104 protein-coding genes, 1 tRNA gene, 1 other RNA gene and 1 pseudogene (1 of these 107 running past the window's edge) are annotated in these 113,156 nt (G+C 63.8%); 52 read left to right on the top strand and 55 right to left on the bottom strand.

What is annotated here, in order from left to right:
* Positions 1-220: the 5' end (the start) of an N-formylglutamate amidohydrolase gene (locus tag DFK10_RS09980; RefSeq protein WP_109388884.1), read on the bottom strand. 539 nt of this gene lie to the left of the window's left edge; only the first 220 of its 759 coding nucleotides appear in the window; it begins with the start codon at positions 218-220; its stop codon lies off the left edge, out of view.
* A 139-nt stretch (positions 221-359) separates the two neighbouring features.
* Here DFK10_RS09980 and pyk point away from each other — a divergent pair, with 139 nt between their 5' ends.
* The 7 genes from pyk to pheT all read left to right on the top strand — a co-directional run bounded on the left by pyk (position 360) and on the right by pheT (position 7,469).
* Positions 360-1,811 carry a pyruvate kinase gene (gene pyk, locus DFK10_RS09975; RefSeq protein ID WP_109388883.1) on the top strand — a complete coding sequence of 484 codons (1,452 nt, stop codon included), beginning with the start codon at positions 360-362 and terminating at the stop codon, positions 1,809-1,811.
* A 34-nt stretch (positions 1,812-1,845) separates the two neighbouring features.
* Complete coding sequence (locus DFK10_RS09970) at positions 1,846-2,070, top strand: hypothetical protein (RefSeq protein ID WP_109388882.1); 225 nt, start codon at positions 1,846-1,848, stop codon at positions 2,068-2,070.
* Between the two features lie 108 nt (positions 2,071-2,178).
* A complete protein-coding gene (rpmI, locus tag DFK10_RS09965; protein ID WP_109388881.1) occupies positions 2,179-2,379 on the top strand; it encodes a 50S ribosomal protein L35 in 201 nt (66 codons plus the stop codon).
* Positions 2,380-2,391: 12 nt separating this feature from the next.
* Positions 2,392-2,748 carry a 50S ribosomal protein L20 gene (gene rplT, locus DFK10_RS09960; protein ID WP_109388880.1) on the top strand — a complete coding sequence of 119 codons (357 nt, stop codon included), beginning with the start codon at positions 2,392-2,394 and terminating at the stop codon, positions 2,746-2,748.
* A 232-nt stretch (positions 2,749-2,980) separates the two neighbouring features.
* A complete protein-coding gene (gene pheS, locus DFK10_RS09955) occupies positions 2,981-4,042 on the top strand; it encodes a phenylalanine--tRNA ligase subunit alpha (RefSeq protein WP_109388879.1) in 1,062 nt (353 codons plus the stop codon).
* 112 nt (positions 4,043-4,154) lie between these two features.
* Positions 4,155-4,979, top strand: a complete 825-nt coding sequence (locus DFK10_RS09950) for a type 1 glutamine amidotransferase (protein WP_217810121.1) — start codon at positions 4,155-4,157, stop codon at positions 4,977-4,979.
* 90 nt (positions 4,980-5,069) lie between these two features.
* Entirely contained in the window at positions 5,070-7,469 is a 2,400-nt protein-coding gene (pheT, locus tag DFK10_RS09945) for a phenylalanine--tRNA ligase subunit beta (protein WP_109388877.1), read from the top strand.
* On the opposite strand, the gene DFK10_RS09940 is transcribed toward pheT, so the two are convergent.
* Positions 7,466-8,362: a LysR family transcriptional regulator gene (locus DFK10_RS09940; RefSeq protein ID WP_109388876.1), complete on the bottom strand. Its 897-nt coding sequence runs from the start codon at positions 8,360-8,362 to the stop codon at positions 7,466-7,468. The genes pheT and DFK10_RS09940 overlap by 4 nt on opposite strands.
* A gap of 85 nt (positions 8,363-8,447) precedes the next feature.
* Between DFK10_RS09940 and DFK10_RS09935 the strand changes: the two genes are divergently transcribed.
* Positions 8,448-9,080, top strand: a complete 633-nt coding sequence (locus DFK10_RS09935; RefSeq protein WP_109388875.1) for a class I SAM-dependent methyltransferase — start codon at positions 8,448-8,450, stop codon at positions 9,078-9,080.
* A gap of 40 nt (positions 9,081-9,120) precedes the next feature.
* Positions 9,121-9,567, top strand: coding sequence for a YtoQ family protein (locus tag DFK10_RS09930; RefSeq protein WP_109388874.1), 447 nt, complete (start codon positions 9,121-9,123; stop codon positions 9,565-9,567).
* Positions 9,568-9,604: 37 nt separating this feature from the next.
* Here the strand turns inward: DFK10_RS09930 and yghU are convergent, their stop codons facing one another.
* Together yghU and ald are read right to left on the bottom strand one after the other, a co-directional pair.
* Positions 9,605-10,468 carry a glutathione-dependent disulfide-bond oxidoreductase gene (yghU, locus tag DFK10_RS09925; RefSeq protein WP_109388873.1) on the bottom strand — a complete coding sequence of 288 codons (864 nt, stop codon included), beginning with the start codon at positions 10,466-10,468 and terminating at the stop codon, positions 9,605-9,607.
* 62 nt (positions 10,469-10,530) lie between these two features.
* Positions 10,531-11,649: an alanine dehydrogenase gene (ald, locus tag DFK10_RS09920; RefSeq protein ID WP_109388872.1), complete on the bottom strand. Its 1,119-nt coding sequence runs from the start codon at positions 11,647-11,649 to the stop codon at positions 10,531-10,533.
* Positions 11,650-11,781: 132 nt separating this feature from the next.
* Here ald and DFK10_RS09915 point away from each other — a divergent pair, with 132 nt between their 5' ends.
* Both DFK10_RS09915 and DFK10_RS09910 read left to right on the top strand, forming a co-directional pair.
* Positions 11,782-12,240, top strand: coding sequence for an Lrp/AsnC family transcriptional regulator (locus DFK10_RS09915; RefSeq protein WP_109388871.1), 459 nt, complete (start codon positions 11,782-11,784; stop codon positions 12,238-12,240).
* Between the two features lies 1 nt (position 12,241).
* A complete protein-coding gene (locus DFK10_RS09910; RefSeq protein WP_109388870.1) occupies positions 12,242-12,841 on the top strand; it encodes an exopolysaccharide biosynthesis protein in 600 nt (199 codons plus the stop codon).
* A gap of 75 nt (positions 12,842-12,916) precedes the next feature.
* Here the strand turns inward: DFK10_RS09910 and rpsU are convergent, their stop codons facing one another.
* A complete protein-coding gene (gene rpsU / locus DFK10_RS09905) occupies positions 12,917-13,123 on the bottom strand; it encodes a 30S ribosomal protein S21 (RefSeq protein ID WP_018302784.1) in 207 nt (68 codons plus the stop codon).
* 111 nt (positions 13,124-13,234) lie between these two features.
* Between rpsU and DFK10_RS09900 the strand changes: the two genes are divergently transcribed.
* The 3 genes from DFK10_RS09900 to DFK10_RS09890 all read left to right on the top strand — a co-directional run bounded on the left by DFK10_RS09900 (position 13,235) and on the right by DFK10_RS09890 (position 15,468).
* Positions 13,235-13,930 (top strand): COQ9 family protein, encoded by a 696-nt coding sequence (locus tag DFK10_RS09900; protein WP_109388869.1) that lies wholly within the window; start codon positions 13,235-13,237, stop codon positions 13,928-13,930.
* Between the two features lie 54 nt (positions 13,931-13,984).
* A complete protein-coding gene (locus DFK10_RS09895; RefSeq protein ID WP_109388868.1) occupies positions 13,985-14,953 on the top strand; it encodes an NAD(P)H-quinone oxidoreductase in 969 nt (322 codons plus the stop codon).
* An 80-nt stretch (positions 14,954-15,033) separates the two neighbouring features.
* Positions 15,034-15,468 (top strand): SpoIIAA family protein, encoded by a 435-nt coding sequence (locus DFK10_RS09890; RefSeq protein WP_109388867.1) that lies wholly within the window; start codon positions 15,034-15,036, stop codon positions 15,466-15,468.
* Between the two features lie 10 nt (positions 15,469-15,478).
* Here the strand turns inward: DFK10_RS09890 and DFK10_RS09885 are convergent, their stop codons facing one another.
* Positions 15,479-16,108 (bottom strand): ribonuclease T2 family protein, encoded by a 630-nt coding sequence (locus DFK10_RS09885; protein WP_109388866.1) that lies wholly within the window; start codon positions 16,106-16,108, stop codon positions 15,479-15,481.
* A 130-nt stretch (positions 16,109-16,238) separates the two neighbouring features.
* Between DFK10_RS09885 and DFK10_RS09880 the strand changes: the two genes are divergently transcribed.
* The 6 genes from DFK10_RS09880 (at position 16,239) to DFK10_RS09855 (ending at position 22,592) form a co-directional block, all read left to right on the top strand.
* Positions 16,239-16,988, top strand: coding sequence for a DUF1013 domain-containing protein (locus DFK10_RS09880; protein WP_109388865.1), 750 nt, complete (start codon positions 16,239-16,241; stop codon positions 16,986-16,988).
* Positions 16,989-17,401: 413 nt separating this feature from the next.
* Complete coding sequence (locus tag DFK10_RS09875) at positions 17,402-18,703, top strand: extracellular solute-binding protein (RefSeq protein ID WP_109388864.1); 1,302 nt, start codon at positions 17,402-17,404, stop codon at positions 18,701-18,703.
* 70 nt (positions 18,704-18,773) lie between these two features.
* On the top strand, positions 18,774-19,655 hold the full coding sequence (locus tag DFK10_RS09870) for an ABC transporter permease subunit (protein ID WP_109388863.1): 882 nt from the start codon (positions 18,774-18,776) through the stop codon (positions 19,653-19,655).
* Positions 19,656-19,666: 11 nt separating this feature from the next.
* Positions 19,667-20,518, top strand: coding sequence for an ABC transporter permease subunit (locus tag DFK10_RS09865; RefSeq protein ID WP_109388862.1), 852 nt, complete (start codon positions 19,667-19,669; stop codon positions 20,516-20,518).
* Between the two features lie 44 nt (positions 20,519-20,562).
* Positions 20,563-21,600: an ABC transporter ATP-binding protein gene (locus tag DFK10_RS09860; RefSeq protein WP_109388861.1), complete on the top strand. Its 1,038-nt coding sequence runs from the start codon at positions 20,563-20,565 to the stop codon at positions 21,598-21,600.
* A 110-nt stretch (positions 21,601-21,710) separates the two neighbouring features.
* Positions 21,711-22,592, top strand: coding sequence for an endonuclease/exonuclease/phosphatase family protein (locus DFK10_RS09855; RefSeq protein WP_328589366.1), 882 nt, complete (start codon positions 21,711-21,713; stop codon positions 22,590-22,592).
* 388 nt (positions 22,593-22,980) lie between these two features.
* On the opposite strand, the gene recR is transcribed toward DFK10_RS09855, so the two are convergent.
* From recR to DFK10_RS09840, 3 genes are all read right to left on the bottom strand, one after another.
* Complete coding sequence (gene recR, locus DFK10_RS09850) at positions 22,981-23,574, bottom strand: recombination mediator RecR (protein ID WP_109388859.1); 594 nt, start codon at positions 23,572-23,574, stop codon at positions 22,981-22,983.
* A gap of 84 nt (positions 23,575-23,658) precedes the next feature.
* The gene (locus DFK10_RS09845) at positions 23,659-24,003 is read right to left on the bottom strand and encodes a YbaB/EbfC family nucleoid-associated protein (RefSeq protein WP_109388858.1); all 345 of its coding nucleotides are present in this window, start codon (positions 24,001-24,003) and stop codon (positions 23,659-23,661) included.
* Between the two features lie 72 nt (positions 24,004-24,075).
* The gene (locus DFK10_RS09840; RefSeq protein WP_235866814.1) at positions 24,076-25,836 is read right to left on the bottom strand and encodes a DNA polymerase III subunit gamma/tau; all 1,761 of its coding nucleotides are present in this window, start codon (positions 25,834-25,836) and stop codon (positions 24,076-24,078) included.
* Between the two features lie 124 nt (positions 25,837-25,960).
* On the opposite strand from DFK10_RS09840, the gene DFK10_RS09835 reads away from it, so the two are divergent.
* Positions 25,961-26,449: a phosphatase domain-containing protein gene (locus tag DFK10_RS09835; RefSeq protein WP_109388856.1), complete on the top strand. Its 489-nt coding sequence runs from the start codon at positions 25,961-25,963 to the stop codon at positions 26,447-26,449.
* Here the strand turns inward: DFK10_RS09835 and rsgA are convergent.
* The 4 genes from rsgA to DFK10_RS09815 form a co-directional block, all read right to left on the bottom strand.
* Positions 26,430-27,464 carry a ribosome small subunit-dependent GTPase A gene (gene rsgA / locus DFK10_RS09830; protein ID WP_235866813.1) on the bottom strand — a complete coding sequence of 345 codons (1,035 nt, stop codon included), beginning with the start codon at positions 27,462-27,464 and terminating at the stop codon, positions 26,430-26,432. The two genes, DFK10_RS09835 and rsgA, sit on opposite strands and share 20 nt — an antisense overlap.
* Positions 27,465-27,673: 209 nt before the next feature.
* An RNA gene (gene ffs, locus DFK10_RS09825) (signal recognition particle sRNA small type) lies at positions 27,674-27,770 on the bottom strand.
* Between the two features lie 43 nt (positions 27,771-27,813).
* Positions 27,814-28,152: a hypothetical protein gene (locus DFK10_RS09820; protein ID WP_109388854.1), complete on the bottom strand. Its 339-nt coding sequence runs from the start codon at positions 28,150-28,152 to the stop codon at positions 27,814-27,816.
* 33 nt (positions 28,153-28,185) lie between these two features.
* Positions 28,186-30,111 (bottom strand): bifunctional 2',3'-cyclic-nucleotide 2'-phosphodiesterase/3'-nucleotidase, encoded by a 1,926-nt coding sequence (locus tag DFK10_RS09815; protein ID WP_268952224.1) that lies wholly within the window; start codon positions 30,109-30,111, stop codon positions 28,186-28,188.
* A gap of 78 nt (positions 30,112-30,189) precedes the next feature.
* Here DFK10_RS09815 and nudC point away from each other — a divergent pair, with 78 nt between their 5' ends.
* Positions 30,190-31,152, top strand: a complete 963-nt coding sequence (gene nudC, locus DFK10_RS09810; RefSeq protein WP_109388852.1) for an NAD(+) diphosphatase — start codon at positions 30,190-30,192, stop codon at positions 31,150-31,152.
* Positions 31,153-31,216: 64 nt separating this feature from the next.
* Positions 31,217-31,684: an SRPBCC family protein gene (locus DFK10_RS09805; protein WP_109388851.1), complete on the top strand. Its 468-nt coding sequence runs from the start codon at positions 31,217-31,219 to the stop codon at positions 31,682-31,684.
* A 9-nt stretch (positions 31,685-31,693) separates the two neighbouring features.
* On the opposite strand, the gene DFK10_RS09800 is transcribed toward DFK10_RS09805, so the two are convergent.
* Positions 31,694-32,536: a prephenate dehydratase gene (locus DFK10_RS09800; protein WP_109388850.1), complete on the bottom strand. Its 843-nt coding sequence runs from the start codon at positions 32,534-32,536 to the stop codon at positions 31,694-31,696.
* A 119-nt stretch (positions 32,537-32,655) separates the two neighbouring features.
* On the opposite strand from DFK10_RS09800, the gene DFK10_RS09795 reads away from it, so the two are divergent.
* From DFK10_RS09795 to DFK10_RS09775, 5 genes are all read left to right on the top strand, one after another.
* The gene (locus tag DFK10_RS09795) at positions 32,656-33,189 is read left to right on the top strand and encodes a c-type cytochrome (protein WP_109388901.1); all 534 of its coding nucleotides are present in this window, start codon (positions 32,656-32,658) and stop codon (positions 33,187-33,189) included.
* A 153-nt stretch (positions 33,190-33,342) separates the two neighbouring features.
* A complete protein-coding gene (locus tag DFK10_RS09790; protein ID WP_109388849.1) occupies positions 33,343-35,259 on the top strand; it encodes an extracellular solute-binding protein in 1,917 nt (638 codons plus the stop codon).
* Between the two features lie 26 nt (positions 35,260-35,285).
* Positions 35,286-36,506: a microcin C ABC transporter permease YejB gene (locus DFK10_RS09785; RefSeq protein WP_109388848.1), complete on the top strand. Its 1,221-nt coding sequence runs from the start codon at positions 35,286-35,288 to the stop codon at positions 36,504-36,506.
* A complete protein-coding gene (locus DFK10_RS09780) occupies positions 36,507-37,673 on the top strand; it encodes an ABC transporter permease (protein WP_109388847.1) in 1,167 nt (388 codons plus the stop codon).
* A complete protein-coding gene (locus DFK10_RS09775; RefSeq protein ID WP_109388846.1) occupies positions 37,670-39,253 on the top strand; it encodes an ABC transporter ATP-binding protein in 1,584 nt (527 codons plus the stop codon). Before DFK10_RS09780 ends, DFK10_RS09775 begins: the two co-directional genes overlap by 4 nt.
* Before the next feature lie 29 nt (positions 39,254-39,282).
* Here the strand turns inward: DFK10_RS09775 and DFK10_RS09770 are convergent, their stop codons facing one another.
* Genes DFK10_RS09770 through DFK10_RS09765 form a run of 3 tightly spaced genes read right to left on the bottom strand, consistent with a single transcriptional unit; the run spans position 39,283 to position 41,369 of the window.
* Positions 39,283-39,786 (bottom strand): fumarylacetoacetate hydrolase family protein, encoded by a 504-nt coding sequence (locus DFK10_RS09770; RefSeq protein WP_408005587.1) that lies wholly within the window; start codon positions 39,784-39,786, stop codon positions 39,283-39,285.
* Between the two features lie 12 nt (positions 39,787-39,798).
* Positions 39,799-39,966: a hypothetical protein gene (locus DFK10_RS16755; protein ID WP_408005586.1), complete on the bottom strand. Its 168-nt coding sequence runs from the start codon at positions 39,964-39,966 to the stop codon at positions 39,799-39,801.
* Between the two features lie 8 nt (positions 39,967-39,974).
* Positions 39,975-41,369 carry a D-alanyl-D-alanine carboxypeptidase family protein gene (locus DFK10_RS09765; protein WP_408005585.1) on the bottom strand — a complete coding sequence of 465 codons (1,395 nt, stop codon included), beginning with the start codon at positions 41,367-41,369 and terminating at the stop codon, positions 39,975-39,977.
* Positions 41,370-41,672: 303 nt separating this feature from the next.
* Between DFK10_RS09765 and clpS the strand changes: the two genes are divergently transcribed.
* Genes clpS through DFK10_RS09750 form a run of 3 tightly spaced genes read left to right on the top strand, consistent with a single transcriptional unit; the run spans position 41,673 to position 43,854 of the window.
* The gene (clpS, locus tag DFK10_RS09760) at positions 41,673-42,014 is read left to right on the top strand and encodes an ATP-dependent Clp protease adapter ClpS (protein WP_408005584.1); all 342 of its coding nucleotides are present in this window, start codon (positions 41,673-41,675) and stop codon (positions 42,012-42,014) included.
* 25 nt (positions 42,015-42,039) lie between these two features.
* Positions 42,040-42,999, top strand: coding sequence for a class I SAM-dependent methyltransferase (locus tag DFK10_RS09755; RefSeq protein ID WP_109388844.1), 960 nt, complete (start codon positions 42,040-42,042; stop codon positions 42,997-42,999).
* A gap of 51 nt (positions 43,000-43,050) precedes the next feature.
* The gene (locus tag DFK10_RS09750; RefSeq protein WP_109388843.1) at positions 43,051-43,854 is read left to right on the top strand and encodes an SDR family NAD(P)-dependent oxidoreductase; all 804 of its coding nucleotides are present in this window, start codon (positions 43,051-43,053) and stop codon (positions 43,852-43,854) included.
* 8 nt (positions 43,855-43,862) lie between these two features.
* Here the strand turns inward: DFK10_RS09750 and DFK10_RS09745 are convergent, their stop codons facing one another.
* Positions 43,863-44,249: a hypothetical protein gene (locus DFK10_RS09745; protein ID WP_109388842.1), complete on the bottom strand. Its 387-nt coding sequence runs from the start codon at positions 44,247-44,249 to the stop codon at positions 43,863-43,865.
* Between the two features lie 111 nt (positions 44,250-44,360).
* Between DFK10_RS09745 and hemF the strand changes: the two genes are divergently transcribed.
* Entirely contained in the window at positions 44,361-45,257 is an 897-nt protein-coding gene (hemF, locus tag DFK10_RS09740; RefSeq protein ID WP_109388841.1) for an oxygen-dependent coproporphyrinogen oxidase, read from the top strand.
* 99 nt (positions 45,258-45,356) lie between these two features.
* Here the strand turns inward: hemF and hemE are convergent, their stop codons facing one another.
* Entirely contained in the window at positions 45,357-46,388 is a 1,032-nt protein-coding gene (gene hemE, locus DFK10_RS09735; protein ID WP_109388840.1) for a uroporphyrinogen decarboxylase, read from the bottom strand.
* 90 nt (positions 46,389-46,478) lie between these two features.
* Here hemE and hemC point away from each other — a divergent pair, with 90 nt between their 5' ends.
* A complete protein-coding gene (gene hemC / locus DFK10_RS09730; protein ID WP_109388839.1) occupies positions 46,479-47,444 on the top strand; it encodes a hydroxymethylbilane synthase in 966 nt (321 codons plus the stop codon).
* Between the two features lie 27 nt (positions 47,445-47,471).
* Here the strand turns inward: hemC and DFK10_RS09725 are convergent, their stop codons facing one another.
* A complete protein-coding gene (locus tag DFK10_RS09725; RefSeq protein WP_109388838.1) occupies positions 47,472-48,881 on the bottom strand; it encodes an FAD-binding oxidoreductase in 1,410 nt (469 codons plus the stop codon).
* A 63-nt stretch (positions 48,882-48,944) separates the two neighbouring features.
* Positions 48,945-49,021 (bottom strand) — tRNA-Met (locus DFK10_RS09720).
* Between the two features lie 157 nt (positions 49,022-49,178).
* On the opposite strand from DFK10_RS09720, the gene DFK10_RS09715 reads away from it, so the two are divergent.
* A complete protein-coding gene (locus DFK10_RS09715; RefSeq protein WP_109388837.1) occupies positions 49,179-52,763 on the top strand; it encodes a hydantoinase B/oxoprolinase family protein in 3,585 nt (1,194 codons plus the stop codon).
* On the opposite strand, the gene DFK10_RS09710 is transcribed toward DFK10_RS09715, so the two are convergent.
* From DFK10_RS09710 to pdxR, 9 genes are all read right to left on the bottom strand, one after another.
* Positions 52,756-53,706 carry an aldose epimerase family protein gene (locus tag DFK10_RS09710; protein ID WP_109388836.1) on the bottom strand — a complete coding sequence of 317 codons (951 nt, stop codon included), beginning with the start codon at positions 53,704-53,706 and terminating at the stop codon, positions 52,756-52,758. The two genes, DFK10_RS09715 and DFK10_RS09710, sit on opposite strands and share 8 nt — an antisense overlap.
* A gap of 9 nt (positions 53,707-53,715) precedes the next feature.
* On the bottom strand, positions 53,716-54,546 hold the full coding sequence (locus tag DFK10_RS09705; protein WP_109388835.1) for an SMP-30/gluconolactonase/LRE family protein: 831 nt from the start codon (positions 54,544-54,546) through the stop codon (positions 53,716-53,718).
* A 33-nt stretch (positions 54,547-54,579) separates the two neighbouring features.
* The gene (locus DFK10_RS09700; protein ID WP_109388834.1) at positions 54,580-55,452 is read right to left on the bottom strand and encodes a dimethyl sulfoxide reductase anchor subunit family protein; all 873 of its coding nucleotides are present in this window, start codon (positions 55,450-55,452) and stop codon (positions 54,580-54,582) included.
* The gene (locus DFK10_RS09695; protein WP_109388833.1) at positions 55,452-56,195 is read right to left on the bottom strand and encodes a 4Fe-4S dicluster domain-containing protein; all 744 of its coding nucleotides are present in this window, start codon (positions 56,193-56,195) and stop codon (positions 55,452-55,454) included. The genes DFK10_RS09700 and DFK10_RS09695 overlap by 1 nt, the downstream gene beginning before the upstream one ends.
* On the bottom strand, positions 56,192-59,014 hold the full coding sequence (locus DFK10_RS09690) for a molybdopterin oxidoreductase family protein (protein WP_109388832.1): 2,823 nt from the start codon (positions 59,012-59,014) through the stop codon (positions 56,192-56,194). Before DFK10_RS09690 ends, DFK10_RS09695 begins: the two co-directional genes overlap by 4 nt.
* A 103-nt stretch (positions 59,015-59,117) precedes the next feature.
* Positions 59,118-60,182: an acetate/propionate family kinase gene (locus DFK10_RS09685; RefSeq protein ID WP_109388831.1), complete on the bottom strand. Its 1,065-nt coding sequence runs from the start codon at positions 60,180-60,182 to the stop codon at positions 59,118-59,120.
* Entirely contained in the window at positions 60,182-61,117 is a 936-nt protein-coding gene (locus DFK10_RS09680) for a phosphate acyltransferase (RefSeq protein WP_109388830.1), read from the bottom strand. Before DFK10_RS09680 ends, DFK10_RS09685 begins: the two co-directional genes overlap by 1 nt.
* Before the next feature lie 129 nt (positions 61,118-61,246).
* Positions 61,247-63,025, bottom strand: a complete 1,779-nt coding sequence (xsc, locus tag DFK10_RS09675) for a sulfoacetaldehyde acetyltransferase (protein ID WP_109388829.1) — start codon at positions 63,023-63,025, stop codon at positions 61,247-61,249.
* Between the two features lie 104 nt (positions 63,026-63,129).
* A complete protein-coding gene (pdxR, locus tag DFK10_RS09670) occupies positions 63,130-64,599 on the bottom strand; it encodes a MocR-like pyridoxine biosynthesis transcription factor PdxR (RefSeq protein ID WP_109388828.1) in 1,470 nt (489 codons plus the stop codon).
* A 106-nt stretch (positions 64,600-64,705) separates the two neighbouring features.
* On the opposite strand from pdxR, the gene DFK10_RS09665 reads away from it, so the two are divergent.
* Positions 64,706-66,016, top strand: coding sequence for a hypothetical protein (locus tag DFK10_RS09665; RefSeq protein WP_109388827.1), 1,311 nt, complete (start codon positions 64,706-64,708; stop codon positions 66,014-66,016).
* On the opposite strand, the gene DFK10_RS09660 is transcribed toward DFK10_RS09665, so the two are convergent.
* Together DFK10_RS09660 and DFK10_RS09655 are read right to left on the bottom strand one after the other, a co-directional pair.
* Positions 66,013-66,714 (bottom strand): GNAT family N-acetyltransferase, encoded by a 702-nt coding sequence (locus tag DFK10_RS09660; RefSeq protein ID WP_235866812.1) that lies wholly within the window; start codon positions 66,712-66,714, stop codon positions 66,013-66,015. The genes DFK10_RS09665 and DFK10_RS09660 overlap by 4 nt on opposite strands.
* Positions 66,711-68,102, bottom strand: a complete 1,392-nt coding sequence (locus DFK10_RS09655; RefSeq protein ID WP_109388898.1) for an aminotransferase family protein — start codon at positions 68,100-68,102, stop codon at positions 66,711-66,713. The genes DFK10_RS09660 and DFK10_RS09655 overlap by 4 nt, the downstream gene beginning before the upstream one ends.
* A gap of 266 nt (positions 68,103-68,368) precedes the next feature.
* On the opposite strand from DFK10_RS09655, the gene hisD reads away from it, so the two are divergent.
* From hisD to cueR, 3 genes are all read left to right on the top strand, one after another.
* Positions 68,369-69,658 carry a histidinol dehydrogenase gene (gene hisD, locus DFK10_RS09650; RefSeq protein ID WP_109388826.1) on the top strand — a complete coding sequence of 430 codons (1,290 nt, stop codon included), beginning with the start codon at positions 68,369-68,371 and terminating at the stop codon, positions 69,656-69,658.
* A gap of 86 nt (positions 69,659-69,744) precedes the next feature.
* A complete protein-coding gene (locus tag DFK10_RS09645) occupies positions 69,745-72,192 on the top strand; it encodes a heavy metal translocating P-type ATPase (protein WP_109388825.1) in 2,448 nt (815 codons plus the stop codon).
* Positions 72,189-72,575, top strand: coding sequence for a Cu(I)-responsive transcriptional regulator (gene cueR / locus DFK10_RS09640; protein WP_109388824.1), 387 nt, complete (start codon positions 72,189-72,191; stop codon positions 72,573-72,575). Before DFK10_RS09645 ends, cueR begins: the two co-directional genes overlap by 4 nt.
* A 103-nt stretch (positions 72,576-72,678) precedes the next feature.
* On the opposite strand, the gene argE is transcribed toward cueR, so the two are convergent.
* Positions 72,679-73,833, bottom strand: coding sequence for an acetylornithine deacetylase (argE, locus tag DFK10_RS09635; protein ID WP_109388897.1), 1,155 nt, complete (start codon positions 73,831-73,833; stop codon positions 72,679-72,681).
* Positions 73,834-74,171: 338 nt separating this feature from the next.
* Between argE and DFK10_RS09630 the strand changes: the two genes are divergently transcribed.
* The 7 genes from DFK10_RS09630 (at position 74,172) to DFK10_RS09600 (ending at position 80,600) form a co-directional block, all read left to right on the top strand.
* The gene (locus DFK10_RS09630; RefSeq protein ID WP_109388823.1) at positions 74,172-75,200 is read left to right on the top strand and encodes a substrate-binding domain-containing protein; all 1,029 of its coding nucleotides are present in this window, start codon (positions 74,172-74,174) and stop codon (positions 75,198-75,200) included.
* A 93-nt stretch (positions 75,201-75,293) separates the two neighbouring features.
* Positions 75,294-76,766 carry a phosphate ABC transporter permease subunit PstC gene (gene pstC / locus DFK10_RS09625; RefSeq protein ID WP_109388822.1) on the top strand — a complete coding sequence of 491 codons (1,473 nt, stop codon included), beginning with the start codon at positions 75,294-75,296 and terminating at the stop codon, positions 76,764-76,766.
* Positions 76,763-78,097 carry a phosphate ABC transporter permease PstA gene (gene pstA, locus DFK10_RS09620; protein ID WP_109388821.1) on the top strand — a complete coding sequence of 445 codons (1,335 nt, stop codon included), beginning with the start codon at positions 76,763-76,765 and terminating at the stop codon, positions 78,095-78,097. The genes pstC and pstA overlap by 4 nt, the downstream gene beginning before the upstream one ends.
* Positions 78,098-78,111: 14 nt before the next feature.
* The gene (pstB, locus tag DFK10_RS09615; RefSeq protein WP_109388820.1) at positions 78,112-78,909 is read left to right on the top strand and encodes a phosphate ABC transporter ATP-binding protein PstB; all 798 of its coding nucleotides are present in this window, start codon (positions 78,112-78,114) and stop codon (positions 78,907-78,909) included.
* Positions 78,910-78,914: 5 nt separating this feature from the next.
* The gene (gene phoU / locus DFK10_RS09610; RefSeq protein WP_109388819.1) at positions 78,915-79,625 is read left to right on the top strand and encodes a phosphate signaling complex protein PhoU; all 711 of its coding nucleotides are present in this window, start codon (positions 78,915-78,917) and stop codon (positions 79,623-79,625) included.
* A gap of 5 nt (positions 79,626-79,630) precedes the next feature.
* Positions 79,631-80,323 (top strand): phosphate regulon transcriptional regulator PhoB, encoded by a 693-nt coding sequence (gene phoB, locus DFK10_RS09605; RefSeq protein ID WP_109388818.1) that lies wholly within the window; start codon positions 79,631-79,633, stop codon positions 80,321-80,323.
* Between the two features lie 79 nt (positions 80,324-80,402).
* The gene (locus DFK10_RS09600; protein ID WP_109388817.1) at positions 80,403-80,600 is read left to right on the top strand and encodes a hypothetical protein; all 198 of its coding nucleotides are present in this window, start codon (positions 80,403-80,405) and stop codon (positions 80,598-80,600) included.
* Here DFK10_RS09600 and DFK10_RS09595 read toward each other — a convergent pair.
* The 3 genes from DFK10_RS09595 to DFK10_RS09585 form a co-directional block, all read right to left on the bottom strand.
* The gene (locus DFK10_RS09595; RefSeq protein ID WP_109388816.1) at positions 80,597-81,613 is read right to left on the bottom strand and encodes a GlxA family transcriptional regulator; all 1,017 of its coding nucleotides are present in this window, start codon (positions 81,611-81,613) and stop codon (positions 80,597-80,599) included. The genes DFK10_RS09600 and DFK10_RS09595 overlap by 4 nt on opposite strands.
* A 3-nt stretch (positions 81,614-81,616) precedes the next feature.
* A complete protein-coding gene (locus DFK10_RS09590; protein ID WP_109388815.1) occupies positions 81,617-82,417 on the bottom strand; it encodes a phytanoyl-CoA dioxygenase family protein in 801 nt (266 codons plus the stop codon).
* 67 nt (positions 82,418-82,484) lie between these two features.
* Positions 82,485-83,720 (bottom strand): urate hydroxylase PuuD, encoded by a 1,236-nt coding sequence (locus DFK10_RS09585; RefSeq protein WP_109388814.1) that lies wholly within the window; start codon positions 83,718-83,720, stop codon positions 82,485-82,487.
* 102 nt (positions 83,721-83,822) lie between these two features.
* On the opposite strand from DFK10_RS09585, the gene DFK10_RS09580 reads away from it, so the two are divergent.
* Entirely contained in the window at positions 83,823-84,731 is a 909-nt protein-coding gene (locus DFK10_RS09580) for a LysR family transcriptional regulator (protein ID WP_109388813.1), read from the top strand.
* Between the two features lie 27 nt (positions 84,732-84,758).
* On the opposite strand, the gene uraH is transcribed toward DFK10_RS09580, so the two are convergent.
* The gene (gene uraH / locus DFK10_RS09575) at positions 84,759-85,109 is read right to left on the bottom strand and encodes a hydroxyisourate hydrolase (RefSeq protein ID WP_109388812.1); all 351 of its coding nucleotides are present in this window, start codon (positions 85,107-85,109) and stop codon (positions 84,759-84,761) included.
* Positions 85,110-85,254: 145 nt separating this feature from the next.
* Here uraH and puuE point away from each other — a divergent pair, with 145 nt between their 5' ends.
* Genes puuE through DFK10_RS09560 form a run of 3 tightly spaced genes read left to right on the top strand, consistent with a single transcriptional unit; the run spans position 85,255 to position 88,632 of the window.
* Complete coding sequence (puuE, locus tag DFK10_RS09570; RefSeq protein WP_235866811.1) at positions 85,255-86,667, top strand: allantoinase PuuE; 1,413 nt, start codon at positions 85,255-85,257, stop codon at positions 86,665-86,667.
* A complete protein-coding gene (locus tag DFK10_RS09565) occupies positions 86,664-87,149 on the top strand; it encodes an ureidoglycolate lyase (RefSeq protein WP_109388810.1) in 486 nt (161 codons plus the stop codon). The genes puuE and DFK10_RS09565 overlap by 4 nt, the downstream gene beginning before the upstream one ends.
* Positions 87,150-87,207: 58 nt before the next feature.
* Positions 87,208-88,632 carry a uracil-xanthine permease family protein gene (locus tag DFK10_RS09560; protein ID WP_109388809.1) on the top strand — a complete coding sequence of 475 codons (1,425 nt, stop codon included), beginning with the start codon at positions 87,208-87,210 and terminating at the stop codon, positions 88,630-88,632.
* A gap of 55 nt (positions 88,633-88,687) precedes the next feature.
* On the opposite strand, the gene DFK10_RS09555 is transcribed toward DFK10_RS09560, so the two are convergent.
* The 5 genes from DFK10_RS09555 to bhcA all read right to left on the bottom strand — a co-directional run bounded on the left by DFK10_RS09555 (position 88,688) and on the right by bhcA (position 94,110).
* The gene (locus DFK10_RS09555; RefSeq protein WP_109388808.1) at positions 88,688-89,689 is read right to left on the bottom strand and encodes a type I glyceraldehyde-3-phosphate dehydrogenase; all 1,002 of its coding nucleotides are present in this window, start codon (positions 89,687-89,689) and stop codon (positions 88,688-88,690) included.
* Between the two features lie 95 nt (positions 89,690-89,784).
* A complete protein-coding gene (bhcD, locus tag DFK10_RS09550) occupies positions 89,785-90,750 on the bottom strand; it encodes an iminosuccinate reductase BhcD (RefSeq protein ID WP_109388807.1) in 966 nt (321 codons plus the stop codon).
* Between the two features lie 23 nt (positions 90,751-90,773).
* Positions 90,774-91,937 (bottom strand): 3-hydroxy-D-aspartate aldolase BhcC, encoded by a 1,164-nt coding sequence (gene bhcC, locus DFK10_RS09545; RefSeq protein ID WP_109388806.1) that lies wholly within the window; start codon positions 91,935-91,937, stop codon positions 90,774-90,776.
* A 14-nt stretch (positions 91,938-91,951) separates the two neighbouring features.
* Positions 91,952-92,920: a beta-hydroxyaspartate dehydratase BhcB gene (gene bhcB / locus DFK10_RS09540; RefSeq protein ID WP_408005583.1), complete on the bottom strand. Its 969-nt coding sequence runs from the start codon at positions 92,918-92,920 to the stop codon at positions 91,952-91,954.
* Positions 92,920-94,110 carry an L-aspartate--glyoxylate aminotransferase BhcA gene (gene bhcA, locus DFK10_RS09535; protein ID WP_109388805.1) on the bottom strand — a complete coding sequence of 397 codons (1,191 nt, stop codon included), beginning with the start codon at positions 94,108-94,110 and terminating at the stop codon, positions 92,920-92,922. The genes bhcB and bhcA overlap by 1 nt, the downstream gene beginning before the upstream one ends.
* A gap of 164 nt (positions 94,111-94,274) precedes the next feature.
* Here bhcA and bhcR point away from each other — a divergent pair, with 164 nt between their 5' ends.
* A complete protein-coding gene (gene bhcR / locus DFK10_RS09530) occupies positions 94,275-95,105 on the top strand; it encodes an HTH-type transcriptional regulator BhcR (RefSeq protein ID WP_109388804.1) in 831 nt (276 codons plus the stop codon).
* Here bhcR and DFK10_RS09525 read toward each other — a convergent pair.
* The 13 genes from DFK10_RS09525 to DFK10_RS09465 all read right to left on the bottom strand — a co-directional run bounded on the left by DFK10_RS09525 (position 95,102) and on the right by DFK10_RS09465 (position 108,897).
* Positions 95,102-95,920, bottom strand: a complete 819-nt coding sequence (locus DFK10_RS09525) for a bifunctional allantoicase/(S)-ureidoglycine aminohydrolase (RefSeq protein ID WP_109388803.1) — start codon at positions 95,918-95,920, stop codon at positions 95,102-95,104. The genes bhcR and DFK10_RS09525 overlap by 4 nt on opposite strands.
* Before the next feature lie 161 nt (positions 95,921-96,081).
* Positions 96,082-98,220, bottom strand: coding sequence for a malate synthase G (locus DFK10_RS09520; protein WP_217810123.1), 2,139 nt, complete (start codon positions 98,218-98,220; stop codon positions 96,082-96,084).
* 201 nt (positions 98,221-98,421) lie between these two features.
* Complete coding sequence (locus DFK10_RS09515; protein WP_217810120.1) at positions 98,422-99,537, bottom strand: alanine racemase; 1,116 nt, start codon at positions 99,535-99,537, stop codon at positions 98,422-98,424.
* Positions 99,537-100,697: an amidohydrolase gene (locus DFK10_RS09510; protein ID WP_109388800.1), complete on the bottom strand. Its 1,161-nt coding sequence runs from the start codon at positions 100,695-100,697 to the stop codon at positions 99,537-99,539. Before DFK10_RS09510 ends, DFK10_RS09515 begins: the two co-directional genes overlap by 1 nt.
* Positions 100,698-100,707: 10 nt before the next feature.
* The gene (locus DFK10_RS09505; protein WP_109388799.1) at positions 100,708-101,883 is read right to left on the bottom strand and encodes a thiolase family protein; all 1,176 of its coding nucleotides are present in this window, start codon (positions 101,881-101,883) and stop codon (positions 100,708-100,710) included.
* A gap of 3 nt (positions 101,884-101,886) precedes the next feature.
* A complete protein-coding gene (locus DFK10_RS09500) occupies positions 101,887-103,179 on the bottom strand; it encodes an ArgE/DapE family deacylase (protein WP_109388798.1) in 1,293 nt (430 codons plus the stop codon).
* A gap of 7 nt (positions 103,180-103,186) precedes the next feature.
* A complete protein-coding gene (locus DFK10_RS09495) occupies positions 103,187-103,840 on the bottom strand; it encodes a 3-oxoacid CoA-transferase subunit B (protein WP_235866810.1) in 654 nt (217 codons plus the stop codon).
* The gene (locus DFK10_RS09490) at positions 103,827-104,519 is read right to left on the bottom strand and encodes a CoA transferase subunit A (protein WP_109388796.1); all 693 of its coding nucleotides are present in this window, start codon (positions 104,517-104,519) and stop codon (positions 103,827-103,829) included. Before DFK10_RS09490 ends, DFK10_RS09495 begins: the two co-directional genes overlap by 14 nt.
* Positions 104,516-105,868 (bottom strand): aminotransferase family protein, encoded by a 1,353-nt coding sequence (locus DFK10_RS09485; protein WP_109388795.1) that lies wholly within the window; start codon positions 105,866-105,868, stop codon positions 104,516-104,518. The genes DFK10_RS09490 and DFK10_RS09485 overlap by 4 nt, the downstream gene beginning before the upstream one ends.
* Entirely contained in the window at positions 105,865-106,635 is a 771-nt protein-coding gene (locus tag DFK10_RS09480) for an amino acid ABC transporter ATP-binding protein (RefSeq protein WP_109388794.1), read from the bottom strand. Before DFK10_RS09480 ends, DFK10_RS09485 begins: the two co-directional genes overlap by 4 nt.
* A gap of 15 nt (positions 106,636-106,650) precedes the next feature.
* Complete coding sequence (locus DFK10_RS09475; protein WP_109388793.1) at positions 106,651-107,307, bottom strand: amino acid ABC transporter permease; 657 nt, start codon at positions 107,305-107,307, stop codon at positions 106,651-106,653.
* 16 nt (positions 107,308-107,323) lie between these two features.
* Positions 107,324-107,971: an amino acid ABC transporter permease gene (locus DFK10_RS09470; protein WP_109388792.1), complete on the bottom strand. Its 648-nt coding sequence runs from the start codon at positions 107,969-107,971 to the stop codon at positions 107,324-107,326.
* Between the two features lie 149 nt (positions 107,972-108,120).
* Positions 108,121-108,897 (bottom strand): transporter substrate-binding domain-containing protein, encoded by a 777-nt coding sequence (locus DFK10_RS09465; protein ID WP_109388791.1) that lies wholly within the window; start codon positions 108,895-108,897, stop codon positions 108,121-108,123.
* A 143-nt stretch (positions 108,898-109,040) separates the two neighbouring features.
* On the opposite strand from DFK10_RS09465, the gene DFK10_RS09460 reads away from it, so the two are divergent.
* Together DFK10_RS09460 and DFK10_RS16605 are read left to right on the top strand one after the other, a co-directional pair.
* On the top strand, positions 109,041-109,997 hold the full coding sequence (locus DFK10_RS09460; RefSeq protein ID WP_109388790.1) for a LysR family transcriptional regulator: 957 nt from the start codon (positions 109,041-109,043) through the stop codon (positions 109,995-109,997).
* 490 nt (positions 109,998-110,487) lie between these two features.
* Positions 110,488-112,884, top strand: a pseudogene (locus tag DFK10_RS16605) (sulfatase-like hydrolase/transferase).
* The last annotated feature ends 272 nt before the right edge of the window (positions 112,885-113,156 follow it).

Raw genomic sequence — 113,156 nt, 5'->3', positions numbered from 1 at the left:
AATTGGACAGGACCGCCGGGGCATCCAGAAGATCGGCCAGTGCCCGCGTCACCCCCGCGGCGCCGACGTCATAGGCGATATGGCGTTCCATGTCGGGCGGGTTCAGACCCAGGTCGCCGCCGCCCACGCTGGGGGGCACGGTATTGGTGGCGTGGTCACATGAGATCACCCAGCGCGAGCGGCGATCCGCACCGTGCAGGTGATAGGGTTGATAGGTCATCGGGCGGACACACAGGCTGTCATCTTCATGACACCTGACTTAGGACAGTTGAGGCCGGAAGTGAAATGCGCAATAAGGGCGGCGAGCCGTTAGCGATAACAAGGGGCCGAGCGCCCCGCAGCCGACGAAAGATTCGATTATGAGACGCCACCGCAACGTCAAGATCGTCGCCACCCTCGGGCCGGCGTCGAGCGACTACAAGATGATCCGTGCCCTTCACGAGGCCGGGGCCGACGTGTTTCGCCTGAACATGAGCCACGGCAGCCATGACGAGATTCGCGAGCGACACGCGATCATTCGCAAGGTCGAAGAGGACGTGGGCAACCCCATCGCCATCCTGGCCGACCTGCAGGGTCCGAAGCTGCGGGTTGGCACCTTCGCCAATGACGAGGGCGAAGAACTGGAGGAAGGCCAGGCCTTCCGGCTGGACCTGGATGAGACGCCGGGCGACGCCACCCGTGTGCAACTGCCGCACAAGGAAATCTTCGACGCGCTGGAACCGGGCGCGCACCTGCTGATCAATGACGGCAAGATCAAGCTGCGGGTCAAGGACTGTGGCCGCGACTTCGCCGATTGCGAAGTCGTCGTCGGCGGCACCATCTCGAACCGCAAGGGCGTGAACGTACCCGACGTGGTGCTGCCTCTGGCGGCGCTGTCGGACAAGGACCGCAAGGACCTCGAATTCGTCTGTGACCTGGGCGTGGACTGGTTGGCGTTGTCTTTCGTGCAGCGCCCATCGGACGTGGAAGAGGCGCGGGCAATGTCCAAAGGGCGTGCTGCGATCCTGTCGAAGATCGAGAAACCCGCCGCGGTGAAGAATTTCGATGACATCATCGAGGCGTCTGACGGGATCATGGTGGCGCGCGGCGATCTCGGGGTGGAACTGCCCGTCCAGAACGTGCCGCCGATCCAGAAACGCCTGGTCCGCAAATGCCGCACCGCCGCCAAGCCGGTGATCGTCGCCACCCAGATGCTGGAAAGCATGATCGAAAGCCCCATGCCCACCCGCGCCGAGGTCTCGGACGTGGCAACGGCCATCTACGAGGGCGCCGATGCGATCATGCTGAGCGCGGAATCCGCGGCAGGCGACTACCCGGTCGAGGCGGTCACGACCATGGACAACGTGGCCTTCGAAGTCGAAAGCGACGAAAACTATACGGCCATCATCGAATCCAGCCGCACCGCCGATCGCACAAGCGTCGCCGACGGGATCGTCGCGGCGGCGCGCGAGATCGCCGAAACCACGGATATCAAGGCGATCTGCTGCTATTCCGAAAGCGGCACGACAGGCCTTCTGACCGCGCGGGAACGGCCCCGCGTGCCGATCATCGTGCTGTCCACCCGGATCGAGACCGCCCGGCGGCTCTGCCTGTCCTGGGGCACCAATTGCGTGCGCACCACGACCGAGGTGAACCGCTTCAAGATCGCCGTGGTCGAAGCGGTGCGCGCCGCGCTCAAGACCGGTATCGCCAGCAAGGAGGACATGGTGGTGGTCACGGCCGGGGTTCCATTCAACACGCCGGGCTCCACCAACATCCTTCGGGTCGCGCCCTGCGAGGAACGTTTGATTTACGCTGCGGAAACGGAGTAGCCTCTCGCAACAGCCCCAGTTGCGAGATTGGCCCATGGATCCTGACCTGATGCTCGTCGTCGGCCTCGTGGTGGCGGGATTCTCGATCCCGTCGATCATGGGGGCGCTGGCAGATGGGCGCGTGCCGCGAGCGGCGTCGATCGCGGTGCTGGTCGGGGGCGGGCTGATCGCCTTGGCCGTCAATCAGAACCCCATCGGCTACAAGATCGAGGATATCCCCTCGGTCTTTGTCGAGGTGGTGGGCCGCTATATCAACTGAGACCCTTGCCAAAGGGGCGAACGGGGCCTATACGGCCCGCTCTACCGCGCGTCCGGCCCGAAGTGGCATGCCGAGTCGCGTGTCACCGTTACGTTCAAGGAGACGGAAATGCCCAAGATGAAGACCAAGTCGAGCTGCAAGAAGCGGTTCAAGGTGACGGCCAAGGGCCGCATCAAGGCGGGTCAGGCCGGCAAGCGCCATGGCATGATCAAGCGCACCAACAAATTCATCCGTGATGCTCGTGGCACCACGACCCTCAGCAAGGCTGATGAGCAGATCATCAAGCCCATGATGCCCTACGCGCGCTAAGGAGGATCGGATATGCGAGTCAAAGGCGGAACCGTCACCCATCGTCGTCACAAGAAGATCACCGACAAGGCCAAAGGTTACTATGGCCGTCGCAAGAGCACCTTCAAGGTCGCAACCCAGGCCGTCGACAAGGCCAACCAGTATGCGACCCGTGACCGTCACAACCGCAAGCGCAACTTCCGCGCCCTGTGGATCCAGCGTATCAACGCCGCCGTCCGCGCCGCGGATGAGAACCTGACCTATTCGCGCTTCATCAACGGCCTGACGAAGGCCGGGATCGAAGTGGACCGCAAGGTTCTGGCCGACCTGGCCGTGCACGAGCCCGACGCGTTCGGCGCGATCGTGGAAAAGGCAAAGGCCGCGCTGTAAAGCCACGCTGCATTGCAAATCGAATTGGGCCGTCCTTTCTGGGCGGCCTTTTTCGTTGTGGAGCCGTTGCCAGATAGTGTGCTGCGCACGCAGGTCTGTTTGGTGGGGGCTCTGCCCCCCGGCGCGCGGGGCGCGCCGTCCCCCGCGGTATTTGGAACCCAAAGAAGCGGGGGTCGCTTGAAACCGGGGCGGGGCCGGGGTAACGAGCCGTGACCAATTCAAGGGGCCCGTCATGGATGAGCTGAAGTCCAAATATCTTGACCTGATTGCAAAGGCCGCCGACGAGGCGACGCTGGAGGAGATCCGCGTTTCGGCCGTCGGCAAGAAGGGCGAAGTGAGCCTGAAGATGCGCGAGCTGGGCAAGATGACCCCGGAAGAGCGGCAGGTGATGGGCCCGGCGCTGAATGCGCTCAAGGACGAGATCAACGCCGCGCTGGCGGCCAAGAAGGTGGCGCTGGAAGATGCGGCGCTGGACGAGCGGCTGAAGGCCGAGTGGCTGGACGTGACCCTGCCCGCGCGCGACCGCCGGGTGGGCAGCATTCACCCCGTGTCCCAGGTCTGGGAAGAGGTGACGGCGATCTTCGCCGATATGGGTTTCGCCGTGGCCGAGGGACCGCAGATCGAAAGCGACTGGTACAATTTCGACGCGCTGAACATTCCCGGCCACCATCCGGCCCGGGCCGAGATGGACACGTTCTACACGCACCGGGCCGAGGGCGACAATCGCCCGCCCCATGTGCTGCGCACCCATACCAGCCCGGTTCAGATCCGGTCGATGGAGGCGCAGGGTGCGCCCATTCGCATCATCTGCCCCGGCCGTGTCTATCGGGCCGATTACGACCAGACCCATACGCCGATGTTCCACCAGGTCGAGGGGCTGGCCATCGACAAGGACATTTCCATGGCGAACCTGAAATGGGTGCTGGAGGAATTCTTCAGCGCCTTTTTCGGCACCCACGTGGAAACCCGCTTCCGCGCCTCGCATTTCCCGTTCACGGAACCTTCGGCCGAGGTGGATATCCAGTGTTCCTTTGAAGGGGGCACGGTGAAGGTCGGCGAAGGCGACGACTGGCTGGAAGTGCTGGGGTCGGGCATGGTCCACCCCAAGGTGCTGCAGGCGGGCGGGATCGACCCGGACGAATGGCAGGGCTTTGCTTTCGGCATCGGGATCGACCGTCTGGCCATGCTGAAATACGGGATTCCGGATTTGCGGGCGTTCTTCGAAAGCGACCTGCGCTGGCTGCGGCATTACGGGTTCAGCGCGTTGCAGGTGCCGACCGTGCATGGGGGGTGACGCCAGCCCTGATGTCCCGCGTGCCGCTTTCCACCCGCCGATGTCGCCCATGACGCCGCGAATCTTCTGAACCGGGCGCAGTCTTTCTCCATCCCCAGCGATGGAGTGCGCCATGCCCCATATCCTTATCGTCGAAGGCAATACGCCTGAAACCGTCGCCCGCGGCCTGTCGGGGGCGCAGGCCTTTGTTGAGACCTTCGCGTCCCTTGCGCCCCATGTGACGACGACAATTGCCAACCCCTATGCCGCGCCTTTGACGGCCGAGGATCTGGCCGCGGACGGGATTGTCTTTACCGGCTCGGGCGAGGCATGGGCGGTGTCCGACCCGGAGGCGACGCCGCTTTGGGCGGCGATGGAGGGGGCGATGGCCAGTGGCAAGCCGATCTGGGGCAGTTGCAACGGCATGCACCTGGCGGCGCTGGCGCTGGGCGGCACGGTGCGCGAAAACCCCAACGGGCTGGAAGTGGGCATCGCCCGCGACATGGCATTGACGGTCGAGGGGCGGGCGCATCCGATGATGGCGCAGCGCCCGGCGCTGTTCGGTGCGCCCTGCGTGCACCGGGATGAGGTGGCGGAGCTGCCCCCCGGCGCGATCCTGATGGCGGGCAACGCGCATACGCCGATCCAGGCCTTTGCCTTCGAGGGGGACGGCACCTGCATCTGGGCCACGCAATATCACCCGGAATTGTCGCTGGCTGGACTGGCCGACTACCTGACCGCGAGCGGGTCGATCTTTGCCGATCATGCGGGTCTGGTTGCGGACCTGACCTGTGCGGCCGGTGACTGCCTCGCGGCGGCGCGGTTGGGCACCACGCCCGAGGCGATGCAGCCCCAGGCGCGGGCGGCGGAATTGCTGGCCTGGCTGCAGCTTGTGACCGAGCGGGCCGCGGTCGGTCTGCATCTGGCCGCCCCGGTGCGCAGCCGCCTCACTCACTAGGGCGGCGCTTTGGGCCATAGGGCGCTTTTCCCCGGCGGGGGGATGCGCTAAACCGCGCGGGACAAATTGCAAATGCCCCCGGGGAACCCCATGAAATTCACGCTGTCCTGGCTGAAAGAGCATCTCGAAACCACCGCCTCCGTCAACGAGATCTGCGAGGCGCTGACCGATCTCGGGCTGGAGGTCGAGGGGGTCGAGAACCCCGCTGAAAAGCTGGAACGTTTCACGCTTGCCAAGGTTAAGTCGGCCGAGCAGCATCCCGATGCCGACCGGCTGCGGGTCTGCATGGTCGAAACGGATGAGGGCGAAAAGCAGATCGTCTGTGGCGCCCCCAATGCGCGCGAAGGCATCACCGTGGTTCTGGCCAAGCCGGGGGATTATGTGCCCGGGATCGACGTGACCCTGTCGGTGGGCAAGATCCGGGGCGTCGAAAGCCACGGCATGATGGCCTCGGAGCGCGAATTGGAGCTGTCCGAGGAACATGACGGGATCATCGAGTTGCCCTCCGGCGAGGTGGGTCAGAAATTCACCGATTGGCTGGCCGAGAACGCGCCGGAAAAGGTCGACCCGGTGATCGAGATCGCGATCACCCCGAACCGCCCCGATGCGCTGGGCGTGCATGGCATCGCCCGTGACCTCGCCGCGCGCGGGCTTGGCACGTTGAAGCCGCTTTCGGTCGATCCGGTTCCGGCGTCCTTCCCGTGCCCGGTCTCCGTGACCATCGACAGGGACACGCTGGAACAGGCCCCGGTCTTCTACGGGCGCCTGATCAAGGGCGTGAAGAACGGCCCAAGCCCCGCCTGGCTGCAACAACGGCTCAAGGCCATCGGGCTGCGGCCGATTTCCTTCCTCGTCGATGTGACCAACTGGTTCACCTACGACCTGAACCGCCCGCTACACGTGTTCGATGCCGACAAGATCACCGGGAACGCCCTGCGCCTTTACCGGGCCAAGGGCGACGAAACCCTGACCGGGCTGGACGAGAAGGACTACACCTTCCCCGAGGGCGCGACCGTGATCGCCGATGCCGAAGGCCCCGAAAGCATTGCCGGTGTCATGGGCGGGCTGCGCACCGGGTGCAGCGACGAGACCGTGAATGTTTTCGTCGAGGCCGCCTATTTCGACCCGATCCGCACCGCCTATACGGGCCGCGCGATGAAGATCAATTCCGACGCCCGCTACCGGTTCGAGCGCGGCATCGACCCGGCCTTCACCGCCGATGGCATGGAACACGCGGTGCGGATGATCGTGGATCATGCCGGGGGCGAGGCGTCCGAGGTGGTTCAGGCCGGCGCGGTGCCGGATGTGTCGCGGGCCTACAAGCTGGATACCGACCGGTGTTCGTCGCTTGTTGGCATGGACATCCCGGCAGAAACCCAACGCGCCACGCTTGAGGCGCTGGGCTTCGTCATGGAGGGCGACATGGCACATGTGCCGAGCTGGCGCCCCGACGTGCAGGGCGAGGCCGACTTGGTCGAAGAGGTGGCACGTATCGCCTCGCTGACGAAGTTGCAGGGTACGCCCATGCCGCGCCCCCGTCCCGGTGTGCCCGCGCCGGTGCTGACGCCGATGCAGAAGCGTGTTCAGATGGCGCGGCGGACCACGGCGGCGCTGGGGTATAACGAGTGCGTGACCTACAGCTTCATCGACAAGAAGGCAGCGACACTTTTTGGCGGTGGTGATGATGCGACCATGCTGGAAAATCCCATTTCCAGCGAGATGTCCCATATGCGTCCGGCGCTTCTGCCGGGCCTGTTGCAGGCCGCCGCCCGCAACCAGGCGCGGGGCATGCCCGACATGGCTCTTTTCGAAGTGGGAGATGCCTTTTTCGGGGGTGAGCCGGGGGAACAGAAGACGGTCGTGACCGGTTTGCTGGTGGGGCGCACGACGCCGAAGGACGTGCATGGCGCCTCGCGCCCGGTGGATATTTACGACGCCAAGGCCGATGCCGAGGCGGTGCTGGCCGCCATGGGCGCGCCTGCCAAGGTGCAGATCCTGCGCGGTGCCGAGGAATGGTGGCATCCGGGCCGTCACGGCAAGATCTGCCTTGGCCCGAAAAAGGTGCTGGGCGTTTTCGGCGAGATTCACCCCAAGGTCTTGCGCGCATTGGATGTGAAAGGCCCCGCTGTGGGCTTCACCCTCTGGCCCGAGGAAATTCCCCTGCCGCGCAAGGCGGACCCGAACCGGGGCGCCCTTCATGTGCCGGACCTTCAGGCGGTCGAACGGGACTTTGCCTTCGTGGTGGATGCCGATGTCGAGGCTTTGACACTGGTGAACGCCGCCGCGGGGGCCGACAAGGCCCTGATCGAAAGCGTGCGGGTCTTCGACGAATTCATTGGCGGATCGCTCGGCGAGGGCAAGAAATCCCTGGCCATTACCGTGCGGATGCAGCCCAGCGAAAAGACTTTGACCGAGAAGGATATCGAGGCTGTCGGTGGGCGGATCGTCGAGAAGGTCGAAAAGGCCACGGGCGGCCAGCTGCGCGGCTAAACCGCGACGGGGGCCGACAGCACCTTGGCCAGGTGGTCGAAGACGAGCCGGATACGCGGGCTGTTGTGAATTTCCCGGTGGGTGACCAGCCAGACCGGGAAATCGACTTCCAATTGATCGGCGAGCACCGGCTCGACCCGGGGATCACGCGCGGCGATCATATGGTCCATGGGACAGACACCCATGCCCCGACAGGCCATTTCCCAGGCGACGATACCGTTCTCCGATTGGACGACGAAGCTGTCCGGCGTAACCGGCACACCCATGGCTCGGATGTGGCCGCACATCATTTCGGGGTCGCCGAAGGCCACCCAGTCCAGCGCCGCCATGGCCTCGGGCGTGGTCGGACGCCCGCGGCGGTCGAGGTAATCGGTTGCGGCATAGAACAGGCCGTGCCCCTCTCTGACCCGTCGCGCCACCAGGTTGGATTGCTCTGGGCGGACGTGACGGATGGCGATGTCGGCCTCGCGCCGCAGAAGGTCGGATAGCTGGTTGGTTGCCACCACCTCGATGGCCAGTTGCGGCGCGAGGCGGCGCAGGTCCGCAACGACGTCCGGCAGGATGTTGTGGGACAGGATATCGCTCGCCGAGATACTGACGCGGCCTGAGATTTCGGATTGCTGCCCGATCGCGCTGAAGGTCAGCCGCTCTGCCGCCGCGCCCATCGCCCGTGCATGGGTCAGCAGATCATGCCCGGCACTGGTCAGCGAAAGGCCGCGCCCGACACGTTCGAACAACAAGAGCGATAGCTCGTCTTCCAGTGCCGACACCTGGCGCGACAATGTCGGCTGGGTCAGGCCAAGGTGCTTGGCTGCGGCGGAAAGCGATCCTTGCTCGGCCGTTGCAAGAAATGCGCGCAGGTGGTTCCAGTCGAGGCGTTGCAGTCTATCCATGCATTCTTGTATAGAAACCCTTTGGATTTCGTCAATTTCCCGATGACCTATTCGTCTGTATTGTGCTCCTCAAAGGAGAACAGACATGACAAACCCGACCCGTTTCTGGGACCGCGCCGCCGAGAAATACGCGGCTTCGCCGATCAAGGACATGCCGGCCTATGAATACACGCTGGACCGCACGCGGTCCTATCTGAAATCGACCGACCGCGTCCTGGAACTGGGTTGCGGCACCGGCTCCACCGGGCTGCTCCTGGCCGGGGCCGTCGCGCATTACCACGGCACCGACATTTCGCCGGAGATGATCCGCATCGCCCGGGACAAGGCAGCGAGTGACAACGTGGATAACATCACGTTTTCCGCAGCAACTGCCGAAGATGGCATCGCCGAGGCGGGACCGGTCGATGTGGTTCTGGCATTGAACCTCTTGCATCTTTTGCGCGATGTGGAAGATGTCTTCGACGCCATCCACGGTGCCTTGCCGCAAGGTGGCTATTTCATCTCGAAGACCGTGTGTCTTGCCGAGCCCTCGATCGGTCTGCGGCGCTTCGCGTTTCGCGCCATGATCCCGCTGATGCGGTTGGTTAGGCTGGCGCCCTTCGTGCGATCCTTTCGGTTCGACGGGCTGGAAAAATCCATCGAGGCGGCGGGCTTCGAGGTGATCGAGACGAGCACCGGCCCCGTGATGAGCCGCTATATCGTGGCACGCAAGGTCTGAGGCTGGTAACACTCCCGGCAAATCACGAAGGGAGAACGATATGCTGAAAGTCTACCTATCCGGCGAAATCCATACCGACTGGCGCGAGCAGATCATCGACGGGGCCAAGGGGCTGGAAATCGTCTTTGACAGCCCGGTCACGGATCACGGCGCATCGGATGATTGCGGCGTTGCGATCCTGGGTGCCGAGGACAGCAAGTATTGGCACGATCACAAGGGGGCCATGGTCAACGCGATCCGCACCCGCAAGGGAATTGCCGATGCCGATGTGGTGGTCGTGCGGTTCGGCGAGAAATACAAGCAATGGAACGCGGCCTTCGATGCGGGCTATGCCGCAGCCCTGGGCAAGTCGCTGATCATCCTGCAACAGGCCGAACACGACCACGCCCTCAAAGAGGTGGACGCCGCCGCCCTTGCCGTTGCGCGCGAGCCCTCCCAGGTGGTGCAGATCCTGCGCTATGTCCTGACCGGGCAATTGCCCGGATGATGCGTGCAGCGGGCGCGGTTGTCCGCGCCCGCACGCATCAGCCGCCGATCTTGTCCTGCGTTTTCGTCTCGAAATCGCTGGCGTCGTGCCGTTCATGCAGCTGTGTTTCGGGCTCTCCGAAGGCGCGGTTGACCATTCGGCCGCGCTGCACCGCCGGGCGGGCGTCGATCGCCTTGGCCCAGCGCATGACGTTTTCGTAGCTGGTCACGTCAAGGAATTCGGCCGCATCGTAGAGCCGCCCAAGGGCCAACTGGCCATACCAGGGCCAGATGGCGATGTCCGCGATGGAGTAGTCGTCCCCCGCGATATAAGGTTTCGTGGCCAGTTCCCTGTCCAGAACGTCCAACTGGCGCTTCGCCTCCATGGCGAAACGGTCGATCGGGTATTCCCATTTTTCCGGCGCATAGGCGTAGAAATGCCCAAAGCCGCCGCCGAGATAGGGCGCGCTGCCCATCTGCCACATCAGCCAGTTCAGCACCTCGGTCCGCGCCGATCCGCTGGCGGGCAGGAAGGCGCCGAACTTTTCGGCCAGGTGGATGAGGATCGAGCCGCTTTCGAAGACGCGCAATGGGTCCGCGCCAGTTCGATCCTCAAGCGCCGGGATCTTGGAATTCGGATTGATGTCGACAAAGCCCGATCCGAACTGGTCGCCCTCGCCGATATTGATCAGCCAGGCATCGTATTCTGCCTCCGTATGCCCTGCGGCCAGAAGCTCTTCGAACATGACTGTGACCTTGACGCCGTTTGGCGTGGCCAGGGAATAGAGCTGGAAAGGATGCTCGCCGACTGGCAGCTCCTTGTCGTGGGTCGGACCGGCAATCGGGCGGTTGGTCTTGGAAAACTGTCCGCCATTCTCTCGGTCCCATTTCCAGACCTTGGGCGGTGTATAGACGTCGGACATCTGAAGCTCCTGTCATTCGGGGTCGTGGGCGACCCTAATCGCCCACGACCCCGATGCAAGCCTCACCCGCGCACAACCTTCTGTGGGGAAATGACGTCGATGCCCAAGGCCTTGCCCACAGCATAATAGGTCAGTTGCCCCGCATGGACGTTCAGCCCGTTCAGAAGGTGTTCATCGTCTGCGCAGGCTTGCCGCCAGCCCTTGTCGGCCAGTGCCAGCATGAACGGCATGGTCGCATTGCCCAAAGCGATGGTCGAAGTGCGCGCCACGGCGCCGGGCATGTTGGCCACGCAATAATGCATGATCCCGTCGACCTCGTAGATCGGGTCGGCATGGGTGGTCGCCTTGGACGTTTCGAAACAGCCGCCCTGGTCGATGGCGACGTCAACCAGCACCGCGCCGGGCTTCATGGTCGACAGTTGCTCGCGGCTGATCAGCTTGGGCGCCGCGGCGCCGGGGATCAGAACGGCGCCGATCACCATGTCGGCCTCGGCCACCAGATCGGCGGTGTTGCCCTTGGAGGCATAAGCGGTCTTGAATTCACCACGCAACGTATCGTCGAGATAGCGCAGGCGGGGCAGGGACATATCCAGGACCGTTACATCCGCCCCCATGCCTGCCGCGACGCGGGCGGCCTGGGTGCCAACGACGCCACCACCGATAACCACGACTTTCGCTGGCCCGACGCCGGGCACACCGCCCATCAGCACCCCGCGCCCGCCATTGGCCTTTTGCAGGGTCCAGCTGCCGACCTGCGGCGCCAGCTTGCCGGCCACCTCGGACATCGGTGCCAGAAGGGGCAGGCCGCCATTGCGGTCGGTCACCGTTTCATAGGCGATGGCGGTGCAGCCGCTTTCCAGCAGGTCATGGGTCTGGTCCGGGTCCGGGGCAAGATGCAGGTAGGTGAACAGCAGCTGGCCTTCGCGCAGCATCTTGCGTTCGCCCGCCTGGGGTTCCTTGACCTTCACGATCATGTCGGCGCTGGCGAAAATCTCTTCGGCCGTGTCGACGGTGCGGGCCCCGGCCGCGTGGTAGTCCTCGTCGGTGAAGCCTGCGCCAAGGCCGGCACCGGCCTGCACGGTCACTTCATGGCCATGTGAAACAGCCTCACGCGCCGCGTTGGGGGTGAGCCCGACGCGAAACTCCTGTGGTTTGATCTCGGTTGGGCATCCGATGAGCATGTTGCTTCCTCCTGTTCTGTCATCGCAGGATCGCGCTCTTTTTGTGCAATTGCTTGGAATATTCTCTGATCTTTGGCAAAAAGGTATCGAGAATTTTGCGCAATTTATGGAATCGACGGGAAAACATACCTCATGCAATTGGATGATACTGATCGACGCCTGCTCAACGCGCTACAACGGCGCGGGAGGTTGTCCAATGCTGAATTGTCCGAGGCGGTCAATCTGTCGCCTTCGGCCTGTCACCGCCGCGTTCAGCGCCTGGAAAAGGATGGCTATATTAGCGGATATGTGGCGCTTGTAGACCCGCGCAAGGTCAATCGCCGTACAATCGTCTACGTGGAAATCACCCTATCGGCACAGGCTGATGAGGTTCTCGATGCCTTCGAAAAGGCGGTGGCCCGGGTGCCCGAGGTTCTGGAGTGCCACCTCATGGCGGGGGCGGCGGATTACCTTCTCAAGGTCGTGGCAGAGGATGCCGAGGATTTCGCCCGCCTGCATCGCCGGGCCTTGGCCAGCCTGCCCGGGGTCCAGGGCATGCAATCCTCGTTTGCTCTGCGCACGGTTCGCCAGACCACTGCCCTGCCGATCTGAGATGTCGGAGGCGGACCATATCCATCCGGTGCGCGACACGATCGAGCGCCTGGAAAACCTTGGCAACGAGGACACGATTACGCTCGGCATGATGATCGAAGCGTTCGGTCCGACGTCTTTCGTTCCGGCGCTCATGGTGCCTGCGATCCTTGTTGTGTCGCCCCTGTCGGGCATTCCATTGTTTTCGACGATCTGCGGCCTCTCGATTGCACTGATCGCGTTGCAGATGGTCTTTGCCCGTCGCTTCGTCTGGCTGCCGCGGGTGCTGCTCAAGCGCCGGGTGCACCGGGCGCGGCTGCAATCGGCGCTGCGCCGCATGCACGGGCTGGCCGACCGGCTTGATCGGATAGCACGGGATCGTTTCCGGGTGCTGGTCTATCCGCCGGGCAACCGCCTGCCACAGGCCATGTGCGTGGTCTCGGGCGGGTCCATGCCGCTGCTGGAGCTGGTGCCGTTCTCGTCGTCGATCCTCGGCATGGCGGTGCTGAGTTGTTCGGTCGCCTTTATCGCGCGAGACGGCCTTTTCGTATTCCTCGGGGCGGGCTTCATGGCGTTGGGTGCCCTGATCCCGGCTTATGTGCTGACGACGATCGGAAGCTGAGGCCCAGAAACGACAAACCCCCGGGGCCGGGCCACGGGGGTCGTCAATTCTTCTCGTCGTAAGGCCGGCGGCTGCTTAAAGCAGACCTTCGCGCTGGGCCTTCTTGCGAGCGAGCTTGCGCTGACGGCGAATCGCCTCGGCCTTCTCGCGTGCTTTCTTCTCGGACGGCTTCTCGAAGTGCTGACGCAGCTTCATTTCACGGAAGACGCCTTCGCGCTGAAGCTTTTTCTTCAGGGCACGGAGAGCCTGATCGACGTTGTTATCGCGTACGCTTACCTGCATGTGGTTGTCACCACCTTTCTAGAGTTCGTGTTGCAAGGATTTGCAGGAGGTGGCCGTATAGCAAAGGCCCCCTATCTTGTCTAGGGTGGACGAAACCAACAGGAGGTCCCAATGCACCATCCCGCGCCGGACGCCACTCAACGGAAACTGCTGGACGCGATCGGGCCCCATGTGGCCTTCGACGGCTGGTCGGAGGAGGCCTTTCGCGCCGCCTGCGAAGAGTCGGGGATCGCGCCCGATGAGGCCCGCCTGCATTGTCCTCGTGGTGCCATCGACCTGGCCATCCTGTTCCACCGCGAAGGCGATCAGCGCATGATCGAGATGCTGGACACGGCAGACCTGTCCGACATGCGATTTCGGGACAAGGTGGGCCATGCGATCCGCCTGCGCCTGCAAGCGTCCGGGGACAAGGAAGCGGTCCGTCGCGGGACCACCCTGTTCGCGCTGCCGCATATGGCGCCCGAGGGATCAGCCCTGATCTGGGGCACGGCGGATGCGATTTGGACCGCGCTGGGCGATACGTCGGACGATGCCAACTGGTACACGAAACGAGCGACCCTGTCGGCGGTCTACGGGGCGGTCGTGCTCTATTGGCTGGGCGATACAACGCCGGATCACTCCGCGACCGACGCCTTCATCGACCGCCGGATCGAAGACGTGATGCGCTTTGAAAAGTTCAAGTCGGCGGTCAATGACAACCCGCTGCTGAAGCCGTTCACCGTGCCCCTGGGCAAGCTCGCCGGTCAGATCAAGGCGCCCGGCCGGTCCCGCCCGGAGGATGTGCCGGGTCGCTGGACCCGGCCCTGACCTTGCACACCGCCGAGGCTGCGGTAAGTCTGGGGCCAACCGACAGGAGGCCCCATGCGCGTTATAGAAATCCATGAACCCGGCGGACCCGAGGTTCTGACCCCCGCCACCCGTGACCTGCCCCGACCCGGCCCGGGCGAGGTGCGGATCAAGGTTGCCTATGCCGGGGTGAACCGGCCCGACGCGCTGCAACGCGCAGGCCTCTACAACCCGCCGCCCGGCGCCTCCGACCTGCCGGGTCTGGAGGCCGCGGGCGAGGTCAGCGCTCTGGGCGAGGGGGTCGCGGAATGGCAGGTCGGTGACAAGGTCTGCGGCCTTCTGCCCGGTGGCGGCTATGCCGAAGAGGTGGTGACGCCCGCCGCACACTGCCTGCCCGTGCCGGCTGGGATGACCTTGAAGCAGGCGGCCTGCCTGCCCGAAACCTTCTTCACCGTCTGGTCCAACGTCTTTCAGCGCGGCGGACTTCAGGCAGGTGAGCGGTTTCTGGTTCATGGCGGGTCCTCGGGCATCGGCACCACGGCAATTCAGTTGGCGCATGTGATGGGCGCGCGTGTCTTTGCCACGGCCGGAACGGACGAAAAATGCGCGGCCTGTGTCGATCTGGGCGCGGAACGAGCCATCAACTACCGCAGCGAGGATTTCGTGGAGGTCCTGAAGGCCGAGGGCGGCGCGAACCTGATCCTTGACATGGTCGGCGGCGATTACCTGCCGCGCAACGTCAAGGCCTTGGCCGACGACGGGCGGCTGGTTCAGATCGCCTTTCTGCAGGGGCCAAAGGTCGAATTGAACTTTGCCCAGCTCATGATGCGGCGCCTGACCATCACCGGCAGCACGTTGCGCCCGCAATCCGACCATGCCAAGGCCGAGATCGCCCGTGCCCTGCGTGAGAAGGTCTGGCCCCTGCTGGAGGCCGGCCGTATCGCGCCGGTCATGGACCAGGAATTCCCGCTGGACCAGGCCGCCGCCGCCCATGCCCGCATGGAAAGCAGCGCCCATATTGGCAAGATCGTTCTCAGGATCTGATCCGGCTTGGGCCTTGCGACAGATCAAGGCGCCCCCCACGTGATCCCTTAGGCTTGAACAATGCAGCGAAGGAGGATCACATGTCCGGATCATTCGAAATTCTGTCCGGTTACCCGGACGACGTGCTGGCCGTTGCCGCCCACGGGCGGATCGACGGTGACAGCTACGACAAGACGCTTGAGCCCGCGCTGGAGGCGATGGTCGCGAAAGAAGGCAAGGCCAAGCTGTTCTATCTGCTGGGCGACGACTTCGAGGGCTTCACCGCCGGCGCTGCTTGGGACGACGCGCGTCTGGGCCTGCAACACCTGCATGATTTCGCCCGGATCGCCGTGGTCACGGATGTCGGCTGGATTCGCGGTGCGGTCAGCCTCTTCGGTCCGCTGGTCAAGGCGCCGGTCAAGGCCTTCCCGCTGGCCGAGAAGGACGCCGCCGCGGCTTGGATTGCCAGCAACGAACCGCCCGAGACGGGCTATAACGTGGATGCCAGCGGAAAGCTTTCGACGCCGCGTTCGTGACCCTTGGGGTCTAGCGGATCGGGTCGAACAACGCGTCCTCCAGCGTGCAATCGCGCACCACGTCCGCGCCGCAATCGCGGAATTCCAGGTCGCGCGTCAGGCAGATGCGAGCCTCTTGGATGCGACCCGACCGGCAGGTTATCGTGATCTGATCGGCGGACAGCGCCGGGTTGTCCCGCAGGAACGCCTCTTCGACCACGGCAGCGGGCAGCCGCACCGGGTTGTCCAGCTTGCGAAACACCTCGGGGCGGGTGATGCGGCCATAGGCCTCGGCCGACAGGTCGTAATAGGCGTCGGCAGGCAACCCCGAACAACGGCCATGCTTGTTCCATTGATGCCAGGCCGACCCGGCGGACCCGAACAGTCCGGCCTGCGCCGCCGTGTCGGACCGGGTCGGGTTGCGGTGGTCGGTGCGGCAATAATCCGGCCAGCCCCGGTCGTATTGCGGCCAGAGCCCATGCAGCACCCAGCCGAACCCAGCCGATGGATCGCATTGCGGCGACTCGCGCGCATCGCCCTCTATTGCACACCAGTTGGGCGACCAGCTGAGCGCCAGGAGGAAATAGTCGAAATCGCCGGCCACGTTCTCGGCGCGCAGAGGGGTGGCAAGAAGCAGCAAAACAGTGAACAGGCGTCGCATTTCGGGCTTTCCATGTAGCGTCGGCGCGACTATATAGCCCGAGAGTTCCCCGACAACGAGAACCTGATCCGCAACCCGGGTCGCCCCATCCAGGGCAGGGGAAAGATGTATTCGCTAAGGAGCCGAGAACATGGGTGACAAACCGATCATGGCCAAGGCCACCGCCGTCTGGCTGGTGGACAACACGACGATCAGCTTCAAGCAGATCGCGGATTTCGTCGGCTTGCACGAGCTGGAAGTGCAGGGCATCGCCGATGGCGACGTGGCTGCGGGCGTCAAGGGCTTCGATCCGATCGCCAACAACCAGCTGACCCAGGACGAGATCGACGCGGCCGAGAAGAACCCGCTGCACAAGCTCAAGCTCAAGTACAACGCCGCCGCCGTGGGCGAGGAAAAGCGCCGCGGCCCGCGCTACACGCCGCTGTCCAAGCGGCAGGACCGCCCGAATTCGATCCTCTGGTTGGTCAAGTTCCACCCCGAGCTGAGCGATGGCCAGATCTCCAAGCTGGTGGGCACCACCAAGCCGACGATCCAGTCGATCCGCGAGCGCACACACTGGAACATCTCGAACATGGAGCCGATCGACCCGGTCGCGCTGGGCCTGTGCAAGCAGACCGAGCTGGATGCCGCCGTTCAGAAGGCCAACGCCAAGCGCGCCAAGGACGGCGAGGTCATGTCGGACGACGAGCGTCGCAAGCTGGTCTCGACCGAACAGAGCCTGTCATCCGACCCCGAGCCTCGGATGCCCACGGCCATCGAGGGACTGGAGACATTCACGCTGTCCGAGGATGACAGCGCGGACGACAAGGGCGACGACGTGCCCGACGCGGACAGCTTCTTCAACCTGCCCGAAGACAACGGCGAAGACGACGAAGATTGATCCCTTCCCCATTCGACAACCAAGCCCCCGGCCCGCGAGGACCGGGGGTTTTTCTTTGGGGAATGATTGGGGCAAGGGGAAGGTGGGCGCAAAAGCAGACGTTCGCTGCGGTGGCAAAAGGACTTCTCTGGAACAGCCAAAGCGTACAAACCCAACCTAACGACTATGCGACAGCGGCCTTGAATCCGAACTGCCAGCATGGCCCGCAACGATGATCGTTCATCAAAGTTTCAGATTTCTGTTGGGCATGTGTTGCACTGGTCCTTGATGCAGACGCGGCATGTGTCGGCGGTGCCGCTTCGTGGTGCCAAGCACTCCTCGTCTTGCTGCCGGGTTTGTCCAGGTGCCCGTCGACCCAATGCTCCCGCCGATTCACGAGATCGGCATATCCCGGATCAACGGAAGGAACAGGAATGCCCCGTATCAAACTTGCTGGCGTTGCCGCTGCACTGGCAATGAGCGCGCCGGCCTATGCGCAGACCGAAATTGAACTCTGGCACGCCATGGGCGGCGCCCTTGGCGAGACCGTCAACCAGATCGCAGAGGACTTCAACGCTTCTCAGGACGATGTTGTTCTGACACCCGTCTTCAAAGGCACGTATGAAGAGACCCTGACCGCAGGCATCGCGGCTTTCCGCGCTGGTGAACAGCCGAACATCATTCAGGTATTCGACGCCGGCGCCGCCACCGTGATCGGTGCCGAAGGCGCAACGATCCCGGTGCAGGATCTGCTGGCTGACAACGGCGTTGCCTTCGATATCGAAGACTATATTTCCGGCGTGCGCTACTTCTATGCCGACAGTGATGGCAAGATGATCGGTATGCCGTTCAACTCTTCTTCGCCCATCATGTACTATAATGTGGATGCGCTCGAGGCCGCGGGTGTGACGCCACCGGCGACCTGGGAAGAATTCCAGGAAACGACCGCGCCGGCCCTGGCAGAGGCGGGCTACATCCCGCTTGCGCAGTCCCACCTGCCGTGGATCTTCACCGAGAACTTTATGTCTCGTCACAATCTGCCGTTTGCGACCAACAACAACGGCTATGATGGTTTGGATACGCAGATCCTTGTGAACAACGACGCGATCAAGGCGCATTTCACGGCCGTGACCGAATGGCAGGAGCGCGGCTATTTTGAATGGTATGGCACCGGCTGGGGTGACAACCAGACCCCCTTTGAAGAAGGTAAGGTGGCTATCTGGCTGGGCTCGTCCGGCTCTTTCGGCGGCCTGGCTCAGAAAGACCTGGGCTTCGATTTTTCCGCCACCTACCTGCCCTATTGGGAAGCCGTGACAACGGAGCCCAAGCAGACCTTCATCGGCGGCGCAGCTCTTTTCGCCATGTCTGGCAAGTCCGACGAAGAAAACGCCGCAACGGCAAAGTTCTTCGATTATCTGGCCTCTACCGAGACCCAGGTCTTCTGGCACAAGGAAACGGGCTACGTTCCGATCACCGAAGCCGCCTATGCAGCCGCCAAGGCAGAAGGCTACTACGAAGAGCAGCCCGCCGCTGAAGTCGGCATCCAGCAGCTGTCTCTGGACGCGGGTGACAACACTCGCGGCTACCGCATGGGCTTCTACGTGCAAATCCGTGACGTGATGAACCGCGAATACGGCCGCATCCTGACCGGCGAAACTTCGGTCGATGACGCCTTCGCTACCATCGAAGAAGAAGCCAACCAGTTGCTGGCCCGTTTCGCCCAGACCCAGGGCTGACGCCCAACCTCTCAAACATTCCGGGCGGCCGCAGCCTTGCGGCCGCTCACGACCATGCCAAGGGACACTCATGAAGCGCGCCGGATTCGATACCCTATCGCTGCCTGTTCTGCTGCTCTTGCCGCAGCTCGTGATCATCGCCGTGTTTTTCTACTGGCCGACCATCGTGGCGCTGCAGTCGTCCTTCTACCTGCAAGACCCGTTCGGGTTCGGTTCGACCTTCGTCGGCTTGCAGAACTACGCCGACCTGTTCTCAAGCCGCGAGTACCGCAAGATCGCTTGGTTCACGGTAACCTTCTCGATTCTCGTAACCTTTTTTTCGCTGGCGATCGCACTCGTGCTGGCCGTGAAGGCTGACAAGGTTCTGCGCGGGGCCAAGACCTACCGCACGCTCTTGATGTGGGTCTATGCCGTCGCGCCGCCGGTGGCGGGCTTCATCGCTGTGATCATGTTCAACCAGAGCTGGGGGCCGTTGACCGAATTCTTTGGCTTGTTCGGCCATACCTACATGGTCGGCGTCAATTTCAACGACACCGCCTTTGCGATGATCCTCGCCTCGGTCTGGAAGCAGGTGCCTGTCAATTTCATCTTCTTCCTGTCCGGGCTTCAGTCGATCCCCCGTTCGGTGCGCGAGGCAGCCATGATCGACAACCGCAGCGCCACCAGCCGTTTCTGGGATGTGACCTTCCCGTTGCTCGCACCGACAGGGTTCTTTCTGTTGATCATCAACATCACCTACTCCCTGTTCGACACGTTCGGCATCGTCGACACCGTCGTGAAGGGCGAGCCGGGTAACAACCCGATGACCTTGGTCTACAAGGTCTATGTCGACGGGTTTCGAGGCAACGACCTCGGCGGGTCTTCGGCGCAATCGGTGATCCTGATGGTGCTCGTCCTGGCTCTCACCATCTTCCAGTTCCGCCTGATCGAGCGGCGCATTCATTACACTTGAGGGGGGACAACATGCGCAAGGTCAAACTCTCGGCCGTGATCGACCACGGTGTCCTGATCCTTGGCAGTCTTTTCATGATGCTGCCATTGCTCATGCTTTTGCAGATGACGACGATCCCGGACACCGAGATCATCCGTACCGGCCCATCCCTGACCGTCGGCGATCAGTTTGACGACAACTTCAACAAGGCCATGTTCGAGGCGTCAGGTTTTTCCGGCGAGAACACGGGCCTGTCGATGCTGAAGAACAGCTTCATCCTCGGGATCGGGTTTGCCGTCGGCAAGATCGTGATCGGCATGATGGCCGCCTACGCGATTGTCTATTTCCGCCTGCGGTTCGCGACTTTTGCCTTCTGGCTCATTTTCACAACGCTTCTCTTGCCGCTCGAAGTGCGCATCCTGCCCTCGTATGAGGTCGTCCAATGGCTGGGTATGCTGAACACATATCAGGGCTTGATCATCCCGCTTATTGCTTCGGCCACGGCGACATTCTTCTTCCGGCAATTCTTCCGCTCCGTACCGGAAGAACTGGTCGAGGCCGCGCGGATCGACGGTGCAGGCCCGGTCAAATTCTTCATCGACATTCTGGTGCCGCTCAGCCGCACGATGATCGCGGCGATGTTCATCATCATGTTCGTCTATGGCTGGAACCAATACCTCTGGCCCACGATGATCACCACGGACGAGGACATGTACACGCTTGTGCGCGGAATCAAGCAGATCGTGCAGGTCCTCGAAGGGGCCGTCGTTCCGGAATTCGGTCGTTCAAATGTTCTGGCACTGATCGCGGTCATTCCCCCGGTCCTCGTGGTGGTGTTTTTCCAAAGCTGGTTCGTCAAGGGCCTCACGGAATCCGACAAGTAACCGTCCTCGGGCCGCGAAGCGGCAGGACACAAGAAGGCAAGGAAATGGCACAGGTTACCTTCGACACAATCGGCAAAACATACCCCAACGGGTTTGAGGCACTCAAACCGACAAGCTTCGGCATCGAGCCGGGCGAGTTCGCCGTCCTCGTGGGCCCCTCGGGGTGCGGCAAATCCACGTTGCTGCGTATGGTCGCGGGGCTGGAAGAGATCACCTCGGGCGAGCTGTCCATTGCCGGGCGCGTCGTCAACGATGTGGACCCGGCAGACCGGGACATCGCAATGGTGTTCCAGAACTACGCGCTCTATCCGCACATGACCGTGCGCAGGAATATAGGTTACGGGCTCAAGAACCGCGGTACCTCCAAACAAGAGATCGCGGCCAAGGTCGACGAGGCCGCCAGCCTTCTGAACCTGCGCGATTACCTGGATCGCAAGCCCAGCCAATTGTCCGGAGGCCAGCGCCAACGGGTGGCCATGGGCCGTGCAATCGTTCGCGACCCGGCCCTGTTCCTGTTCGACGAACCGCTTTCGAACCTGGATGCCAAGTTGCGCAACCAGATGCGGATCGAGATCAAGGCACTGCAACGGCGCCTTGGCGTGACCTCGATCTATGTGACCCATGACCAGGTCGAGGCGATGACCATGGCCGACAGGATCATCGTCATGAATGAAGGCCGCATCGAGCAAATCGGCACGCCATCCGAAGTCTATCACAGCCCTGCTACGGAATTCGTCGCGTCCTTCATGGGTGCGCCGCCGATGAACCTCATGCCGGCCGAGCTGGATGGCGGGCAGGTCCGTCTGTTCGGGGCCACGATCGGAGAAACCACACATACCGGCGATGTCCGGGCGGGCGTCAGACCAGAGGATTTTCTCCCCGACCCTGAGGGCACGTTGATGATGAACGTTGAGATCATCGAAGAGCTGGGCGCGCATCGCCTGTTGCACGGCACCTTGGGCGATACGTCTGTCACTGTGCAGGTCAATAACGAGAACGGCGCAGGGGTCGGTCCGATCAAGCTTTCAATCAAGCCAGGCGCGGCGTGTCTTTTCGACCGTAAATCAGGTCAAAGGCTATGACCGGGCTGCTGCGGGAACTGCCACTCGTCAACGCCTCTCAGCGGGACGCAATTCTTAGGGCCCCGCGCACAAGCGCAGCGCACCGGACCCTGCTTCGGTCCTTACCGGCAATGAACGCCCTTCAGGCGGGCGGTCAGACGACACTGGATGTTCTGCCCGCCGAGACGACCGTAGTTGCATGGAACCTCGAACGCTGCCTTTTCCCCGGCGCAAGCGCCGCGCATCTGCACCCCGTCGCGCCCCATGTCGTTCTGCTGTCGGAAATGGATCATGGAATGGCCCGGACCGCGCAGCGCCACACCACCGAGGAGATGGCAGCCGCGCTCGGCATGTCATATGTTTTCGGCGTCGAATTCTACGAGATGGATTTGGGCGGCGAGACGGAACGCACATTTTGCGAGGACGACTTCAACGCGCGCGGTTGGCACGGCAATGCGGTGCTTTCGGCGGTGCCGATACAAGATGCAGTCCTGATCCGGCTTGACGACCATGGTCACTGGTTCTCCGCCGAGACGGGCGCCGATCCCGGCCAGCCGCGCGTTGGGGGCCGCAATGCAATTGCCGCAATCCTTCCCGGCGCCACAGGGCCACTCTGCTTCGTTTCGACACATCTGGAAAGCAACGCGGACGGCGTGCATCGGGCCGGGCAGTTCGACCGGCTGATGGACGCGGTGGACACTTTCGCGCCAAATCTTCCGATCGTCATTGGTGGCGATCTGAATACCGGCAACCACATGCCCCCTCACTACGATTGGCAAGAAGAACCGCTTTTCGCGCGGGCAGAGGCACGGGGCTATGACTGGTCAGCAAACGTAGATGGCTTCACCACCCGTCCAAGCCTGATCACGAACCACCCTGCTCGACAAATGAAACTGGACTGGATTTGCGTCAGGGGCGCAACGCCGTCAGCCCCGGGCATTTTATCGTCGCTTGGTACATCCGGGCACCCCCTGTCAGACCATGATGCGGTTCACGTGAATATTACGGCGTAACCCGGGATTGGCACTGTTCAAACCGCGGATGGCTGCCAGGCGACTTCGACTATGAGGTCGGGCCGGTCTGGATTTCATGGTCTCAGCGACTGATGGAGAAGCAGGCTGCGGTCCCCAAGAAACCCCGAATGAGCCGCAAAGCTAGCTTATGGCCAGAGCCGCCTTCTTGCCCCAATTTCATTGAGAGTCCGAAATGTCCTGCAATGTGTGAATTCGATGCCATCAAGGGTGGCGCAGTTGCGGCGAATGTCGGGAGTGTAAAATCCGCCGGCCGCATCGCGGGGCCGGCCCGAGTGTCCGCTCCGGGCCGAAAGGTTCCGCTTCCAAGTTTTCCATCTCGATGCCCCGGTTCGCCCCACCACACGACCTACGGAATATCCGAGGCCGTTCAGAATTGTTTCCGGGCGTTCAGGGCGGCGGTGATGGTGCCGTCGTCGAGGTAGTCCAGCTCTCCGCCCACGGGGACGCCCTGAGCCAGGGACGTGACCGAGACGCCGGCAAGTTCATCGGCGATGTAATGGGCCGTGGTCTGGCCGTCGACGGTGGCGCCGAGGGCCAGGATGACCTCGGTTACACCTTCGGAGGCGACGCGTGATTTCAGCTTTGGAATACGCAGGTCCTCGGGCCCGATATCGTCCAGCGCGGACAGCGTGCCGCCCAGCACGTGATAGCGCCCCTTGAACACGGCCGCGCGTTCCATCGCCCAGAGGTCGGCCACATCCTCGACCACGCAGATCTGGCCGTTGGCGCGTTTCTCGCTGTTGCAGATATCGCAGATATCCGCGGTGCCGACATTGCCGCAATTGAGGCATTCACGCGCCGTCGTTCCGACCCGAGCCATGGCCTCGGCCAGCGGGGTGAGCAACGGACCGCGCTTCTTGATCAGGTGCAGAACGGCGCGCCGGGCCGAGCGCGGCCCAAGGCCGGGCAGGCGGGCCATCAGGTCGATCAGGTCCTCGATATCGCTTGTGGCTTTGGTCAAGACAATCTCCTGCGGGGAACGCTGCCGAAAAGCCTTTGGCGCTTCCACTTGATCCCGCCGGGCCAGGTCGCTGTGTGCACTGGCCTAGAACGGCAGCTTCATCCCGGCGGGCAGGCCCAGCTCTTCCTGGATCTTCTGCATCTCTTCGGCGGCGCGATCGCTGGCGCGCGACTGGGCGTCCTTGATCGCGGCAAGGATCAGGTCCTCGACCACTTCCTTGTCATCGCCATTGAAGATCGAGGGGTCGATGTCCAGGCCCTTGAGTTCGCCCTTGGCGGTCGCGGTGGCCTTGACGAGGCCGGCGCCGCTCTCGCCCGTCACCATCATGTTGTGCATGTCCTCCTGAAGCTGCTCCATTTTCTGCTGCAGCTCCTGGGCCGATTTCATCATCTTGGCCATGTCGCCCATCTGGCCCAGTCCCTTGAACATTCCCGTATCTCCTGTCGAATGCGTGTCTCGTGTTGTCAGATATGGCCGCAGCGGCGCGGCCTCAAGCCCGGATCAGTCTTCCTCGAACGGGTCCCATTCGTCCTCGACCTCCGGCAGGGCCTCCAGTTCGGCCTCGACCTCCAGCGCCTTCGGGGTGCGGATGTCCGTGATCCGGGCCTTTGGAAACTGCGTCAGCACTGCCTTGACCAGCGGGTGTTCGGCGGCCTGTTCGCGCAAGGCGGCTTCTTCGGCGTCGCGGTCTTCGGCAATGGTCTTGCCACCGCCCGAGCCGACGACGGTAATGGCCCAACGATTGCCGGTCCAGGCCTGCAAGCGGCTGCCCAGTTTCGCGGCCAGGTCACGCGGGGCGTCATCGGTGGGCTGGAACTCGATCCGGCCCGGTTGGTATGCCACAAGGCGCACGCAGCTTTCCACGTCGACCAGAAGTTTCACGTCGCGGTGGCTGCGGATCAGCTCGACCACATGCTCGAAGCTGGGATAGTGGGCCAGCGCGGCCTCGGTCGCAACGGCCCGAACGGCGCTGCCCTGGTGGGCGGACGGGCCGGAGGGGCCGGGATGGGTGGGGGCCGTTGCCCCGCCGCGCGCCTCGGTTGCTGCCGGGGGCGCAGCCCGCGGTGCATCGCCACTGCCACCGCCCGGGCCGGGTGGCGGCGGGGTGTCCTGCAACTTGCGCACAAGATCCTCGGGCGTCGGCAGGTCCGCCACATGGGTCAGCCGGATCACCGCCATCTCCGCCGCCATCATGCCGTTGGGGGCATGGGCCACCTCTTCCAGCGCCTTGAGCAGCATCTGCCAGAGCCGGGTCAGCACCCGCATCGGCAGCGCCTCGGCCATGGCCAGGCCGCGGGCGCGTTCATCAGGGCCGACGGTGGGGTCCTCGGCGGCCTCGGGCGTGACCTTGATGATGCTGACCCAGTGCGCAATCTCGGCCAGGTCGCGCAGGATCGCCATCGGGTCCGCCCCGTCCGCATATTGCGCCGACAATTCCGTCAGAGCGGCGGCGGCCTCGCCTTTCAGGACCATGTCGAACAGGTCCAGCACCCGGCCCCGGTCGGCAAGGCCCAGCATGGCGCGCACCTGGTCTGCGGTGGTTTCGCCTGCGCCATGGGAAATCGCCTGATCCAGAAGCGAGGTTGCATCCCGTGCCGATCCCTCGGCGGCGCGGGTGATAAGGGCCAGTGCATCGTCGGTGATTTCCGCGCCTTCCGCATCTGCGATGCGGCGCAGCAGGGCGATCTGGTCCTCGGGTTCGATGCGGCGCAGGTCAAAGCGCTGGCACCGCGACAGGACGGTGACGGGCACCTTGCGGATTTCCGTGGTCGCGAAGATGAACTTCACATGGGCGGGGGGTTCCTCCAGCGTCTTGAGCAACGCGTTGAACGCGCTGGTCGAGAGCATGTGAACCTCGTCGATGATGTAGATCTTGTAGCGCGCGGAGGCGGCCCGGTAGTGGACGCTTTCGATGATCTCGCGGATGTCCCCCACGCCGGTGCGGCTGGCCGCGTCCATTTCCATGACGTCGACATGGCGGCCTTCCATGATCGCCACGCAATGTTCGCATTGCCCGCAAGGGTCGGTGGTGGGGCCGCCTGTGCCGTCCACGCCGGTGCAATTCATCCCCTTTGCGATGATCCGGGCGGTGGTGGTCTTCCCGGTGCCGCGAATGCCGGTCATGATGAAGGCCTGCGCGATCCGGTCGGCGGCAAAGGCATTCTTGAGCGTGCGCACCATGGCGTCCTGCCCAACGAGATCGGCGAAGGTCTCGGGGCGGTATTTGCGGGCAAGCACCTGGTAGGCGGGTTGGTCGGTCATGGCGGCCTTGGGATTCGGGTGGTCGGCACAGGTTAAGCGGGGCCGGGGACGAGGTCCACCGCGACGAGGTAGATTGCCATCGGGGATGCATTTGACCAATCTGGGGGTCTGAAACGGTGGGGCCATGTCCGAATTCGTCATTTATGAACTGCCGCTTCTGGCGGGGACGCTGGCGCTGTCGCCCATCCCTGGCCGGACGCGGCATTATGGCACCGACCGCGACAGGTTGCTGGCCTGGGGGCCTGCCATGGTCATCACCATGACCACCCAGGCCGAGTTGGACCGCAAGGGATCCGGTGGCCTGGGCGGGGATCTGGCCGCGTATGGAATCGCATGGCGACATCTGCCGGTCGAGGATTTCGGCGCGCCGGGGCCCGAGGTCGAAGCCGCCTGGCCTGAAACATCGGCAACCGCACGCGCGATGCTGGCCGAAGGTCGCCGGGTGCTGGTCCATTGCTTTGGCGGTTGCGGTCGGTCGGGCATGGCCTGCCTGCGCCTGATGGTCGAGGCGGGCGAGCCGCCCGGATCGGCCTTGACGCGGCTGCGGGCGGTGCGCCCCTGTGCCGTGGAGACCGACGCGCAACTGGCCTGGGCTAGTCTTCCCCGCGCTTGAGCCGCGCCCGTGCCTTTCCCTCGCGGTAAAGCTTGTTGAGCTGCTTGCCGCGGGCACGAGATTGCGCGACCGTTTCGCTGTTGTGGCGGTTCTCGGCCTCCAGCTTGCGCCAGCGGGACAGGCGGGCGGGATCGAGCGTGCCGTCCGCGATGGCCGCGCGTACGGCGCAGCCCGGTTCGCTCTCGTGGGCACAATCCCGGAACTTGCAGCCCGCTGCGATCTCCAGGATGTCCGAAAACACCTCTTCGATCCCTTCCTCTGCCTCCAGCAGGCGCAATTCGCGCATGCCCGGCGTGTCGATCAGCCAGCCGCCATGCAGGGTCGGGCGCAGGGCGCGGCCCGTGGTGGTATGGCGGCCCTTGGCGTCGTCATCGCGGATGTCACGGGTTGCCTCATCGGTGCCGGTCAGGTGGTTCTGCAGTGTGGTCTTGCCAACCCCGGACGATCCCACCAGCGCCAGTGTCTGCCCGTCCGAACACCAGGGCGCGAGCTTTGTGGCCTCATCGGGGTCCTTGGCGTTGACGACCAAGACCGGAAGAGCCGGCGACAGCGCCTGCGCGCGCTGGGCAAAATCATCGGCGTCTTCCACCTGGTCCGCCTTGGTCAGCACAAGCAGCGGAAGGCAGCCGGACATGCCCGCCAGGGCCAGGTAACGTTCCAGCCGCGCGATGTTGAAATCCTCGTTGCAGCTGCTGACGATCGCCAGCGTGTCCACGTTGGCCGCGATCAGTTGCGGGCGCGCCTCGTGGCCCGCAGCGCGGCGGGTGATCTCGGTGGCGCGCTCCAGCGGGGCCGAGGCCATGTGCCCATCGGCCAGCACCCAGTCGCCGACCGCGTATTCACTGGTCAGAACGGAGGGATTCAGAGAGACCGGGCCGTCCTCGGACAGCCCGTCGAGCCGGGTCCGGTGAATGGCGCTCAGGCGCACGGGTTTCGCGGTGGCGATGGTGTCCGCGTCAAGTTGACGGACGAAATGCTGGGTCCATCCCAGCGATTTAAGAGAATACGTGGTCAAGGCTTCGGCCCCTTGCATGCATGTGAACCATGCCACCCGTGCGGGTGGCGGTTACGGCAGCCGGGGCCTGAAATGTTCAGAGATGCCCCGCGCGGAGGGTGAAGCGCACAATCATGATCATCCTCCTTGCATCGGGGCCGGTCGGGCCTGTTTCATCCGGGTCGCGTCTGGACAATCTAAGCGCAACCCATAAGCGCGACGGCGCGATAGGTGAGAGGCTGGACAACGACCCAAGCGGGGCTCGTTACGGCTGCTTCCTTCCGGACCTGACCGGGTTGGCGAGGCGCTTGCCCGCGCCAACCTCTCGCGCCGGCATATACGCTTGCGCGGCGTCTCTTTCAAGGGGCGGCTAGCGTACCAGCCCGTCCGGGCAGAAGAGTTTCGTGAAGGCGGCGTAGCAGGTGGCGCTGCGCCCGAAACCGCGCACATCGACACGGGCGTAGAGGCGTCGATCGTCATAGGTTATGTCGATGGCCCGAACGAGGACATCGGCGCAGGCGGCCACATCGGCCCTGCAGCCCGCAACCAGTAGGGCAAGAGCAGGGTCCGACACATCGTCGAACGCGCCCTGTTCGATGCTGTCCTTCACAATGGCCCGCGCCTTGCCTCGGATCTCGGCTTCGGTCGGGCGGGTCAGGAAAGCCGCAAGCCCTCCGAGCACGATGATGACAAGCAGCAAACGGAACATTGCATCTCCGGGTCTGGTTCTCGTCCCGTTTGATCAGCCTGGGGCCGTGCCGTCCAGTTCTATCTCGCAGAGAAGGAACCCCTGGTCATCATGCTTCAAGGCGCGCAGGCCGGGGCGGGGCAGGCTGGACGCCGCAGGCGCGGCGGTGGTGAATGTGGCGCTGGCCCCCGGGATTGCCGCGAACCCCCAGTTCGGGGTGACGTGCAGCGTCAATGGAGAGTTCTCCGAGAAATATGCTGCGATGATCTGGCTTGCGGTCGCGGTGCTTTCGAACAGAAGGGGCGCGCGGGCTGGCTCGTCGAAATAACCTCCCCCGCCGAGACGGTAGGAATTGGTGGCCAGCACGAAACGCTGATCGTCCGCCACCGGTCGGCCGGCATGCCGCAGATTGCGCAGGCGGCAGGCCTTCGGTGCGATGCAGTTGCCGAATGGGCTGAACCGCGCGGGCTGCGAAAGATCGAACTGGTAGTCTATCCCCGCGAATACATCGTAGAAGTAACTCGGGAAACGCGTGTCGAGCAGTGACTGCTTGCGACGGCCTGGTTCGATCCGCGCAAACACCGACGCCGAGCGCTCGAGCCAATTGCGCAATTGCCTGCCGGTGATCTCGATGGCGCAGATCCTGTTCGGATAGGGGTAGAGGTCCGCAGCATGGCGCAGGGCCAGGGGGCCGGGCGGAATATTGACGAAATCTCCGGACCCGCCCCGCCCGCCCGACTTGAACGGCGAGGCCGCTGACAGGATCGGACGGTCCGCATGATCGGTGCCGGCCAGCGCCTCGGCCAAGGTCCGCGCCTGAGCCGCGTTGACCAGTTGCATGGCCGCGTCCGGGACCACCCGGCTGAAGAAGGTGTTGATGGGAACCTCGCTTCGTCCGATGGGGCGCCGGATATGGGCCAGCGTCTTGCGGTGTGTCTGGTCGAGCAATTCGGCGATCTCACGGCTCGGCTCGAGGCCCTCGCGCGACAGGGTCTCGGCCACGGGAACGAGCCGGGTATCATGGCCGACGATTTCCCAGCGATTGCCGCGTGGGGCCAGCGCCAGGTCGATCAGGCCCAGATATGTCCCCTCCGCACCGGGGTTGACCGCTGGTTTTCCGTGGATCGTGCCGAAACGGGGGCAAATCCCCGGTGCGGTCGGGTGCGCCGGATCGGGAAAGGGCACATGCGTATGGCCCAGGACCAGGGCATCGAGCCCGTCCAGCCGCGCCAGCGCTGCGCCGACATTTTCGTCGCCGGTCGCATCCGCGGCTGTTTCGACACCGGTATGCGCCAATGCGATCACGATATCCGCCCCGGCCTCGCGCAGCTGGGGCACGACCCGACGGGCGGCGACGACCATGTCGGTGGTGGTGACCGCCTCGCCGACCTGGCGTGCATCCCATTGTGCGGTCTGAAACGGGGTCAGGCCAAGCAGGCCGATGCGCAGGTCGATGCCGTTTCCATCCCCCATATCAAAGCGGCGAGTCACGATCTTCGAACCTTCGGTGAGGACGCGCGCGCGCCCCGCGCCGTCCTTGCGAAAGGCGTTGGCGGCCAACAGCGGAAAGCGCGCCTGCTTCGCGGCGTCCAGCACATAGTCCAGCCCCCAATCAAACTCATGATTGCCGAGGCTGGCTGCGTCATATCCCATGGCGTTCATTGCCGAGATAATGGCGTTGTCGGTGGCGGGGTTCGCGCGCAACCTGTCGTGGACAACCTCGGCCAGCGGGGTGCCCTGCAGAAAATCTCCATTGTCGACCAGTAGACACGGCACGCCCGGCAGCCGGGCTTGCTCAATCAGCGTGGCCAGACCCGCCAGCCCGCTTTTCTCCGTTTCGTGGTCATGGAAATAGTCATGGGGCAGTAGGTTGCCGTGCACGTCGCTCGTCGCCATGATTCGAAGCCGGGCCTGATCGGAACCCGTCTTTGACGTGACACGAAAATTCAACCTTTTACACCCCTGCCCTTCACAACACACAACTTTAAGGTGTTGTTTTGCGAGAGCAAGTCAAATATCCGGATTGAATGCCACCGGTCCGCATGGCAACGACACTCCATGAAGCGCGCGGAAACGGTGACATTCGGGGGGTCCGGTCTGGATCGGGCGGCGCATTTGCGTGGCGACCACGATGCCATGCGGCGGCTGCGTGCGTCGCCCGGGGCGCGTTTCATCGCATTCTGGCAGGGTAAAGTTCTGATTTCCCGAGATAACGTGGTTCGGCTTCGGCCCGATCATGCCCTCGTCACGGCCTGTTCCAGGCCGGAAATCCCGCTGGGGTGCGAAGGTGAAGAGGCGGTTTTCGGGATCGACCTGTCCGACTGGGACCCAGTCGGAGATGGCGAGGCTTTGCCGGATGGCAGCTTTTTCGACAATTCGGTGCAGCGTCATCCCCTGGCCCCGGAATGTGACGGGTTCACAGACCTCAAGGCGTGCATGACACGCCTGTCCCCACGAGATGCCGAGCTGGCGGCGACTGGCCGCAGTCTATTCGCCTGGCATCTGTCCCACAGGTTCTGCGCCTGCTGCGGCCGGGAAAGCTGCATGGTGCAGGCCGGTTGGCAGCGGCTATGCCCCGACTGCGGCGCCCCGCATTTTCCGCGCACCGATCCGGTGGTGATCATGCTGGTGACCCGAGGCAACCGCACCTTGCTGGGTCGAGGCGTCGGCTGGCCCGAGGGCATGTTTTCCTGCCTGGCCGGGTTCATGGAGCCGGGTGAGACTGTCGAAGCCGCCGTGCGCCGCGAGGTGCTGGAGGAAACCGGTGTGCGTGTCGGCCGCGTGGACTACCTTGCCAGCCAACCTTGGGCGTTTCCCAGTTCGCTGATGATTGGGTGCCGCGCCGAGGCGCACAGCGATGCAATCACGCTGGACCCTGCGGAGCTGCAAGAGGCGCAGTGGGTCACGCGCGAAGAATTGGCTGCCGCCTTTGCCGGGGATCGTCCGGGTCTGCTGCCTGCACGCAGGGGGGCGATTGCGCAGTTTCTGCTGTCCAACTGGCTTGCGGACCGGCTGGATTGACGCGCATAGTGGGCGCGGCGGGCAAGAGACCCGTTTCGAGGCAAATGTAACAGGCAGAGACCCCATGGAATTTCGCGCGCGAGAGGATATCGAGGCCCCACTCGACCATGTCTTTCGGGAGATTTCGGACTTCCCGGCCTTCGAGCGTGCCATCATGCGGCGCGGTGGTGATGTGGCGGTGCTTCCCGGACCTGTGCCGCCCGAACGCGGCGCGCGCTGGGAGGTCCGGTTCAGATTTCGAGGCAAGGACCGCCGGATCGAGGCTATGCTGGACAAGTTGGATCCGGCGCAGGGCATGTCCATCGCCTTCGAGTCCCCCAATATCAAGGGAGACTGCGTCGTGGACCTGGTGCCCTTGTCGCCCAGCCGGACGCGGTTGAACATCGTGGTGTCCGTCAAGCCTGTATCGATCGCGGCCAAGCTGGTCGCGCAGTCCCTCAGGTTCGGAAAGCACCGGATGACCCGGCGGTTCAAGACGATGGTGACGACCTATGCCGAGGATGTCGAAGCGCGCTATCGGGCCACCGCCTGAGGCCGCGTTTCAGGCCCGCTCGTGTCGGCGCGGGGCTGCCGGGTAGACGCCCATCAGCTTGATGTGGTCGGTGAAATAATCCAGCTCTTCCATGGCCAACTGGACACTGCGATCATCGGGGTGGCCTTCGATCTCGGCATAGAACTGGGTGGCATGGAAATCGCCGCCGACCATGTAGCTTTCGAGCTTGGTCATGTTGACGCCATTTGTGGCGAAACCACCCATCGCCTTGTAGAGCGCCGCCGGGATGTTGCGGACGCGGAAGATGAAGCTGGTCATCATGCCGTGCTTGCCGCGCCGCTTGAAGTCGGGGTCGCGGGCCATGATCAGAAAGCGTGTCGTATTCCGTTCGTGATCCTCGATGTGGCGGGCGACCACGTCCAGCCCGTAGATGTCCGCCGCCAGTTCCGAGGCCAGCGCTCCGACCGACGGATCATCGCCCCTGGCGACATCGCGCGCCGCGCGGGCATTGTCCGAGCTGACTTTCGTCGCGATCCCGTTTTCCCGCAGGAAGCCGGCGCATTGCGGCAGGATAACCACATGCCCGAGGGCGGTTCGGACTTGCGACAGGCGCGTGCCCGGCAGGCCCAGCAGGTTGATATGAACCCGGATGAAAACCTCGTCCACGATATGCAACCCGCTTTCGGGCAGCAGGTGGTGGACATCGCCTACCCGGCCATAAATCGAGTTTTCGACGGCGATCATGCCCAGTTCCGCATCGCCCTTGCGCACGGACTCGATGGCATCCTCGAAGGTTGCGCAGGGCAGGGGTTCATGGTTCGGACGGGCCTCTTTGCAGGCCTGATGGCCATAGGCGCCGGGCTCCCCCTGGAAGGCGATGCGCTGGGTCATTGTCGGATAATCCCCCCAAAGGATCGTCGAATGGGCATTTCGTCGCGGTGCTACACCTTGAACAAACCATGTGGAAGCGGATACATGGCGTTTGAATCAGGAACCAGATGGAACGCGACATGTTCGACACAATGACAATGACCAAAGTCCTGGGCGCCTTTTGCGGCACGCTTCTGGTCTTCATGCTTGGCGGCTGGGCAGCTGAAACGATCTACCATGTGGGTGGGGATCACGGCTACGGAGATGGCCCGAAACAGGCCTACGTGATCGAGGTCGCGGACGAAGACGGTGCCGCTGAAGAGGTGGTCGAGGAAGAGGGCCCCGACTTCACCGAGGTCTTTGCCAGCGCCGACGCCGGTGCAGGCGAATCCCAGTGGCGTGCCTGCCGGGCCTGCCATGCGCTTGAACCGGGCCAGAACATGACCGGCCCGTCGCTTTATGGTGTCGTGGGCCGTGACGTCGGCTCGGTCGACGGGTTCAACTACTCCGGCAGCCTTTCGGCCGTGGCCGATGTCTGGACCCCGGAGAACCTGAATGCCTTCCTCGAGAATCCGCGCGGCTACGCACCGGGCACGTCGATGTCCTACAATGGTATGCGCAATATCGAAGACAGGGCGGACCTGATCGCCTACCTGGACAGCCTCGACAACTGATCGTCCGGCAATGCGTCGTATTGGGCCGCCCACTGGGCGGCCTTTTGCGTTTCGCCGGGCAATTCACGACGCTCTCACGCATTCTCAACTTGAAGGCTGGACGTTTCGCCCGTTAGCTTCATTTTCAGGAAAAATGTCGCAGGAGGATCGACCATGCGCCGCAGCCAAGACCGAAACGCGACCGCCCCGGTGGCGACAACCGTTCAAACCGCGCCCTACTGGACGGCTTGGGCGGGCGGTGCATTGTTGGCATTGGGCGCTGCCTTCGCGGCATGGGCGGAAACCGAGGAGACTGTGACGGTCAGCCATGGCTACACGAATTTCGGGGAACTCAAGTATCCCGCCGACATGGCCCATCTCGACTACGTCAACCCCGATGCCCCTAAGGGTGGCGAGATCAGCCAGTGGGCCCAGGGCACCTTCGACAGTTTCAACAACTACACCCGCGAGGGCGTTTCGGCGGCGTTGACGGCAATCATGTACGAGAGCATCCTGGTCAGCACCGCCGACGATCCCTACGGCGTCTATTGCTACCTTTGCGAGACGCTGGAATACCCCGAAAGCCGCGACTGGGTCATTTTCAACCTGCGTGACGATGTGACCTTTTCGGACGGACGCCCGATGACGGCCGAGGACGTGGCGTTCACCTTCAACCTCTTCATGGAACAAGGCATCGCCGAGTATCGCAACGTGGTCTCGGGCTTCGTCTCGGAAGTCGAAGTTCTGGATGATCACCGCATCAAGTTCACGTTCACCGAAGACGCACCGCGCCGCGACGTGATCAGCTTTGCGGGCGGCACGACCGTCTTTTCCAAGTCCTGGTTCGAAGAAACCGGCGCGCGCATCGACGAGAGCACCGACACACCGTTCCTTGGCACCGGCGCCTATGTGCTGGACAGCTACGAGACCAACCAGCGCCTGATCTACACCCGCGACCCGGACCATTGGGGGGCGGATCACCCGATGAATGTGGGTCAGAACAATTTCGACACGATCCGGGTGGAGTATTTCGCCGACAGCGCCGCGGCCTTCGAGGCCTTCAAGGTGGGCGAATACACGTTCCGGACCGAGAACTCGTCCAAGGAATGGGCGACGTCCTACGATTTCCCGGCAGTGGACAATGGCTGGGTGACCAAGACCGAACTTCCCGATGGATCCATCGGCTCCGCGCAGGCCTTCGTGTTCAACCTCGACGACCCGAAATGGCAAGATCCCCGCGTCCGCGAGGCGATCCGGCTGATGTTCAATTTCGAATGGTCGAACGAAACCCTGTTCTACGGACTCTATGCGCGGGTCGAATCCTTCTGGCAAAATTCCGACCTGCAAGCGCGGGGCACACCGTCTGAAGGCGAATTGGCGCTGTTGCAGCCTTTGGTCGATGAAGGGTTGCTGGATGCGTCGATCCTGACGGACGAGGCCGTTTTGCCACCGGAGTCGCGCCCCGAACGATCGACCGACAGGGGCAACCTGCGCCGGGCCTCGGCGCTTCTGGACGAGGCGGGGTGGACCGTCGGCGATCAAGGCATCCGCAGCAAGGACGGCCAGACCCTGTCACTGACCATCCTGCAGTTCTCGCCCGCCTTCGACCGGATCGTGAACCCCTATATCGAGAACCTGGCGCGTCTGGGTGTCGATGCGAAGCTGGAACGGGTGGATACGGCCCAGTATATCGACCGCCGCCGCACCGGCGATTTCGACATGGTCAACCACACCATGACCCAAGGGTTCGAACCGGGGATCGGACTGAAGCAATGGTTCCACAGCTCGACCGCGGATGACAGTTCGCGCAACCTGATGCGGCTGCGTGATCCGGCCATCGACCGCCTGATCGACCATGTCATCGAGGCACAGACGCTCGAGGACATGACCACCGCCAGCCATGCCCTCGACCGCGCCCTGCGCGCTTACGGCTTCTGGGTGCCGCAATGGTTCAAGGATGTGCACACGGTCGCCTATTACGACATGTATCGCCACCCCGAGACCCTGCCGCCCTTTGCGCTGGGCGAGCTGAGCTTCTGGTGGTATGACGCGGACCGGGCGGAAGACCTGCGCGAAGCAGGCGCCCTCTAAGAACAGGGAAGGGCAGGGCAGGCCGCATGGGCGCCTATATTCTCAGACGTTTGCTGCTCGTGATCCCCACGCTGCTGGGGATCATGATCATCAACTTCTCCCTGGTGCAATTCGTGCCGGGTGGTCCGATCGAACAGATCATCGCCCGCATGGAAGGCTCGGGCGATGTTTTCGAGACGATCTCGGGCGGGGGCAGTGAGACGCTCGATGCCGAAGAAGGCAGCTATGCCGGAGCGCGCGGTCTGCCGCAGGATTTCCTTGACGAATTGCAGGTCGAATTCAATTTCGCCCGCATCGTCTGCGAGGACGGGTTCAGCGGAGAACCCAGCCTGCGCGCCGAGGGCTGCGAGGCGGTCCCGGTGCCCGCGCTTGAACGGTTTTTCCTGATGATGTGGGATTATATCCGCTTCGATTTCGGGGAGAGCTACTTCCGGTCCGTGGGCGTGATGGAACTGGTCGTCGAGAAGATGCCGGTCTCGATCACTTTGGGGCTGTGGTCCACGCTCATCGCCTACCTGATCTCGATCCCGCTGGGCATCAAGAAAGCGGTGCGCGATGGCACCCCCTTCGACACCTGGACCAGCGGCGCGATCATCGTGGGCTATGCCATCCCCGGATTCCTGTTCGCGATCCTGCTGATCGTGCTGTTCGCGTCGAACAACTGTTTCCGAATACCGGGCTTGTCCGGGTGGCTGGACGGCAACCCGGTTCTGTGGTGGCTCCACGACTGGAATCCGACCTGTCACAGGCTGTTCCCCCTGCGCGGCCTGACCAGCAGCAACTGGGAAGAGCTGTCCGCCGTCGGCAAGGTGCTGGACTACCTGCACCATATCGCCCTGCCGGTGCTGGCCTCGACCATCGGGGCCTTCGCGACGCTGACCTTGCTGACCAAGAATTCCTTTCTCGACGAGATCAAGAAACACTACGTCATCACCGCCAAGGCCAAGGGTGTGTCCGACCGCCGTGTGCTTTATGGCCATGTTTTCCGCAACGCGATGCTGATCGTGATCTCGGGTTTTCCGGCCCTGTTCATCGGCGTCTTCTTCGGCGGCAGCCTGATTATCGAGACCCTGTTCTCGCTGGACGGCCTGGGCCGGCTGGGCTTCGAGGCAACGCTGGCGCGCGACTATCCGGTGATGTTCGGCACGCTGTTCACCTTTTCGCTGCTTGGGCTGGTCGTGGGGATCATCACCGACCTGACATACGTCATGATCGACCCGCGTATCGATTTCGAGAGGCGCGGATAGATGGCCGAGACCGCCCCCGACATCACCCCCGACTACAGCCAGCCGCCCCGGCGCGGGCGCTTCGAGCTGTCGCCGCTCAACAAGCGGCGCTGGCGCAATTTCACCCGTAATCGCCGGGCCTTCTGGTCGCTGTGGATCTTCCTGGTGCTGTTCGGGCTGAGCCTCTTTGCCGAGTTCATCGCAAATGACAAACCGATCATGGTGAACTATCGCGGCGAGCTGCGCATGCCCGTCTTCACATTCTACTCCGAACAGGAGTTCGGCGGCGATTTCCCGACCGAGGCGCCCTATCGCGACATCGAAGTCGAATGCCTGATCATCACCGGCGGGTTGGAAGATTGCTTTTACGAGCCGGAGGACATGATCGCCGCCGCCGAGGCCGGCACGATCGACGATCCGGGTTTCCAGAAGGGCTGGGTTCTTTGGCCGCCTATCCCCTATTCCTATGATACCATCGTGGACGTGCCCGGCGTGGCGCCTTCGCCGCCGGATGGCAACAACCTTCTGGGAACGGACGACACCAAGCGTGACGTTCTGGCGCGGGTGATCCACGGGTTCCGCCTGTCGATCCTGTTCACGCTGATCGTCACCACCTGCGCGTCGATCATCGGGATCATCGCGGGGGCGATCCAGGGCTATTTCGGCGGCTGGACCGACCTGATTTTCCAGCGGATCCTGGAAATCTGGGCCTCGACGCCCTCGATCTACGTCATCATCATCCTCTTCGCGATCCTCGGCCGAAGTTTCTGGTTGCTGGTCCTGCTGACCGTGCTTTTTGGCTGGCCGGCGCTGGTGGGCGTGGTGCGGGCCGAATTCCTGCGGGCGCGGAACTTCGAATATGTCCGCGCGGCGCGGGCGCTGGGGGTCTCCAACCGCACCATCATGTTCCGCCATATGCTGCCCAATGCAATGGTCGCCACGCTGACCATGCTGCCCTTCATCATCACCGGCACCATCGCCACGCTGGCCAGCCTCGACTTCCTGGGCTTCGGGCTGCCGTCCTCGGCACCGTCTTTGGGGGAATTGACCTTGCAGGCCAAGCAGAACCTGCAAGCGCCCTGGCTTGGCTTCACCGCCTTCTTCACCTTCGCGATCATGCTGTCGCTTCTGGTGTTCATTTTCGAAGGGGTGCGCGATGCGTTCGACCCCAGAAAGACGTTCTCATGACCCGGGTGCTGGACGTGCGCGATCTGTCAGTCAGCTTCCGGCAGGACGGGATGACGACCCAGGCGGTGCGTGGGGTCAGCTATCACGTCAACCGCGGCGAGACCGTGGCGCTGGTGGGGGAAAGCGGCTCGGGCAAATCCGTCACCGCCCTGTCCACCGTGCGCCTGCTGGGTGACAGCGCGACCGTCAGCGGCTCGATCCGCTACGAGGGCGAAGAGATGGTCACCGCGGACGAGGCCAAGCTGCGCCAGGTTCGGGGCAACGATATCAGCTTCATCTTCCAGGAACCGATGACCTCGCTGAACCCGCTGCACACGATCGAAAAGCAGCTGCGCGAATCCATCGAGCTGCACCAGGGCCTGCGCGGCGACGCGGTGCGCGCCAAGATCGTCGAGCTTCTGGAAAAGGTCGGCATCCGCGAGGCCGCGAACCGGCTGAACGCGTATCCGCACCAGCTGTCAGGCGGTCAGCGACAACGGGTGATGATCGCCATGGCGCTGGCCAACGGGCCGGAATTGCTTGTGGCCGACGAACCGACCACGGCGCTGGACGTGACGATCCAGGCGCAGATCCTCGACCTGCTGGACCGGCTCAAGCGGGACATGAACATGTCCATGCTGTTCATCACCCATGACCTTGGCATCGTGCGCCGGATCGCCGACCGGGTCTGCGTCATGAAAGATGGTGAGATCGTCGAGCAGGGCCCGACCGAGGAGATTTTCCGCGCACCGCAGCACCCTTATACCCAGATGCTTCTGGCCGCCGAAAGCACCGGTGACCCGACCCCGGTGCCCGAGGACGCGCCGGTGGTGGCCGAGGCGGAGAACCTGAAGATCTGGTTCCCGATCCACCAAGGGCTGCTCAAGCGCACGGTGGGTCACGTCAAGGCCGTGAATGACGCGACCTTCACGGTGCGGGCCGGCGAGACACTGGGCATCGTCGGTGAAAGCGGATCGGGCAAGACCACGCTCGCGCTGGCCATGATGAAGCTGCTTGGATCGGAGGGCCGGATCGTCTTCCAGGGCCGCGAGATCCAGCATTTACGCGAAAACCGGATGCGCCCGCTGCGCGGTGACATGCAGATCGTGTTCCAGGACCCTTATGGCAGCCTGAGTCCGCGCATGACCGTGGAACAGATCATCGCCGAAGGGCTGAGCATCCATGGTGTTGCCAAGGAAAGCGAGCAGCGCGCTCTGGTGGCCGAGATCATGGCCGAGGTGGGGCTAGACCCAGCCACGATGGACCGCTACCCGCATGAATTCTCGGGGGGGCAGCGCCAGCGCGTCGCCATCGCCCGGGCGATGATCCTGCGACCCAAGCTTCTGGTGCTGGACGAACCGACCAGCGCGCTGGACATGACCGTCCAGGTCCAGATCGTGGATCTGCTGCGAGACCTTCAGAAGAAATACCAGCTGGCCTACCTGTTCATTTCACATGACCTCAAGGTGGTTCGGGCGCTGTCTCACAAGATCATCGTGATGAAGCAGGGCGACGTGGTCGAGGCAGGCCCGGTTGACCGGGTCTTCGACGCGCCAGAGACAGACTATACCCGCGAATTGATGGCGGCCGCGCTGGGCTAGACGCAGAATTGCGAAAACCTGCTCCGGCGTCAGGCGACGGTGACGGTTGCCGGGTCCAGCCCGTCGATTTCCACGGTGCAGGTCTGACCACGCGCGATGGGCCCGACTCCGGCGGGTGTGCCGGTCAGGATAAGGTCGCCGGGCTGCAGGGTCACAAGGCGCGACAGGTAGGCGAGGATGTCGGGCACCGGCCAGATCATCGCCGAGAGCGAGGAGCGCTGCCGGATGTCGCCGTCGACCGTGCAGCGCAGTTCCCTGTCGTCCAGATCGCCATTGGCCTTGTGAACGGTGCCCAGTATGGCCGAATTGTCGAACCCCTTTGCCATGTCCCAAGGCCGACGCATCGCCTTGGCTTGCGCTTGCAGGTCACGACGGGTCAGGTCGTTGGCCGTTGCGTAGCCCCAGACATGAGACACGGCGTCACCGGGTGGGATATCGGTGCCGCCAGTGCCGATCAGAACCGCCAGCTCGGCCTCGTGGTGCAGGTCTTGTGTGGCGGGGGGGTAGGGGATTGTTGCGCCCGATGCGACCACGGCGCTGGCCGGTTACATGAAGAAGAAGGGGGGATCACGGTCGGGATCATTGCCCATCTCGCGGGCATGATCGGCGTAGTTTCGCCCGACGCAGAAGACTCGGTGCAGGCTGACAACCGTGTCGGTCTGATCCGTGGCGAAGCTGCGCGGGGTGGGCGGCTGGACCGCGAATCTGGGCATGGCGGGCCTCAGGATGGCCCGATCATGAAACAGGATGTGCCGCGGGCTTGCAGCCGGGCACAGGCCAGTTCCGCCCCGTCACGGGTCAGCCCCATGAAATTGGCATCGAAGCCGCGTGGGCTCTGGAGCACCCGGCGAAGCGATCCGTCAAGTGTGCTCATTTCGTTGAGCGCGACGCGCAGCAAGACGCGCTCGGCCTGGTAGCGCGAGGAGTAGCGCCCTACGTTGATCCCCCAGTGCCGTCCTCCCGAGGTCGAGATGCGGGTGATGACTTCGGGTTCCGATGGGGCCGTGGCAGGGGCCTTGGCTGCGGCCAGCACCACGTCGTCGGGGCGCGAGGGAGGCACGGGGGCCGAGGCCGGGGCCTGCGCGGTGGCGGTCTGGAGCACCTCGGTCAGGGCGTTCTCGATCACGTCGGCATCGACCAGAATCAGCTCTTCTGCCGGGGCGGCTTCCGGTGTCGGCCGCAGGCGGGGCCGCAGCGATCGGCTGACCAGCCCGCTGACTCGAACGTTGCGCGCGCCGCTCGTTCCACCGGCAAAGGCCGGGGCCGGGGCGGGGCGGGCCAACCGTGCCCGGCTCGGCGCACGGGCAAAGCCCATATCCATCAGTTCGGCCACGCGGGCATTGCGCGCCGAGGTAGAGGAGCCGCCGAACATCGTCACAATGATCCGTTCCTGGCCGCGTTCCGCGGATGCGGTCAGATTGAAGCCCGCGGCACGGGTATAGCCAGTCTTGATCCCGTCGGCGCCGCGGTAGTCCCTCAGGAACCGGCGGTTGGTATGGGCCACGCGCCGCACGCCCGCATCCGCTTCGATGCGCGAGAACAAATTGTAATATTGGGGGAAATCGTAAATCACATGGCGCCCCAGGATGGTCATGTCGCGGGCGGTGGACATGTGCCCCGCCTCGGTCAGCCCATGGGCGTTGCGGAAAGTCGTGCGGGTCATGCCCATGGCGCGGGCGGTGGCGTTCATGCGTCGGGCAAAGGCGGCTTCGTTGCCTTCCAGCGCGATGCCGATGGCCGTGGCCGCGTCATTGGCGGATTTGATCGCGGCCGCCCGGATCAGGTAGCGGAACCGGATCTGCTGGCCGGCGCGCAATCCCAGTTTCGAGGGCGGTTCATTGGCGGCCAGAGGTGTGATGCGAACCAGATCGTCCAGGCCGATTTCACCACGCTCGACCGCCTGGAAGGCGATGTAGAGGGTCATCATCTTGGTCAGCGAAGCCGGGTGCAACTGGGTATCGGCATTGCGGGAATGCAGCACCTCGCCGGTGCGCGCGTCCATCACCATGGCCGCGTAGGGGGCCGCACGCCCGGCAATCGGCGCCAGTGCGGCAAACAGCATCACGGATAGGATGAGTAGCCGCGAGAATACGGGGTTGTTCATACGACGTCTCACGTCACTGCCCTTTATCTGCCTCACGGGGACTGATTTTGTTGTCCCTCATTTGTAATGACAGCCTAGCACGGGTTTCGGGTCTCGAAAATACCTTATTTTCAATGGTTTTCACTGTGCCTTTCATGCACTTTTCGGCACATGTTGGGGGTGCGACTCTCCTCGCCTCTAGATGCGGGCACGTGCCGGTTGTCGTCGGGCTTGGATCGACTGGAGCGGTCCGGGAGATGCCCCCCTTTTCACCGGGGCGATCAAAGTTATATTAAGCGACTGGAACCAGAACTCGGTTCGGAAAACGGGAACGCCATGTTGCACAAGACACTGATGATGTCCGGCAAGGATCAGGATGACGACGGCGACGTCGGCGTCAAGGTCGAGACGCGCCCCAAGACCAAGCGGCCGCCGCTTTATAAGGTATTGATCCTGAACGACGATTACACGCCGATGGAATTCGTCGTCCATGTGCTGGAACGATATTTCGGCATGACCCATGCGCAGGCCGTGGAACTCATGCTGACCGTTCATCAGAAAGGTGTGGCCGTGGCAGGCGTCTTCAGCCACGAGATCGCCGAGACCAAGGTCGCCTTGGTGATGGACCTGGCGCAGCGCCACCAGCACCCCCTGCAATGCACCATGGAGAAGGAATAGGCAGTCGCCGCCCGTTCCCTGCACAATGGCTCATTCCCGATTGACCCTCGCTCTGGAGGCAGACGCCCCGGCCTTGCCTGACGGACTCGTGCGTGTCCTGCGTCCGCCGGCGGAGTATGACCTGTCCGCCATCGACAAGGGCCGGGTCGAGATTTCCCATGACTTCAAGCCCGATCACGACACCTGGAAGGCGCGTGGCTATGCCGCGGCCAGAACTGATCCTGTGCCGACCGTTGTGGTTGTCGTGCCCCGGTCCAAGGCGCTGGCCCGGCGGTTGGTGCTGCGGGCGCTCGCCGAGGCCACGGAGATGGTGATCGTGGACGGGGCCAAGACTGACGGCGTGGACAGTCTCTACAAGGCGTGCCGGGGGTGGGCGCCGATCGCGGGCACCCTGACCAAGGGACATGGCCGGCTGTTCTGGTTCGCGCCCGAGGGCGCACCGGATTGGGACGTGCCCGACCAGGTTGTCGAGGGGTTCCGCACCCAGCCGGGCGTTTTCTCCGAGGGTCGGATCGACCCAGGCTCGCGACTGCTGGCCGAGGCGCTGCCGCCGCTTGCCGGTCGCGTGGCCGACCTTGGGGCCGGATGGGGCTATCTGTCGGCGGCGGTCCTGCGGCACCCGGACGTCAGCCATTTGGACATGGTCGAGGCCGAGGGATTGGCGCTGGACTGCCTGAGGGAAAAAATCGACGACCCGCGCGCCACCGCCCATTGGGCGGACGCCACGCGGTTTCGCAGCGACAGCCCTTATGATGCGGTCGTCATGAATCCGCCGTTCCACACCTCTCGCAAAGGTGCGCCGGAACTGGGGCAGGCCTTTCTTGCAACCGCTGCCCGAATCCTCAAACCTCGTGGCACGCTTTACCTGGTGGCCAATCGTCACCTGCCCTACGAGGCGCATCTGCGGGAATTATTCGTTCAGGTGCAAGAGCTTGGCGGTGACGCGGCGTTCAAGCTGATTGCCGCCACTCGCCCGCGACGCTGAAATGGCCTAGCGTGGCGCACCGGGAATCGGGCTAAAAAACGGGAGGCCGAAATGAGCTTTTCCATCGAAGGCAAAACCGCCATCGTCACCGGCGCGGCCAATGGGGTCGGCCTGGCCATAGGCAGGCACTTCGTTGACCAGGGTGCCAATGTCGTCTTTGCCGACATGGATGATGACCGCCTGGAAAAGGAACTGGGCAAGACCGATGTGGACGGGTCCCGCTATCGCAGCTTCGCCTGTGACCTGCGCCAGAAGCTATCGATTGCGAACCTCCTTTCGATGACCATCGACGCCTATGACCGCGTCGATATCCTGGTGAACGCCTCGCGCCAGATGATGACATCGGACCCGCTCGACCCCGCGGAAGACAATGTCGAGGCGCTCATACAGCAAAACCTGATGACCTCCTTGCGCCTGACGCAGGCGATCTCGAAGCGGATGATCAAGCAGGCCAAAGGGCAGGAAGAAGGCCCGGCCGGGTCCATAATCAACCTCAGCTCGATTGCCTCGCGCAGGGCCAACCCGGAACTGCTGGGGTATTCCATCTCGACCGCCGCGCTGGACCAGATGACCCGGTCGATGGCCGTGGCCCTGGCCCCGCATCGCATCCGCGTCAATGCCGTGGCCTTCGGGTCCGTGATGAGCGCCAGCCTGAAAGGTGCGTTGAAAGAGCACGAGGATTATCGCGGCGAGATCATCGAGCATACGCCCCTGGGTCGCATCGCCGGACCGGGCGAAGTTTCGGATGCGGTGCAATACCTCGCCTCGGACGCCTCGGGTTTCGTCACCGGCGAGATCATCACCGTTGATGGCGGGCGCACCCTGATCGACCCGGTCGATGCGCCGGCACACTGACGCTCAGGTCATTCCGGGTGCATCGCGATACATTGCTGGATGCGGGCATTCGTCGCCTCGGCCGCAGCGTCCCGCCGCTCGATCAGGTCGGCGAGTTTCGCGCGTTCTTCGGCCACGTTGATGGCGACGGGCTCCTGGCGGGTGATGGTCCGGGTTTCCTGACAAGGGAAGGTGAAGGTGCTGCCATCCTCGTTGGTGCCGGTGCAGGTCGTGGTGATCGTGCGGATGTCCTGAACCTCGGCCAGCGCATAGCCCCGGTCGATATTGCCCTGTGTCGTCGCGATCTGCTGGTTCAGCAGGGTTACCTGCCGCTGGGCATCTCTGATGCAAGCCTCGCGCGGGGTGGCACACGCGACGAGCGCGACAAGGGGAAGAACAAGAAAAATGGGTTTCATCGGAAGGGGCCTTGGTTATGTGACTCGGGGTCGTCGGACTGGACGGGCATTGGCCGTGTCATTGAAAGAATGCTAAGGGCCGATGATAGGCAATAACAAGGGATTTTCGGGATGGCCGCTGACGAGATGATCGACGAAAAGGCACAGGCCTCTGCATGGTTCCGAACGCTGCGCGATGAGATCGTCGCCGCTTTTGAAGCGCTTGAGGATGCGCAGGTCTCCGGCCCGCTGGCCGACAGCCCCGCTGGCCGTTTCGAGGTGACCGAGACCCGGCGCAAGGGCGCCGAAGGAGAGGATGCAGGCGGTGGCCTGATGTCGGTCATGCGTGGCGGTCGGGTGTTCGAAAAGGTCGGCGTGAATGTCTCGACTGTCCACGGCACGCTGGGCGAGAAGGCGCAGGCGGCGATGATGGCGCGCAAAGGCCTGCCGGGTATGAAGGACGATCCAAGGTTCTGGGCCAGCGGCATCAGCCTCGTCGCGCATATGCAGAACCCGCACACGCCCGCCGTTCACATGAATACCCGTATGTTCTGGACCCCCCATGCCTGGTGGTTTGGCGGAGGATCGGACTTGAACCCCTGCATCGAATATGACGAGGACACGGCGCATTTTCATGCCACGCAGAAGGCGTTCCTCGACCCCCACGGGGAAGAGCATTATCCGCGCCTCAAGGAATGGGCGGACGACTATTTCTACATTCCGCACCGGGGCCGCGCGCGCGGCGTGGGCGGGATTTTCATGGATGACCATTGCACCGGCGACTGGGCGGCTGATTTCGCCCTGACGCAGGATATCGGGCGCGCCTTCCTGCCGGCCTTCCTGCCGGTGACTGAAAAGCGGCGCGATATCGCGTGGACCGAGGCGGACAAGGATGCCCAGCTCGTGCATCGTGGGCTCTACGCCGAATACAACCTTGTCTATGACCGGGGAACCAAGTTCGGCCTGGAAACCGGCCATGACGCCAACGCCGTCCTGATGAGCCTGCCGCCCATGGCCAAGTGGATATGACGGCGGGGCGGGCCCCGCGGGTTGGATTGCGCCAGGGTTGGCTGGTCCATAACCAAGGGCGCAACGGGCACCTGGATCGGTGTCGCCCCGTTCGCAGCTTTACCCGCCTCGGATCGTGTCGATCATCAGCTGGACGTTCTCGGGGTCGGCGTCCGGTGTGATCCCGTGGCCCAGGTTGAAGATGTGCGGGCCCTTGGACAATGCATCGACCACTCGGCGGGTTTCGCGCACCAGGTCGTCGCCGCCGGTCACCATGTGCGAGGATTTCAGGTTGCCCTGAACGCAACCATCGACCTGCACATGGTCGGCGGCCCATTCGGGCGTCACGCCGTCATCGAGGGCGATGCAATCCGCGCCGATGGCCTGATGCAGTCCGACATAGCGTTCACCCGCGCCGCGCGGGAAGGCGATGATGGGGGTTTCGGGATGCCGTGCCTTGAGTTCGGTAGTGATCCGCCGGGCCGGCTCGATCGCGTATTTCTGGAAATCGTCCCCCTGAAGCGAGCCGGCCCAGCTGTCGAAGATCTTGACGACCTCGGCCCCGGCTTCGATCTGGGAAGAGAGGTAGCCGATGGTCGCTTCGGTCAGCCGGTCCAGAAGCGCCTCGAAGAGCAGGCGGTTCTCGGCCTTGAGCGCATGAGCCGGCCCCTGGTCGGGCGTGCCGCGACCGGCGATCATGTAGGTCGCTACTGTCCAGGGCGCGCCTGCAAACCCGATCAGGGTGGTCTCCTTGGGCAATTCGCGCGACAGGATGCGCACGGTTTCATAGACCGGCGACAGGTGTTCATGCACCGCGTCGGCGGGCTTCAGGGCGTCGAATCCGGCCTGGTCGGTGATGGTGGACAGGCGCGGCCCTTCGCCGGTTACGAACCACAGGTCGGCCCCCAGCGCCTGCGGCAGCAGCAGGATGTCGGCAAACAGGATCGCCGCATCGAACCCGTAGCGCCGGATCGGTTGCAGCGTCACCTCGGCGGCCAGCTCGGAATTGTAGCACAGCGACAGGAAATCCCCGGCCTCGGCGCGGGTCGCGCGGTATTCGGGCAGGTAGCGGCCGGCCTGGCGCATCATCCAGATCGGCGGGGTGGGCAGCGTTTCGCCGGCGAGGGCGCGCAGGATCAGCTTGTCGGTCATGGGGTCTCCTATCAACGTGTCCGAGGTTCCAGTTGCGCCCGGTGAAGTCAAGCCGTTGTCACGCCCCGGACCTGCGTCTAGAAGCGCATTATGACGCATGATCTTCCTTCCCCCGACCGTCCGCTCAAGATCGGCACGCGCGGTTCGCCGCTGGCGCTGGCCCAGGCCCATGAAACCCGCGACCGGCTGGCGGCGGCGTTCGAGTTGCCCGCCGAGGCCTTCGACATTGTTGTGATCAAGACGACCGGCGACAACCGATCGATGATCGACGCGGACCGGCCCTTGAAAGAGATCGGCGGCAAGGGGCTGTTCACCAAGGAAATCGAAGAGGCGATGCTGTCTGGCGGGATCGACATCGCCGTGCATTCCATGAAGGACATGCCGGTGGACCAGCCCGAGGGGCTGATGCTGGATTGCTATCTGCCGCGCGAGGACGTGCGCGATGCGTTCGTGTCTTTGGCGCATGCCTCTTTGGCTGACCTGCCAGCGGGCACGGTCGTGGGCACGTCGAGCCTGCGCCGGCGGGCGCAACTGCGCGCGCGCCGTCCCGACCTGGAAGTGGTGGAGTTCCGCGGCAACGTCCAGACACGGCTCAAGAAGCTGGAGGATGGTGTGGCCGGGGCGACCTTCCTGGCGATGGCCGGGCTGCGGCGGCTGGGCATGGCCGAGGTCGCGCGCGCCCCGATCGCCCCCGAGGATATGCTTCCGGCCGTGGCCCAAGGGGCCATCGGGATCGAGCGGCGGGCGGATGACGACCGCGTGGCCGAGATGCTGGCCGCGATCCATGACCGCGAAACCGGCGAACGCCTGGCCTGCGAACGCGCCTTCCTCGCCGCGCTGGACGGTTCCTGTGAAACCCCCATCGGCGGGCTGGCGGAGTTTTCGCCCGAGGGCCTGCGATTGCGCGGAGAGATCCTGCGCCCGGACGGGTCAGAGGTGCATGCGGGAGAGCTGTCCGGGCCGGTCTCGGACGGTCCGGCCATGGGTGTGGCATTGGCCAAAGAGCTTTTGGGTCGCGCCAAGCCGGGATTCTTCGAGGCGGTGCAAGCGGGCTGAACGGGCAAGGCCGGGGTCGCAAGTGACCTAGTCCGGAATCGTCTTTCCCGGATTCAGGATGCCCTGAGAGTCCAGTGCGTGTTTGATGCGGCGCATCATGTCCAGCGCAACCGGGTCCTTGCGTCGCCGCATCGTGGCCAGCTTGGATTGGCCCACACCGTGTTCGGCGGAAAACGACCCGCCCAGTTCCGCGACCACGTCCTCGACAATCGCGATGATGGCATCCTTGTGCGCCGGGGAAGGGTCAGACACGTAGCACCCGTAATGCACGTTCCCGTCGCCCAGATGGGCGATGTAGAACGGCTCGGCTTCGGGGTCTTTCGCGGCAATCCGGGTATTGGCCTGCTCGAGGAATGTCTCGACCCGGTCAAGCGGCACGGCCACGTCCGTATCGATATAGGGCTTGCGCCAGAAGGTGAGCTCGGCGGCGGCCTCGCGGCGCGCCCACATCTCGCGGCGCTGGGCCTCGTTCTGGGCGATCACCGCATCCAGAAGCGTGCCTGCCTCAAGCATCGCTTCCAGCTCCCGTTCCAGCAGCGCCATGATGGGCGGCTTGCCGTCCGGTCCGGGGTCGGCATCGCGGTCCGCGGTTGCCCCGAGTTCGACCAGGATGTTCACGTCATGCATCTCGTCGAAGGGCGGGCGGGCACCTTCGATCCTGTCCAGGTGGGTCTGGATGTAGTTGCGCGGCATGTATTCGAAGGCCTCGACCGCGCCACCGGTCGCGTCCTGCAACCGGTTGAGCAGGTCCAGCGCGGGGCCGAGCGCGGGAACGGCCAGCATCGCCGTGGCGTAGGCGCGCGGTTTGGGATAGAGCTTCATGACAGCGGCGGTGATCACGCCCAGCTGCCCCTCGGCCCCGATCAGAAGATCGCGCAGGTCCAGGCCGGAATTGTCCTTGTGCACCGCGCTCATGAGGTCCACCACGCGACCATCGGCCAACACCGCCTCGATGCCCAGGCACAGGTCTCGGGTATTGCCGTAGCGCAGCACGTTGGACCCGCCGGCATTGGTGGACAGCACCCCGCCGATCATGGCCGAGCCGTGCGCGCCGAAGGTCAATGGAAAGATGAGCTCGTGGTCGTCGGCGGCCTCATGCAGCGCAGACAGGATCACGCCAGCCTCGACCACGGCGGTGCGCGCGCGGGGGTTCACCTCGCGGATGGTATTCATCCGATCCAGCGAAAGCAGCACCCCGCCCGGAGCATGGGTGCCGCCGACCAGGCCGGTATTGCCGGAAACGGGTATCACCGACAGCCTCAGTTCCGAGGCCTTGCGCAGGATCGCCGAGACTTGAGCCGTATCTGCCGGGCGCAGCACGACACCCGGTGCGCCGGAATAGGCGCCGGTCCAGTCCTGCGCCCATTTGGCCGTGTCCGCGCCGATCATGGCATAATCTGTTCCGACGATTTCGGCGAACGCCTTCAGCGATGTCATGACACACGATCCCCCTCGACCGCACAGTGCCGCAAAGCAAACCGGGTTGGAACGGGAAAGTGATGGTAGCGTGGGGCGGACTTGAACCGCCGACCCCAGCATTATGAGTGCTGTGCTCTAACCAGCTGAGCTACCACGCCTCATCACCGGCGTTCGCATACTCGCGGGCAACGGGCCTGTCAAACCGATTCTTCGCCCGCGTGGCGGGGTTTGCGGGGTTTTTCGGGGTGCCGCTGCAGGGCCTTGCCCCGCGAGGTATTTGTGTCAAAGGTGGCGCCGCGCGAAGGAGGCAAGGACATGGCGGCGAAGGCCTGGGAATTCTGGATCGACCGAGGTGGCACATTCACCGATATCGTCGCTCGCACCCCCGACGGCGGACTGGTCACGCACAAGCTGCTTTCGGAAAATCCCGAACGCTACCGGGATGCCGCCGTGCAGGGCATTCGCGACCTGATGGGCACCGATGCGCCCGAGCCCGGCGCCATCCGCTCTGTCAAAATGGGCACGACCGTGGCCACAAACGCCTTGCTGGAGCGCAAGGGCGAACGCACCTTCCTTTTGATTACGAAGGGCTTCGGCGACCTGCTACGGATCGGTTACCAGACCCGGCCGCGCCTGTTCGACCTGAACGTCACACGGCCGGAATTGCTCTATGATCAGGTGGCCGAGGTCGACGAGAGGCTGGATGCCGAGGGCGCCGTGCTGACGCCGATGGACGAGGCCGCCGTGCGCGCCACGCTGGAGGACGCTCGCAAGGCCGGGTTCGACGCGGTCGCGATCGCCTTCCTGCATGCCTATCTCGACCCTGTCCATGAACGCCGCGCGGCCGAGATCGCCCGCGAATTGGGCTTTGGGCAGGTCAGCACATCGCACGGGGTGTCGGGCTTGGCCAAGCTGGTCGGGCGTGGGGATACCACGGTGGTCGACGCCTATCTCTCGCCCATCCTGCGCCGTTACGTGAACCAGGTGGCCGATGCGCTGGATGTGGGCCGCGTGACCGGGCAATTGCTGTTCATGCAATCAAGCGGCGGCCTGACCGATGCGATGAGATTTCAGGGCAAGGATGCGATTCTGTCCGGCCCGGCCGGTGGGATCGTGGGCATGGTCAAGACAGGCGAGGCGGCGGGCCATGACCGGCTGATCGGTTTCGACATGGGCGGCACCAGCACCGATGTGAGCCACTATGCCGGCGCCTATGAACGCAGCTTCGAGACCGAGGTTGCCGGCGTGCGCATGCGTGCCCCGATGATGGATATTCATACGGTTGCCGCCGGGGGCGGTTCGATATGCTCCTTCCGCGACGGGCGCTTCCAGGTCGGCCCCGAAAGCGCCGGCGCAGATCCCGGCCCGGCCTGTTATCGCCGGGGCGGGCCGCTGACCGTGACCGACTGCAATGTCATGCTGGGCAAGCTCACGCCTGACCATTTCCCGCAGGTTTTCGGGCCAGAGGGTGACCAGCCGCTGGATGCGGAGGTCGTGCGCCAAAAATTCGAAACCCTGTCCGAGGAAGTCGCCGTGGCCACCGGCGAGGCCCCGCGCAGCCCCGAGGACATGGCCGAGGGCTTCCTTAGGATTGCCGTCGACAACATGGCTAACGCGATCAAGAAGATCAGCGTGCAGCGCGGCCATGATGTGACGGGCTATACCCTGCAATGCTTCGGCGGGGCGGGCGGGCAGCATGCCTGCCTTGTGGCCGATGCGCTGGGCATGGGGCAGGTGCTGATCCATCCTTTCGCCGGGGTCCTTTCGGCCTTTGGCATGGGGCTGGCCGAACTGCGCGAGATGGCCGAGGAACAACATGATGCGCCCTTGGCCGATCATGATGGCGCTGCCGCGCGGATCAATGCGCTGACCGAACAGGCCAGCGGGGCGCTCAGGTCGCAAGGCGTGACCGGGCCGGTCGAGACCCGTGCCCAGGCCCATTTGCGCTATGATGGCTCGCACCAGCCGCTGCCCGTCGATTTCGGTCCGGTCGATCAGATGCAGGCCGCGTTCGAGGCGGCGCATGCCGCGCGGTTCGGATTTACCAGCCCGGAACGGGCGATCCTGTTTGAAATGCTCAGCGTCGAGGCCATTGGCGGCGCCGGCGAGATGCCCGGGCGGATCGGCGCCGCGATGGACAACCCGGCCAGCCCTGTCGCCAACGTAGCCGTACATACAGGCGGCGCGCGGCAGGGCGCGCCCATCTTCGAGCGGGGGCAGTTGGCCCAGGGGCAGGTGGTGACCGGCCCTGCGATCATTCTCGAACCTACGGGTACGAATATGGTCGAGCCGGGCTGGTCGGCACAGGTCGATGACATGGGCAACCTGCTGCTGTCCCGCGATGCCGCCGCCGACCGCGGTTTGGCCGCGGGCACCGAAGCGGACCCCGTGGTGCTGGAGGTCATGTCGAACCTGTTCATGAACGTGGCCGAACAGATGGGTGCGACCCTGGCCAACACGTCTTGGTCGGTGAACATCAAGGAACGCTACGATTTCTCCTGCGCGATCTTCGACGCGGCGGGCGATCTGGTGGCGAATGCGCCGCATGTGCCGGTGCATCTCGGCTCCATGTCCGACAGCATCAAGACGGTGATGCGGCTGAACCCGAACTTGGCCGACGGCGACGCCTTCATGCTGAACTCCCCCTATAACGGGGGCACCCATCTGCCGGATGTCACGGTGGTCACGCCGGTTTTCGTGGATGGAAAGCCGGCCTTCTGGCTGGGCAGCCGGGGCCACCATGCCGATATCGGCGGGCGCACCCCTGGATCGGCGCCACCCGACAGCACCCATATCGACGAAGAGGGCGTGCTGATTGACAACGTCAAGCTGGTCAGCCGGGGCCAGTTCCTCGAAGAGGACGCGCGCCGCGTTCTGGGCTCTGGCCGCTATCCGTGCCGCAATCCCGATCAGAACATTGCCGACCTCAAGGCGCAGGTGGCCGCCAATGCGACCGGGCGGCGTGAGTTGCTGCGGGTCTGCGACGAACAGGGCGCAGATTTGGTCACCGCCTATATGGGTCATGTTCAGCGCAATGCCGAGGAAAGCGTGCGCCGCGTTATCGACAAGCTGCGCGACGGGCGTTTCAGCTATCCGATGGACAATGGCCAGCACATCGAAGTTGCGGTCCGTGTCGACCATGCCGCGCGGGAGGCGACAGTCGATTTCACCGGCACGTCCGGCCAGCACGGGGGCAATTACAATGCGCCCTTCGCGGTCTGCCGGGCCGTGGTGCTCTATGTTTTCCGCACGCTTGTGGGGTCCGATATCCCGCTGAACGAGGGTTGCCTGAAACCGCTGAACATCATTGCGCCCGAAGGGTCGATGCTGAACCCGCGCTATCCGGCGGCCGTCATCGCGGGCAATACGGAGGTGTCGCAGGCGGCGTGCAATGCGCTTTATGGCGCGCTGGGCGTGATCGCTGGCAGTCAGGCCACGATGAACAATTTCGTCTGGGGCAACGAGGATTTCCAGAACTACGAGACCATTGCCGGTGGGACAGGGGCCGGGCCGGGTTTCGATGGGTGCGACGCGGTGCAAAGCCACATGACAAACACCCGCATGACCGACCCGGAGATCCTCGAAAAACGCTTTCCCGTGCGGCTGGAGGATTTCGCGATCCGAACCGGGTCGGGCGGTGCGGGGCAATATCGCGGCGGGCACGGTGTGTTCCGGCGCATGCGCTTCCTGACGGATGTGACCGTGACCACGCTGTGTTCCCACCGCCGTATCCCGCCTTTCGGGGCAAATGGCGGCCAGCCGGGCCAGACCGGGCGCAACTGGGCGGAATTGCCCAATGGCACCCGGATCGAGCTTCAGGGCGATGATGAGATCGACCTGAAGGCCGGGTCAGCTTTCGTCATGGAAACGCCGGGCGGTGGCGGATGGGGCGCTAGCTAAAGCGCCATTCCGTCACTTGTTCGCAGGTTTCGCCCGGTTTCAGGCTGATATCGGGGAAGCCGGGGCAATTGGGGGCGTCGGGCCAGACCTGCGCCTCGATCGCCAACCCATGATAAAGCGGGTCCATGTTGCGATGGTCGAAGATCTGCACGCCCGGCTCGGTCGTGGCCATCACCATCTGCCGTCCGGTTTGCCCTGTCAGCCACAGCACATCGCGCAGATCGGTCCGGGCGCGGGACAGGCAGAAATTGTGGTCGAGCTCGGGTTGACCGGGTGCAAAAGGCTTGCCGTCGCGGAAATCGAAATCGCCGCCCGCAACCGGTCGGATCACGCCGGTCGGCAATGTGTCCTTGTCGGTGGGCAGATAGTGATCGGCCGCGATGCGCAGTTCATGCCCTGCCACGCTGTCGCTGCCATCAAGGTTCCAATAGCCGTGATGGGCCACGTTCATGAGGGTTTCGGCATCGGTCTGGGCCGTTACGGTCAGGCGCAATGTGCCCGGCGCCGCAATCTCGTAGCGGGCTTCTATGCTGCGATTTCCCGGCATCCCACCTTCGCCGTCAGGCAAAATAACCGTCAGGGTGACGGAATTTTCGTATGATTTATCAATATTCCATACTTTGGAATGCAGGCCAGTGGCGCCGCCATGGAGCAGGGTCTTGCCGTTCTCGTTCTTTTCGAAGTGATAGGCCTTGCCGCCGATCCGGGCCGAGGCATCCCGCAGCCGGTTCGCCACCGGCCCCACCAGCGCCCCGAAATAGGCATAGTCGCCTTCGTAGTCGGCCAGGTTATCCCGCCCCAATGTCAGGCTGTGGTCGATGCCGTCGAGCCGGACATCCTGAAGGATGCCGCCAAGGGTCAGAACCGTCGCCGACAGTCCATGTGCCGACAGGTCGATCGCATGGACGGTTTCGCCTTGCGCCGTGTTTCCGAAAACCCGCATCGTGTTCTCCTATAGGATGACCTGGTGTTCCTGCTGGCCGCGTGCCTCGACAGGCACGGCGAATGTCTTGCCGTGGTCGGGGTTATCATCGGACATCCCGTCGGCGGCCGAGGTGCAGAACAGGGTCTGCAGGTCAGGCCCGCCAAAGGCCGGGCAGGTCGCTTGCGGCGCGGTGATTTCAACTGCCTGCCGAAAGTCCCCGTCAGGGCCATAGCAGGCCACGCGCGCCGCGCCCCATTGGGCGTTCCAGAAATTGCCTTCGGCGTCGATCACGGCCCCATCCGGCGCCAGCCCCGCCGCCGTCATGTCCAGCCAGACCTCGGGATCGCCCTTGGGCCAGCCATCCTTGTCCGACAGGCGCTGACGCATGATCTTGCGGCTGGGCGTATCGGTGAAATAGGCATGCCCGCCATCGGGGCTGAAACAGATCGCGTTGGAAATCGTGATATCGGCGTATAGCTGGCGCAGCTCGCCACGATAGTAGCGATAAATCGCCCCCGCGCCGGGTTCGGCATTGTGCCCCATCGTCCCGATCCAGAAGCCACCATAAGGGTCCGCGCGCCCGTCATTGGACCGGGTGACAGGATTGTCGGCTTCCAGCGCGGCGACGGCCTCTCTCGCGCCGGTTGCGAGGTTGTAGCGGAACAGCCCAGTGGCATCTGCCACCAGCAGCGTGTCCCGATCCACCCAGCCTGCCGCCGAGACGCAATCGTCGAACTGCCAATGCTGCCCTTTGCGGTGCAAGCGTTTGCCGATGATATCGAACCAGAAAAGGTCTTGCCGAACGGGATGCCAAAGGGGGCCTTCGCCCAGGATGCATGGGGTGTCATCGTAGATCATGGTGGGCCTTGCTTGGATGTGATTGCGCTAACGCTATCGCTTTCCGTAATAGAGGCCAACCACATGTTCCGCTTCGGCGAAGAACAACCAGCGTGATGCGAAAACGCCGACCAAGTGCAGCAGGACTGCGACGGCGGCCAACGCATGGCTGAACCCGGCCAGCAGGATCAGGACCGGCAGCACGAAACCTGAAAGCAGCGCGATGACCCGCAAGGTCAGGCTGTGCTTGCGGCCCACCACGTGCACGAACTCTCGCAGCAGGTAATTCGTCCCGGTGTGTGGCGGCTCAAAACTTCGCACAGTGCCGCGATCGCCCAATCCCGTTGCGCTCGCCAGTGTCGTGCCGGACCGGGCCAGTGCCTTGTCGCCAACCACCCAATGGGCCACCAGGGCCACCCCGGCAATGGGCAGCAGCCAGGTGGCCAGCGTGACTTGTCCCGCCAACAGCGCCCCGCCCGCCAGGCTGAACGAGAGGTACATAGCCGGCGTGGTTGCATTGTGCCAGCGTGGCACCGTGCGCATCTGCGTATAGATCATTGCTGTGGTCGTGACCGTGGCCAGGCTGAGTGCCGCGCCCAGATAGCCCGGAACAGCCCAGCGGTTGGCGAAAAACACCAGCCCCGCGCCGTAAAGTGCCATGGTGACAAGGGCCAGGACCGAGGCCCAGGCCTCGCGGCTCAGCCAGCTCGTGCGCCACTGGGTAAAGGCCTTGAGCGCCCTTTCCGGGTGGCCCAGGTGGAAAGTCGAGGCCAAGAGCCCGCCCACCGCCAGAAGATAGGCGATGGTGAAAAAGGCAAAGGCGACCCAGCCGGTCGGGGCGAGAAAGCCCAGTCCCATCCAGAACAGCAGGCCAAAGCCCAGCCCCGACAGCGACGTGAAGATGATGACAGAGGGTGCGGGATGCATCAGGCGCCTCCGACCTTGGAGAGGGTCTTGTCGAGCCAGCCGAGGAAGCCCTTGCTGTCCTCGGCAACAGGTTCGAGGAAGGGCGCGAGCACGTCGATATCGCGGTCGCGCGGCGGCAGGTACTTGTTGACCGGCTTGGTGCCCTGCTCCGGCATCAGGTCCATGCCACCGCGTTCCGCGGTCAGCTTGCTGACATGGCTGTCAGGGTCCGCGAAATCGCCGAAATGGCGTGCCCCCGCCGGGCAGGTGCGCACGCAGGCCGGTTCGCGGTCTTCCTCGGGCAGGTTCTCGTTATAGATGCGGTCGACGCAAAGGGTGCATTTCTTCATCACCCCTGCACTCGGGTCCATTTCCCGCGCGCCATAGGGACAGGCCCAGGCGCAAAGCCCGCAGCCGATGCAATCGCTTTCATTGACCAAGACGATCCCGTCTTCGACCCGCTTGTAACTGGCCCCGGTGGGGCAGACCGTGACGCAGGGCGCGTCCTCGCAATGCAGGCAGGATTTGGGGAAATGCACCAGTTGCGCAGGGCCGGTTTCCGGCTGCACCTCGTAGCTGTGGACGCGGTTGAGAAAGGTGCCCGAAGGGTCGGCGCCATAGGCATCCTGATCGGCCAGCGGTGCACCGTAGTTTTCCGTGTTCCAGCCTTTGCAGGAAATCACGCAGGCATGGCAGCCCACGCAGGTGTCCAGGTCGATGACGAGACCGAGCTTGCGGTCGGTTTTCTCGGGCAGGGTCGTCATTGTCCCACCTTCCAGTCAAGCGTTTCAGGGGCTTGCGGGACCGGCGATTTGATCGGGCCAAAGGCCGGCTGCGCCTCTTTCGGCGCCGGGGCCTTCTCGATCTTCACCCGCAGGTCGAACCACGCGGCCTGGCCCGTCACCGGGTCGGAATTGGACCAGCGCTGGCCGTCGCCCTTTTCGGGCAGCAATTCGTGGATCAGGTGATTGAGCAGAAAGCCCTTTGTCGCCTCTGGCGCGTCGGGGTCCAGCGCCCATGCCCCTTTGCGCTTGCCGATGGCGTTCCATGTCCAGACGGTATTTTCGTTCAGTGCGGCCATATGGGCGACAGGCACCGTGATCGATCCGGTGGGTGAGCTGACGACCGCCCAATCACCCTCTTCAAAGCCGTGCGCCTGCCAGATTCTCGTCGGCAGATAGAGCGGATTTTGTCCGTGAATTTGACGTAGCCAGGCATTTTGCGTGCCCCAGGAATGGTACATTGCCATTGGTCTCTGGGTCAGCGCATGGACCGGGTATTCTTTTGCGGCAGCGTCGCCGAACGGTTCCGACCAGAACGGCAACGGGTCCATATGGGTCTTCAGGCGATCCCGCAGGTGTTCGGGCGGCTGGTGCGCCCCCTTGCCCTCGGCGGCCATCTGCATACGCCGCAGCGGTTCGGAATAGAGCGAAAAGATATAGGGCTGCGGGCTATCGTAGAAGCCCATCTCGACCGCCCAATCCTGATAGGCCGCGTTGAAGGGTTTGTAATAGGACGCCCCCTCGGGGACATGCTCCATCCAGAAGCCGCCATTCCTGATATAGCTGTCCAACTGGCCTGCGTTGGGCTCGCCTCGACCATGTTGCAGGCCGCTATCGCCCATGCGCCAACCCGCCAGAGGTCCGATCCCGGGGCGGCGGATATGGTTGGTGATGTAGTCGGCATAATCTGCGTATTTCTGGCTGCCGTCCTCGGCCACGAAACCGGGCAGGTCCAGCCGCGCGCCAAGGTCGCACAGCACGGATTGGAAGGCGCGCACGTCGCGGTCCGGCTTTACCACCGGCCAGCGGATCGCATCGGCCACGGCGTCGGCCTCGCAGATCGGACGATCCAGCAATGAAATGCAATCGTGCCGCTCCAGGTAGGTGGTGTCGGGCAACACAAGGTCCGCATAGGCCACCATTTCCGAGCTATAGGCGTCGGAATAGATGATGCGCGGGATGACGTAATCGCCGTTCTCGTCGGTATCCGTCAGCATCTGCATGGTCTGGCGGGTGTTCATCGACGAGTTCCACGACATGTTCGCCATGTAGAGGAACAGCGTGTCGATCCTGTAGGGATCACCGGCATGCGCGTTGGAGATGACCATATGCATCATGCCGTGGGCCGATAGCGGGTTTTCCCAGGAAAACGCCTTGTCGATGCGGGCCGGGCCGCCGGCTTCGTTCAGGCACAGGTCCTCGGGGCCTTGCGGATAGCCCAGATGCGGGCCGTCCAGTGCCGCGCCGGGCGTGACCCTGCAATGCGGTTTCGGATGCGCGGTATGCGGTTTGGGATAGGGCGGTTTGAAGCGCATGCCGCCCGGGGTTTCCACCGCGCCCAAAAGGATTTGCAGCGTATGCAGGGCACGCGCGGTCTGGAACCCGTTGGAATGGGCCGAGATGCCGCGCATGGCGTGCATTGAAACCGGCCGCCCGATCATCCTGGGATGGGTCACGCCGCGGAAATCGGTCCATTCCCGGTCCAGCTCGATGGCCTCGTCAAAGGCCACGCGGGCCAGTTCGGCCGCAAGGGCGCGGATGCGCTCGGCGCTGATGCCGGTCTTTTCGGTGGCCTGCTCGGGCGCCCATTGCGGATCGAGAAACCGCTCGGCCATGGCATGAAAAACGGGCCGGTGGGTGATCCCGGCATGGCGATAGCTGCCCGACAGGTCCGGCTGCACACCTTGCCCGTTCCATGGCGCGAGGTGCCCAGTCCGGCGGTCTATGACTTGCGGCTGGCCATCGCTGTCCTTGAGCAACAAACCGTGGCTGTCGGATTTCGGATCGCTGTCGATCAGGCAGGCCGCATTGGTGAATTGTGCAAGATAGTCGAGGTCCACCTTGCCAGCCTTCATCAGCTCGTGGATCAGCGCCATGATCAACAGGCCGTCGGTGCCCGGCGTGATCCCGAACCAGTCATCCGCCACGGCATTATATCCTGACCGGATCGGGTTGATCCCGATCATTCGCGCTCCGCGTTCCTTGATCTTGCCGATGCCCATCTTGATCGGGTTGCTGTCATGGTCTTCGGCCACGCCGAAAAGCAGGAACAGCTTGGTATGCTCCCAGTCGGGCTGACCGAATTCCCAGAAGGCCCCGCCCATCGTGTAGATGCCCGCCGCCGCCATGTTGACCGAACAAAAGCCGCCATGGGCCGCGTAATTCGGCGTGCCGAAGGATTGTGCCCAAAGGCCTGTGAAACTTTGCGACTGGTCGCGGCCGGTGAAGAAGGCGAGCTTTTCGGGGGCTGTCTCGCGCAGCGGCTTGAGCCAGCCGGTGGCGATCTCCAGCGCCTCGTCCCAGCTGATTTCCTCAAACTCGCCAGAGCCGCGCGGTCCGACCCGTTTCAAGGGCGCGCGCAGCCGCGAGGGTGCGTTGACCTGCATGATCCCGGCGCTGCCCTTGGCGCAGAGCACGCCCCGGTTCACGGGGTGGTCGCGGTTGCCCTCGATATAGGCGACCTTTCCGTCCTTCATGTGCACGTTGATCCCGCAGCGGCAGGCGCACATGTAGCAGGTGGTTTTGCGCACCTCGTCGGACACGTGCGGCGACGTATCCAGATGCGGTTGGTCCTTGGCCATCCGTCAGAGTCCTCCCTGCATCAATACTATATCAATATGTCCGGATTGCCAGAGGTCGCAGCCCCGCCGGCAATGCCCGATATGAAAGGGAAGCCATGCGATTTCAGCCCTCCTTTCCGATCAGGGCCACCGCATCGCGGGCGATCTGGCGTTCTTCCTCGGCCGGGATGACATGAACAGGCAGAGGGCCGAGCCAGGCCAGCCGGTCCATGATCCGTTGGCGAATATCTTCCGAATTCTCGCCGATCCCCCCTGTGAAGGCGACCGCGTCGACTCCGCCCATGTCTGCGATCAGCGCGCCGGCCTGATGGGTGACCGACCAGATGAAATGATCGACGGCAAAGCGCGCCGCATCGGAGTCAGCGGCCAGCAGGCGGCGCATGTCGGACGTGCCGCCAAGCGCGATCAGGCCGCTCTCCTTGTTCAATACGCGACCGGTCGCCTCGATGCCGATGTCCTCGGCCATGCGCAGCACGGCCATACCGTCGATATCGCCGGACCGGGTCGCCATGGTCGGCCCGGACAGCGGCGAATAGCCCATCGAGGTCGCAACCGACCGCCCGTCGCGGATCGCGCAGAGGCTGACGCCCGCGCCCAGGTGCAGGGCCAGAAGGCGGCGCGGCAGGGCATCGCCAAATTGCGTTACCATCCCCGCATAGGACAGGCCATGAAACCCGTAACGGCGCAGCCCCTTGGCGCGCCAGCTTTCTGGGATGGCATAGGTGGTGGCCAATTCGGGCTGAACCGCGTGAAAGGCTGTGTCGAAACTGGCATATTGCGGCAGGTGAGGCAGGGCCTCGGTGACGGCGCGGATTCCGGCAAGCGCCGGTGGGTTGTGCAGGGGGGCCAGCGGCACATTGGCCTCGATCGCCGCGATGGCCGCCTCGTCCAGCCGGGTCGGGGCAGTCAGCGCCGTGCCGCCATGCACGACGCGGTGGGCGGCGGCGGTGATGTCGGCGGCGGCGATGCCGTGTTCCTCCAGCGCGTCGAGAATGGCCGCGATCCCCTCGGCATGGCTGGCGGCAGTCAGGTGTTTCTCAGCATCGCCGAGGGTCAGCCGGGCCTGCCCGCCGATCCCGGCAACCTGACCTTCCAAAACCTGTTCAAGGTCAGGCCGGAACAGGGCCAACTTGATCGAGGACGACCCGGTATTGAGCACGAGCAGCATCAGCCTGCCCCCGCCACGATCATGCCAAGCGCCGCCGAGGCCAGCCGCGCCGGCGCGGCCTGGCTGCGCGAGGTCAGCAGGATCGGCACCTTGGCCCCCATGACCAGCCCGCCCGCGCAGCACCCCATGCCCAGCACCATCAGCTTGAAGATGGCGTTGCCGGTGGTGATGTTGGGCGTCACGACGATATCGGCATCGCCTGCCACGGGGCTGTCATAGCCTTTGATCCGCGCGGCCTCCTTGGACAGGATCAGGTCCATGGCGATTGGCCCGGCTACATCCGCATCGGGCAGGTGGTCCTTGGCCCAGGTGGCGATGGCCGCGCTTTCCATCGTGTTCTGAACGGATGGGATCGGGTCTTCGGTCGGCGCCAGAAGGGCGGCGCGGGGGCGTGCAACGCCCAGGAGTTCCGACAGCCGCACGGCCAGCGACAGGCAGGCCTGCCGCGTTTCAACGCTCGGGTCGACGTTCAGCGCCGCATCGGTCAGCAGGAGCGGCCTGTCGCTGTCCGGTGCGGTGATGTGGAACACATGCCCGCAGCGGCTGCCCTTTTCACGCAGGCCCGCCGAAGAGGGCAGCAGCCCCTTGAGGAAGGTCGAGGTATGAACCTGGCCCTTCATGATCGCGTCGGCCTCGCCCGCGCGGGCCAGTTCGGCGGCCTTGTCGCTGGCGGCGGCGTGGGGGGCGTGGATCAAGCGCAACCCGCCGATGTCATAGCCGATTTCCTCGGCCGCGGCCTCGATCTTGGGGCGGTCGCCGATCAGGATCGGCTCGGCCAGACCCGCCTCGGCAGCCTCTCGGATCCCGGCAAGGGGCTGGGCCGCGCCCGCATTGACTAGCGCCACGCGGGGGCGCGGCAGGCTGCGGGCCTGGTCCAGCAATCGCGCGGGCGCGTGCGGTTTGACCCGGGACAGGAATGGATAGGGATCGGTCATGACATGTCCTCTGCGTGAAGTGATCGGCACCGTATTGAACCGATCACACCACGTGACGATGACAAGGCCAATGCTCCGTGCCGCATGATGCGTGCAGGGACCAGTCGAGCACGATAGGTCGCCCGGAAATCAGGCAACCCGCTGCGGTTTCATGTCGGCCGGGTCGATGCCCGCCACTTCCACCGGCTTCTTCATGGCGTCGCGGCGGAACGGTTCGCCTAGTTCCTGGTTTATCAGCGCCTCGATCAGCGTGGTCTTGCCGTGCTGCATCTGGTCCTTCACGGCCTTGTCCAGCGCGGCGGTCAACTCGTCCATCGTCTTGGCCTGCACGCCCTCAAGCCCGCAGGCCTTCGCGATGCCGGCATAGGACACCTGCGTATCCAGTTCGGTGCCCACGAAATTGTCGTTATACCAGAGTGTCGAGTTCCGCTTTTCCGCGCCCCACTGATAGTTGCGGAAGACGACCATGGTGATGGGCGGCCATTCCGACCGGCCGATCGCCGTCAGCTCCGTTACCGCGATGCCGAAGGCGCCGTCGCCGGCAAAGCCCACAACCGGCACGTCGGGGCAGCCGATCTTGGCCCCGACGATGGCGGGCAGGCCATAGCCGCAGGGCCCGAACAGGCCGGGGGCGAGATATTTGCGCGGCGCGTCGAAGGACGGATAAGCGTTGCCGATGGCGCAGTTGTTGCCGATGTCGGAGGAGATGATCGCGTCGCGCGGCAGCGCGGACTGGATCGCGCGCCAGGCCATGCGGGGGCTCATCCAGTCGGGCTTGTCGGCGCGGGCGCGTTCGTTCCATGACGTGCCGGGGTCGTCATCCTCGTGGTCCATGCTGGACAGCTGTTGCGCCCATTTTGACTTGGTTTCGGCGATCAGCGCCTTGCGGTCCTCGCGGCCCGTGTCACCGGCATCGGCCGACAATTGGTGCAGGATACCGGTCGCCACCTTCTTGGCATCGCCAACGATACCGACCGAAACCTTCTTGGTCAGACCGATCCGGTCGGGGTTGATGTCCACCTGGATGATCTTTGCATCCGTCGGCCAGTAGTCGATGCCATATCCCGGCAGGGTCGAGAACGGGTTGAGCCGGGTGCCAAGGCACAGGACGACATCGGCCTTGGAGATCAGCTCCATCCCTGCCTTGGACCCGTTATAGCCCAGCGGCCCGGCAAAGAGCGGGTGCGATCCGGGGAAGGCGTCATTGTGCTGGTAGCCCACGCAGACCGGGGCGGTCAGGCGCTCGGCCAGGTCCATCGAGGCGGGAATCGCGCCACCCAGAACAACGCCGGCGCCGTTCAGGATCACCGGGAATTCGGCCTTGGACAGCAGGTCGGCGGCCTGGGCGATCGCCTCGTCCCCGCCGCCGGGGCGTTCGAAATCCACGATGGCGGGCAGGTCGATGTCGATGACCTGGGTCCAGTAGTCACGGGGCACGTTGATCTGCGCCGGGGCGCTGGCGCGGCGGGCGTTCAGGATCACCCGGTTCAGGACCTCGGCGGTGCGCGACGGGTCACGGACCTCTTCCTGGTAGGCGACCATGTCCTCGAACAGTTTCATCTGCTCGACTTCCTGGAACCCGCCCTGGCCAATCGTCTTGTTCGCGGCCTGCGGTGTGACCAGCAGAAGCGGCGTGTGGTTCCAATAGGCGGTTTTCACGGCGGTCACGAAATTGGTGATGCCCGGGCCGTTCTGGGCGATCATCATCGACATCTTGCCCGAGGCCCGGGTGTAGCCATCGGCCATCATCCCGCCAGAACCCTCATGCGCGCAGTCCCAGAAGGTGATCCCGGCCTTGGGAAAGATGTCGGAGATCGGCATGAAAGCAGAGCCGATGATACCGAAGGCATGTTCGATGCCATGCATTTGCAGGGTTTTGACGAAGGCTTCTTCGGTGGTCATTTTCATTGCGTGATCTCCTGTTCGCGGCCCGCTTCCGGTCGGTCGGACGGTAGGGTTTCGGGGGTGTCGGAGTTAGGTCCAGTCGGTCATGCAGATTATGGCCAACTCTCTCAGCCGCAACGGCGCGAGGCCAGCGCCTTGGCCAGCAGACTGATCCCTTCGGTGATGCGCGGCGCCGGGATCGAACTGTAAGCCAGGCGATAGAAATTCCCCGGCGGCTCGGGCCCGGAAAAGAAGGGGGCGCCAGGTTCGATGAGCACGCTATCCCGCGCCAGGTCGCGGGCCAGCACCTCGGTGTCGACGCCCTCGGGCGCGCGCATCCAGAAGGACGAGCCGCCGAAACTGCCAGACCCGGCCACGGTCAGACCGTGATCGTGCAGCGCCCGTTCCATGACGCGGCGGCGGTCTTCATAGGCGCGGCCCATGCGGCGCACCAGCGCGTCGTAGTGGCCGCGCGACAGGAAATAGGTCGTGGTGCGCTGGATATGACCCGGCGGGTGGCGCAACACGCTTGCGCGCAGGGCGCGGGCCTCGCGGATGAAGGGTGCCGGGCCGACAAGATAGCCAAGGCGAAGCCCCGGAAAGAGCGACTTGGAAAAGCTGCCCACGTAGATGACCCGTCCATTGCGATCGAGCGATTTCAGCGCGGGCGAGGGCGGCTTGAGGAACGACATCTCGAATTCGTAATCGTCCTCGACGATCAGGAAATCCTCGGCCTCGGCCCGTTCCAGCAAGGCGTGGCGCCGCGCCATGGGCATGGTTGCAGAGGTCGGGCATTGGTGGCTTGGCGTGGTGAAGACCACGTCGGTATCCCGGGGCAGCGCCTCGGGGGGAAGCCCGTCGCGATCGACCGGGATGGCATGCAGGTGGCAGCGCGACTGTTGCAGGATGCCGCGCAGGGCAGGGTAGCATGGGTCCTCGATGGCGGCGCTGCGGCGTTGCGTCAGCAGAACCTGCGCTGTCAGCCACAGGGCGTTCTGGGCGCCCAGCGTCAGCAGGATCTCGTCCGGCTTGGCCAGGATACCCCGGCGCGGCAGGGTCTGGCGGGCGATGAAGTCGATCAGCTGCGGATCGTCGCTGTCGAAATAGTCTGTTGTGAGTGCGTCGAAATCCTTGCGCCCAAGCGCCTCCAGCCCGCACAGCCGCCAATTGGCGCTGTCGAAGAGGGTCGGGTCGGCCTGGCCATAGATGAAAGGATAGCGATAGCTGGCCCAATCGGCGGGCTTGGTATGCATGTCCAGCCCGGTGAACCGCTGGCCGATGGCGCGGGACCAGTCCACGGTGGTGCGATCCGGGGAGCGCGCGGGAAACGAGGGCGGCTCGGGCGCATTGTCGGACACGAAATAGCCCGAACGGCCACGCGCGGCGATATAGTCGTCGGCCAGAAGGTCTGTATAGGCCAGTGTCACCGTGATCCGGCTGACGCCCAGATGGGCGGCCAGCTTGCGCGAGGAAGGTAGCTTCTCGCCCGGCCGAAATCGCCCTTCCAGGATGCCATTGGCCACCATCTGCCGGATCTGCATCTGCAGCGTGCCCTCGGCGCCGGGTTGCAGGAAGAAAGATTCGGTCGGGATGGCCATTCGGATAGCGTAGGCTGGCCTTAAACCCGATGCAATCTGGACTGCCATTCGGGGTATCGCGGCTATCCAAGCTTGCCTGCCAGAGGAATTCGGGTCTCAATGGGCCATGGTCAAGCACTTCGCCTTCTGGATCGGGTTCTTTGCCGCGGCTCTGATGATCGTGCCGGTCGCCCTGGGTATCTGGGGGGCGGCGGATGAACTCGCCCGCAACATCGCTGCTTTCATGTTCGGTGCGATCGCAGTCCTGGTGCTGGTGATGGTCGTCCTGTTGTTTCTGAGAGATTGGCTTCTCCAGAGGCTGATTGGTCAGAGCGAGGTGACGCTGGACGAAATCGTGTCCTCTTTGGTGAAGGGCATTTCGGCCGCGTCCCGTGGAGATCGCGAGGAGTCCGAACGGGAAGCGGAAAAATTGGCTAGGGCCGCGACCGGTTGGTATGTCTGGTCGAATTTCTATCGCTGGGTGGTTGCCTCGGCACTCGGGCTGTTGCTGGCCTTCGGGGCGTTTACCGGGACGGTGCTGCTATTCGAGCAGAACCGGAAACTCGATCAACAGACGGCCCTGATGGATACGCAAAGTGGCCTCATGGAAGCCCAGACGACCCGGATGGCGGAGCAGTCCGAACAGGCCGCGATGCAAAACGAGATCATGACGCTTTCATTGGTGAGCGAACTGCGCGAGCAGTTGTTGGGGACGGTCGAGACGATTTCATTTGGAAGCGCTTTGGCCCAGTCACCCGGTGCGGAATGGGGTGTCCTGGGGAGCTACAGTCCAGATAGGGACACGTGCGTTGTCACTACCGATACCGAGGCGGAACTTCGGACGCTGCCGAGCGAAGCCACCATGAAGGCGATTGGACAATTGACGGCGGAAGGACTGATCGCGGACAGGGTCATCGCTGCACTACGGTTCCTGCAGGAAGACCGTGATCCGGCGGTTTCTCTGGCAGCCCTGATCATACTTGACCGCGCGGGTGTTGTGGAAGACACCACTGCGGCATTCAGTGGACTGTTCGTCGATCAACTCCGATTGACCGGCCGACATAAGATTGACTTTTCCGGATCATTCTTGGCGAGCATGGAGTGCCCTTCATGCGACGTGGCATTCCGAGCTTCAGCGATCGGGGAGGTCGCTAGCGATTCCAAGCTCCGATTGACCGGAACGCTCGTCTTGCAAGGGACCGCTGACACCAGCCGTTATTCCTTTGATTGGGCCCCAAGCGCGATAGTCTTGCAAGGTGATGAGGTGCGCCCGGAAAATGCGCTTCGGCTAGACGGTTCGAATGAGTACGTGGTGTTCAATGTAGGTGGTGTTGGGGCCGTCTCGGCATTCCTCGCAGGGGGGGGCAACTCATCGCAATGTCATGCGCTTGAATTTCTTGCCCGAGAGAACCCCCTTCTTCGAGACAACCAATCCTAGAGCCGTTCCCGCTGTCGCCCCTCCGTGTCGAAATTGGCCGGGTCGAGCCAGGCCGCGAAACGGGTCTGGAGGGCCGGCCATTCGCTGTCGATCACAGAGAACCAGGCGGTATCGCGATTTCGGCCCTTGTAGTGCGTGGCTTGGCGAAAGGTGCCTTCGTAAGTGAAACCGAGTCGCTCTGCCGCCCGCCGCGAGGCCGCGTTGAGCGCGTCACATTTCCATTCGTAGCGGCGATATCCCAACTCGTCGAAGGCGCGGGCCATCATCAGCACATGCGCCTCGGTCGCGGCGGCCGTCCGTTGCAGCCGGGGGGCAAATGTGATCCAGCCTGTTTCGAGGCTTTGGGCCACGCGATCGATCCGAAGGTAGCTGGCTACGCCAAGCGGCTCATCCTTGACCAGCACCGAAAAGAACAGTGGGTCATCATGGCCGGCAACCGCCTTGACCCAATCGACATAGGCGTCCGGGCTATCGAACGGGCCATGCGGCATGTATGTCCAGAGGGTGCCGGTGCGATCCTCTCGGAAGGCCGCGTAGAGACCCGGCGCATGGTCCGGCGACAGCGGTTCCAGCCGGCAATACCGGCCCTCCATCGGCGAGCGTGGCGGATGGGCCCTCGCGCGCGTGTCGTTCAAAGGCAGGCCCACAGGTTGCCCCTGCGCGTTCAGCATTTGGCCGGTGATAAGCGGATCGTTCATCCAAAGACGCGGGTCAGGGCGGTATCCGTCGCTGCGATGATCTGGTCGATATCGTCACGGGTGGCGATCAGCGCGGGGCTGTAGCACAGCGTGTTGTTGCGGCCCGGGACCGACCGGTTGGTCACGCCGATGATGACGCCCTGCGCGTTACACTCGGCCACGACCTGTGCGGCGAGCTTCTCGTCCACCGGCTCGCGGCTGTCGCGGTCGGACACAAGTTCGGCGCCCAGGAACAGCCCCTTGCCGCGCACATCGCCGATCACGGCATGCTTGTCGGCCAGCGCGTGCAACTGGTCGAGCATGTAGTCGCCCATCTGCACGGTGTTCTCCAACAGGCCCTCTTCCTCGATGATGGCCATGTTCTCCATCGCGGCGGCCGGCCCGGCGGTGCAGCCGCCAAAGGTGGAGATGTCGCGGAAGTAGTTCATCGGATCGCTGGCATCGTCCTTGAACATCTCGAAGACGCGTTCGGATGTGACGCAGCAGGCGATGGCGGCATAGCCCGAGGCGACGCCCTTGGCCATGGTCACGAAATCCGGCTCGATCCCATAATGTTGGTAGCCGAACCAAGTTCCGGTGCGGCCCACGCCACAAACCACCTCGTCGATATGCAGCAGGATGTCATACTTGCGGCAGATCTCCTGCACGCGTTGCCAATAGCCCTCGGGCGGGACGATGACACCGCCGCCTGCGGTGACCGGTTCAAGGCAGAGCGCGCCCACCGTGTCGGGTCCTTCGCGCAGGATGACCTCTTCGATCTGGTCTGCGGCCCATTCGCCGTAGTTTTCGACCGGGGCACCGTCCTGCTCGTGCTTGCGGTATTCCAGGCAATGCGGGACGCGCACGAAACCGGGTGTGAAGGGGCCGTATTGGGCATTGCGTTCATCCTGCCCGCCTGCGGACAGGCAGGAAATCGTTGTGCCGTGGTAATCCCGGTCGCGATAGAGGATCTTGTGCTTGCGCCCGCCATGGCGCTTGTGCGCGATCTGGCGGACCATCTTGAAGGCCTTCTCGTTCGCCTCGGACCCGGAATTGGTGTAGTAGACGCGGCTGAGGCCCGGCATCTTCTCGATCAGTTTCTCTGCGAAGAGCGCACCGGGGACAGACCCGGCTGCGCCTGCGAAATAGGGAAGCTGGATCAACTGGTCGCGCACGGCATTGGCGATGCGTTCGCGGCCATAGCCCACGTTCACCGTCCAGACGCCGCCCGAAACGGCGTCGATGTGTTCCTTGCCCTTCTGATCCCAGACCCGCATGCCGCGACCTTCGATGATGATGCGCGGTTCGCCGGTTTCGAACGGTTTATGCTGGATCAGGTGATGCCAGACATTGGCGCGGTCGGCGTCAACCACGTGGGAAATGTCGTTGGGGCTCAGGTTGCCGTCCATCATAGGGTGCCTCCGCTTGATCGCTGGGCGGCGCAGGGCGGGCGCCGCGATGGGACAGCATCACTTCAAATCCTCCGTTCCCGTTAGGGCCAGCACAGGGATTGGGTTAGGGCCAGTTTGGCGGGCATGGCGCGATTCCGCCGAAGCCACTTTTCGGAAATCCGAATAACAGGCGGTCTTGGGCGGCACCGGCGTTGATCCGGTGCGGATGGGGCGCAAGATGACCTTCGATCCGCGTCGATACTTGACCCAGTTGGAGAACCCCGATGGCCGAATATCTGAAAGTCGCCACACCGCCTGCCGCTGCCGGGCACGGTGATGTTCGGGCCCAGGTCGCCGCGCTCTTGGCCGAGATCGATCTGGGTGGCGAAGCCAGCGTCCGGGACCTGGCGGCACGGTTCGACGGATGGGAGGGGCCGCTGATCGTGCCGCGGCAGGACATCGACCGTGCGGCGGCAGCCCTGTCCGACGCGGTTAAGGAGGATATCCGGTTCGCTCACCACAATATTCGCCGTTTCGCCCAGGCGCAGCGCGACACGATGCAGGATACGCAGGTTGAAATTCTGCCCGGTGTCATCGCCGGCCAGCGGCAAATCCCCATTGCGGCGGCGGGCTGTTACGTGCCGGGTGGGCGCTACGCACACGTTGCCAGCGCCATCATGACGATCACCACCGCAAAGGTGGCCGGGGTAGGGCATGTCACCGCCTGTTCGCCGCCTCGCCCCGGTGGCGGCATCGCGCCCGAGGTGCTGTTCGCCATGGATCTGTGCGGTGCGGATGCGATCCTGACAATGGGCGGGGTGCAGGCCATCGCCGCCATGGCGCGCGGGTATTTCGGGCTGCCGGCCGTGGACATCCTCGTGGGCCCCGGCAACCAATACGTGGCCGAGGCCAAGCGGGTGCTGTTCGGAGAGGTCGGCATCGACATGGTGGCTGGACCAACGGATGTGCTGGTGCTGGCCGATTCCACTGCCGACCCGGAAATCGTCGCCTGGGACCTGGTCGGGCAGGCAGAGCACGGTCACAACTCGCCGGTCTGGCTGGTCACCAGCGACCGGAAACTTGCGGAAACCGTGATCGCGCGGGTTCCCTTGCTGATCGAGACACTGCCGCAGATCAACCGCGACAGCGCCCGCGCCGCCTGGGCCGATCATGCCGAGGTCGTCCTGTGCGAGACACGCGAGGAAATGGCACAGGTGTCCGATCGCTACGCGGCCGAACACCTGCACGTGCAATGTGATGACCTCGATTGGTGGTTGGGCCGCTTGCGCAACTATGGCTCATTGTTCCTGGGCGAAGAAACCACCGTTGCCTTCGGGGACAAGGCCAGCGGGCCGAACCACGTGCTGCCGACGTCGGGTGCGGCGCGCTATACGGGCGGGCTGTCCGTGGCCAAGTTCATGAAGACGGTCACCTGGCAACGCGCGACGCGGGACGGTATCCGGCCGCTGGCCGAGGCGACGGCCCGCATCTCCCGTCTGGAGGGGATGGAAGGCCACGCCCGCACCGCCGATATCCGGATCGCCAAATTCTTTCCGGACGCCCCGGCGGGCTGACAGCGAATTTTCGACCGGACAGGCGCTGAGGGTCTTGACCTTCCCATTACTGGAACCCTTATGTCCCCCATCGAAAGGGGACAAAAATGACCGTCCAACGCCTCGATTTCGAAATTGACGGGCTCAGCTGCGCCGGCTGCGTGGGCCGGGCCGAAAGGGCCATTTCCTCCGTTTCCGGTGTTACCGGTGCCGAGGTCAACCTTGCCACCCGTTCCGCCCGCGTGGCGCTGGACGGGCCCAATGCCCGCGGGGTCAGCGAAGCGATCAACGGGGCGCTCAAGGCCGCTGGCTATCCGGCCGTGCCGCACCGACTGCGCCTGCGGATCGAGGGAATGACCTGCGCCTCTTGCGTCGCCCGGGTGGAAGATGCCCTGTCGCAGGTGCCCGGTGTCACCGCGGTCACGGTCAACCTGGCCGATGGCGTGGCCTCGGTCACCACCCTCGACAAGGACACCGCCCCGCTGATCGCGGCGGTGAAAAGCGTTGGCTATGACGCCACCCGGCTGGAAACCGGCGACAGTGCCGATGAAAAGACCGATCGCGAAATTCGCCAGCTGCGCCGGTCTTTTATCCTGGCGGCCGTGCTGACCCTGCCGATCTTCGTGGTCGAGATGGGCAGCCATGCTGTGCCGGCGATTCACCATTTCATCGCGAACACCATCGGCATGCAGGATAGCTGGATGATCCAGTTCGTGCTGGCTACGCTGGTTCTGGCCGGGCCGGGCCGGATGTTTTTTGCCAAGGGCTTTCCGGCGCTCTGGCGTCGCGCACCGGACATGAACTCGCTGGTCGCCATCGGGGCCGGGGCCGCCTGGGCCTATTCCAGCGTCGCGACCTTCCGGCCTCAATGGCTGCCCGATGGCACCGTGGCCGTCTATTTCGAGGCGGCCGCCGTGATCGTGACGCTGATCCTACTGGGCCGCTGGCTCGAGGCGCGGGCCAAGGGCCGCACAAGCGCCGCGATCAAGCGGCTTGTGAGCCTGCGCCCCGATACCGCCCGCGTCGAGCGGGAGGGCGAGATTCGCGAGGTGGCCGTCGATGACATAAAGCGTGGCGACCGTATCCACCTGCGCCCTGGAGACCGCATCCCGGTCGATGGCGTGGTGCGCGAAGGCAGCAGTTTCGTCGATGAAAGCATGGTGACGGGCGAACCCGTCGCAGTCGAAAAGACCAAAGGGGCCGCCCTTGTCGCAGGCACTGTCAACGGCAATGGTGCGCTGGTCATGCGGGCGACCGCCGTGGGGGCGGACACGATGCTGGCTCGCATCATCGAGATGGTGGAAGAGGCGCAGGGCAGCCGCCTGCCGGTGCAGGATCTGGTTAACCGCATCACGTCCTGGTTCGTGCCGGCGGTGATGGGCGTGGCGCTTGTGACGATCGCGTTCTGGCTGATCTTCGGCCCCGAACCGGCCTTGCCCTTTGCGCTGGTTTCGGGGGTTTCGGTCCTGATCATCGCCTGTCCCTGCGCCATGGGGCTGGCCACCCCGATGTCGATCATGGTCGGCACCGGGCGGGCCGCCGATCTTGGGGTGCTGTTCCGGCGCGGTGATGCGCTGCAATCGCTGCAATCGGTCGATGTCGTGGCCTTTGACAAGACCGGCACGCTGACCTTGGGCAAACCACAGGTGACAGACATTACCTGCGAGGGGGACGAGGCCGATTTCCTGTCCATCGTTGCGGCGGTCGAGGCGGCCTCCGACCACCCGCTGGCCGGCGCCATCGTGGCTGAGGCCAAGGCGCGGGGGCTCGACCTGCCACAGGCCAGCGCCGTTCAGGCGGTGCCGGGGCATGGCCTGTCGGGCGTGGTCGATGATCGCAAGGTCGCAATCGGCAATGCCCGGATGATGAACGAGGCCGACGTGGATGCCGCAGAGCTGATCGCGCAGGCTGAACGCCTGGCTGAGCAGGGCCGCACCATCGTGCTTGTTGCCATAGACGGCAAGCCCGCAGGATTGCTGGGGCTGGCCGATACCCTCAAGCCTGCCGCGAAAGCCACCATCGACGCGCTGCACGCGCGCGGGGTCCAGACCGCGCTGATCTCGGGCGACAGCGAACCGGCGGCCCGGGCCATCGCGTCGGAGCTCGGAATCGACCATGTCGTGGCCGGTGTTCTGCCCGATGGCAAGGTGGACGCGGTGCGCGCGCTGCAAGAGGGTGGTCGCAAGCTGGCCTTCGTGGGCGACGGGATCAATGATGCCCCCGCCCTGGCTGCCGCCGATATCGGCATCGCCATGGGGTCGGGCACGGATGTGGCCGTGGAAAGCGCCGATGTCGTCCTCGTCTCGGGCAATCCCGGCGGCGTGGCCGAGGCGGTCGAGATCAGCCGCCGGACCTTGCGCAACATCTGGCAGAACCTCGGCTGGGCCTTCGGCTACAACGTGCTGCTGATTCCGGTCGCGGCGGGGCTGCTCTATGTCTTCGGCGGGCCGCTCCTGTCGCCGCAACTGGCGGCCGGGGCCATGGCGCTGTCCTCGGTGCTGGTCGTCACCAACGCCCTGCGCCTGCGCCGCGTGAAAACGGAGGCTCTGTCATGAACATCAAGGAGGTCGCCAGCAGAACTGGCCTGCCAGCCAAGACCATCCGCTACTACGAGGAAATCGGCCTTGTCACGCCCGACCGGGCCGCGAACGGCTATCGCAGCTTTGACCGGACCCATGTGCACAAGCTGGCCTTCCTGGCTCGTGCGCGGGGCCTGGGTTTTTCGATCGAAGATTGCCGCGGCCTGCTGGCGCTTTGGGAAGACCGGGATCGCGCCAGTGGCGATGTGCGTGCCATTGCCAAGGCGCATCTGGCCGAGATCGAGGAGAAGATCGCTGGGCTGCAAGAGATGCGCGCAACATTGTCCGATCTCGTGGCCGCCTGCCACGGCGATGACCGCCCCGATTGCCCGATCCTGAAACGGCTGGAAACAGGCTGAATTCGCCGCGCATGAAAGGTGAACGCGCCCGGCTTCTTTGGGTCGAAAATACCGCGGGGGGAGGCGCGCTGGCGCGACGGGGGGCAGCGCCCCCCTGACCCTCTTACAGCTTGCGCGTCAGCCGGGTCAGCATGCCAAGGCAGGCCTCCAGCTGGTCGACTGCCACGTATTCATCGGGTTTGTGCGCCTGCGCGATAGAGCCCGGGCCACAGACCACGGCCGAGGTGCCGAGTTGCTGGAAGAGGCCGGCCTCGGTGCCGAAGGGCACCAGCCCGCACCCGTTGGCCCCGGTCAGTTCCATGCACAGGTCTCGCGCCGCGTTGTCGTCCATGGGTTCCAGCCCGTCGACTTCGGCTATGGTTTCGGTCTCGATACTTGCGCGGGGATCGACCCGCCGCATGGCCGGCAGCAACTCATCGGCCACGTAATCGGCGAGATCGGCCTTCACGAACTCCGCGTCCGATTTCTGCACCGGGCGCATTTCCCATTCCACTTCCGCGGCACCGGGGATCACGTTATGGGCAATGCCGCCGCGCAGGGCGCCGGTATTGATCGTGGACCAGGGCGGTTCGAACTTCGATCCGTCGGGCACCCGGTCGCGCAACCGGTCCGACAATTCGATCAACCGCGTGACGTAGCGGACCGCGTATTCCACCGCGTTGACGCCAAGATCAGGCGAAGAGCCGTGCCCCTCGAGGCCGGTGAAACGGGTTGTGTATTCATAGCAGCCCTTGTGCCCCTCGATCACACGCATTTCGGTCGGCTCGCCGATGATCGCCATGGCCGGCCGCAGACCCTGTTCGCGCAGTCGGTTCACCAATGCCTGTCCGCCGAGGCAACCGACCTCTTCATCGTAGGTGAAGGCCATGTGCAGGGGGCGGGTCCTGGCCGCCTCGGCAAAGCGGGGGGCCAGCGCGATACAGGCGGCGATGAAGCCCTTCATGTCGCAGGTGCCGCGCCCGAACAGCTTGCCATCGGCCTCGACCAGTTCGAACGGATCGGTCGTCCAGGGTTGGTCTGCCACCGGCACCACGTCCGTATGACCTGACAAAACGACGCCGCCATCGCGGTCAGGACCGAAGGTGGCCAGCACATTGGCCTTCTGGCCGCTGTCGTCATGCTGTACCTCGACCCGCGCGCCGTGATGTTCCAGCACGCCCGCCACGTGGTGGATCAGGCCCAGATTGCTGTCCGCGGACACGGTCGGATAGCTGATCAGTGTGCGCAGTTCATTGATGCATGTGGTCAGGTCGCTCATGGCGAAAGCGTTGGACCGGGCGGCGCGGCGCGTCAATCCCCGTTGCGTGCGATCCCGCCGGGAAAGGTTGCGAATCCGGCCCGGGCAGAACGGCCGATTCCCTCTCATGAGAGTGCGGATTCGACAGCCCCGGACATCTTGTGGTTGTCGCCGCGCACGGTATGCGGTCGCCGCGCCGCTTGTTTGCAGGGAATGGCGCGGTTTTTCGGCTGCCAAGGCGTCTTGTTACAAAACCGTCACAAAACTTTTGCATAAGCATCACGACCGATCCGTAGCCACCGGGCCAAGGTCTTCCGGCTCGCGGTTGACCGTCTGCAAGACAATTTCAGGAGTATCCCATGTCGCTTGCAAAACTGACCGCCTCCGCTCTGGCGATCACTGCTGTTGCTTCCGCTGCCTCTGCCCGTGACAACGTGCAGGTTGCCGGTTCCTCCACCGTTCTGCCCTACGCGTCGATCGTGGCCGAGCTGTTCGGTGAGAACACCGACTTCCCGACCCCCGTCGTCGAATCCGGCGGTTCGTCCTCTGGTCTGGCCCGCTTCTGCGAAGGCGTCGGCGAGAACACCATCGACGTGGCCAACGCCTCGCGCGCCATCCGTGACGGCGAGATCGAGGAATGCGCCGCGAACGGCGTGACCGACATCATCCAAGTCCGCATCGGCTATGACGGCATCGTCTTCGCCAGCCAGAAAGACGGCCCGGCCTACACCGCCTTCGTGCCATCCGACTGGTATTTGGCCTTGGCCGCTGAAATGCCGATGGACGGCGAAATGGTCACCAACCCCAACACCACCTGGGCCGACGTGAACGCCGATCTGCCGACCGAGGAAATCCTGGCCTTCATCCCGGGCACCAAGCACGGCACCCGCGAAGTCTTCGAAGAAAAGGTCCTTCTGCAGGGCTGTGAAGACACCGGCGCCATGGCAGCCATGGAAGAGATGGGCATGGACGAGGATTCCATCGAGGAAGCCTGCATGAACGTGCGTGACGATGGTGCCTCCGTGGACATCGACGGCGACTACACCGAAACCCTGGCCCGCGTTGACGCGAACGCCAACGGCATCGGCGTGTTCGGCCTGGCCTTCTACGAGAACAACACCGATGTCCTGAAAGTCGCCACCATGGGCGGCGTTGCCCCGTCGACCGAGTCGATCGCTTCGGGTGAATACCCGGTCTCGCGCCCGCTCTACTTCTACGTCAAGGCGGCCCATATCGGCGTTATCCCCGGCCTGAAGGAATACGCCCAGTTCTTCATGGCTGACGAGATTGCCGGCCCTGACGGCCCGCTGGCCCAGTACGGCCTGGTTGCCGATCCGGAACTGGCCGCGACTCAGGCGATGATTGAAGCCGAAGAGACCATGCAGTAATCGTTTCATCGGTTCGGGGGGCGCCCTGTGGGCGCCCCTCACGATCGCTTCCGGGGGCGACCAATCCCGGGCCAATAATAGACGGACGCTGCCATGCCCACCCTCTGGATTGCCCTGTTCGCCCTCGTCCTTTCGGTCGTGGGCTACGCGCTCGGACGCCGCCGGGCGATGGTCTCCGCAGACGGAGACATTCGCAACCTGCATTCCCGGCCGAATTACTATGGTGTCAACGCCGCGTTGACCGGGCTTGTCCCGGCATTTCTGGTTCTGGCGCTCTGGACCCTGGGCCAGCCGCTTTTCCTGCAGAACTCGGTTTCCGGCATGATTTCCGATGCCCAGATCGAAGAGACCGGCTCGCTGGGCCTGGTGATGTCCGATGTGCGCCGTGTGGCTGACGGGCTTGATCAGGCGGTTGCCGAAGGTGCGATGGATGCCGAAACGGCGGGCAACGTAAGGATAGACCTGACCGATGTCCGCGCCCGGCTCGGAGAGGTCGGGGTTGCACTGGGGTCCGCCGTCTCGCAGGAGACGCTGCGCGCGGCTCAAGCTTACCGGGCGCAATCGTCTTTTGGCGACCTGCTCAAGACGATTGTGGTTCTGGGCATCGCGCTCGCCGGGATTTCCTATGCCGTGATGCGCACCAACGCCACCTTCCGAGCCCGCAACGTGGTGGAATCGGGCGTGCGCTGGCTGCTGATCGCGGCCGCCTCGATTGCGATCCTGACCACGGTGGGCATCTTCCTTTCCCTGATCTTCAACACGGTAGAGTTCTTCCGGCTCTATCCGGCCGGGGACTTCTTCTTCGGCACCACGTGGCAGCCAAGTTTCACCGGGCGCGGCGGGTCAAGCCAGCTGGGCGTTCTGCCACTGCTGTGGGGCACCTTCTACATTTCGCTGATCGCGCTGGCCGTGGCTGTGCCGATCGGGCTTTTCTCGGCGATTTATCTTTCGGAATATGCGTCGCCCCGCGTGCGGTCTGTTGCCAAGCCGTTGCTTGAAGTGTTGGCCGGTATCCCGACCATCGTCTACGGCCTGTTCGCCCTTCTGACCGTGGGGCCGTTGCTGCTGCGCGTGTTCGGCGACGACACGGTCGGCTGGATGCAGGGCGGCACGGCTGTCATGACCGCGGGCCTTGTGATGGGCATCATGCTGATTCCCTTCGTGTCCTCGCTGTCAGATGACATCATCAACGCGGTGCCGCAGGCGATGCGCGACGGCTCGCTCGGGCTGGGCGCCACCCATTCGGAAACCGTGCGCCAGGTGATCCTGCCCGCTGCACTGCCGGGCATCGTCGGGGCGATCCTGCTGGCCGCCAGCCGCGCCATCGGCGAAACCATGATTGTGGTGCTGGGCGCCGGGGCTGCCGCGCGCCTGTCGCTCAACCCGTTTGATGCCATGACCACCGTGACCGCCAAGATCGTCAGCCAACTGACCGGCGACAGCGACTTTTCCTCGCCCGAGGCGCTGGTGGCCTTCGCGCTGGGCATGACCCTTTTCGTCATCACGCTGGGGCTGAACGTGCTGGCCCTCTACATCGTGCGCAAATACCGGGAGCAGTACGAATGACCGACGCGACCGCACACACCACGCCGGAACCGGGGTCGAAATCCTCGATCCTGACGGTCGATCCCCACACCGCCAAGCGTCACGCGGCCGAGGGACGGTTCAAGATTTATGGCATCATCGCTATCTGCATTGGCCTGTTCTTTCTTGCCGCGCTGCTGATCGCCATCGTTTCGAACGGCACCCGCGCCTTCACGCAGACGCGCGTGGTTCTGGAGATTCCGCTCGTCGCCGCCGAGATCGAGGCCGCCGAAGCGTACATCGTGAAGACGTCGAAATACAATGACCTTGTCGGGGAGGCCCTGACCGGGGCCATGTCCGATGCCGGTATCGAGACCGAGATGGAGCCGAAGGAGCTTCTCATGATGCTGTCGGGCTCTGCCGGGGCGAATTTCCGCAACTTCGTTCTGGAAAATCCCGACGCCGTGGGCGGCTCCCATCAATTCGAGTTCCTGGCATCGTCCCGCGTGGACGGCTATCTCAAGGGGCGTGTCACCCGCGAGGCGTTGGTCGATGACAAGAACCTCGACGCCGCACATCTTGATCTGGTGGACCAGATGCGTGAGGCCGGTCTGGTCGAGCGCAGCTTCAACTGGGATTTCATCTTCGGGGCCGACGCCTCGGAAAGCCGGCCCGAGGCCGCCGGGATCGGCGTGTCGATGCTGGGTTCGTTCTTCATGATGCTGGTGGTGCTGGCCTTTGCCCTGCCCATCGGGATCGCGGCGTCGATCTACCTTGAGGAATTCGCCCCGCAGAACAGGTTCACCGACCTTATCGAGGTTAACATTGCCAATCTGGCCGCCGTGCCGTCCATCGTTTTCGGTATCCTGGGCCTGGCCGTGTTCATCCAGGTGATGCACCTGCCGCAATCTGCGCCGCTGGTCGGGGGCCTGACCCTGACGCTGATGACATTGCCGACCATCGTGATCTCGACCCGGGCCTCGCTGAAATCCGTGCCGCCCTCGATCCGTGACGCGGCATTGGGCGTGGGAGCGTCGAAGATGCAGGCGGTCTTCCACCACGTCTTGCCATTGGCGATGCCCGGTATCCTGACCGGCACGATCATCGGCCTGGCCCAGGCGCTGGGCGAAACCGCGCCGCTTCTTCTGATCGGTATGGTGGGTTTCATTGCTTCGAACCCGCCCGATGGCCTTGCCTCGGGCTTCCTCGATCCAAATTCGGCCATGCCCGCGCAGATCTACGAGTGGGCAAAGCGCGCCGATCCGGCCTATTATGAACGGGCCTGGGGCGGCATCATCATCCTTCTGCTGTTCCTGATGACGATGAACATCATCGCCATTCTGCTGCGGCGGAAATTCGAGCGCCGCTGGTAAAAGGGGCCGGGCACATGAACGATATGCGACTGATTGAAAGAGCGGTTGATATGGACGACATCAAGATTTCGGCCCGCGACGTGCAGGTCTATTACGGCGACAACCACGCCATCAAGGACGTGAATGTCGATATCCAGGACAAGACCGTGACGGCCTTCATCGGCCCGTCGGGGTGCGGAAAATCGACCTTCCTGCGCTGCCTCAACCGGATGAACGACACCATCGACATCTGCCGGGTCGAAGGCGACATTCACCTCGATGGTGAGGATATCAACGACAAGCGCGTGGACCCTGTGCAGCTGCGCGCCAAGGTTGGTATGGTCTTCCAGAAGCCGAACCCGTTTCCCAAGTCGATCTACGACAATGCCGCCTACGGCCCCAAGATCCACGGCATGGCCAAGAACAAGGCCGAGCTGGACGAAATCGTTGAACGCGCCCTGCGCCGTGGTGCGATCTGGGACGAGGTGAAGGACCGGCTGGATGCACCGGGCACCGGCCTGTCGGGCGGCCAGCAGCAACGCCTTTGCATCGCCCGCGCCGTGGCGACCGAACCTGAGGTCTTGCTGATGGACGAACCCTGTTCGGCCCTCGACCCCATTGCCACCGCGCAGGTCGAGGAGCTGATCGACGAGCTGCGCCAGAACTACAGCGTGGTGATCGTGACCCATTCGATGCAGCAGGCCGCGCGGGTCAGCCAGAAGACCGCATTTTTCCATCTCGGCAACCTCGTCGAATATGACGAGACCGGCAAAATCTTTACCAACCCCGAGGATGAGCGCACTGAAAGCTACATCACCGGGCGGATCGGATAAGCACAATGAACCAGGAACACATTTCTTCCGCCTTCGACCGCGATCTCGAAGCGATCCAGGCCCTGATGGTCAAGATGGGCGGCCTCGTGGAGGCCGCTATTCTCGACGGGTCCAAGGCCGTGACCACTCGTGATGTTGAACTGGCCGAAAACGTTCGCAAGGGCGACAAGGTCATCGACGATCTCGAAGAACGCATCAACGAGGAAGCGGCCCGCACCATCGCCTTGCGCGCGCCGGTCTCCAGCGACCTGCGCGTCGTGCTGTCGGTGCTCAAGCTTTCGGCCAGCCTTGAACGCATCGGCGACTATGCCCGCAACCTTGCCAAGCGCACCGAGGTTCTGGCCGAGCTGCGCCCGGTCAGCGGCCCGGACAAGGCGCTCAAGCGCATGGCCAAGGAAGTGCAGCGCATGCTCAAGGATACGCTGGACGCCTATGTGCGCCGCGACGCCGCACTTGCCGAGGACGTGCGCCAGCGCGACGAGGAAGTCGACGAGATGTACAACGCGCTGTTCCGCGAATTCCTGACCTTCATGATGGAAGACCCGCGCAACATTACGGCCTGCATGCACCTGCATTTCATTGCCAAGAACGTCGAACGCATGGGCGACCTGGTCACCAATATGGCGGAACAGGTGATCTATGTCGTCACCGGCGAGATGCCCGATGACGGCCGCCCCAAGAGCGATGAGACAGCCTTCATTTCCGGCGAGACCTGAGACCCATGTCACCTGCCACGCAACCGCATGTCCTTGTGGTCGAGGATGAATTGGCGCAACGCGAAGTCCTTGGCTACAACCTCGAGGCCGAAGGGTTCCGCACCTCGAAGGCCGAGGATGGTGAACAGGCCCTGATGATGGTGGACGAGGATCTGCCTGACGTGATCGTTCTGGACTGGATGCTGCCCAATGTGTCGGGGATCGAAGTGTGCCGTCAGCTCAAGACCCGGCCCGACACGCGCAACGTACCGATCATCATGCTGTCGGCGCGGTCCGAAGAGGTGGACAAGGTGCGCGGGCTTGAAACCGGAGCCGACGATTACGTCGTCAAACCCTATTCCGTGTCCGAGCTGATGGCGCGGGTCCGCACCCAGTTGCGCCGGGTGCGTCCGGCGACGGTCGGGCAGGTGCTGGTCTTCGAGGATATTGAGCTCGACAGCGAGACCCACCGCGTGATGCGGGCGGAAAAGCTGCTCAAGCTGGGGCCGACCGAGTTTCGCCTATTGACCACCTTCATGGAAAAGCCCGGCCGGGTCTGGTCGCGTGAACAGCTGCTGGACCGTGTCTGGGGCCGCGACATCTATGTCGATACCCGCACGGTGGACGTTCATATCGGACGCCTGCGCAAGGCGCTGACCCAGCATGGCGGCGATGACCCGGTGCGGACCGTGCGCGGCGCCGGCTATGCGCTGGGGTGACGCAGTTTCTGTCACATCCCTGTCTTGTATCTCTGGTTAATGAACAGAAGAGCATGATCGGGGAAATGCTGGGGAAAAGATGACGCTGCTTTTGTGGAATGTCGCGCTTGGCGCCGGAATGGCCATCCTGATCTGGCTGATGATCGAGATGCTGCTTTGCCGGGTGTTGCCACGTCTGGAACCCTATCTGCCGGATGACATCTGCGGGCCGGGTGGCTGGTTCTCCGACACCGCCAACCAAAGCGGCATCTTTGATCGCCCGCGGCGCCAGGGTTAACGACGGCTGCGCTTGCCGAACGGTGTGGTGCCGAAACGGCGCTTGAAATGCCGTGTCAGCACCGAAACCGAGTTGAACCCGCAGGCCGTGGCCACCTCCATCACGCTCATGTCGGTTTCTGCCAATAGAGAATGCGCCCTGTCGAGCCTGATGTTGCGATAGATTGTAGCGGGCGGATCGCCGAGGCTCTGGGTGAATTGGCGTTCCATCTGGCGGCGGGACACGCCCGCGTCGCGGGCCAGTTCCTCCAGCGAAAGTGGTTCTTCGATATTGGCATACATGGCGCGCAGGACATGCAGCAGTTTGGGATTGCGGCTGTCGATGGCCCGCGCGATGGAAGACCGCTGTTCGCGGCCCGGCGTCAGGTTCGGATCGTTCAGGCACATATCCGCGACCGCGATGGCGAAGTCCTGTCCGTAGTCCTGCGCGATGATCGACAGCATCATTTCGGTCGAGGCCGATCCCCCGCTGCAGGTGCGGATTTTTCCATCGGCCTCGAACCGCGTGCGGGCCGGCGTGAGGCCGGGAAAGGCCTCGATGAAGCCAGGCTGGTTTTCCCAGTGCAGCGTGAACCTTTTGTCCTTCAACAGACCTGCGCGTGCCAAGGTCATCGCCCCTGTGCAGATGCCTCCGACCTGCCCGCCGAAACGGGCATGTCTGCGGATCGCGGCCAGAACCGCGTCCGAGGCGACCTCGGTGCCGCGATTGCCGGAACAGACAAAGAGTTCCAGGTCGTCAGTCAGGGCATCCAGCCCGCCATCCACACCCAGTTCGACCCCCGAGGAGGCGCGCACCGGCTGCCCGTCCGCGGACATCACGACCCAGCCGTATAGCGGTTTCTGCGCAAGCTGGTTGGCCACGCGCAGCGGGTCCAGCGCCGAACTGAAGGCCAGAAGCGTGAAATCCCTCAGCAGGATGAACCCGAACCACCGCGTCGGGGCGCGGGCCTCTATCGGATAGGTAAAGGCACCCTCGGGCACATGGGCCTGCCGGGCGGGATGCGGCGTGGCCATGGCCTAGCCCCGGTCCAGCAGCACCGGGAACCAGTCGTCGCGCAGGCGCTGACCTTCGGTCATATCGTGGCCGGGAAACGGCGGGGAGGTGCGACCGGGCCGCTCGGTATAGCGGGCATCGTCGCCCACAAGGCGCAAGGAAAACGCGCGCCGCCTTGCATCGCTGCTATTGCCGCGCGCGCCGTGCAGAACCATGAAATTGAACGCCACCGCATCGCCCGGTTCCATCTCGAATTCGCGGATCTCCATGCCCTCGGCATCGGGATCCGGCACGGGCATGTAATCGTCCTCGTTCGGGTAGAAGCTGGTTTCGGCCAGCCAACGGGTCGGCAGGACGGGTTTGTCCCACAGGTGCGACCCGGCCACGCAGCGCAGGGTCGCCTCGCGCACCGGGTCCAGAGGCGACCAGAAGCTGACGGTCTGCCGTCCTTCGACGAAATAGTAAGGCCCGTCCTGGTGCCATGGCGTAGGCTTGGAGGTGCCCGGTTCCTTGACCAGCACGTGATCGTGGAAAAGTTGCACGCTTTTCGATTGCATCAGGTCGGCGGCGACCTCGGCAACGGGAGAGCCGTGGATGGCCCGCTCGAATTCCGGGATACGGGTCCAGTTGCAGTAATCGTCGAAAAATCGCCCGGCCTCGCCTTCTTTCAGGTTTTCCGCCGCGTATGGCCCCGGGTCGTCCATGTTGCGCGCAACCCCCGCCCGCAGAAGGTCGACCTGGTCGCGGAACAGCCCACGCACCACGACCACGCCGTCGCGCTGATAGGTGTCGATGTCATCTTGCGTCAGAAGCGGATGGGTCAAGACGGCCTCCGTTTTGGTGCTTCGTTTTCACATAGCATGGAACGGCCGCAATGAAACAAGGTCCGGTTCAGTTCGCGCGACGCACTTCCCGAACCCAGGCGACGATCATCTGCCGCGCCTCGTCATCCATCTGGATCACGTTGGGCGGCGGCATGGCATGGCTGACCCCTGCCTGCAGGTAAATCTGCCCGGCCTGGCGGGCCACGTCGCCGGGGGTTTCCAGGTAAACGCCCTTGGGTGCCCAGTGCATGTTGCCCCAGGCCGGTTCGCGGGCATGGCACATGGAACAGTTTCCGACCACCGCGTAATAGGCATCCTCGAACCCGTCGGCCTCGGCATAGCGCTGTTCGTAGTCGGTCAGCGGGCGCGCCTCGGCTTCTTCCCATGTTTCGCCGGTCTTCACCGTCGACAGCCAGGCGATCAGGATCATCAGCAGAACGGTTACGAACCAGGTCCAGTGCGGGCCCTTGCCGGTTTTGTGCATGGTATTGAAATAGTGCCGGATCGTGACCCCGGTCAGGAAGATCAGGCTGGCGATCAGCCAGGAATATTCCGTCCCGAAGGCCAGCGGGTAGTGGTTCGACAGCATCAGGAACACGACCGGCAGGGTCAGGTAGTTGTTATGGGTCGAGCGCAGCTTGGCGATCTTGCCGTATTTCGCATCCGGCGTGCGCCCGGCCTTGAGGTCGGCCACGACGATCCTCTGGTTCGGCATGATCTGGAAGAACACGTTCGCGGTCATGATCGTGGCGGTGAAGGCGCCAAGGTGCAGCAGCGCCGCGCGGCCGGTAAAGATCTGATCATAGCCCCAGGCCATGGCCACGAGGATCACGAACAGGATCAGCATCAGGGCCGTCGGGTTTTCTCCCAGCCTGGATTTGCACAGCTGGTCATAGGCGATCCAGCCGATGGTGAGCGAGCCGCCCGAGATCACGATGCCCTGCCAGAGGGCCAGGTCTGCCTTGGTCGGGTCCAGCAGGAACAGCTCACCCCCGACCCAGTAGACGATCATCAGAAGCGCCGCGCCTGACAGCCACGTCGTATAGCTTTGCCATTTGTGCCAGGTCAGGTGTTCCGGCAGGCGGGCCGGCGCCACGAGGTATTTCGTGGTGTGGTAGAAGCCGCCGCCATGGACTTCCCACTCTTCGCCATAGGCGCCTTCGGGCATGTCCGGCGCGGGTTTCAGCATCAGGTCCAGCGCGATGAAGTAGAAAGAGGCCCCGATCCACGCCATCGCGGTGATGACGTGAAGCCAGCGCACAGAAAAGGCGATCCAGTCCCATATGATTGCCAGGTCGTACATGCGGGGCCTCCTCGGGGATTCGACGTCAGCAGCAGACTAGGCGAGGCTATTTTATTCTGCTATCGCTGTGAAAGCCCAAGCAGCATCAAAAAATCCAAAATAATGTCCTATCTCGACAATATCCGCACTTTTGTTCGTGTCTACGAGTTGGGCAGCATGTCCGCCGCGGGCCGCGATTTGCGCATCTCTCCGGCCGTGACCTCGTCGCGGATTTCGCAACTCGAAGAGCATCTGGGCGTGCGTCTGTTTCAGCGCACCACGCGCAGCCTGACCCCGACGGAACAGGGCCAGTCCTTCTACCGCGGCGCCTCCGAGATTCTGGAGGCGGTGGAAAGCGCCGAGGCCCAGATCGTCAACATCACCGAGAACCTGCGCGGGTCGCTTTACGTCGCGGCCCCGCTGGGGGTCGGGCGGCGGCTGATCGCGCCGCGGGTGCCGGACTTTCTCAAGGAATACCCGGAGGTCAGCGTTCGGCTGCGCCTGACCGACCGCAAGGTGGACCTGACGACCGAGGGGCTGGACCTAGCCTTCTTCCTGGGTCAGCCGGAAGACAGCAACCTGCGTATCCGAAAGATCGCCGATGTCGACCGTGTGCTGTGCGCCGCGCCGGACTACATCGCCCGGCGGGGCATGCCCGCCAACGGGCAAGAATTGGTCGAAAAGGGGCATGAATGCCTGTCGCTGCGGTTTCCCGGTGCCACCGAATTCCAGTGGCGCCTGTCCACGGCCGAGGGGTCCGAGCGGTTCCGTGTGGCAGGGCATTACGAATGCGACGACGGTGACGTTCTGACCGACTGGGCCCTGGCCGGGCACGGGATCGCCATGAAGCCGGTTTTTGAAATTGCCGACCATCTGAAGGCCGGGCGGTTGGTGCCCGTGGCCACCGAGACCCCGCCGGAGCCGATCCAGATGGCCTGCCTGTTCACCCATCGGCGTCGGCAAGACCCCAAGACGCGCCTGTTCATGGAATTCATGATCGAGCGCATCGGCAAGGCGGTTGCAGGCGGATAGGTGGCCGCGCTGGCGACCGGCGCGGTATCAGCTTCCGCGATAGGTCGAATAGCCAAAGGGCGAGAGCAGAAGCGGCACATGGTAGTGCGCGGCCTCGGACATGCCGAAGCGGATCGGGATCACGTCAAGAAAGCGCGGGTTTTCGGGCGGTGTGCCGGTGGCATCCAGGTAGGCGCCCGCGTGAAAGACCAGCTCGTATTCGCCGGCCTCGAAGGCCTCGGCGGGCAGGATCTGTTCATCGGTGCGCCCGTCGTCATTCGTGACTAGGGTCTTCAGCAGCCGCCGTTCGCCGTCCAACCGGAAGAGTTCGATCATCATGCCTTTCGCGGGGCATCCCCGAGCGGTATCGAGAACATGGGTCGTGAGGTATCCGGTCATGGCGCACTCATCTATTATTGTCCGGTGTCGAAACGGTTCTGGCCCGCGCCGCGCGTCGGAGCAAGCTGAAAGTCCTTTCGGCAGATTTTGAAAAACAAGATGGATTTTATCGTTTATGCAGAGGTCAACTGAAAGGAGCCACCCATTGGCACGCTACCCACGCGACATGACGGGATACGGGGCAACCCCGCCGCAGGCGAACTGGCCCGGCGGCGCGAAGATCGCTGTTCAAATCGTTCTGAATTATGAAGAGGGCGGCGAAAACAACGTGCTGCACGGCGATGCGGCGTCCGAGGCTTTCCTGTCCGAGATTACCGGGGCGCAGCCCTGGCCGGGGCAGCGCCACTGGAACATGGAATCGATCTATGAATATGGCAGCCGCGCCGGGTTCTGGCGCGTGCATCGCCTGCTCAAGGATACCCCGATCACCGTTTACGGCGTCGCCACGGCCCTGGCCCGTGCCCCGCAGCAGGTGGCCGCGATGCAGGCCGCAGGCTGGGAGATTGCCAGCCATGGGCTCAAGTGGATCGAACACAAGGACATGGACGCCGAGGAAGAACGCGCCCAGATCCGCGAGGCGATCCGCTTGCATGCCGAGGTGACGGGCAGGCCCCCACGTGGCTGGTATACCGGGCGCTGTTCGATGCACACGATCGACCTTGCCGCCGAAGAGGGCGATTTCGCCTACATCGCCGACAGCTATGCCGACGACCTGCCCTACTGGATCGAGGCCGGCGGCAAGGACCAGCTGATCGTGCCCTACACGATGGACTGCAACGACATGCGGTTCGCCATCCAGGCCGGGTTCACCAATGGTGCGCAGTTCGAAAGCTACCTCAAGGACAGTTTCGACTACCTCTATGCAGAAGGGCAGGCCGGCGCGCCGAAAATGCTGTCCATCGGGCTGCATTGTCGCCTGATCGGGCGGCCCGGTCGCGCTGCCGCCCTGGCGCGCGTGCTGGACCATTTCCGCAATCATGACGGGGTCTGGTTCGCCACCCGCGAACAAATCGCCGATCACTGGGCGAAGGAGCACCCGCCGATGGCCAGCAAGCGCCCGTCGCAAATGGACAAGGCCGAGTTCGTTGCCGAATTCGGTGGTATCTTCGAACACAGCCCCTGGATCGCCGAAGCCGCCTGGGAGCTGGAGTTGGGCCCCGCCCATGACAGCGCCGCGGGCGTGCACAACGCCCTGGCCCGCGTGTTTCGCGCAGCCCCCGAGGACAAACGCCTCGCTGTTCTGACGGCGCACCCGGACCTTGCCGGCAAACTGGCCGCGGCCAAGCGCCTGACCGCCGAGTCGACCGCCGAACAGGCCAGCGCGGGCCTTGACGCGCTGACCGACGAGGAACGCGCCACGTTTACCGAATTGAACGATGCTTACACGGCAAAGTTCGGCTTTCCCTTCATCATCGCCGTGCGCGACCACGACAAATCCTCGATCATGGCGGCCTTCAAGGCGCGGGTCGAGAGCGACCGTGCCACAGAATTCGCCGAGGCCTGCCGGCAGGTGGAACGCATCGCCGAATTGCGCCTGATAGAGAAGCTGGGCGGATGACCGACCGGATCCGTCCGCAGCCCCTGACCGCCGAGGCCTTCGCGCCCTTCGGTGATGTGCTGGAAGCCACGGGCGCCCCGGACAAGATCATCAACCAGGGGCTTTGTGGGCGCTACCATGATCGGGCCGTGCTGGATTTCAACGAGGGGCGTGCCGGGATCAGCCTTTTCAAGGCCGAGCCACGGTCATTGCCCTACAGGCTGGACATGGTCGAGCGCCACCCCGATGGCAGCCAGGCGTTTCTGCCGATGAGCATGGACCCGTTTCTTGTCATCGTGGCGACGGACAATCGCGGACAGCCCGGGCAAATCCACGCCTTTCTTACCTCTGCGGGGCAGGGTGTGAATTTGCACCGTGGCGTTTGGCACGGGGTGCTGACACCGCTGCACGCGCCGGGCTTGTTCGGCGTCGTTGATCGTATCGGAGACGGGCAAAACCTGGAGGAACACTGGTTCGATCGCGAGATCGTCATCGAGGACTGACAAGTCTACGCCGGAAGAGGAGCCGGCGAACACCGCATCACAGGGAGGGACAAGAACAATGTCAGATGCAACCATCGGAACGCCGGAGCAGCTCCGCGACCACAACTACACGCCGCCCATCGCCAAGGCGGTGCCACTTGGAATCCAGCACGTCCTGGCGATGTTCGTGTCCAACGTGACACCCGCGATCATCGTTTGTGGGGCCGCGGGGTTCGGCTTTGGCTCGAACAGTCCGGATTTTCCGCAGATGATCTACATGATCCAGATGTCGATGTTCTTCGCGGGCATCGCCACGCTGATCCAGACCATCGGTATCGGCCCGGCGGGGGCCCGCCTGCCCATCGTGCAGGGCACAAGCTTTGCCTTCATCCCGATCATGATTCCGCTTGTCGCGGGCAAAGGGGTCGAGGCAATTGCCGTGTTGATGGGCGGAGTTTTCGTGGGCGGCCTGTTCCACGCGTTCCTCGGGCTTTTCATCGGCAAGCTGCGCTTTGCCCTGCCGCCGCTGGTCACCGGACTGGTCGTCACCATGATCGGCCTCGCGCTGGTGCAGGTCGGTATCCAGTATGCCGCCGGGGGCGTGCCCGCCATCGGAACCGAGGAATACGGTTCGGGCCTTAATTGGCTGATGGCCGGAACGGTCATCGTGGTGACGTTGGGGCTGAAGTTCTTTGCCCGTGGCATGCTGTCGGTCTCGGCGGTGCTGGTCGGCCTTCTGGTGGGCTATGCGGTGGCCTTCGCACTTGGCCAGGTGAGCCTGGGCAATGTCGCAACGGCAGCACCCTTTGCCCTGCCCAACCCGCTGCATTTCGGACTGGAATTCTCGGTGGCGGCGATCATCGGCTTCTGCCTGATGTCCTTCGTCTCGGCGGTAGAAACCGTTGGGGACGTGTCGGGCATCACCAAGGGTGGCGCAGGTCGTGAAGCGACCGACAAGGAAATCCAGGGAGCGACCTATGCGGACGGGATCGGCACCGCGGTGTCGGGCCTGTTCGGGGCGCTGCCCAATACCTCGTTCAGCCAGAACGTGGGGCTGATCGCCATGACCGGCGTCATGAGTCGCCATGTCGTAACCATTGGGGCACTGTTTCTGATTGTTTGCGGGCTGATCCCCAAGGTCGGCGCCGTGGTGTCCTCGGTCCCGATCGAGGTTCTGGGCGGTGGTGTCATCGTCATGTTCGGTATGGTCGTCGCGGCTGGCATCTCGATGCTGTCGGACGTGAACTGGAACCGCCGCAACATGGTGATCTTCGCCATCGCACTGTCCCTGGGCCTGGGCCTGCAACTGGAGCCGGGGGCGCTGCAATACCTGCCGGATACGCTCAAGGTCCTGGCCACCAGCGGCATCCTGCCCGCAGCCCTGATCGCGATCATCCTCAATCTGGTCCTGCCGGAGGATCTGTCGGATGAATCCACCGAAGAGGTCTCGGGCGGCATGACGGGCCACGGTGCGGGGTCCTGGGCCAAGGACGATCGCGGTTGATCGTTTAGCGATTTGAAAATCGGGAAAGGCGGCGTGGTCTTCACGCCGCCTTTTTTCATGTGTCGCGAGAGGCCATGCGGCGCGCCATATCCAGCATCCGCGCTGAGAAGCCCCATTCGTTGTCATACCAGCCCAGCAGGCGCAGTTGCCCGCCGGGCATCAGCTGTGTTTCAGGAAGGGCAAGCACCAGCGATTCCGTCCGGCCCCGGAAGTCGGTGGACACGCAGGGATCGCGGGTCAGGCCGAAGAGCGTCGCATCCGACAGCGTGTCCGTCAAAGCCCCGGTCGGATCGCCGTCTGGCACGCTGTTCAGTTGCAGGACCGCGTCCACGGCCGAGACAGAGATTGTCGGCACCCGCACCGCTGCCACGCTCAGCCGGTCCCGGAACGCGGGCAGGACCTGTGTGACCTGGTCCGTGGCGCTGGTCGTTGTGGGCACCATCGAGACTGCCGCGGCGCGGCTGCGTTCCAGATTGGCGCCGGGCTGATCCACGGTGGGCTGGCTGCCGGTATAGCAATGCACGGTCGTGACATGGGCGCGGTCGATCCCGAACGCGCCGTCCAACGCCTTCAAAAGCGGGGCGATGGCATTCGTTGTGCACGAGGCGTTCGAGACAATGCGCGCATCGCCCAGTTCGTCCTCGTTGGCCCCCATAACGATGGTCCGGTCAGCGACGGATGAAGGCCCCGAGATCAAGACGTGACCGGCCCCCGCATGGCGGCCCGCCTCGACGGTATGGCGGTCCTTGGCGCGGCCGGTGCATTCCAGCACGACATCCACATCGCGCAGGTCCAGCCGCCGCAGGTCTGCTTCGTTGTGAAACGGGACGCGGATATTCCCGGCCGTCAGCCAACCCGGCCCGGCCTCCACCGGTTGGGGAAACGGGCCATAGACACTGTCATAGCGCAGCAGGTAGGCACAGGTTTCCAGCGGCGCGATGTCATTGACGCCCGCGATCTCGACGCCTCCGCCCGCTTCGGTGGTCAGGATCTGCCGGAACAGGCTGCGTCCGATCCGGCCGAAGCCATTTATGAAAACACGGATGGGGCGGGTCATGACAAGCGCCTTTCGATGGATCGAAATGAAACGGCCGCGCCCTAGGCGCGACCGGCAGGTGTTGGATAGCGGATCGGGCAGGGGCGGGCCAAGCCCTAGAAATCCACCTCGATGGCCAGACCCTTTTCGACGGCAAGCTCGACGACGGCGGCGGCGACCGCCAGGTCCTGAAGCCCCACACCGGTCCCGTCGAAGAGCGTGATTTCCTTGTCATCTTGTCTGCCCGGATGGGTGCCGTTGATGACCGCGCCCAACTGGTGGATGCCGGCCTCGGCGATGACCCCTTGCACCACCGCATGCTGCGCTTCGCCGATGCTGACGGCTTGCGCCACCTCATCGGTGAACACCGTGGCGCGGGCCAGCAGGGCGGGGTCGACCTCCTGCTTGCCGGCCGTATCGGTGCCCATGCAGGCGATATGTGTGCCCAGGCTGACCTGGCCCGCCATCAGGATCGCATCGAAGGACGAGGTTATCGAGATGATCACATCCGCCTCGGCCATGCCGTCGAGCGTGACCGCCTCGTAGGGCAGACCGGCCTCGGCCGCGACCGCGGCGAGGCTGGACAGCTTCGCCGGGTCCCGGTTCCAACCGATGACCTTCGCGAAATCTCGCTGGTCGAGTGCGGCACGCAGCTGGAACCCCGCCTGATGCCCTGCACCGATCATGCCCAGGACTTTCGCATCGGCGCGGGCAAGGTGGCGGATCGACACCGACGAGGCCGCCGCCGTGCGCAGCGCGGTCAACAGGTTGCCGCCGACCATGGCGCGGGGCTTGCCGGTGTCCGGGTCGAACAGGAACACGGTGGACTGATGGTTGATGAGGCCGCGCTTTTCGAGGTTGTGCGGCCAGTAGCCCCCGGCCTTGAGGCCCAGAGTCGCGCCGCCCCGGTCGAACCCGCCCTTGAACCCGTAAAGCGCGTCCTCGTGCCCGAGCGCCTCGCGGACCACGGGAAAGTTGTAGGCCTCCCCGCTGGCCATTGCCGCAAAGACAGCTTCGACCGCATCGAAGGCCGCCTGCCGGGTGATGAGATTGGCAATTTCGGATTCGGGAACGATCAGCATCGTGGCACCTGTCCTTTCAGGGCTCAGTAGGCGCGGCCGCGGGCCGAGACCGGCCAGACGCATTCGACCGTGTCGCCGCGCACGCCCACATACCAGTCATGGACATTGGCGGTGGGGTCGCAATGGCCCGGCACCAGCCTGAGCTTTTCGTTGATCCTCAGCGCGCCGGCGGGGTCTGCGACGACGCCATGCTCGTCCGAGCATTTGATGTATTCCACGTCGTCTCGGCCAAAGATCACCGGCAGGCCGCTATCGACAGATTGGGCCTTGAGCCCTGCATCGACGATCGCCTTGTCCGGTTTCGCATGGCTCATCACGCTGGTCAGGATGAAAAACGCGTTCTCCCATTCGCCCCGGTCGATGCGGTTTCCGTCCTTGTCCAGAATACGGCCATAATCGGCGTCCATGAAGGCGTAGGAGCCACACTGAAGCTCGTTGTAAACGCCCGAATTGGACTCGAAGTAATAGGAGCCGGTGCCGCCGCCGCCGACGATGTCGCAATCAAGCCCCTCGACCTTCAGCGCGTCCACTGCTTCGCGCACCATCGCCACGGCCACGTCGATCTTGGCTTTGCGGTCGTCGTAACTGTCGAGATGCTGCATCGCGCCCTGGTAGGCCTGGAGGCCCGAGAACTTCAGCCCCGGTGCCGCGTCGATCGCCTTGGCGATTTCCAGCACGTCGGCTGTGGTGGTCACGCCGCAGCGTCCTGCGCCACAGTCGATCTCGACCAGGCATTCGATCTGTGTGCCGTGTTCCTGCGCCGCTGCCGAAAGCTCGGCCACGTTGGCGATGTCATCGACACAGACGATAGTGCGTGCACCCAGCCCCGGCAGACGTGCCAGCCGGTCGATCTTGGCGGGGTCGCGCACCTGGTTAGACACCAGGATATCGGTGATGCCGCCACGGGCGAAAACCTCTGCCTCGCTGACCTTCTGGCAGCAGACACCGCAGGCGCCGCCCAGCTCTTGCTGCAGGTTCTGGACGTCCACGGATTTGTGCATCTTGCCATGGGTGCGATGGCGCATGCCATGCGCCTTGGCATAGTCGCCCATCTTCTTGATGTTGCGTTCCAGCGCATCGAGGTCCAGCACCAGCGCCGGGGTCTGGATGTCGGCAGCGTTCATGCCCGGCTTGGCGGGGATGTCATAGCCGACCTCGTAGGCGTCGAGATTGATCGCGTCTTTCATCAGTCGTCTCCTTGTCAGCCCTCGATCCAGGGCAGGTTGTCCAGGTCCACGTTGCCGCCGGTGACGATGATGCCGACACGCTTGCCAGCAAAGGCCTGAGCGTTCTTGAAAACGATGGCCAGCGGCACGGCGCTGGAGGGTTCCAGAACGATCCGCAGGTGTTTCCAGGCCAGTTTCATCGCGTCCACGATCTCTTGCTCCGAGGCGGTGAATATCTCGGACACGTGGCGTGACACGAAATGCCAGGTCAGGTCCTTGAGCGGCACTTTCAGCCCGTCCGCAATGGTCTCGGGCGCGTCATCGGCGATGATGTGGCCGGCCTTGAAGCTGCGATAGGCGTCGTCGGCCTGTTCCGGCTCGGCGGCGATCACCCGTGTTTCCGGCGCCAGCGTCGCCAGCGTCAGGCAGGTGCCCGAGATCATGCCGCCGCCACCGATCGGGGCGACGACCATGTCCAGCCCGTCGGCCTGTTCCATGAATTCGCGCGAACAGGTGCCCTGGCCCGCGATCACGCGGGGGTCGTTATAGGGATGCACGAAATCACCACCGGTTTCGGCCTGAACGCGGGCGAAGGTGGCTTCGCGGGCGTTGGTCGAGGGATCGCATTCGGTGATCTTGCCGCCATAGCGGCGGACCGTCTCCTTCTTGGCCTGCGGGGCAGTATGCGGCATGACCACGTTGCAGGGGATGCCCCGGCGCATCGCCGCATAGGACAGGCAAGACGCATGGTTGCCCGAGGAATGGGTCGCGACGCCTCTGGCGGCCGCGGCGTCCTCCAAACCGAAGACCGCGTTGGCGGCCCCGCGCACCTTGAAGGCGCCGGGTTCCTGGAAGTTCTCGCATTTGAAGAACAGTTGCGCGCCGGTCAGATCGTTCAGGTGGTCGGACACGCGCACCGGGGTGCGGCGGATATGCGGTGCAATCCGCTTATGGGCGGCCAGCATGTCGTCGAAGGTGGGAATTTGCATATCGGGGTCGGTCATCATACAGGACCCTTCATGCCTGCGGCTGGGTGCCTGCGGTAGTAGTCCTGCGCCGCTGCCACGCCCGACCCCAGCGTGATATCCAGCCCCAGATCGGCCATGCACATCTCGGCCGTGGCGATCCCGGACAGGGCCATCACGTCGGTCAGCGACCCCAGATGGCCGATGCGAAAGACCTTGCCGGCAACCTCGCCCAGTCCCACCCCGAAGGCCACGCCGTATCGGTCGGCCGCATGGGTGACGATATCGGTGGCGTTGAACCCCTCGGGGGTGCGGATGGCGCTGACCGTGTCGGACTGGACCGACGGGTCATTGGCGCAAAGCTCCAGCCCCCAGGCGCGGACAGCCGCGCGCACGCCCTCGGCGATGCGGTGGTGACGGGCAAAGACATTCTCCAGCCCTTCCTCCAGCAGCATCTTGCAGGCCTCGTTCAGCCCGTTCATCAGGCCCACGGCGGGGGTGTAGGGATAAGCATTGCCCGCGTAGCCCTTCGCCATGTCGCGCACGTCGAAAAAGGTGCGGGGCAGGGTGGCGGTGTCGATGGCCGCCATGGCCTTGGTGCTGAACCCGGTGATGGCAAGGCCGGCGGGCAGCATGAACCCTTTTTGCGAACCGGTCACGGCAACATCGACGCCCCAGTCATCAAAGCGGAACTCCATCGACCCGATCGAGGACACGCCATCGACGAACAGCAGCGCCGGGTGCCCGGCGGCATCCATCGCGCGGCGGATCGCGCCGATGTCCGAGCGCACGCCGGTCGCGGTCTCGTTATGGGTGGCCAGCACCGCCTTGATCCTGTGGCCGGTATCGGCGGTCAGGATCTCTTCGTAGCGGTCTGCCGGGATGCCGCTGCCCCAAGCGACCTCAACGACCTGGACGTCCAGCCCGTGGCGTTGGCACATGTCGATCCAGCGGTGGCTGAACATCCCGTTGCGCGCCACCAGCACCCTGTCACCCGGCGAGAGCGTGTTGGTCAGCGCGGTCTCCCAGCCGCCGGTGCCAGTCGCGGGAAAGATGAAAACCTCGGCGCTATCGCTTTGCAAAACCTTGCGCACACCTTCGCGGGCCGGGTGCAGGATATGCCCGAAGAGCGGCGAACGGTGGTCGATCGTCGGCATGTCGCAGGCCTTGCGAAGGTTTTCGGGGATGTTGGTCGGCCCGGGAATGAAGACGGGATTTTGAAAGCTCATAGATTTGCCCTTTACGTGTTCGAAGCGAGCATAGGAAAGCTTTCTGGCCGAGGAAATTTTTTTGAAATTATTTTTCAAAAAAGAGGTTTCGAAAAATATGACATGTTGTCAGTCACTTGTGTTTTTCATATAATGAAATAGTCTTTCAATACTCCGGAGCTGCCATGTCCGCCAAGCAAGACTCGACACCGCGCCGCGCCCGGGGCCGTCCGCGTGACTGGCACGACAAGTCCGAGCAGAACACGATCAAATCGCTGGACCGCGCGATGGAGGTGTTCGAGTTCCTGAGCCAGACCGGCGGCCTGCCGCTCTCGGCGCTGGCCGAGGAAACCGGCCAGTCCCCAGCTACGGTCTACCGCATCCTCGTCACGCTGGAAGGGCGCGGGTTGGTCGAGTTCGAGGGGCGCGAACAGGTCTGGCATATCGGGCCGCGCGCCTTTGTCATCGGTGCGCGGTTCCTGCGGCGCACCAGCCTTGTGGATCGCGCCCGACCCGTGATGCGCAAGCTGATGGAGGACACGGGCGAAACCGCGAACCTCGGAATCGAGAAGGAGGGTGCGGTGTTGTTCCTCGGCCAGGTGGAGACCAATGCCACGATCCGCGCCTTCTTTCCGCCGGGCACGCTGTCGGAAATGCATGCCTCGGGCATCGGCAAGGCGCTCCTGGCGCATATGGAGGACCGGCGGATGGGGCGGGTGCTGGGCGATGGGCCTTTGCAGGCCTTCACGGCTCAGACCTTCACGGACAAGGCCGCGCTGCGCGACGACCTGGCGAGGATACGCGCACAGGGGTATGCCGTGGACAATGAAGAAAAGACAGACGGCATGCGCTGCATCGCGGCCCCGGTCTTCGACATGACGGGCGAGGCGGTGGCCGGCATTTCCGTATCCGGCCCGACAAGCCGGGTGGGGCTGGACGACATAGATCGGCTGTCCGTTCCGGTGATGAACGCGGCGCGTGATCTGACCCGCGCGATCGGCGGCGCGGTGGACTAGCGCAAGGGCATGTGCCGGTTCACGTCCTTGTAAAGCAGGTAGCGGAACCGGCCCGGCCCGCCAGCATAACAGGCCTGCGGACAGAAGGCGCGCAGCCACATGAAATCGCCGGCCTCGACCTCGACCCAGTCCGAGTTCAGCCGATAAGCGGCCTTGCCTTCCAGAACGTAAAGCCCGTGTTCCATGACGTGGGTTTCCAGAAAGGGGATCACCGCGCCGGGTTCGAACGTGACGATGGTGACATGCATGTCATGGCGCATGTCGGCCGGGTCCACGAAGCGGGTCGTGGCCCATTTCCCATCGGTGCCGGGCATGGGGGACGGCGCGATGTCGTTTTCGTTGAGGATCAGAACATCCGGTGCGTCCAGCCCTTCGACCGCCTGGTAGGCCTTGCGAATCCAATGAAAGCGCAGCGGCACATCGCCCTTGTTGTGCAGGGTCCATTCTGCGGCGGGGGGCAGATAGGCATAGCCGCCGGGGGTTAATTCATGAGAGGTGCCGTTCACTTTCAGTGCCGCAGTGCCCTCGACAACGAATAGCACTGCCTCGGCGTCCGGGTCGGTTTCGGGCCGGTCGGAGCCGCCGCCGGGCTGCACCTCCATGATGTATTGCGAAAAGGTTTCCGCGAAACCTGACAGGGGTCGGGCCAGCACCCAGGCGCGGGTGTCGTCCCAGAAAGGCAGGAAGCTGGTCACGATATCGCGCATCGTGCCACGGGGGATCACCGCATAGGCCTCGGTGAAGACGGCGCGGTCGGTCAGCAGCTGGTCCTGGCCCGGGTGGCCCCCCTTGGGTGCGTAATAGCTGTTGGTCATGGAGGCTCCTGGAACCGGTTGGGTGCGTTATGGAAATATGCGGTGCTGGGGCGCGCGAGACCACCGTTAAGGGCCGAATAGGACTTATCTGCCCGGTTTGAAAATTTCACGTATTGTCCCGATTGAAAAGAAAAACGGCGGGTCGCCCCGCCGTTTCATCCCTAGCCCTGTGCCTTGAGCTGCAGCCGCCGCCGGTGCAGCACCGGTTCGGTATAGCCCGAGGGCTGTTCACGGCCCAGGAACACCAGATCGCATGCCGCCTGGAAGGCGATGCCGTCGAAATCGGGCGCCATGGGGCGGTAGAACGGATCGCCCGCGTTCTGCCGGTCCACGACGCGTGCCATGTTCTGCATGATCTCCATGACCTCTTCCTGCCCGATCACGTCGTGATGCAGCCAGTTGGCGATATGCTGCGCCGAGATGCGGCAGGTCGCGCGGTCTTCCATCAGACCGACATCGTTAATGTCCGGCACCTTGGAACAGCCCACCCCTTGGTCGATCCAGCGGACAACGTAGCCGAGGATGCCCTGGGCGTTGTTTTCGACCTCGCGGCGGATCTGGTCCTTCGTCCATTTGCGGTAAGAGGCCAGCGGGATATCCAGCAGCGCCTCGACATAGGCACGCCGCCCGCCCTTGGCCAGTTGTGACTGCACCGCCATCACGTCGACCTTGTGATAGTGCGTCGCGTGCAATGTGGCGGCTGTGGGCGAGGGCACCCATGCGCAATTTGCCCCGGCGCGTGGATGCTCGATCTTCTGTTCCAGCATCGCGGCCATCTTGTCGGGGATCGCCCACATGCCCTTGCCGATCTGCGCCTTGCCGGACAGGCCGCATTCCAGCCCGATATCGACGTTCTGGTTTTCATAGGCGGTGATCCAGCCCTTGCGCTTGATGAAGTCCTTGCGGCTGAAGGGGCCGGCCTCCATCGAGGTGTGGATCTCGTCACCGGTGCGGTCGAGGAAACCGGTATTGATGAAGCAGACCCGGTGTTTCGCGGCGCGGATGCATTCCTTGAGATTCACGCTGGTGCGGCGTTCCTCGTCCATGATGCCCAGCTTGACGGTATAGCGCGGCAGCCCCAGCACCTCTTCGACCTTGGTGAAGATCGCGTCGGAGAAGGCGACCTCTTCGGGACCGTGCATCTTGGGCTTGACCACGTAGACCGATCCGGCGACCGAGTTACGCGGGCCGCTGGTCTTTTTCAGATCGTGCATGGCGATCAGGACAGTGAACATCGCGTCCATCAGGCCTTCGAAGATCTCGTTGTCGTCGTGGTCCAGAATGGCCGGGTTGGTCATCAGGTGGCCGACATTGCGCACCAGCAATAGTGCCCGGCCCTTCAGCGTCAGGTCCGACCCGTCCGGCGCGGTATAGCTGCGGTCGGGGTTCAGGCGGCGGGTCATGGTCTTGCCGCCTTTTTCAAAGGTCTCTTCGAGATCGCCCTGCATCAGGCCCAGCCAGTTGGCATAGGCCAGAACCTTGTCCTCGGCGTCGACGCAGGCGACGGAATCCTCGCAGTCGATGATCGCGGACATCGCCGATTCCAGCCGAATATCGGCCAGCCCCGAAGGTGTCGTCTTGCCGATCGGGTGGGCGCGGTCGAAGACCAGTTCCACGTGCAGGCCGTTGTTGCGCAAGAGCACGGTGTCGGGCGCGTCGGCCCGACCCGTGTAGCCTGCGAAGTTCTCGGGCGCGATCAGGGCGGCGCCGTCGATCTGCAACGTGCCGTCCTCGACGCTGTAGCGGGTCGCCTTGGCGTGGCTCGTGTCGGTGATCGGGAAAACCTCGTCCAGAAATACAGCCGCCCGGGCCACGACGCGGGCGCCGCGCCCGTCATCGAACCCGCCCGCGGGCGGCGCGCTTCCCATGGCATCGGTTCCGTAAAGCCCGTCATAGAAACTGCCCCAGCGTGCATTCGCGGCGTTCAGAACGAAGCGTGCATTCGTTGCCGGCACCACCAGTTGCGGGCCGGGGACAGTTGCGATCTCGGGGTCGGTGTTTTCGGTCTCGATCTCGAAATCCTCGCCCTCGGGGACCAGATAGCCGATCTCTTGCAGGAAGGCCTTGTAGGCGATGCGGTCATGCGGCCCGTCGCGGTTCGCCTTGTGCCAGTCGTCGATCTGGCTCTGGATCAGGTCGCGCTTGTCCAGAAGGGCGCGGTTCCGGGGGCCGAATTCGTGCACAAGCCCGGACAAGCCCGACCACAGCCGGTCGGCCTCGACCGGCAGACCCGGCAGAACACGTGTTTCGATGAATTGCTTGAGGCCCGTGTCGATCTTCAGGCCTTCGATTTCAGTCATCTGGTTGGTCTTGGACATGGCATTTCCCGCATCATGGACGATCGGGGCCGCGGAGCGGTATACGATCGTGCACAGGGTGAATTTGAGGGACAATCTTAGCAGATCGCCATCCACAGGACATGCTGAAATGCCGGTTCGGCGTTTGGGAAAGACGAAGGGTCTTTCCAAAAAAACGCGATGAAATGTAGCGGAGCCAATGGCTCAACGATGAATGCGGGCGTTGCGCCGGCCCCAATCGGTGTAGAGATCTGCCATGATCGTATCGAATTGCCGCTCGGCCATTTCCGGGGTGATCGCGGCGGAACCGGAGCCTCCGAAGACCACCGCGGTGTCGCCCAACTGAACCTGCGGCAGGTCGGTGACATCCGCCACGATGGCGTTCATCGACACCTTGCCCAACACCGGTGCCAGATTGCCCGCGATGGCTACATTCGCGGCCCCGGACGCGATACGACCAAATCCGTTTTCATAGCCGATCGACAGGCAGGCGAGCCGGCTGTCCCGGGTCAGTCGGACGGTGCGATCATAGCCGACGCTGGCCCCGCGCGGATAGGTTTGCAAGCCGACCACCCGTGTCTCGAGGTCCATGGTGGGTCGATAGCCGAGGTCGGGCCGCAGGATGCCATAGAGAACGGCGCCGCAGCGATACATGTCGGTCTCGATCGTCGTGTCCGAGGTCAGCGTCAGGGAAGACCCTGCATGAACAAGAACTTTGCGCCGGTCCAGCCCGCCGGCGTCGACAACCCATGCCGCCTGGGCTTGGAAAAGGTCCGCGCTTTCGCGCAATTGCCCGGGCAGGTTCGACGGGAAATGTGTGCATATGCCCCGGATCGCAACCCCAAGCAGGTCGAGGATCAGTCGGCAGGCATCACGGCCGTCGCTGCTCTCGATCTCGAGCCCGTCGCGCGACATGCCTGCCACGTTGAGTGCCAGGTGAACGCCGGTCCGCAATCGGCCCGCATCGCGCAGGGCGCGCAGGTGGCGGGCCATGTCCGGCGTGGAGACCTGTTCCTCTACATGATCGGGCAATGCCTCCTCCGCCTCCTGCGGGGTGGCGACGCGCAGCCGGATCAGGCTGCCGGTGTAGCCCGCCGCACGCACCGCGCGCGCCTCCGCGTTCGAAGTGATGCCGATGCAGGTTACGCCTCGGTCCCGCACCAGGGGCACCACGTGCTCGATTCCGTGGCCATAGGCATCGGCCTTGAGAACCGCGCAGAACCGCCGCCCCGTTGGGACAAGGCCGAGCGCCAGGTCCAGGTTCCGGGCAATCCGGTCGCGGTGAATCGTGCACCAGGAGGTCGGGGCAGGGTCGGGCATCATCCGGCGTCTGCGTCGCCCAGAAGGTCGCGCAGGATCGCATCGAACAGCGCGGCCATGATGGGGGTCAGGGCGTCGGGAAAATCGTAGTCGGGGTTGTGCAGCTGCGGGTGGTCCTCGCCCGCGCCGACATAGAGCAAAGCGGCCTTGGCCCCGTCGTCACCGAAACGCCCGAAATCCTCGGACCAGCGCATCGGCAGGGCCATTTCAAGGGGGCTGTGGCCCAGCCGCGTGGCGGCCCGGCCGGCGATCCCGGTGGCGTCCTCATCGTTCACGACCGCGCGGAACACGTCGTGCCATGACAGCGCAACATCCAGGGCGCCGTTGGCCCCGGCGACATGGCGCTCGGCCTCGGCCATCAGCGTGTCCATGCGTTCATTGGTCATGGCCCTCAGGGTCACGCGTAATTCCCCCTCGCCCGGCGCGATCCCGAAACTTGGCTCGCCCAGGCGCGCATGGGTCAGGGTGGCAAGGGCGAACTCCGCATCGCCGATGGTGCCCTCGCTCAGGGCGGGCAACTCGGCCATCAGGCCCGCCATGGCGGCGGCAGGCGAGACCCCGTCTTCCGGCGCGGCGGCATGGGAACTCCGGCCCGTCAGACGCAGCTGCATCCCGCGCGAGGCGCAGTTGCCGGGTCCCGCCCGCAAGCCGATTTCGCCCAGCGGGCGGCCGGGCACGTTGTGATAGGCAAAGGCGTAATCGGGCCGGATCTCGGGCCAGCGGGGATCGGCGATGACGGCTGCGGCGCCGGCCCCGGTCTCCTCGGCTGGCTGAAACAGCAGGATCACACGCCCCCGCGCCGGGCGCCGAGCCAGCATGCGCCCGACCCCCAGCAGCGTGACCATGTGCCCGTCGTGGCCGCACAGATGCCCCTTGCCGTCGATCCTGGACCGGTAGGGCAGGGCGCTGATTTCATGGATCGGCAACCCGTCGAGTTCGCACCGAAACAGGACGGTCGGACCGTCCCCGCTGCCGCGAAATTCAGCCGCAACGCCATGACCACCCAGCCCTTGCCAGACGCGATCCGCGCCAAGCGTCGTCAGTTCGTCGGCGATGCGTGCGGCGGTCGGGCCTTCCTCGCCCGAGAGGTCGGGTTCGCGGTGCAGGTCATGCCGCAGCGCGGTCAGTTCGGCGATCTCCTCCTGCGCAAGGGTCTTCATCCTGTCCTCCTCAGAAAACCTCGAACAGGCCAGCCGCACCCTGTCCGCCACCCACGCACATCGATACGACCGCCCATTTGGCGCCCCGGCGCCGGCCCTCCAGCAGGACATGGCCGGCCATGCGCGCGCCGGACATACCGTAGGGATGACCGATGGAAATCGCGCCGCCATTCACGTTGAGTCGCTCATCCGGGATGCCCAAGGCATCGCGGCAATGGACCAGCTGCGCGGCGAAGGCCTCGTTGATTTCCCACAGGTCGATATCCGCGATGCTTAATCCGGCGCGTTCCAGCAGACGCGGGATCGCCACGACCGGACCGATACCCATTTCATCCGGGGCCACGCCCGCCACAGCGAAGCCGCGCAGCGCCCCGAGCGGCGTCAGCCCGCGCCGGGCCGCTTCGTCTTTGGCCATGACCACCAGCGCAGCGGCCCCGTCGGACAGCTGGCTGGCATTGCCGGCGGTGACGGTCTTGTCCGCCCCCTGAACCGGAGCCAGTCCGGCCAGCCCCTCGGCAGTGGTGCCCGGACGGTTGCATTCGTCATGCTCCAGCCGCACGGCCTCTTGCCGGGTCTCGCCCGTGGCCTTGTCGGTGACGATCCTGACCGCCTCGACCGGGACGATCTCGTCGGCGAACAGCCCCGCTTCTTGTGCGCGAGCGGTGCGGTGCTGGCTTTGCAGGGCATAGGTGTCCTGTGCTGCACGGCTGACGCCGTAGCGCGCGGCGACGATTTCCGCGGTGTCCAGCATGTTCAGGTAGTAGCTTTGCGCCACGTTCGGGTCGCGGTAGCGGTGCCCGTTCCAATGGCTGTTCTGCACCAGCGAGATGGAGTCGAGTCCCCCCGCCAGTGCCACGTCCACCCCCTCGCAGCGCACCATGTGCCCGGCGATGGCAAGCGCGTTGAGGCCCGAGGCACATTGGCGGTCGACGGTTGCCCCGGCGACGCTGTCGGGCAGACCGGCGGCCTGTGCGATATGGCGCGCGACATTCACCCCGGAGGTGCCCTGCGTCAGCGCCGATCCGAAAACGGCCTCTTCTACCTCGCCGCCCTCCAGCCCGGCGCGGGACAGGGCGGCCGTGACTGCCGGCGCGGCGAGGCTGGGAGCGGTCAGGTTGTTGAACGCGCCGCGATAGGCTTTGCCGATGGGCGTGCGGGCTGTGGAAACGATGACGGCGTCACGCATGTGCTATACCTTCTCCGTGCCGCACCAATCGGCGATGAACAGGGCGGTGGCCTTGGTGACGCGGCGCATGCTTTCCAGCTCGACCCTTTCGTTGAACCCGTGGATGGCCTCGGCGCGGGGGCCATAAACCAGAGCGGGGGTATCGGCATAAAGCCCGAAGAACCGCGCATCGGTGGTGGCCGTGATCGCCTCGCGTTCCAGCGCGTCGCCGGTGATGCCGTGATGTGCCCGTTCCAGCGCCGAGATCGCATCGGCGGCGCGGGCCGACCCATCCTGCGACAGCGCGTATCCCTCGGCATGGAACCCGTGATAGACGATCTCGGGCAGGGAATTGCGCAGAAAGGCGTTTTCTCGCGCGGCTTCCATGATCACCTGCTCGATCTCGGCCTTCGCGTCGTCGATGGACTGGCCGGGAAACAGCCCCATCCGCACGTCGAAGACGCACCAGGCGGGCACCGAACTTGTCCAGTCGCCGCCCTCGATCCGGCCGATATTGAGGTTCAGGGCATGGTCCATATGTGCGTAATCCGCCGGGCGGTTCTCGGCGGCGTTCCAGCGGTGCTCCATCTCGTGCAGGGCCGAGATCAGCGGGATGGCCGCCTCGATCGCGTTGGACCCGGTGCCGGCATAGGCCACATGCGTTGGAAGTCCCTTGAGGTGCACCTGGAACCAGAGCACGCCCAGTTGCGCCGTAACCACATGTTCCGCGAACGGTTCGGGGATCAGGGCTGCATCGGCGGTATAACCACGGGCAAGGCAGGCCAGTGCGCCGTTGCCGGTGCATTCCTCTTCGACAACGGATTGAAAGAACACATCCGCCGCCGGGACCAAACCGCAGGCGGTCAGCGCGTCCAGCGCGAAGAGGTTCGAGGCCAGCCCGGCCTTCATGTCGCCGCCGCCGCGTCCGTATAGCCAGCCTTCGTCCACGCGCGGCTCGAAGGGGGGGCTGTCCCACATGTCCAGCGGGCCGGTGGGCACAACGTCGATATGGCCGTTCAGGATCAATGAGCGACCGTTTTCGCCCCGGCCACGGTGGATGCCGACGACATTGACCGCGTCCTCGTAAGGGCCGAGCACCGGCGAGAAACCGGGCAGGTGGCGGATCTCGTCGATGTCGATCTGCCAGCGGTCAATCTCGTAACCCCGCGCGGCCAGTTCGCCGGCCATGAATTCCTGCGCCGATTGTTCGTTGCCCCGGGTCGAGGGATGCGAGGTCAGTTCGGACAGGAATGCGATCTGCCGGTCGAAGGCGGTATCAACGGCATCGCTCAGGCGGTTTTTCAGATCGTCGGACATCGGCGGCTCAGAACGTCGGAATGGCGGTGTCGGGCAGGGCGAGCGGGGCGTCGGTGGCCTCGGCCACCTCGGCGGCGCTGACCCCATCGGCGGTTTCGACCAGCGCAAAGCCCGCCGGTGTGACGTCGATCACCGCCATATCGGTGAAAATCCGTGTCACGCAGCCCCGTGCGGTCAATGGCAGGCTACAGGCCTCTTTCAGCTTGGGGTTTCCGACGCGGTCGGTCTGCGTGGTCAGGACCACGACTCGCCGCGCTTTCTGGGCCAGCTCGATGCCGCCGCCCGCGCCGGGGCTGAACTTGCCGGGAATCTTCCAGTTGGCCAGGTCGCCGGTAGCGCTGACCTCGAAGGCGCCCAGCATGGTCAGGTCCAGCCGCCCGGACCGGACGATCGCGAAGCTGGTGGCGCTGTCGAAACAGGCCGATCCGGGCACGGTCGAGACATAGGCCCCGCCCGCGTCGATCAGGTTGCGGTCGGCCTTGTCATAGCCGAGCGTCGGACCAATCCCCGACAGGCCGTTCTCGGTGTGCAGGCAGACCGGGAAATCCGCCGACAGGTGATTGACCACCCGGGTCGGCAGGCCGATCCCGAGGTTGACCACCATGCCCGGCGCGATCTCGCGGGCGGCACGGGCCACCATGCGTTCCCTAGCGTCGGACAACGGCGTATTCCTCCGACAATTGGCCCAGCTCGACGACATGATCGACGAAGATTCCCGGAGTGTGAATCGCGTCTGCCTCGAGGCCGCCCAATGGCAGAAGGGTCTCGACCTCTGCGATGACGCAGGTGGCGGCCATGGCCATGAGCGGGTTGAAATTCTGCGCTGTCGCCACGTAGGCTAGGTTGCCGAAAGGATCGGCGCGGTCGGCGTGGATCAGCGCGGCGTCGGCGCGCAGGGCCGGTTCCACCAGCCAAGACTTGCCGTCCATCTCGACCACTTGCTTGCCTTGCGCCAGTTCCGTGTCGATCCCGATATCACTGAGCACCGCACCCAGCCCGGCCCCGCCGGCGCGGATGCGTTCGGCCAGAATGCCCTGGGCATTGAATTCAACCTCAAGCGCGCCGGAATTCATCTGGGCAATTGCGTTACTGTTCAGCCCCAGATGAGTGGTGATCAACCGGGCCACCTGTCCGCTTTGCAGCAAGTGGTCGATGCCCATGCCCGGTTCGTTTGCGTCGTTCTTGACCAGCGTCAGGTTCTGCGCGCCGTGGTCGACCAATGCATGGATCAGGGTCATGGGCGTGCCGGGCACGCCGAAGCCGCCCACCATGACCGTGTCGCCATCCTTGATCCCGGCGATCGCCTCTTCGATGGCGCGCGTCTTGTTGGGCAGTCTCATGCGGCGCGCTCCACCGGCAGGCCGACCTCTTGCGCGAAAGCGTCCAGCGCATCGCGCAGGATCGTCATCATCTCGCCGATCTGACCCTCGGTGATGATCAGCGGCGGCGCGACGAGGAAATGATCGCCCTTGGTGCCGCCACGGGTGCGCCGCGAATAGATGATCAGCCCGCGTTGATAGGCCAGTTCAACCAGTCGGTCATGGGCGTTCAGGGACGGCTCCAGCGGTTCCATAGTGCTGCGGTCGGCCACGAATTCGAAGGCGGTCAGCAGGCCCTTCCCCCGCAAGTCGCCGATGAAGGGATAGCGGTCCATGAGGGCGCGCAATTCGTCCATCAGAACGTCCCCCATGCGGGCGGCGTTTTCGATCAGGTTCTGCTCTTCGAGTTCCTCAAGAACGGCAAGACCGGCCGAACAGGCCAAGGGGTTGCCGGCATAGGTGAAGCCATGCAGGAACCCTCCCGCGTCCAGCACTGGCTCGACCAGCCGCGCCCCGGCGACGATGGCCCCAAGCGGCGCATAGCCCGCGCCGAAGCCCTTGGACAGCGCCACGATGTCCGGCGTGACGCCCCAGTGCTCCGAGGCGAGAAAGCGCCCAGTGCGGCCTGCGCCGGTCATGACCTCGTCATGGATCAGCAGAACACCGAATTCGTCGCAGATTTCGCGCACGCGGGTGTAATAGCTGTCGGGGGCCACCAGCGCGCCGGTCGAGGCGCCGCCAACTGGCTCCATCAGGAAGGCCAGCACCGTATCCGGCCCTTCGGCAAGGATCTTGTCCCGCAACAGGTCCGCATATTTCAGGCCTCGCGCCTCTTCGGTCAGGTTATCCCGGTCGAGATACGTCATGGGCGCGGCGACTTTTGGCATCCCTTCCATCATCAGGGCGAAGGGCTCGCGCAGAGGGGCATACCCTGTCAGGTCCAACGCCCCGAAGGTGCAGCCATGATAGGATGGAAACCGCGAAATCACCTTGTGCCGCGTGCCCTGGCCCTGGGTCAGGGCGTATTGCCGGGCCAGTTTCACCGCGCTTTCCACCGCCTCGGACCCGCCGGAAACGAAGAAGACACGGTCCAGCCCCTCGGGGGTCATCTGCACCGTCTTTGCGGCGAGGTCTTCGGACGGGTGGGTTCGGAAATGCAGCCGGTAGCCAAAGGTCGCCTTGTCCATCTGCGCCTTCATCTTGGCCAGAACGCGCGGGTTGGAATGGCCGATATTCGACACCATCGCGCCAGAGGAGCCGTCGATGTAGCGTTTGCCGTTCTCATCGAACAGGTAAATCCCCTCGCCCCGGTCCAGAAAGGGCCGCGGGTTGCGCGACTGGTAGAACAGGTAGGAGGGAGCGTCCGTCACGCGGCACCTGCCAGGTGTTTGCGCAGGAATTCGCGGGTGCGGTCCTTGGTCGGGTTCTTGAAGACGACACTGGGCGGGCCTTCCTCGACGACGACCCCCTGATCCATGAACAGGACCCGGTCGCAGACTGACGCCGCGAAATCCATCTCGTGAGTGACGATGATCATGGTCATGTGTTCTTCGGCCAGTTTCTTCATGACCATATTCACCTCGTCGACCAGCTCCGGGTCGAGCGCCGAGGTCGCCTCGTCAAACAGCATAAGCTTCGGCTTCATCGCCAACGCACGGGCAATGGCCACGCGCTGTTTCTGGCCACCCGACAAGCGCGAGGGGTAATAGTCGATGCGGTCCAGCATGCCGACCTTGTCGAGCTGTTCCTCGGCGAGCTTGTCCGCCTCGGCCTTGGACAGGCCCTTGAGCAGCATCGGTGCCATCGTCACGTTTTCCCTAGCGGTCATGTGCGGGAACAGGTTGAAGTGCTGGAACACCATGCCGACTTGCTGGCGCATCTCGTTGATGTGCTTTTCATACTGGCGATGGGGCAGGGACTTGTTCACCTGCACACCATCCAGCCAGACCTCTCCGCCGGTCAGGGGGTCGAGATCGTTGATCGCCCTCAGCAGGGTGGACTTGCCGGACCCCGAGGGACCGATGATCGCGACGATCTGGCCGCGTTCCACGTTCAGGCTGATATCCTTGAGCACCTCCAGAGATCCATAGGATTTCTGGGCGTGGCGGATTTCGACGAAATGGTCCTTGTCGCTCATGGTCGGGCTCCTGGATCAGCGAGAGATGGAGATGCGGCGCTCGATGCGGCGCTGCACCCATTCCATGCAGAGATTGATGACGTAGTAGAACATTGCGGCCACGAGGTAGAACTCGAAGGGGCGATAGGTGGCGCCGATGGCGCGCTGGGCGGACAGTGTCAGCTCGCTCACCCCGATCACCGAGACCAGTGCGCTGTCCTTGAGCAGGGCGATCATGTTGTTGCCGATGGGCGGGATGACGTCGCGCACCGCCTGCGGGATCACCACCTTGCGCAGGGCCTGGCCGCGCGACAGGCCGACGGTGCGCGCGGCTTCCATCTGGCCCTTGTCCACGGACAGGATCGCGGTCTGGATCAGTTCGGAATTGTAGACAGCGAAGTGCAGCCCCAAGCCGATGATCCCGGCCACGAAAGCGGGCAGGTCGATGCCGATCTGCACCAGACCGAAATAGATCAGGAACAGTTGCAGCAGAAGCGGCGTGCCCATGAAGACCCATTCGATCAGGCGGAACGGCTGGCGGATGATCCAGGGCGCGTATAGCGCGATCACTGCAAAGACGATGCCCCCGAAAAAGCTGAGCAGGGCGGCAGCGACGGCGATGCCTATCGTCCAGGCACAGCCCAGCAGAATGATATCCAGATGGCCGGGAACTACCGTGAAATCGAGGCCCATGTCGTCTCTCTCCCGCTCAGGTGATCTGCACTCTGCGATCCAGCCAAGCCACGGCGCGGCCGGTCGCATAGATGATGATCATGTAAAGAACCCCGGCGAGCAGGAACATCTCGAAGGGCTTGTAAGTCGACCCGATATAGCGCTGGGCGGTATAGGTCAGCTCGACAACCGAAATCGCCGCGACCAGTGCGGTGGCCTTGATCAGCATGTTCAGGTTGACGCCGAGCGGGCGCACCATCAGCCGGGCGGCTTGCGGCAGAATGATCTTGTAGGTGGCCTGCCACTGGCTCAGCCCCAGCGTCCGACCGGCCTCGCGCTGGCCCTTGTCGATCGAGATGATGGCCCCTCGGATGGTCTCGGTCATGTAGGCCCCGGCATTGATGCCCAGCCCGATGACACCGGCCTCGAAGGCGTCCAGCTGGATCCCGATCTGGGGTCCGCCGAAATACAGGATGAAAAGCTGGATCAGCGCAGGTGTGCCGCGGAACAGGCTGACATAGGCAGCGCCGATGAAACGCACCAGCGCGAAGCGCGACAGCCGGGCCGAGGCCCCCAGGGCGCCCATGGCCAATCCCAGCAGCGCGGTCAGAACGGAGAGCTGGATCGTCGTCCAGGCCGCGGTCAGGAAGAACGGATAGACCCGCATCATCAGGTCGATGTCCATGTCAGTCCTCCTTGGATTGTCTGCAGGGTAGGGTGGGTCGTACCGGTGTCCGGAAAAAGGCACTCACCCGGTGACGGTCCGGCATGCGACTGCCGGGCCGGACGGGTCAGAAAGGGCCCCCGCCGCGAAGGCGCCGGGGGCCGATGCGTTCAGCGGATGTCGTCGCCGATCCATTCCTCGGCAATGGCCAGATAGGTGCCGTCTTCCATCATGGAGTCCAGCGCAGCCTGCATTTCTGCGGCCAGTTCGGGGTTGCCCTCGCGGATCGCGATACCGGCGCCGAAGGGTTCGGTGGTGGGGTCCGCGAACATCTCGTACTCCTGACCCTTCTCGGTCATGGCGAGAATGGCGGCGATGGAGTCGTTGACGATCGCATCAACACGGCCGTTTTCCAGTTCCAGCAGCAGTTCGGGCAGACCCTTGTAGGTGCTGACATTGTAGCCACGGTCGCGGGCCCAGTCCTCGTGGGTTTCGCCCAGGGTCAGGCCGACCTTGACGCCTTCCAGGTCGTCCAGGCTTTCGATGCCCGAACCGGGGTTGGTGAAGATGGCGCGCTTGTCGGAATAGTAGGGACCGACGAAATCGACCACCTCGTCGCGCTCTTCTGTGATGGTCATGGAGCCGACGATCGCATCGTACTTGTTGGCCAGCAGGCCGCCGATGATCCCATCCCAGGCGGTGGTGACGATCTCGACTTCGAGGCCCATGCGCTCGGCGATCTCGGCGCCGATGGCCGGGTCGAAGCCGACCACCTCGTTCTGGTCATTGACAAAGTTGAACGGCGGGTAGGCGCCGGACATGGCGATGCGGATCACGCCCTCTTCCTTGAGGGTCTCGAGCTCTTCGGCGGCGGCACCGGTCAGCCCGGTAACGGCAAGGCCCGCAGCGACCAGGGAGGTCTTCAGGATCATACGGCGAGAATTCATTGTGGTCTCCATGTTGGGTTGGTCCGGGCGGGCGTGGCGCCCGCGCGAGAATAGGCGGGTTCGCCCCGCTCTGGACAAGACCCTTGCATGTCGCTTGGTATCGCGCAAATAAATATATACTACGTTTAATATAGATGTGATCTATGAGCCTGCCGCAACATCAACGGTTTCCCTGGAACCTAGACTGGAACCTGCTGCGCACCTTCATGGTGGTTGTGGAGCAGCGCGGCATCTCCAAGGCGGCCGACTTCCTGGGACTCAAGCAGCCCACGGTCTCGGCCGCGCTCAAACGGTTGGAGCAGGCCACGGGAAAACAGTTGATCATCCGCAAGCCGAACGAATTCGCGGTCACACGGCCGGGCCAGGCGCTCTATTCCGAATGCGCCAAGATATTTGGGTCTGTGTCGCAACTGCCCTCGCTACTGGACGTGGACAACACCGAGCTGCGCGGGCACCTGTCGATCGCGATCACGAGTTCCGTGGTCTGCGAGCATTTCGACGATATCCTGAACCGGTTCTCGCGGGCCCATCCGCATGTGACCTATTCCTTTTCGGTGATCGAAAGTGAGGACGTCGTCACGATGATCAGTCAGAACCGGGCCAGTTTCGGCATCTGCCTGATGACGCGTGTGCCGCAGAACCTGGATACGATGATCCTGTATCGGGAATATTTCGGCCTGTATTGCGGCGCGCGGCACCCGCTATTTGCGGTCGAGAACATTGATCCGTCAGCGTTGCACGGAGAGCCTTTCGTGGCCTTCCAGACCGAGGCGGAGGACGGCCCGCTGGAAGCGATCTCGCGACTGCGCGCGCGGGCCGGTCTGGCCGATCAGGGCCGGGGCGTCTCCTCGAACCTGAACGAGATCCGCCGCATGATCATGGCCAATGTCGGTATCGGGGCGCTGCCCCTGCATGTTGCCCGCCAGGACGTCGCCGCCGGGCGCATACGCCAATTGCCGCCACATGAGGACCTGCCCATGGTCAATATCTACCTGATCACCAATCCCGGCCGCCGCCGATCCGATGCCGAGGCCACGTTCCTTGAGACCTGCACCGCAGAACTTGCCGCGATCGACCTGGAGACGAGAACCTACACCTGACAGCTGCAAGCTGACTCGGAGGAAAGGCCGCAAACCTACGATTACGCGAAGGCAGTCTGATTACAATTGCCCTGCGCCACTCGTCCGTGACGCAAGATTGAACGGGCGGAACAGCAAGGCCTGCGGCCTTTTCTGAACGTGAACGCGGTGATCACAGCATTGCGGCGTCCGCTGAGCCTCGTCGTCGTGCTGGTGGCGCTGATGGTCTGGCACAACATCTTTCCGACGCGCAGAATGTCTGCGCTTGCGCCCTTCGCACCGCTCTCACTCGCCGGTTTTTCGTCGCCCGGGACAAAATTGGCGTCAACGGAATCTCCGGTCCGTGCTGTTCCACCTCAGGGCCGGGATGAACGGCGCAGCCCCAAACGGATTAATGGGACCTGACCCTCGCCGCGTCTTCAGCATATTTCCATTATTCCAAACGCTTGGCCATTAACGTATACAATGCACTCATGCGGGCTGGACGGCCGAGACTATCGAAAGACAGGAAATGTCTGGATTGCTACCATTCGCCAACTTCGTATTCCTTGGCATCGTGATCGTCCTGCTGATCCGTTCCGGACTTGGCGTCAGGGCGCGCGTCTTGGCTGTTTTGACAGTCGGCTTGGCTCTTTTCCTGAACCTGAGCTGGGCCATGGCGGACCAATTCACCGGAAATGGCATCGACGAGTCGATCTTCTTTCACCTCGAGATGGGCATGAAGGGAGCAGCCTACGGAGAGTTCCGAAACCAGTTCGTCCTTGGGGCGCTGGCGATCATTGCCGTTGGGGCAGTCTCCGTCGCCGTCTATAAGTCCATTTCGACGAAAGACGAGAAACGCCCAAAGCGTGCTCGCGGCATGGCAGGGTTGGTGCTGGGCTTTTTTGTGCTGCTGACTAACCCCGGCGCGCTGGACCTCTTTCGGTTGGCAGGCTCCATGAGCGGATCAAGCCTCATCGTTCCAGAGGATTTCTTGGTGGTCCATGACTTGCCGCGGAACCAAAACCCCAAGAACTTCGTTATCCTTTATGCCGAGCAATACGAACGAGCCTTTCTAGACGAAAGTGTTTTTCCCGGACTTTCGCCCAATTTGAATGATCTTGAGGACTCAAGTCTGTCTTTCACCGAGATTCGGCAAGTCTCTGGAACGAGTTGGTCGATTGCCAGCATGACTGCGGGGTTTTGCGGTGTCCCTCTGGTCGGGGCCGCGATGGGCAACTCCATGTCCGGCTTGGATCATTTCCTGCCACGTGCCAACTGCATCGGAGATTTGTTGTCCAGCGAGGGGTATCGACTGGAACATGTGATAGGGGCCAGCCTGGACTTTGCCGGCTGGGGCAAGCTGTTCGAGAATCACGGGTTCGCCTCGGTAAGGGGCGTTGCCGCGCTGCGCGGGGAAGTGCCGGCCGATACCCCGCCTTCGCCCTGGGGGCTTCATGATGAATATGTGCTTGAGATCGCGGCCGAACGGATCACCGAGCTGTCCCAAGCAGAGCAACCCTTCGGGTTCGTCGTCAATACATTGGATACGCACCACCCGCGCGGGCATGCCGGACCCGGCTGAACGGACCGACCTTATGGCGACGGCTCCGACCCGCTTCTTGATGCGATCTTCTGTGCCGACAGGATGATCGCGGAATGGGTGCTGGAACTCGAACGCTCAGGTGCGCTTGAAAACACTGTCTTGATCATCGCGTCAGACCACCTCGCGATGCCGAACACGGTTTGGTCAACCCTGGAGCCGCTCGAACGTCGGAATCTCCTGCTCATCAGGGGCGACGGGATAGAGCCGCGCAACGACGGCACCCCGGGATCGCCGCTTGATGTCGGCGCAACCTTGCTCGACCTCATAGGTTACCCCGTGCGTGGCCTCGGATTGGGTCGATCCCTGGTGGCCGAACCGGACACGGGCGGTTCAGAAATCGAGGACATCGAGACCGCGATTGGAGACAGTGCATCCTATATCGCGTCGCTTTGGGCCTATCCGGAACTCGGCGAAACGATCGAGATCGACAAGGAAAACGGCGAAATCGTCCTTGGCAGCCGGACCATCCGGTATCCCGCCTTGTTCATGCTAGACCCGCAAAACATGGTGAAAGACATTCGGTTTTCGTTCTATGGGGACAAATCTCTGACTGAGGTTGTTGCCGGTCTTTCCGAACCAAGCCGGTTCCTGTGGGTCCAAGATTGCGAAGTAATCGCCTTGGGTCATTATGGCGTGCCGGCTCAGGATGACAGCTCATGCGCACTTCTGGGAACCGATGAGTCCGATCTGAGGTGGGCGACACCCCTCCCCCAACGCTCCCCGATTGAAACGGAAGAGCTGCTTGCCCCGCTTGCCGGCGAATCCAACGGCGCCATCTATCGAGCCGTCCTGCCGACTGCGGATTTGCAGCGGGCCGGGCAGGGGTCCATCCAATCGAAGGATGCTATTGTCATTCGGTCGGCCTCCTTCGGAACAGGTCAGTCATTCGTGGAAAACCGCGATTTGAATCAGAGGGTGGTTCTCCAGAGAGGTATTTCGGTATTGGGGCAGTCGGAAGTTGGGCGGATTGATCTACTGGGCCACTTTGATACATGCGCCTTTGAAGAAGAGTCCGGGACGCTCTTGGCTCTCGACTTTCATGTCGAAAGCTACCTGTCGATGCTGTCTACAGAGTATGAGTGGCTTTTCGTAGTCGCGCATGACAGCGCGGATTGCGGCCGCTACAACCTCGCCGAAGTATTTGCCAATACCGAGTTAAGGGTGGGTCATGACATCGGTTTTCGAAGGCCATATATCGGACTCGTAGGGCGAACCGGGAAAGTCCTCGAACTGACAGGCCGCCCCGAAACTTCCATAGAACTCGATACGGCGAGTTTGGTTGATGACCGCCCAGAAGAGCATGGCGAAACTGGCGCTCCGTGAAACCGGTGGTGGGAGCCGGGTTCACACCGCGATTACACCTGCCGTCTTCGAGTCTTTGGTCACGCTCGGCGCGACCGAGGTGATGACCGAAGACCTCCTGCCTCAGTGACCGACCAACACGGCATGACCGACTGATGTCTCCGCGGGGGATGTCCCGACGGATGTTGAAACTTTGAAAAAGGGTGGCGTTGCTTCCCCTGAGCCGTAGGCTCGGGGTGATCAAACCAAAAAGGAAGCAACACCATGAAGACGACTACCACATCCTCCAGTGC

This window comes from Salibaculum griseiflavum, assembly GCF_003129565.1.
In the GTDB taxonomy this organism is placed as follows: Bacteria; Pseudomonadota; Alphaproteobacteria; order Rhodobacterales; family Rhodobacteraceae; genus Salibaculum; species Salibaculum griseiflavum.
The sequence above is the reverse complement of the archived record's forward strand: the minus strand, read 5'-3'. Positions and strand labels throughout refer to the sequence as shown.

Excerpts from the sequence above, each read along its gene's own strand:
- pheS (WP_109388879.1), top strand. The coding sequence starts at position 2,981 with ATGGATGAGCTGAAGTCCAAATATCTTGACCTGATTGCAAAGGCCGCC.
- DFK10_RS09800 (WP_109388850.1), bottom strand. The coding sequence starts at position 32,536 with ATGACCCAGCGCATCGCCTTCCAGGGGGAGCCCGGCGCCTATGGCCAT.
- DFK10_RS09660 (WP_235866812.1), bottom strand. The coding sequence starts at position 66,714 with ATGAACGATCCGCTTATCACCGGCCAAATGCTGAACGCGCAGGGGCAA.
- DFK10_RS09705 (WP_109388835.1), bottom strand. The coding sequence starts at position 54,546 with ATGATCTACGATGACACCCCATGCATCCTGGGCGAAGGCCCCCTTTGG.
- DFK10_RS09755 (WP_109388844.1), top strand. The coding sequence starts at position 42,040 with ATGGCTCATTCCCGATTGACCCTCGCTCTGGAGGCAGACGCCCCGGCC.
- DFK10_RS09870 (WP_109388863.1), top strand. The coding sequence starts at position 18,774 with ATGAAGCGCGCCGGATTCGATACCCTATCGCTGCCTGTTCTGCTGCTC.
- rplT (WP_109388880.1), top strand. The coding sequence starts at position 2,392 with ATGCGAGTCAAAGGCGGAACCGTCACCCATCGTCGTCACAAGAAGATC.
- DFK10_RS09560 (WP_109388809.1), top strand. The coding sequence starts at position 87,208 with ATGTCAGATGCAACCATCGGAACGCCGGAGCAGCTCCGCGACCACAAC.
- DFK10_RS09685 (WP_109388831.1), bottom strand. The coding sequence starts at position 60,182 with ATGCTGCTCGTGCTCAATACCGGGTCGTCCTCGATCAAGTTGGCCCTG.
- xsc (WP_109388829.1), bottom strand. The coding sequence starts at position 63,025 with ATGAAAATGACCACCGAAGAAGCCTTCGTCAAAACCCTGCAAATGCAT.
- DFK10_RS09935 (WP_109388875.1), top strand. The coding sequence starts at position 8,448 with ATGACAAACCCGACCCGTTTCTGGGACCGCGCCGCCGAGAAATACGCG.
- DFK10_RS09725 (WP_109388838.1), bottom strand. The coding sequence starts at position 48,881 with ATGACATCGCTGAAGGCGTTCGCCGAAATCGTCGGAACAGATTATGCC.
- hisD (WP_109388826.1), top strand. The coding sequence starts at position 68,369 with ATGGCCGAATATCTGAAAGTCGCCACACCGCCTGCCGCTGCCGGGCAC.
- clpS (WP_408005584.1), top strand. The coding sequence starts at position 41,673 with ATGTTGCACAAGACACTGATGATGTCCGGCAAGGATCAGGATGACGAC.
- bhcR (WP_109388804.1), top strand. The coding sequence starts at position 94,275 with ATGTCCGCCAAGCAAGACTCGACACCGCGCCGCGCCCGGGGCCGTCCG.
- yghU (WP_109388873.1), bottom strand. The coding sequence starts at position 10,468 with ATGTCCGACGTCTATACACCGCCCAAGGTCTGGAAATGGGACCGAGAG.
- DFK10_RS09845 (WP_109388858.1), bottom strand. The coding sequence starts at position 24,003 with ATGTTCAAGGGACTGGGCCAGATGGGCGACATGGCCAAGATGATGAAA.
- DFK10_RS09840 (WP_235866814.1), bottom strand. The coding sequence starts at position 25,836 with ATGACCGACCAACCCGCCTACCAGGTGCTTGCCCGCAAATACCGCCCC.
- DFK10_RS09515 (WP_217810120.1), bottom strand. The coding sequence starts at position 99,537 with ATGCCCGACCCTGCCCCGACCTCCTGGTGCACGATTCACCGCGACCGG.
- phoU (WP_109388819.1), top strand. The coding sequence starts at position 78,915 with ATGAACCAGGAACACATTTCTTCCGCCTTCGACCGCGATCTCGAAGCG.
- DFK10_RS09895 (WP_109388868.1), top strand. The coding sequence starts at position 13,985 with ATGCGCGTTATAGAAATCCATGAACCCGGCGGACCCGAGGTTCTGACC.
- DFK10_RS09490 (WP_109388796.1), bottom strand. The coding sequence starts at position 104,519 with ATGAGACTGCCCAACAAGACGCGCGCCATCGAAGAGGCGATCGCCGGG.
- DFK10_RS09875 (WP_109388864.1), top strand. The coding sequence starts at position 17,402 with ATGCCCCGTATCAAACTTGCTGGCGTTGCCGCTGCACTGGCAATGAGC.
- DFK10_RS09700 (WP_109388834.1), bottom strand. The coding sequence starts at position 55,452 with ATGCATCCCGCACCCTCTGTCATCATCTTCACGTCGCTGTCGGGGCTG.
- DFK10_RS09910 (WP_109388870.1), top strand. The coding sequence starts at position 12,242 with ATGTCGGAGGCGGACCATATCCATCCGGTGCGCGACACGATCGAGCGC.
- DFK10_RS09880 (WP_109388865.1), top strand. The coding sequence starts at position 16,239 with ATGGGTGACAAACCGATCATGGCCAAGGCCACCGCCGTCTGGCTGGTG.
- DFK10_RS09805 (WP_109388851.1), top strand. The coding sequence starts at position 31,217 with ATGGAATTTCGCGCGCGAGAGGATATCGAGGCCCCACTCGACCATGTC.
- cueR (WP_109388824.1), top strand. The coding sequence starts at position 72,189 with ATGAACATCAAGGAGGTCGCCAGCAGAACTGGCCTGCCAGCCAAGACC.
- DFK10_RS09775 (WP_109388846.1), top strand. The coding sequence starts at position 37,670 with ATGACCCGGGTGCTGGACGTGCGCGATCTGTCAGTCAGCTTCCGGCAG.
- DFK10_RS09595 (WP_109388816.1), bottom strand. The coding sequence starts at position 81,613 with ATGGCCACGCCGCATCCCGCCCGGCAGGCCCATGTGCCCGAGGGTGCC.
- DFK10_RS09900 (WP_109388869.1), top strand. The coding sequence starts at position 13,235 with ATGCACCATCCCGCGCCGGACGCCACTCAACGGAAACTGCTGGACGCG.
- bhcB (WP_408005583.1), bottom strand. The coding sequence starts at position 92,920 with ATGACCGACCCCGATATGCAAATTCCCACCTTCGACGACATGCTGGCC.
- pdxR (WP_109388828.1), bottom strand. The coding sequence starts at position 64,599 with ATGGCCATCCCGACCGAATCTTTCTTCCTGCAACCCGGCGCCGAGGGC.
- DFK10_RS09940 (WP_109388876.1), bottom strand. The coding sequence starts at position 8,362 with ATGGATAGACTGCAACGCCTCGACTGGAACCACCTGCGCGCATTTCTT.
- DFK10_RS09690 (WP_109388832.1), bottom strand. The coding sequence starts at position 59,014 with ATGGCCAAGGACCAACCGCATCTGGATACGTCGCCGCACGTGTCCGAC.
- DFK10_RS09520 (WP_217810123.1), bottom strand. The coding sequence starts at position 98,220 with ATGACTGAAATCGAAGGCCTGAAGATCGACACGGGCCTCAAGCAATTC.
- DFK10_RS09890 (WP_109388867.1), top strand. The coding sequence starts at position 15,034 with ATGTCCGGATCATTCGAAATTCTGTCCGGTTACCCGGACGACGTGCTG.
- DFK10_RS09665 (WP_109388827.1), top strand. The coding sequence starts at position 64,706 with ATGGTCAAGCACTTCGCCTTCTGGATCGGGTTCTTTGCCGCGGCTCTG.
- DFK10_RS09655 (WP_109388898.1), bottom strand. The coding sequence starts at position 68,102 with ATGGACGGCAACCTGAGCCCCAACGACATTTCCCACGTGGTTGACGCC.
- pstC (WP_109388822.1), top strand. The coding sequence starts at position 75,294 with ATGCCCACCCTCTGGATTGCCCTGTTCGCCCTCGTCCTTTCGGTCGTG.
- DFK10_RS09915 (WP_109388871.1), top strand. The coding sequence starts at position 11,782 with ATGCAATTGGATGATACTGATCGACGCCTGCTCAACGCGCTACAACGG.
- DFK10_RS09835 (WP_109388856.1), top strand. The coding sequence starts at position 25,961 with ATGTCCGAATTCGTCATTTATGAACTGCCGCTTCTGGCGGGGACGCTG.
- pyk (WP_109388883.1), top strand. The coding sequence starts at position 360 with ATGAGACGCCACCGCAACGTCAAGATCGTCGCCACCCTCGGGCCGGCG.
- argE (WP_109388897.1), bottom strand. The coding sequence starts at position 73,833 with ATGAGCGACCTGACCACATGCATCAATGAACTGCGCACACTGATCAGC.
- rpmI (WP_109388881.1), top strand. The coding sequence starts at position 2,179 with ATGCCCAAGATGAAGACCAAGTCGAGCTGCAAGAAGCGGTTCAAGGTG.
- hemE (WP_109388840.1), bottom strand. The coding sequence starts at position 46,388 with ATGACCGACAAGCTGATCCTGCGCGCCCTCGCCGGCGAAACGCTGCCC.
- DFK10_RS09970 (WP_109388882.1), top strand. The coding sequence starts at position 1,846 with ATGGATCCTGACCTGATGCTCGTCGTCGGCCTCGTGGTGGCGGGATTC.
- ald (WP_109388872.1), bottom strand. The coding sequence starts at position 11,649 with ATGCTCATCGGATGCCCAACCGAGATCAAACCACAGGAGTTTCGCGTC.
- DFK10_RS09750 (WP_109388843.1), top strand. The coding sequence starts at position 43,051 with ATGAGCTTTTCCATCGAAGGCAAAACCGCCATCGTCACCGGCGCGGCC.
- DFK10_RS09710 (WP_109388836.1), bottom strand. The coding sequence starts at position 53,706 with ATGCGGGTTTTCGGAAACACGGCGCAAGGCGAAACCGTCCATGCGATC.
- DFK10_RS09585 (WP_109388814.1), bottom strand. The coding sequence starts at position 83,720 with ATGTACGACCTGGCAATCATATGGGACTGGATCGCCTTTTCTGTGCGC.
- DFK10_RS09795 (WP_109388901.1), top strand. The coding sequence starts at position 32,656 with ATGTTCGACACAATGACAATGACCAAAGTCCTGGGCGCCTTTTGCGGC.
- bhcC (WP_109388806.1), bottom strand. The coding sequence starts at position 91,937 with ATGAAAGACGCGATCAATCTCGACGCCTACGAGGTCGGCTATGACATC.
- DFK10_RS09500 (WP_109388798.1), bottom strand. The coding sequence starts at position 103,179 with ATGTCCGACGATCTGAAAAACCGCCTGAGCGATGCCGTTGATACCGCC.
- DFK10_RS09565 (WP_109388810.1), top strand. The coding sequence starts at position 86,664 with ATGACCGACCGGATCCGTCCGCAGCCCCTGACCGCCGAGGCCTTCGCG.
- DFK10_RS09950 (WP_217810121.1), top strand. The coding sequence starts at position 4,155 with ATGCCCCATATCCTTATCGTCGAAGGCAATACGCCTGAAACCGTCGCC.
- DFK10_RS09460 (WP_109388790.1), top strand. The coding sequence starts at position 109,041 with ATGAGCCTGCCGCAACATCAACGGTTTCCCTGGAACCTAGACTGGAAC.
- rpsU (WP_018302784.1), bottom strand. The coding sequence starts at position 13,123 with ATGCAGGTAAGCGTACGCGATAACAACGTCGATCAGGCTCTCCGTGCC.
- DFK10_RS09510 (WP_109388800.1), bottom strand. The coding sequence starts at position 100,697 with ATGAAGACCCTTGCGCAGGAGGAGATCGCCGAACTGACCGCGCTGCGG.
- DFK10_RS09745 (WP_109388842.1), bottom strand. The coding sequence starts at position 44,249 with ATGAAACCCATTTTTCTTGTTCTTCCCCTTGTCGCGCTCGTCGCGTGT.
- bhcA (WP_109388805.1), bottom strand. The coding sequence starts at position 94,110 with ATGAGCTTTCAAAATCCCGTCTTCATTCCCGGGCCGACCAACATCCCC.
- DFK10_RS09780 (WP_109388847.1), top strand. The coding sequence starts at position 36,507 with ATGGCCGAGACCGCCCCCGACATCACCCCCGACTACAGCCAGCCGCCC.
- DFK10_RS09465 (WP_109388791.1), bottom strand. The coding sequence starts at position 108,897 with ATGAATTCTCGCCGTATGATCCTGAAGACCTCCCTGGTCGCTGCGGGC.
- DFK10_RS09860 (WP_109388861.1), top strand. The coding sequence starts at position 20,563 with ATGGCACAGGTTACCTTCGACACAATCGGCAAAACATACCCCAACGGG.
- DFK10_RS09475 (WP_109388793.1), bottom strand. The coding sequence starts at position 107,307 with ATGGGCCTCGATTTCACGGTAGTTCCCGGCCATCTGGATATCATTCTG.
- uraH (WP_109388812.1), bottom strand. The coding sequence starts at position 85,109 with ATGACCGGATACCTCACGACCCATGTTCTCGATACCGCTCGGGGATGC.
- DFK10_RS09885 (WP_109388866.1), bottom strand. The coding sequence starts at position 16,108 with ATGCGACGCCTGTTCACTGTTTTGCTGCTTCTTGCCACCCCTCTGCGC.
- DFK10_RS09820 (WP_109388854.1), bottom strand. The coding sequence starts at position 28,152 with ATGTTCCGTTTGCTGCTTGTCATCATCGTGCTCGGAGGGCTTGCGGCT.
- DFK10_RS09505 (WP_109388799.1), bottom strand. The coding sequence starts at position 101,883 with ATGCGTGACGCCGTCATCGTTTCCACAGCCCGCACGCCCATCGGCAAA.
- hemC (WP_109388839.1), top strand. The coding sequence starts at position 46,479 with ATGACGCATGATCTTCCTTCCCCCGACCGTCCGCTCAAGATCGGCACG.
- DFK10_RS09600 (WP_109388817.1), top strand. The coding sequence starts at position 80,403 with ATGACGCTGCTTTTGTGGAATGTCGCGCTTGGCGCCGGAATGGCCATC.
- DFK10_RS09555 (WP_109388808.1), bottom strand. The coding sequence starts at position 89,689 with ATGACCCGCCCCATCCGTGTTTTCATAAATGGCTTCGGCCGGATCGGA.
- DFK10_RS09630 (WP_109388823.1), top strand. The coding sequence starts at position 74,172 with ATGTCGCTTGCAAAACTGACCGCCTCCGCTCTGGCGATCACTGCTGTT.
- DFK10_RS09855 (WP_328589366.1), top strand. The coding sequence starts at position 21,711 with ATGAACGCCCTTCAGGCGGGCGGTCAGACGACACTGGATGTTCTGCCC.
- DFK10_RS09865 (WP_109388862.1), top strand. The coding sequence starts at position 19,667 with ATGCGCAAGGTCAAACTCTCGGCCGTGATCGACCACGGTGTCCTGATC.
- pheT (WP_109388877.1), top strand. The coding sequence starts at position 5,070 with ATGAAATTCACGCTGTCCTGGCTGAAAGAGCATCTCGAAACCACCGCC.
- DFK10_RS09785 (WP_109388848.1), top strand. The coding sequence starts at position 35,286 with ATGGGCGCCTATATTCTCAGACGTTTGCTGCTCGTGATCCCCACGCTG.
- DFK10_RS09470 (WP_109388792.1), bottom strand. The coding sequence starts at position 107,971 with ATGGACATCGACCTGATGATGCGGGTCTATCCGTTCTTCCTGACCGCG.
- nudC (WP_109388852.1), top strand. The coding sequence starts at position 30,190 with ATGAAGCGCGCGGAAACGGTGACATTCGGGGGGTCCGGTCTGGATCGG.
- DFK10_RS09695 (WP_109388833.1), bottom strand. The coding sequence starts at position 56,195 with ATGACGACCCTGCCCGAGAAAACCGACCGCAAGCTCGGTCTCGTCATC.
- bhcD (WP_109388807.1), bottom strand. The coding sequence starts at position 90,750 with ATGCTGATCGTTCCCGAATCCGAAATTGCCAATCTCATCACCCGGCAG.
- DFK10_RS09680 (WP_109388830.1), bottom strand. The coding sequence starts at position 61,117 with ATGACCGATCCCTATCCATTCCTGTCCCGGGTCAAACCGCACGCGCCC.
- DFK10_RS09715 (WP_109388837.1), top strand. The coding sequence starts at position 49,179 with ATGGCGGCGAAGGCCTGGGAATTCTGGATCGACCGAGGTGGCACATTC.
- hemF (WP_109388841.1), top strand. The coding sequence starts at position 44,361 with ATGGCCGCTGACGAGATGATCGACGAAAAGGCACAGGCCTCTGCATGG.
- DFK10_RS09580 (WP_109388813.1), top strand. The coding sequence starts at position 83,823 with ATGTCCTATCTCGACAATATCCGCACTTTTGTTCGTGTCTACGAGTTG.
- DFK10_RS09525 (WP_109388803.1), bottom strand. The coding sequence starts at position 95,920 with ATGACCAACAGCTATTACGCACCCAAGGGGGGCCACCCGGGCCAGGAC.
- DFK10_RS09790 (WP_109388849.1), top strand. The coding sequence starts at position 33,343 with ATGCGCCGCAGCCAAGACCGAAACGCGACCGCCCCGGTGGCGACAACC.
- DFK10_RS09480 (WP_109388794.1), bottom strand. The coding sequence starts at position 106,635 with ATGAGCGACAAGGACCATTTCGTCGAAATCCGCCACGCCCAGAAATCC.
- pstA (WP_109388821.1), top strand. The coding sequence starts at position 76,763 with ATGACCGACGCGACCGCACACACCACGCCGGAACCGGGGTCGAAATCC.
- DFK10_RS09930 (WP_109388874.1), top strand. The coding sequence starts at position 9,121 with ATGCTGAAAGTCTACCTATCCGGCGAAATCCATACCGACTGGCGCGAG.
- DFK10_RS09645 (WP_109388825.1), top strand. The coding sequence starts at position 69,745 with ATGACCGTCCAACGCCTCGATTTCGAAATTGACGGGCTCAGCTGCGCC.
- pstB (WP_109388820.1), top strand. The coding sequence starts at position 78,112 with ATGAACGATATGCGACTGATTGAAAGAGCGGTTGATATGGACGACATC.
- phoB (WP_109388818.1), top strand. The coding sequence starts at position 79,631 with ATGTCACCTGCCACGCAACCGCATGTCCTTGTGGTCGAGGATGAATTG.
- DFK10_RS16755 (WP_408005586.1), bottom strand. The coding sequence starts at position 39,966 with ATGCCCAGATTCGCGGTCCAGCCGCCCACCCCGCGCAGCTTCGCCACG.